The following is a 91,998-nucleotide window of genomic DNA, read 5'->3' as shown; positions in this document are numbered from 1 at the left end:
CGCCTTGTCGTCTTCGCCAATGCCGTAATCAGGTCCGGACAGCCTTGGAAAGGCGCTAACGCCTCTTGACAGCTAACACGGTAGATCCCGGCCCCCGTGCGCAATTGCGCACTAGGCCGGGACGACACCGTTAACGGAAATCGGGTGGCGTGATACGGCGCGACTTGCGAAACTGCCCGCCATGAAAGCAACCGCAAAAACCACCGACCTCCGCCCATCCCCCGACATCGCCGCCCGCGTCGATGCCATCGACTGGACGCAGGTGACGGCCGATCTCGACGGGCAGGGCTGCGCCGTGCTGAAGGGTTTGCTGTCGCCGGACGAATGCCAGGCGATCGCGGCGCTGTATCCTGACGACAGCAGGTTCCGCAGCCGCATCGTGATGGGGCGTCACGGCTTTGGCCGCGGCGAATACAAATATTTCTCCTATCCGCTGCCCGACCTGATCGCGGAACTGCGCCCGGCGCTGTATGCGCGGCTGTGCGGCATTGCCAATCGCTGGAACCAGACGATGGGCACCGATATCCGCTATCCCCTGGCGCATCAGGCGTTCCTGAAACGGTGCCACGATGCCGGGCAGGTGCGGCCGACGCCGCTGCTGCTGCAATATGGGCCCGGCGATTACAATTGCCTGCATCAGGATCTCTATGGCGAGCATGTGTTCCCGCTGCAGGTCGCGATCCTGCTCTCGGAACCGGGGCGCGATTTCACCGGCGGTGAATTCGTGCTGACCGAGCAGCGGCCGCGGATGCAGTCGCGGCCCGAGGTGGTGCCGCTCGCACAAGGCGACGCGGTGGCATTTGCTGTGCATCACCGCCCGGTGCAGGGGACGCGCGGGTTCTATCGCGTTAATCTGCGCCATGGCGTCAGCCAGATCCGGTCCGGCCATCGTCATACTGTCGGCGTGATCTTTCACGACGCCAAGTAATTCACCACGCCATGTGAGTGCGAAGCGAATTGACTGCAGATTTGTTCGACGCCATCGCCGATGTGCAGCCGTCGCGGGAAGCGATGGCCGACGGCGCCGTGCTGCTGCGCGGTTTCGCGCTGCGCTTTGAAGCCGATCTGATCCCGGCGCTGCGCGAGATCGTGGCGCAAGCGGCGTTCCGCCATATGTCGACGCCGGGCGGTCATCAGATGTCGGTGGCGATGACCAATTGCGGCAATGCCGGCTGGGTCACCGATCGCACCGGTTATCGCTATGACGGCATCGATCCCGAGTCCGGCCAGCCGTGGCCGGCGATGCCCGCGGTGTTTCGCGAACTGGCCGCCGAAGCGGCGACCGAGGGCGGCTTCGAACACTTTTCACCCGATGCCTGCCTGATCAACCGCTACGAGCCGGGCGCCCGGATGTCGCTGCATCAGGACAAGGACGAGCAGGATTTTGCCGCGCCGATCGTCTCGGTGTCGCTCGGGATACCGGCGATCTTCCTGTTCGGCGGATTGAAACGCAGCGACAAGCCGGCGCGGTTTCGGCTGGTGCATGGCGACGTCGTGGTCTGGGGCGGGCCGTCGCGCTTGTTTTTTCACGGCGTGGCACCGCTGGCCGACGGTGAACACGCCGTATTGGGCCGCCAGCGCATCAATCTGACCTTCCGCAAGGCGCGCTGACGCGGGCTTACCGGCTTCCCATCGAAGTTTCGTCTGGTCTATGCTCTCCGCCGGGCGGGGAGCGAAATATGACCACGACTGAAGTAAAGGCCGGCAGCGGCGCGGGCGCCAGCCGCACCGGCATCTACCTGGCCGTGCTGCAACTGATCTTCACGCTGGGCTGGACCACTTACGTCATCTATCTGCCGAAGCTCGCAGCCCAGGTCGGGATCGCACCTGGCATGGTGATCTTCATCCTGATGCTCGATCAGGCGATCTTCACCATCACCGACACCGCGATGGGAATTGCGGCCGACAGGATCGCACCCTTTATCGGCCGGCTCGGAGTCTTTGTCGGCATCCTGACCGCGATCTCCTGCGCGGCGTTCGTGGCGTTGCCGTTCGTGGCCGGCACGGGTCCGGGCGCACAAGCCTGGTTCATCGTGCTGATCGTGATCTGGGTCGTGACGTCGTCGGCGTTGCGTGCACCGCCGCTGACGCTGCTCGGCAAGCATCGCGCGCGGTCACAGGTGCCGCTGCTGGCGGCGCTGGCGATGTTGGGTTACGGCCTGGCCGGCGCGATCTCGCCCTATCTCGGCACGGTGCTGCGCAACCAGGATCCGCGGCTTCCGTTCCTGATTTCGGGCGTCGTCCTGCTGCTCACCACGCTTGCGCTGTCGAAGGTCGAGCGGGACGCTGCGGCGCAAGCGCCCGCCCCGAGCGAGACGGCGGTCCCAGCCAAAGCGCTCAGCACGATCCCGATGTTCTTCGTCGCGTCGATGGTGATCCTGTCGCTCGGCTATCAACTGCATTTCAGCCTCAACAGCTCGTCGTTCTTCCTGCGTTTCACGACGCAAGATCAGTTGCAGTGGCTGCTGCCAGTGTTCTGGATCGGCTTTAACATCGCGATGTTTCCAGCGAGCGTCGTGGTCAAGCACCGCGGTGGGTTGTTCGTGATGGGTGCGGCCGGCCTGTTCGGCGCGTTGGCGGTGCTCGCCGCCGAGCTGTCAGGCAGCCTCAACATCCTTATTGTTGCGCAGTTCGTGGCCGGCGCGGCCTGGGGTTGCATGCTGATGAGCGCGGTATCGGCGGCGCTGGCGATCGGGGACACCGGCGCCGAGGGCAAGGTGATCGGGCTGATGTTTTCAGCGCTGGCACTGGCGACCTTTGCGCGGATGGCGGCGGTCGCCGGCGGCCTGCAAAAGCTGCCGGAATACGCGCCACTGTTGCACTGGGCGCCGGTCGCCTGCTGGGCGGTTGCGGGTGCGGGCCTGTTGGTAATCGCGGCTTCGCGAATGCAGCGCAGTATGCAGGAGCGGAGAGTTTAACAGTCATTCCGGGGCGCGCGTTAGCGCGAACCCGGAATCTCGAGATTCCGGGTTCGTCGCTTCGCGCCGCCCCGGAATGACGACACTTACGGCATCGCCGGATGGATGAACTTCCACGGACTGACTTCAGAGTCGGTCGGCACTTCCACCGAAATCACATACGGCCCGCCATCGGCCAGCGCCTTTTCCAGCGCCGCACGAAAATGATCGGGCGAGGTAACGCGCGCGGCACCGACGCCGAAGGATTCGGCGAGCTTGACGAAATCCGGATTGACCAGATCGGACGCCACCACACGGCCGTCGAAGCGTTCGCGCTGGTCGCGGCGCACATTGCCGTAGGCGTTGTTGTTGAAGACCAGCGTCACCACCCCGATCTTGAACTGCACGGCGGTCGACAGTTCCTGCACGCCGAACATGAAGCCGCCGTCGCCGGTTATCGCGACCACCGGCCGGTCCGGATGCGCGACCTTGGCGCCGAGCGCGGTCGGGAATCCCGAACCGAGCGTGCCCTGATAGCCCGAAGTAATGAAGGTGCGCGGCTCATAGATCGGAAAGCCGTACCAGGAGGCGAAGCCGACCTGCGACAGCTCGTCGGTGACGATAGCATTCGGCGGCAGCACCTCGCGCAGGATGTTCAGATAGGCCATCTGCGGCTGGACCTTCTGGATCTCCTGGTGCGCCGCGGCGGTGGCTTCGCGGATTGCGGAACGCCTTCCGCTGGTCCTGCTGTAACCAGCCTTCTTCACGGCCGCGACCAGATCGGCCGTGCCGGCCTTGGCGTCCGCGACCACGGCGGCGTCCGGCGTCAGCCGCCGCATTTCCGACGGATCGATATCGATACGGATCGACTTCAGGCCGGCCGGCTGGAACGGCCATCGGAATCCCGAAGCTGGCAATTCCATGCGCGTCCCGATTCCGATCATCAAATCGGTCTGCGGCCACAATTTGTAGGCCGCCGCCATCGTCAGCCCGAGTTCATGCGCATTGGAGACGATGCCGCGGCCGCTGCGGAACGCCACCACGGGCGCATCGATCATTTCGGCCAGTTCGAGGATTTCCTCGCGTGCATGGATCGCGCCGCTGCCGACAAAGATCATCGGCCGCTTGCTGCCGGATACCAGCGCGGCCGCCGCTTTGATGCGGTCAGGGTCAGGCTGTGGCGCCGGGAAGAGATCGAACGGAGTCGAGCTTGCCACCTGCGCACGCTGCGTGAACACGTCCCACGGCATTTCCAGCGACACCGGACCGCGGCGCCCCGACAGCATTTCCTGGAATGCGCGCGAGACCTTTGCCGGGGCGTCGTCGGGATATTCGATTCTATCAGCCCATTTGACGAAGGTGCGCAGCGTTGCGAGTTGGTCCGGCATCTCGTGCAGATGGCCACGGCCCTTGCCGAGAAACGCCGTCGGCACCTGGCCGGTCAGGCATAGCACCGGCTCGTTACAACCGAACGCCGTCAGCAGCGCCGCACCGGCGTTGAGCACGCCGGGGCCGGGCACCACGCTAAAGACGCCGGGCTTGCCGCTGGCGCGCGCATAGCCAAAGGCCATATAGCCGCAGGCCTGCTCGTGCCGCGCGCCGATCACTTTCAACTGCGCCTGATGGAAGGCGTCGAACAGCCCGTAGACCTGCGCGCCGGGCAGGCCGAACACGGTATCGACGCCGTGCGCGACGAGGCCGTTGACGATCGCTTCGCCGCCGGATGTTGAAGTCATGTCACCGTTCCATCATTGCAGAGATTGTTCAGGCCTCGTCGGCCACACCGTTGCGCAGCATGCCGACGCCTTCGGCTTCGACCTCGATAACGTCGCCGGGCTTGAGGTAGCGCGGCGGATCGAACCGTGCGCCGGCCCCCGTCGGCGTTCCCGTCACGATGACGTCGCCGGGCACCAGCGTGGTGAAGGTCGAGATGTAGTTGAGGAGATAACGGAAGCCGAAGATCAGCCGCGAGGTGCGGTCGTCCTGTCGCGTCTCACCGTTGACCTTTGTGGTCAGGCGGACATCTGCGATCTGCGATTCACTGGTGTAGGGAACCAGCCACGGGCCAAGGCTGCCGGTGGAATCAAAGTTCTTGCCTTGAGTGACATTGAACTTGGCATGCCGCACCCAGTCGCGGATGGTGCCCTCATTACACAGCGTCACCGCGGCGACGTGATCCAGCGCGTCACTCTCCTTGATATGGCGGCCGGTCTTGCCGATCACAAGCACCAGTTCGCCCTCGTAATCTAGCTGCGGCGACGCGCGCGGACGCACCAGCGGCGCGTTGTGGCCGACAAAGGAGCGCGGCGTGCGCATGAACATGCTGGGGAACTTCGGCGCGTCCTGGCCGTCCTTGTATTCGGCGTTGCGGTCCGGATAGTTCACGCCGATGCAGATGATCTTTTCCGGCGCCGGGATCGGCGGCTGCCATGTGATGGCGTCGAGCGCATGGTCCGGCGAGCACTTTGCGGCGTCCTCGACCAATTTCATCAGCGCACCGGCGGCGATGGCTTCACGCAGCGTCGGATATTCTTGTCCGAAGCGCGCGGAGAGATCGACGATGCCGGTGTCGGTGACGGCGCCGTATCTGGTGGCGCCGCCGATCGAATAGGTCGCGAGGCGAGGTGAGGTCATCTGGGCGTCCTAATCCGCGATCGTGACATCGGCGACGAATGCCGGTTCGCGCACCGCCTGCCCCGTGAACGGCGAGCCCTGCTCGAACCAGGAGCGCGGCGCCGGTGCGCCCCACAGCGTTTGCCGGCGCGGATCCCTGAGCGACCAGCGCAGCGGCTCATGGTCGTGATCGCCGGTAAAGTAGTCGCTGGTGTAGAGTTCGAGCCGATGGCCGTCGGGGTCGCGGATGTAAAGGAAAAACGCATTCGAAATACCGTGGCGGCCGGGGCCGCGCTCGATATTCTTGAGGAAGCCGCTGGAAGCCATCACGTCGCAGAGATGCAGCACGTTCATCGCCGTCGGCACCCAGTAAGCGAAATGGTGCAGGCGAGGGCCCTTGCCGTTGGTGATGGCAAAATCGTGCACGTTGCCCTTGCGGTGCATCCAGGCTGCCGCGATGCGTCCGTTCGGGCCGTCCTCCTCGCCATATTCGGTCAGCCGGAAACCCAGCCGGGCGTAGAAATCGACGGTGCCTTGAACTTCGGCGGCGAAGACGTTGAAGTGATCGAGCCGCTGCGGATGGCAGCCCTTGTAGAGGTCGTAGCGCCGCAGCAGGTGCGGGCGCTTCTCCATTGTCGCATAGAGTTCGATCTGGAAGCCGAAAGGATCGGTGAAGTGCAGCGTGCGGCCCTGGAACGGCTGCTCGGCGAAGGCGTAGGGGATGCCGTTCTCGGAAAAGAAGCTCGCGGCCTTGTCGAGGTCGCCGTCATTGCCGACCTTGAAGCCGAGCCGGTTGCAGGCCGCCGCCTGTGCCTTGCGCAGCACCAGCGAGTGATGCTGATGCTCCTCGGCGCCGCGCAGATAGACCGCCTTTTCGTCGCGGTCCTCGACATGGAGGCCGACGGTCTTCTCGTAAAAATCGCTGCTGGCGTTCAAATCCGTCACGTCGAGTACGGCGTGGCTGGAGCGGATGATGTTGAACGGCGGATCGAAGATGTGTGTAGGTACCGGCATGGCGTTTCCCTGGTTAGCTGTCATTCCGGGATGCGCCGTAAGGCGCAGGCCCGGAATCCATACTCCCGATCGTGGTTATGGATTCCGGGCTCGCCGCTGCGCGTCGCCCCGGAATGACGAGTCGTTAAATCCCCAGTCTCTGAATCTTGTGCGTCCCGCGCGCCAGCGAGACGTGTTTGGTTTCCATGTAGAAGTCGAACGAATAATCGCCGCCGTCGCGGCCGATGCCTGATGATTTCATGCCGCCGAACGGGGTGGGCAGATGGCGGACGTTTTCGGAGTTGAGCCAGATCATGCCGGCTTCCAGCGAATCCGCGACGCGCAGCGCGCGGCCCATGTCGCCGGTCCAGACGTAGCCGGTGAGGCCGTACTGTACGCCATTGGCGATTTCGATCGCGTCCCTCTCGTCCTTGAACGGAATCACGGTCAGGAACGGCCCGAATACTTCCTCCTGCGCGACGCGCATCTTCGAATGCGCACCTGTGACCAGCGTCGGCTGGACATAATGCCCGCCGCCGGGCCCGTCATGCGGTCTACCGCCAACCGCGATGGTCGCGCCGTCCTTCTGTGCGACCTCGAAATAGCTGCAGACTTTTGCAAGATGCCGCTCGTGGATCAGGGGACCGATCTCGGTGACGGGATCGAGGGGATGGCCGACCTTCAGCGCTTTCACCCGCGCTGTCAGCTTCTCAATGAATTTTTCGGCGATGCCCTGCTGGACCAGCAGTCGGCTCGACGAGGTGCAGCGCTCGCCATTGAGCGAGTAGATCATGAAGACCACCGCATCGAGCGCACGGTCCAGATCAGCGTCGTCGAACACGATCACGGGGTTCTTGCCGCCGAGCTCGAAATGCACGCGCTTCAACGTCGGCGCGCCCTGCGCCATGATCGCCGAACCCGTCGAACTCTCGCCGACGAACCCAATCGCCTTGATCGCGGGATGCTCGGTCAGCGCCTTGCCGGCCTCTTCGCCGATGCCATGGACAGTGTTGAGCACGCCATCGGGCACGCCGGCCTGTTTTACCAGTTTTGCAAGGAGGTCAGCCGTCACCGGTGACCATTCCGCGGGCTTGTGCACGACGGTGCAGCCGGCGGCGAGCGCCGGCGCGATCTTCCAGGTCGACAGCATGAACGGTGTGTTCCACGGCGTGATCACGCCGACCGGACCGATCGGCACCCGTGTCGAGATGTTCCAGTGTTCCTCGCTCGGCGTGTTGCGCCCGTCGCGAGCCTCCGCGCATTTATCGGCGAAGAAGCGGAAATTCTCTGCAGCGCGGATCGCCGCCTTGGCCATGAAGCGGTGGGCCTGCCCGGTATCGATGCATTCGAGCACGGCGATATCGTCGGCGCGGTCTTCGATGGCGTCGGCGACGCGATGCAGCAGCTTCTTGCGCGTCGTCGCCGGCATGTCGCGCCAGGATTTGAACGCCTGCGACGCCGCCGTGGCGGCGCGGTCGATATCATCAGGATTGCCGCGCGCAACGGAGGCCAGCACCGCGCCATCGACCGGCGATTTGGTCTCGAAAGTTTGCCCTGATGTCGACGGCACCACCTTGCCATCGATCATGTGCCCGATGCCCTCGGCCTTCAGTTTCGCGAGCAGGGGAGCTGCGCGGTCGCGATTGGCCTGAAACACGTCTTTCGGGGTGACCTTATCCATTGACCGTCTCCACCTTCAAAGCTTCGTGGATGTTGTTGCGCTTCCAACTGGTTTCCTTGTCGTTGATCTGCATGTCGAACGACAACGCGAACTTTGTTTCCTTGAACACCGGATCGAGGTGGGCGGACAGCGTCTTGAAAATGTGCTCGCCGGCCTTCTTTCGCGTGGCAAGATTGCGGCCTTCACCGAGTCGCAGCACCATGTCGAGGAAGCCGTAATTTTGCCTGTTGTCGGCGATCGCGTAGTGCTCGCATCTGATCGCGCGGACACGGATGCCTCCGAGCGGAAAGATGCCGGTTTCAACCGCGGCCTTGCGCACCAGTTCCACTACCGCACCCATATCGACGCGCGCATCGAGATTGGCGGAGTATTCGATCGTGAAATGCGGCATGTCGGTACTCCAGCGTTTATCGCAAACATATCAAGCGAAGTAACAGCTCACCGAGCCGTAGGGACCATAGTCGGCCTGGATCGTGTCGCCTTTGCGGGTCTCGATCGGGCGAATGAAGGATCCCGCCAGCACCACTTGCCCCGCTTCCAGCGCCAATCCATTGGGCGCGATCTTGTTGGCGAGCCAGGCCACGGAGGTTGCGGGATGGTTGAGCACGCCCGCGGCAAGCCCGGTCTCTTCCAGCTGGCCGTTGCGAAAGCACAGCGCGCCGATCCAGCGCAGATCGGCGTCCATCGGGCGGATCGGCCGGCCGCCGAGCACGATGCCGGCATTGGCGGCGTTGTCGGCGATGGTGTCGAAGATCTTTCGTGTCGCTTTGGTTTGCGGATCGACGCGTTCAACGCGGGTATCGAGAATTTCCAGCGCCGGCACCACAAAATCGGTGGCGTTGAGCACGTCGAACATCGTGCAGTCGGGGCCCGAAAGCCGCGTCTTCATCACGAACGCAAGTTCGGCCTCGACGCGGGTCGCGATGAACCGGTCCGATGGCACGAGACCCCCATCGGCAAAGAACATGTCGTCGAGCAGGATGCCGGAATCCGGCTCGTTGATATTGAGCGCGCTCTGCATCGCCTTCGAGGTCAGGCCGATCTTGTGGCCTTTGACAATGCGGCCCTGCGCGATCTTCATCTCGACCCACGCCTTCTGGATGGCGTAGGCGTCGGCGATGGTGATGGCGGGGTGCTCGAGCGAAATCTGCCGGATCTGCGTGCGGGTCTTTTCCGCATGGTCCAGCCGCTCGGCGGCGGCGCGAATCTGGTCGGTGGAAAGGGCCATTTGCTCTCAGCAAAAAGATGGTGCCGGCAGATGATTAACATGTTAAGTGAAATCGATCAAACCGAATTAGCGCTTGCTGCACCGCAAAACTTTATTCCCTTTGATCAGCATTACTGATGGCGGACGATTGGCGGATGGCACGGAAGAAATCGCAGACGGAATCCAGCACGGAAACGGCCGAGACGGTGCGGCGCGCGCCGATGCGCGACTTTTCGCGTTCGCTGCCGATGTCGCTGCTGCGCGCTCGCGAAGCCGTGATGCGGCAGTTCCGGCCCTCCTTGCGCAATCACGGCCTGACCGAACAGCAATGGCGGATCCTGCGCGCGCTCACGACCGTGGATGCCATTGAAGTAACCGAGCTGGCGCGTGTCGCGTTTCTGCTGGGACCAAGCCTGTCGCGCATCCTGCGCGACCTCGAAGCGCGCCAGTTGATCGAGCGCCGTACGGCCAAGGCCGATCTGCGCCGCGCCGTGGTGTCGATATCAGCCAAGGGATTGAAACTGATCGAGGCGGTGGCACCGACCTCGGAAGCGATCTACGCCGAAATCACCAGCCGATATGGTGCCCGCAAACTTGCCGAATTGCAGGACATGCTGGGCGTGCTGGAACGCAGCCTCGTGGCCATGGAAGTGGCAGGCGAGGAAAGCGGCGAGATCGAGGAGTGAGCACAAATTTGCATGATGCTACCGGCGCCACGCATAGCGGCCAGGCAAATGATTGCAATCATTGCCCGAGCGCGACTGAGGCCATAGACACGCGCGCCATTTTTCGCTCAAAGTGCAGCCAAGCTGGTCGTGAAAACCGGTGCGGGAGCTAGCGGTTTCGTCGCGGGATGATGCGGCTGGACCGAAAGACGAAGAACAGGCTGAACTCCAGACATGGTCACGATCCAAGTCAGCAATTTGATCGATTTCGTTGCCGAGGTCTTTTCCCGTTCGGAATCCTCCGCCGAAGAAGCAAGGCGCATCGCGACCTACCTGACAACAGCCAATCTCACCGGCCATGATAGCCACGGCGTGATCCGGGTGCCGCTCTATGTCAGCTGGAAGAAAACGGGAAGGGTGGTTCCCGATCAGACCGTCGAAATCGTGGTCGATACGCCTTCGCTTGCGGTCGTCGATGGCAAGTTCGGGTACGGACAGACCGTGACGCCGCAAGCGGTGCGGATCGGCATCGAGAAATGCAAGAAGGCGGGGCTGGCCGCGATCGCGCTGCGCAACGCCGGCCATATCGGCCGCGTCGGCGACTGGGCGGAAATGGCCGCGGCCGAAGGCCTGGTGTCGGTACATTTCGTCAACGCCGCCGGCTCGTTGCTGGTTGCGCCCTATGGCGGCGTCGAGAAGCGGCTGTCGACCGCGCCCTATTGCGTCGGCATTCCGCGAATGGGCCAGGATCCGATCGTGCTCGATTTTGCGACCTCGGTCGTCGCCGAAGGCAAGGTGCTGGTCGCGAGCCGCGGCGGCAAGAAATTGCCTGAGGGTGCGTTGGTTGATGCCGACGGCACACTGAATGAAGACCCGGCGGTGCTCTATGGGCCGCACAGCGCGGAAGGCCCGCGCGATCACACCAAGGGCACCGGCGCGATCCGCGCGTTCGGCGAGCACAAGGGCTCAGGGCTCGCCTTCATCTGCGAACTGCTCGGCGGCGCATTGACCGGCACTGGTGCTACTTCGGCGGACCGGCAATTCGCCAACGGCATGCTCGCGATCTATGTCGATCCCAAGGTGATCGACACCAGTAATTTCTTCGACGGCGAAATCTCGCGCTATGTCGACTTCATCCGGGCCACCAAGCCGGTCTCAGGCGTTGACGCCGTGCTGATCCCCGGCGACTCCGAGAAGAAAATGCGTGCCGACCGCACCAACAACGGTGTGCCGCTGCCTGATGACACCTGGGCAGCGATCGTCAATACCGCCCGCGAGGTCGGTGTCAGCGAGGTCAGTATCCAGCGGGCGGTGAGCTCGGCTGTTCAGTGAAATCCACCGATTGCAACGATCACAAAAGGAAACGCGATCAATGACTACAAACAACGTCAAGAAAGTCTGGGCTTCGGGCAAGGCCGTGGTCAACGCCTGGCTGGCCATCCCGTCAGGGTTTTCGGCCGAAGTGATCGCGCAATGCGGCTTCGACAGCGTCACCGTGGATATGCAGCACGGTGTGCAGGACTATCAGTCGATGGTGCAGTGTTTCCAGGCGATGAACGGTCACCCGGTGACGCCGATGGTCCGCGTTCCCTGGAACGAGCCCGGCATCATCGGCAAGGTGCTCGACGGCGGCGCCTATGGCGTGATCTGCCCGATGATCAACACGCCGGAGGAAGCGAAGAACCTGGTTCAGTACGCGAAATATCCGCCGAAGGGCACGCGTTCGAACGGCCCGATCCGCTCCGGCATGTACGGTTCCGCCGGCACCTATCAGCAGACCGCCAATGACGAGATCGTGCTGCTGCCGATGATGGAGACCAAGACCGCGGTCGAGAACATGGAAGCGATCCTCGATGTCGAGGGCATCAACGGCGTCTATATCGGACCTTCCGACCTCGGCTTCTCCTATGGCCTGGTGCCGAAGCTCGACCGCGAGGAGCCGGAAATCCTCAAGATCTATGAGAAGATCATCAAGGAATGCGGCAAGCGCGGTCTGCACGCTGGCATCCATTGCTCGGGCGCAGAAGGCGCCGTCCGCGCGATCAACATGGGCTTCAAGCTGGTGACGCTGTCCAACGAGAGCGGCCTGATGGCGACCTACGCCAAGATGCAGGTGAACCAGACCCGCAAGGATTCAGCCGGCAAGGCGTAGCTCTGGTGTTCCGGACGCGATGCAGCGCTGCTTTGGCCGTGCATCGCAGAGCCGGGACCGATTTGTTGTGGTAAGACATGGGCCCCGGATCACCAGCATCCGGGGCACGATCGTTTTGAGATAGCCAGGAGACCTGTCATGGCCCCAGCCCCCGTGATCCGCCTGCACCCCGATGATGGTGTGCTGATTGCACGTTCCAGCCTGCCGGCGGGCATGGTCGTGGCCGAGGGCGTCACCACGGTCGAGCGGATTCCCGCCGGCCACAAGGTGGCGATCAAGCCGATCGCGGCCGGCGAGCCGGTGCGGCGTTACGGCCAGATCATCGGCTTTGCGACGGTTCCCATCGCGCCGGGCCAGCACGTCCACACCCAGAATTGCGGCATGGGCGATTTCGCCAAGGACTACGCGTTCGGCGTCGACGTTATCCCGACGCCGAATTTCGATCTGCCCGCGACCTTCGACGGCATTCGCCGTTCCGACGGGCGGATCGCGACCCGCAACTACATCGGCATCCTCACCTCGGTGAATTGCAGCGCGCATGTCGCGGGCATGGTCGCCGACATCTTCAAGAAGAACCCGTTCACCGGCGACAATCCGCTCGCGGATTTCCCCAATGTCGACGGCGTGGTGGCGCTGACCCACAAGACCGGCTGCGGCATGACGCAGGACGAGCCGCTGGCGCTGCTGCGGCGGACGCTCGGCGGTTACGCGCGGCATGCGAATTTTTCGGCGGTCGTGGTGCTCGGCCTCGGCTGCGAGGTCAACCAGATCGGCGGCTTGATGCAGGAGCAGAAGCTTGCGGGCCGTCTGCGCGCGATGGACATCCAGGAAGTCGGCGGCACCCGCAAGACCGTGGAAGCCGGCGTCGCCTTTGTGCGCGAGGCGTTGATCGACGCGAATAAAGTGAAGCGCGAGCCGGTACCGGCGAGTGAACTGACCGTGGCGCTGCAATGCGGCGGCTCCGACGGCTATTCCGGTGTATCCGCCAATCCGGCGCTGGGCGCTGCGAGCGATCTGCTGGTGCGCCATGGCGGCACCGTGATCCTGTCGGAGACGCCGGAAACCTACGGCGCCGAACATCTGTTGACGCGCCGCGCGGTCAGCCGTGAGGTCGGCGAAAAACTCGTCGGCCTGATGCGCTGGTGGGATGAATACACGGCGCGGGAAGGCGCCGAGATGAACGCCAATCCGAGCCCCGGCAACAAGGCCGGCGGCCTCACGACGATTCTGGAAAAGTCACTGGGCGCGATGGCCAAGGCCGGCACCACCAATCTGGTCGACGTGCTGAACTACGCCGAGCCCGTCACCAAGAAGGGTTTTGTGTTCATGGATACGCCCGGCTACGACCCGGTCGCGGCGACCGGGCAGGTGGCGGGCGGCGCCAATCTGGTCTGCTTCACCACCGGCCGCGGCAGCGTGTTCGGCTGCAAGCCCGCGCCCTCGATCAAGCTTGCGACCAACACGCCGATGTACACCCGCATGGAAGAGGACATGGACGTCAATTGCGGCACCATCCTCGACGGCCAGGAGACGGTGCAGGAATGCGGCCAGCGCATCTTCGAGCTGATGCTGAAGACCGCATCGGGCCAGCCGACCAAGAGCGAGAGTTTTGATTTCGGCGGCGCGGAGTTTGCGCCGTGGGTGATTGGCGCGACGATGTAGGTTCGTCGTCGCGCTCTCTCTTCCGTCGTCCCGGCGAAGGCCGGGACCCATAGCCACCGGCCTTGGTTTGGCGGAAGACGTCAGCCATCTTGCCTCACTGAAAAATCACGCGGTATGGGTCCCCCGATGCGCAATTGCGCATCTGAGCCTTCGCCGGGACGACGCGCGGATAGTTCCTAGGCACCCCGTGCCCGTTGTTAGTGCTTGATGTCAACCGGAACCAGTGTTCTGCTTAAAAAAGCTGCTGGAGTAGCCCGTCCGTGTCGATCTTCGTCGCACTACATCACGTTACGCACTACAAATACGACCGACCGATCGACATCGGGCCTCAAACCGTACGCCTGCGGCCGGCGCCGCACACGCGCACGCCGATCCTGAGCTATTCGCTCAAGGTCACGCCTTCAAATCATTTCGTGAACTGGCAGCAGGATCCGCAGGGCAACTGGCTGGCGCGATTCGTTTTCCCGGAGAAGGCGACCGAGCTGAAGATCGAGGTCGATTTCTCGACGCAGATGACCGTGGTCAATCCGTTTGACTTCTTCGTCGAGCCCTATGCCACCAGTTTGCCGTTTCAATATACCGACGATCTCAAGACCGAGCTGGCGCCATATCTGGCGACATCGGACGAGGGGCCGCTATTTGACGCTTATCTGAAGGACATCCCGCGCCAGGCCGACAGCACCGTCAATTTCCTGGTCGACCTCAACGCGCAGCTGCAAAAGAAAATCGGTTACGTCATCCGCATGGAGCCGGGCATCCAGACGCCGGAGGAGACGCTCGCCGCCGGCTCCGGCTCGTGCCGCGACTCCGCCTGGCTCCTGATCCAGATTTTCAGGCATCTCGGGCTCGCGGCGCGTTTTGTCTCCGGCTATCTCATTCAACTCCGCCCCGACATCGATCCGGTCGAAGGCCCGCGCGAGGTCGAGAGCGATTTCACCGACCTGCACGCCTGGGCCGAGGTTTATCTGCCGGGGGCAGGGTGGATCGGCTTCGACGTCACCTCGGGCATGCTGACCGGCGAGGGGCACATTCCCGTCGCCGCCACGCCGCATTATCGCTCGGCGGCGCCGATCTCAGGCAGCGCCGGCTTTGCCAATGTCGAGTTCGGCTTCGAGATGAGCGTCAAGCGCATCCGCGAGGCGCCGCGGATCACGCGGCCGTTCTCGGACGAATCCTGGTCGCGTCTCGACAGGCTCGGCGAAGCGGTCGATGCCGATTTGAAGAAAGACGACGTGCGGCTGACGATGGGCGGCGAGCCGACGTTCGTTTCGGTCGATGATCTGGAATCGCCGGAATGGAATATCGCCGCCGTCGGCCCGACCAAGCGCGCGCTTGCCGACGATCTCATTCGTAAGTTACGCGCGCGTTTTGCGTCCGGCGGTCTGCTGCATTACGGGCAGGGCAAATGGTATCCGGGCGAGAGCCTGCCGCGCTGGGCGTTCGGGCTCTATTGGCGCAAGGATGGCGTGCCGATCTGGAAGAACGCCGAACTGATCGCGAACATCGAAAATCCGCGCAAGGCCGAAATCGCCGACGCCGAACATTTTGCCGAAGGCGTCGCACAAAAGCTCGGACTTACGACCGACTACGTGCTGCCCGCCTTCGAAGACACCGCGCATTGGCTGCAGAAGGAAGCGGCGCTGCCGGCGAATGTCGATCCGACCGACTCCAAATTGGCCGATCCGGAAGAGCGCTCACGGATGGCGCGGGTGTTCGATTCCGGGCTCAACAAGCCCAAGGGATTTGTGCTGCCGATCCAGCGCTGGAACGAGGCCTTCAAGCACCCGCCCGGGCACTGGCGCAGCGAACGCTGGAAGATCCGGCGCGGCTATCTGTTCCTGTTTCCAGGCGATTCCCCGCTGGGCCTGCGGCTGCCGATCGCTTCGCTGGAACACATTCCGCCGGAAGAATATCCCTACATCGTCGAGCAGGATCCGATGGAGCCACGCGACGAACTGGCAGCTTCCGACACGGGGACCAAAGCCAAGGACGCGAAGGCCAAGGAGAAGCCAAAACTCGAACCCGTGCGCACGGCGATGTCGATTGAAATCCGCGACGGCGTTTTGTGCGCCTTCATGCCGCCGGTCGAGAAACTGGAAGATTATCTGGAGCTGATCACGGCGGTAGAAGCGACCGCCGAAGAGCTGCAGCTGCAGGTCCATGTCGAGGGCTACTCGCCGCCTTACGATCCGCGCGTCGAAGTCATCAAGGTGACGCCCGATCCCGGCGTGATCGAAATCAACATCCAGCCGGCGCAGAACTGGCGCGAGGCGGTCGACATCACCTTCGGCCTTTACGAGGACGCGGCAAAAACGCGCCTCGGCGCCAACCGTTTCCTCGTCGACGGTCGTCACACCGGCACCGGCGGCGGCAATCACGTCGTGGTCGGTGGCAGCACGCCGCAGGATTCACCGTTCCTGCGCCGGCCGGATCTCTTGAAGAGTCTCGTGCTGTACTGGCAGCGTCATCCGTCGCTGTCCTATCTGTTCTCGGGCATGTTCATCGGCCCGACCAGCCAGGCGCCGCGCATCGACGAGGCGCGGCATGACGGCCTCTATGAACTTGAAATCGCGCTGGCCCACGTGCCGCCGCCGGGCATCGAGGCGCCGCTATGGCTGGTCGACCGCCTGTTCCGGCACATCCTGGTCGACATAACAGGCAATACCCATCGCGCCGAAATCTGCATCGACAAGCTCTATTCGCCCGACGGGCCGACCGGCCGTCTCGGACTGGTCGAGTTCCGCGCGCTGGAAATGCCGCCCGATCCGCGCATGTCGCTGGCGCAGCAACTCTTGATCCGGGCGCTGATCGCAAAAATGTGGCGCGAGCCGCAACAGGGCAATTTCGTGCGCTGGGGCACCACGCTGCATGACAGCTTCATGCTGCCGCATTTTCTCTGGGAAGACTTTTTGGGCGTGCTCGAAGAACTCAAGCACTCCGGCTACGAATTCTCGCCGGAATGGTATTCGGCGCAGCTCGAGTTTCGTTTCCCGGTGTTCGGCCGGGTCCATCACGGCGGCGTTTCGCTGGAACTGCGGCAGGCACTGGAGCCGTGGCACGTACTCGGCGAGGAGGGTTCGGCCGGCGGTACCGTGCGCTATGTCGATTCGTCGGTGGAACGGTTGCAGATCAAGGCGTCGGGCTTCGTCGAAGGCCGCCACGTCGTCACCTGCAATGGCCGGCGGATGCCGATGACGGCCACCGGCCGCTCCGGCGAAGCGGTCGCCGGGGTCCGCTTCAAGGCCTGGCAGCCGGCGTCCGGGCTGCATCCGACCATTCCGGTGCACGCGCCGCTGACATTTGATTTAATTGATACCTGGAATGGCCGCTCCCTCGGCGGCTGCGTCTACCATGTCGCCCATCCCGGTGGCCGCAGTTATGACACCAAGCCGGTCAATTCCTACGAGGCCGAGGCGCGGCGGCTGGCCCGGTTTCAGGACCACGGCCACACCCCGGGCAAGGTCGATCTGCCGCCCGAGGAACGCACAATAGAATTTCCTTTGACGCTCGACTTGAGGACGCCGCTCCGGCACTAAAGGCGCTGAGATCGGAGAGTCGGATGGCGGGGCAAGCCGGCAGTCAGGATAACAAGGCCCGTCCGGGCCAGCGCCGGATGGCGCAATGGACCCGTGACTACGCCCGGCTGCCCGGAATTCCCGATGAATATATCGGCCAGGACGGCGCGCCCCGGCCGGCCTGGGCGCGGTTTTTCGACGCCTTTGCCGCGCTTTCGCCCGCCGACATCGAGCGCCGATTCGCCTCCGCCGACCGCCATTTGCGTGAAGCCGGCGTCACCTATCGCGCGCCCGGCGAGACCGCCGACCGGCTGTGGCCGCTGAGCCATCTGCCGCTGATCATCGACGAGACCGACTGGCGGCAATTGACCACGGGCATCGCCCAGCGCGCGCAATTGCTCGAAATGATACTGCGCGACCTCTATGGCGAGGGCCGGCTGGTCGCGGACGGCGCCGTGCCGGCAGCGGCGATCGCCGGCAGCAACGAATATCTTCGCGCGGTCTGCGGCGTCAAACCGCCGGGCGGACGCTATCTGCATCTCTACGCCGCCGATGTCGGCCGCGGCCCCGATGGCCGCTGGTGGGTGCTCAGCGACCGTACGCAGGCGCCGTCGGGCGCCGGCTACGCGCTGGAAAACCGCCTGGTGCTGTCGCGCGCCTTCTCCAATCTCTACAAGTCGATGAATGTCGAACGCGTCGCGCCGTTCTTCGAGGCGTTCCGCGATTCATTGCGCGCGAGCGCCGACCGCGACGAGCCGCGTATCGGATTGCTGACGCCGGGCGCCTTCAACGAAACCTATTTCGAACATGCGACGATCGCGCGCTATCTCGGCTTCCTGCTGGTCGAGGGCGATGATCTCGCCGTCAGCGGCGACCGCATCCATATCCGCACCGTCGCCGGCCTGAAGCGGCTCGATGTGCTGCTGCGCCGGGTCGATTCCAATTTCCTCGATCCGCTGGAGCTCGATGCTTCCTCGCATCTTGGCGTGCCCGGCCTGATCGACGTACTGCGCAAGAGCGGCGTCGTGGTCGCCAACATGCCCGGCTCCGGCGTGCTGGAGGCGCGGGCGCTGCTCGGCTTCCTGCCCAATCTGTGCCGCCGCCTGCTCAGCGAGGATTTGCTGATGCCGCACATCGCGACCTGGTGGTGCGGCCAGAAATCAGCGCGCGAGGAAGTCCTGTCGCGGCTCGACGATTTTGCGATCGAGGGCGCCTATGGCCGTGCCGTGCCGGGCTTTCCGGGCAGCGGACCCGTGCTTGCGGGCGAGTTGTCGCCGACCGAGCGCGAGCGACTCAGGACGGCGATCAGCGACCGCGGCATCGACTTTGTCGGCCAGGAGCTGGTGCGGCTGTCGACGACGCCGACCTGGGAGAACGGCCGGATCACGCCGCGTCCGTTCGTGCTCCGGGTGTTTGCCGCCGCCACTCCGAACGGCTGGACCATCCTGCCGGGCGGCTTCTGCCGGATCGCCGATCAGCCCGACGCCCGTGCGGTGTCGATGGGCGACGGGGCGCGCGCGGCCGACGTCTGGGTGGTGTCCGACAAACCAATAGCGGCTTCGACGCTGCTGCCGGCGGCCGACACGGTGCGGATCAGGCGCATCGCCGGCGTGGTGCCGAGCCGTGCCGCGGACAACCTGTTCTGGCTCGGCCGCTACCTCGAACGCGCCGAGGCGACGCTGCGGCTGATCCGTGCGCTCGGCACGCCGACACGCGAGTCCGGCAAGGGCGCACCAACCGGGGCATCGACCGCGCTGCATTCGGTCGAGCGCATCCAGCGGCTTCTGGTGACCTGGGGCGCGACCTCGCAGGCGAGCCGGGCCAATTCCGCCAAGGTCGCCGCCGAGGCGCTGCAAAGTGCGGAAAAATTCGGCTCGGCGCTGTCGCTGCTGCGATCGGCGCAGCGCACCGCGACTTCGCTGCGGGAGCGGCTTTCGCCCGACGCCTGGCAGGTCATCACCGAGATGGTGGAACGGCTTTCCGTGGAGGCCGACGACGATGACGGCATCGTCAGCGCCGCCGAATTGTCCTTGCAGGAGCTCGCGAGCTTTGCCGGGCTCGCGCAGGAGAACATGAACCGCGCCGCCGGTTGGCGCTTCCTCGAGATGGGCCGCCGCGCCGAGCGCGCCATCAACACCGCACGGTTTGCGCGTCAGTTCGCCTATGACGAAGCCGGCGACGAGGACCTCGATGTCCTGCTGACGCTGGTGGATTGCCAGATCACCTACCGTTCGCGCTATCTGGTCGGCCCGGCGCTGGCGCCGGTGCGCGATCTGGCGGTGCTCGACCCCTACAATCCGCGCTCGGTCGCGTTCCAGGTGGCGGCGCTCAACGAGCACATTGCGAGCCTTCCGAGCCTCAAGGAGCATGGCTTGATCGAGCGTCCGCAGCGTCTGGCCGTGGCGCTGCAGGCGATGCTGACGACCGCGGAGGCCGCGGCGCTGGACGTCAAAGCCCTGTTCGCGCTGGAGCAGGATCTGCTCAATCTCGCCGACGCCATCGGCCTGCATTACTTCCCGCACGGACCCAATGCGAGCCGGCCGGAGAAGCTGACGGGCCTCGCGTGATCTACGACATCCGTCACGTCACGACCTATAGCTATGAGAGCCCGGTGAGTTTTGCGCGCTGCTCGCTACGGCTCGAGCCGCGCAGCGGCGACGGGCAGCAACTGGTCTCGCATTCGGTCGAGATCCGCCCGCGGCCGGCGGAGCGCACGATACGTCGGGATTTTTTCGGAACGCATACCGAGAGCGTGCTTATCGAGACAGCGCATCGAACCTTGCGGATCGATTCCAGGTCGCGGGTGTCAGTATCGCGGCAGGCGCTTGGCCGCACCGCGCCCAGCCCGTCATGGGAAAGCGTCCGCGACGTCGCCTTCGAGGCCTCAAGCCTCGGTCCGGCCTCGCCGGTCGGCTACGTCTTTGCAAGTTCGCTCGTGCCGGTGCTTGGCCCGGTCACGGCTTACGCCGCGGCGAGCTTTCCGCAAGGGCAGGGCATTCTCGTTAGTGCGGTCGACCTGATGCACCGCATCCGCCACGGGTTCAAATACGATCCGAAGGCCACCGTGATCTCGACGCCGCTCAGGGAAGTGTTCGAGAAACGCCACGGCGTCTGCCAGGACTTTGCCCATGTGATGATCGCAGGCCTGCGCGGCCTCGGTCTGCCGGCGGCCTATGTCAGCGGCTATCTGCGCACCTACCCGCCGGCGGGGAAGCCGCGCCTGCAGGGCGCGGACGCCACCCACGCGTGGGTATCGGTGTGGTGCGGCGCCGAGATCGGCTGGATCGGGTTCGATCCGACCAACGACCTCCTGGTCGAGAACGACCACATCATCCTGGCGATCGGTCGCGACTTCTCCGACGTCTCGCCGGTCGATGGCATTATCGTGGGATCGCGTAAGCAAAAGCTCGCGGTGGCCGTGGACGTGGTGCCGGTGGAGTAATCCAGTCGAGGCGCCAGCGCGTTCACGCGCTTCTTCGACCCACTATGGGTGGTATCCCGACAGCTGGACTCAAAAATATCGAAAACAACCCGATGCATAGAATGGGGCCGGCTCGCAGCGCGCGTGTACTGATAAATCCGGGACTGTCCGAGGCCATGAGCGGACCAGCTTTTTGACCCGAAGCAGACTTCGCCGCGGGCCAACCCGCCTACCGTGCGACGGAGCGAGCTGGTAGCCTTGCAAGGGGCGGGAGCGCTATTTGCCGACAGCCCACCTGACGGAGGCAAGCCGGTGCGGCCGAGTGCGCGGCGTTGATGACAGGGAGTGATCAGATGATACTCAATCCGGATCATATCACGATCGCAGTGGCAGACGCCGACCGGGCGATCGCGTTCTTCGCGCTCCTTGGCTTCAAAAAGGGTCACGTCGCGACGATCGACGGTGGCGATCCCGCCCGGTACATGGGCATGCCGAGCATGAAAGCGCAGCACATCACCCTCGCACTCGAAGGCGCAAATCCTCATTTCGAGATTCAGCTGCTTGAGTTCGACCCGCCCCCGGCGACCGATCCGGGTGCGCACCCGACGAATCTGCGACAACTGGGCTTCAATCACCTCGCGTTCCGCGTCGACGACATTGAGGCGGCCACCGCGCACCTCGTGGCCAACGGCGTAACCGTGCTGAGCGACGAGATGGACTACATCAGCCGAAAGCTGCGGCTGTTCGAGGGTCCCGAGGGCATCACCGTAGAGTTGGTACAGTGGGACGGCTCAGACGCTTCTGGCTAAGGTCTCCAACTCGCGCCTGCCGTCCCCGAGCTGGTTGCGATGTCGCCTTATGCATAGCAATCAAGTTTACGCAGATTGCGTAGACTTATCTGCGGTAGAAAATGCTCAAAACAAGAAACCAGAGCGTCGGTTCTGATTCGATCAGAACCGATCATGCACTAGGCAGCTGAGGACACCTTGTCCGGCTGGCAAGCGCGCTTGTCTGCGAAGGCGGTGTTGATGGCGTCGTGGAAGCGACGCAGCCAGTGCTCGGCTGTATTCGCGCGCGCTTCGGCTTCGGCCAGTCGTTTGGTGAGTTGTTCTACGTTGGCCTCACTTGCAATCAATCTTTCCTGGAGGCTGGCAATCTGTTGTGAAGCCTCAATTCGTTTCGAACGTGAATGCTGCAACAGTTCGAACGCCTTGGCCTGGATTCTGTGCGAGTGGCTTTCCACCATCTGCATGGCCTGGGCGGCGCCACTGATCAGCTCAAGGGCTTGAAGATGGTCTGGAGAATCGGCGTCTTTCGGTCGGGCCGCGGCTGACGGGACTGACGGGACTGACAGGGCCTCTTCGAGTTCGAAGCTGAATTCCGAATCACCCTGGTCCTCCGTCCGCGGTACAACGAGGCTGTAGACGTGAGGGCGACGGATTGCGTTTGGCTGCCTGCTGGTGGCTCTGCTCTCCCGGGCCATGTGTTCTCCTCCAATTCGGTGGGGCCGTGCCGGGACAATCGCAAGCGTATGGTTAACAAAAGGTTAATGCGCACACGCGAAAAGGCTGGTTGAGGGGGATACCCTTTGGCGTTGCCGGCCTGGCGGATCAGATATCCGCCGATTTGGGAAGCCGATATGGCTTCAGGATAACTTCATTCCGCTCTAGGTGCCGGTGCGCCTGAAATCGTCGACCGGGTCTGCGCGCAGATTGCGGAAGAATGTTTCGACTTCGCGGGACAGCGTTTCCGCGGTCGCTGTCAGGTCGCTGGAGGCTGTAAGGACCGAGGCCGCGGCGGTGCTGGTCTTGCCCATGGCGTCGCTGAGCGAGCCGATATTGACCACCAGCGTGCCGTTGCCTTGCGCGGCCAGTTGCGCGTTCTGCGAGATTTCGCGGGTCGCCAGATCCTGCTGCTCAATGGCGCCGGCGATCGCCGACGTCACGTCGTTGATCTCGCGCACCGCGTTGCCGATTTCGCGGACGGCATCGACCGAGTTCCTGGTCGAGGTCTGGATCAGGCCGACGTTCTGGCCGATCTCGGCGGTCGCCTTGGCGGTCTGCTCGGCCAGCGCCTTGACCTCATGGGCGACGACGGCGAAGCCGCGGCCGGCGTCACCGGCGCGCGCGGCCTCGATCGTCGCGTTCAGCGCCAGCAGATTGGTCTGCTCGGCGATCGCCTGGATCAGGTTGAGCACGCCGTCGATGCGCTGCGTTGCGGCGGCAAGCCCTTCGATCTCGGTGACGGATTTTTCCGTGCGCAGGCCGGCCTGTTCGACCGCGCTGGCGGACTGGCGAACCTGGCGGCCGATCTCCTCGACGGAAGCGGACAGTTCTTCGGCGGCGCTGGCGACCGCGGAAACGTTGCTGGAAGCCTGCTCGGTGGCGCCTGACGCCGCAACCGCGCGTCCGCTGGCATCCGATGCCACGCTGGCGATGGTTTCGGCGGTGCCGCGCATCGACGTCGCGTTGTCGGTGACGGCGCGCAATACGCCGCCGATCGCTTCGCGGAAGGCGTCTACCGAGGCTTCGATCTGCCTGGCGCGTTGTTCGCGGGCCTTGGAATCCTCCACCACCTGCGAGTTCAGGTTGCGGTTGCGATCCATCGCCTCCTGGAAAATCTTGATGGCGCGCGCCAGCGCACCGATCTCGTCGCCGCGATTGGTGTGGGGCACCTCGACGCCTTCGGCGCCCTCGGCGACGCGCTTGATGGTGTCGGTGATGACGGACAGCGGACGCGCGACCGAACGGGAAATGATCAGCACGCCGATCACGACCACGATGATCGCCAGCACGCCCAGACCCGTGAGCACAAAGGCCAGCGTATGGTTGGCGTCGGCCTGCTGCGCCAGCTTCTTGCTGCGCTCGGCATAGACCTTGGAAAGCGCTTCGAGATCCTTGTTCAGGGCCGAGCGCACCTGGCGGTTGGCGTCATTGTCGCCCCATTCGCGGCCAGCGGCGGCGCCGATTTCGACGCCGCGCCGAACCAGTTCCTTGCGGAAGTCGATGAATTGTTCGATGCGCTTCTTGAAGGTGGCGAATTGCTCGGCGTCGTCGGCCTGTACCAGCGCCTGCCAGTTCCTCACGACTTCGAGAATGCTTTCGTTGAATTTGAGCAGCCCGTCGCCGTACCTCTTCACGACGGCGGGCTCCGTCGACATGTAGACGCCGCGCGATTCCATCACCACCGCATAGACCAGTGAGTTGACCCGCTCGACATTCAGCGCAGCCCGGCTTGCCGTCGCGACGGCCTCGGTGAGGGCATTGTTCTGTCGGGTGTTGTAGTCGGAGAGGGCCGTGATGGCGGCGACGAGGACCGCGAACAACGCGAAGATTGAGTACAGCTTGGCTGCAAGCGAAAGGCGGGACAGCATGGATCTACCAGGAAAAGAGCTAGGGGATTTTATGGATTGGGTCATCGCGGCACTCCAAATGGGGCCGGTTGAGCACCGTCGGCCGTCGATAAATTGTGCAGAATTTTGATGGACAATGTCTTAACGCGCGAGCTTCGCCGAGCTGCAACTTTTGGAATTATTACATAAGAAGTTCAAATGGTTATCGCGGTGGTCGGCCAGCTGCGACACTGCGACCGGAGCGCGCATTTCTTACCAAGGCGTTACTCACGGACGAGGTGCAATTTCGATGTGTTCGCGTGCTGCCGCCAGCCCACTCGCGGCTCTCGCTCAATCCGCAGCGGCAGGCTGGCTAACCGAAGTGAGGGCGCGCCACCTGCCTCAAGCGAGCAGATGAGTTCTCACGCAAGGTGAGCCGCATGCACCAGGAGCGCGAATCAAGCTAGACAACGAGCGCAGCGACGGAACGGAGACAGCTCGTCTTGCCCGGGCGGGCGAACGCGCAAACCCTGAAGCCATCGTCTGGGACCATCCTGTGCGCGGGACGCTGCTGCACCGTGTGGTTCGAGTGTGATTGAGGACGAGGGCTTATGGCTCAAACTGCCGACCTGACGGGCAATGTCGATCTCTATCTTCACGTTCGCGTGCTGGTCGCCATCATTCTCGGGCTCAGCGTCACCCGCTTGATCAGCGGCGTCGCGACATTGATCCAGCATCCCGGCCGCACCCCGATCTGGTCTGTTCATCTGGGCTGGGTCGCCTGGGCGCTCCTGAACGTGGTCACGTTCTGGTGGTGGGAGTTTCGGCTGAGCTTCGTGCAGCATTGGACGTTTGGCCTGTACGCCTTCATCTGCGTGTACGCGTCGATGTACTATTTCCTGAGCGCGCTGCTTTTTCCTCAGGATCTCGATGATTATCAGGGCTATCAGGACTATTTTCTCGACCGCCGCCGCTGGTTCTTTGGCTTGATTGCCCTGACGGAAGCGCTCGATGTGGTCGATACCTTGATAAAGGGCGAGCAACATCTACGTTCCCTGGGACCTGAATATCTGCCGCGGATCGGCGCATTCGTGCTGCTGTGCGTGGTGGGCGCGATAACGCGCAATCCGAGATTCCATAAGCTGTTTGTGTTCGCCGCGATCGCTTATGAGATTAGCTTTTTCGGCCGCTATTACGGTACACTGAACTAGCACCGGGCGGCGGCCACGGCGTGGGGCGAGAGCAGGGGCCTGGAAATCAGCATGGTCTATCGCCAAGCCATCGATGCCACCTCTTACGTCTTCGACGATTTGCGCGACCTGCTTGCCAAGGCGACGCCGCCGCGTTCCGGCGATCGCCTGGCCGGCGTCGCAGCCGACAGCGCCCAGCAGATGATTGCGGCGCGGATGGCGCTCGCGAATGTCCCGCTCAAGCAGTTCCTGAGCGAGACGGTGGTGCCTTACGAGGACGACGAGGTCACCCGGCTGATCGTCGATAGCCACGATGCGGCAGGCTTTGCCGCCATCTCGTCGCTGACGGTGGGCGGGTTTCGCGACTGGCTGCTCTCGGACGCGGCGACCTCCGCGGTGCTGAAGCAGATATCGCGCGGGATCACGCCGGAAATGGCCGCCGCCGTGTCCAAATTGATGCGCAACCAGGATCTCATCCTGGTCGCAAAGAAATGCGCCGTGACAACGGCGTTTCGCAACACCATCGGCCTGAAGGGACGCATGAGCGTCCGCCTGCAGCCCAACCATCCCTTTGACGACGCCAGGGGCATTACCGCCTCGATCCTCGACGGCATCCTGCTCGGATCGGGAGATGCCTGTATCGGCATCAACCCGGCGAGCGACGATCCGGCCGTGATCGGCGAATTGGTGCGCCTGCTCGACGGCGTCATCGCGCGGCTGCAGATCCCGACCCAGGGCTGCGTGCTCACCCATGTCACCACCACGCTCGGGCTGATCGGGCAGGGCGCGCCCGTCGATCTCGTATTCCAGTCGATTGCAGGGACCGAGGCCGCCAACCGCAGCTTTGGCGTCGATCTGGCGCTGTTGCGGGAGGCGTGGCAGGCCGGGTTATCGCTACGCCGCGGTACCGTCGGCGACAATGTGATGTATTTCGAGACCGGGCAGGGCTCGGCGCTGTCGGCTGGCGCCCATCACAATGTCGATCAGCAGACGCTGGAAGCGCGGGCCTATGCGGTGGCGCGCGCCTTCGATCCCTTGCTGGTCAACAGCGTGGTCGGCTTTATCGGCCCGGAATACCTGTATGACGGCAAGGAGATCATCCGCGCCGGGCTGGAGGACCATTTCTGCGGCAAGCTGCTCGGCCTGCCGCTTGGCGTCGACGTCTGCTACACCAACCATGCCGAGGCCGATCAGGACGACATGGACAATCTGCTGACGCTGCTGGCGGCCGCCGGCGTTACTTTCATCATGGGGGTCCCGGGCGCGGATGACGTGATGCTGAACTATCAGTCCACCTCATTCCACGATGCGCTCTATGTCCGGGACCTGTTCGGCTTGAAACGGGCACCCGAATTCGACGACTGGCTGCTGCGCAGCGGGCTTGCCGGCGCCGATTTCCGCCTTGCGGGTGACGCGGGCCTGCTACCCGAATTTGCGTCACGGCTGATCGCTTGAACCGTCCGGACGCGCGCCGTGACTAACCTGTCACGCAACCATCGGGCCGCCAGCGGGTTATAAGGGGCCGCCACAATCTTGAAGAATTTCTGGCCCACCCTTCAATGACGTGCTTAACTTTGTGACAGGGCTTTGGCTGAGGAAGTTTGATGAGAGCTGAAGGCATTGAGACGGCACGGCGCATCCTGTGTGTCTTCCCGCGATACACGTCTTCTTTTGGCACGTTCGAGTATGCCTACCCTTTGACCGACGGCGTCCAGGCTTTCATGCCGCCGCAGGGGTTGCTGCTGATCGCGGCCTATTTGCCGGCCAACTGGTCGGTCCGCTTCGTCGACGAAAACCTCCGCCCCGCCACCAGGGAAGATTTCGAGTGGGCGGAAGCGGTATTCGTCAGCGGCATGCACATCCAGCGCCAGCAGATGAACGACATCTGCCGCCGCGCCCACGCCTTCGACCTCGCTGTTGCGATCGGCGGGCCGTCGGTCAGCGCGTGCCCGGATTACTATCCCTCGTTCGATTATCTCCATGTTGGCGAACTCGGCGACGCGACCAATGATTTGATCGCGCGGCTGGCGCGCGACCCGTCACGGCCTGAGCAGCAGGTGGTGCTGAAGACCGCCGATCGCCTCGCGATGACGGAATTTCCGATCCCGGCCTATGAACTCGCCGAGACCAGAAAATATCTCCTCGGCAGTATCCAGTATTCGAGCGGCTGTCCGTATCAGTGCGAGTTCTGCGACATCCCCGGCCTTTATGGGCGCAATCCGCGCCTGAAATCACCGCAGCAGATCATCGCCGAACTCGACAAGCTGCGCGAATGTGGAATGACCGACACGGTTTATTTCGTCGATGACAATTTCATCGGCAACCGCAAGGCGGCGCTCGACCTGCTGCCGCATCTTGTCGAATGGCAGAAGCGAACCGGCTACATCACGCGGCTCGCGTGCGAGGCGACGCTGAACATCGCCAAGCGGCCGGAGATTCTCCAGCTGATGCAGGAGGCTTTCTTCGTCACCGTGTTCTGCGGCATCGAGACTCCCGATCCCGACGCGCTGAAGGCGATGCACAAGGACCACAACATGATGGTCCCGATCCTGGAAGGCATCCACACCATCAATTCCTATGGCATGGAGGTCGTCTCCGGCATCATCATGGGTCTCGATACCGACAAGCCCGAGACCGCCGACGCGTTGCTGGCCTTTGTCGATGAATCCCGGATTCCGCTGCTGACGATCAACCTGCTGCAGGCGCTGCCGAAGACGCCGCTGTGGGATCGCCTGCAAAAGGAAGGTCGGCTGCTTGAGGAAGACGAAAGCCGCGACTCCAATGTCGCTTTCCTGCTGCCCTATGACCAGGTGGTCAGTTCATGGCGCAAATGCATGGAATTCGCCTATGAACCCGCGCGGCTGTTCGCGCGCTATCAGTACCAGTGCGAATACACCTACGCCAACCGTATCAAAAGGCCTGTCAGCCCGGAGATGCGCAGCTGGGCCAATATCCGGCGCGGCCTGATCATGCTGCGCAATATCTTCTGGAAAGTCGGGGTGCTCGGCGACTACCGGAAGGCGTTCTGGAAATTCGCGCTGCGGCGGCTGCGGCAGGGCGACATCGAGGGCCTGATCGGTTCGGCGATGATCGCGCATCATCTGATCTTGTTCGCGCGTGCAGCCTCCGGCGGCCAGCAGAGCGCATCGAACTATTCGATCCGGCTGCGCGAGGCCTCGGTCCCCGCCGAGTAACCAGAGCGTTTTCGAGCGATGTGGGTACCGGTTCGCATAGCAATCAAGTTTACGCAGCTTGCGTAGACTTATCTGCGGTAGAAGACGCGTCAAACAAAACAGGTGCCGATATGAAAACGCCGGCGCCGCCGTCCCGTTCGCTGAGCGATCTGCGGGAGCTGACGCCGGCGCGCGTCGGGCTTGGCCGGGCCGGCGCCAGCATGCCGACCGAGGCGCTGCTCGCCTTTACCCTCGACCACGCACGGGCCCGCGATGCGGTTCATGGCGCCTTCGACACGTCGCGTCTCGTCGAGGGATTGGCCAGTCTTAACGGTCTTCTTGGACTGGCGCCGGTTCTCCTCTCCAGTCAGGCGCGCAACCGGCGCGATTATCTGCGCCGCCCCGATCTCGGACGCATGCTCGATCCGGCCTCGCAACGCGCGCTGGCCGATCGAAGCGGTGGCCCGTGCCAGCTGGCCATCGTGGTCGGCGACGGCCTCTCGCCGGCGGCGGTCAATGTCCATGCGGTCGAACTGGTTCGCCATCTGGTTCCGCGATTGAAGGAAGCCGGGATCCAGCCCGGCGGTACCGCGGTTGTCTCCGGCGCGCGCGTGGCGCTGGGTGACGAGATCGGCGCCATGTTCGGCGCGCGGATGGTCCTGATGCTGATCGGCGAGCGGCCGGGCCTGTCGGCGCCGGACAGCCTCGGGGCCTATCTGACCTTTGCGCCGCGCATCGGCCTCACCGACGCGATGCGCAACTGCGTCTCCAACATCCACGGCGCGGGGCTGAGCTACGATGAAGCCGCCTTCAAGATCGCCTGGCTGGTGCGCGAGGGGCTGGCCCGGCAGGTCACGGGCGTCGCACTAAAAGATGAAAGCGGCGGCGCGGCGCCGGCGCGGATCGGGGCTGGTTAGTTCAAGTGTGACAAATCAGAGACTTAGCGCTGATTTTCGTGATCTGCACGGCGATTTGACCCCCGCCGCGCGCTTGCCGTATGCGGTCCGGGCCTGTAAAACGGCGGCGGTTAATTTACCGCGTGATTTCAAGGGCTAGCGCCAATCAGCGCCAATCAGATATGGGGCTGACTGAGCCGCATCCGCGCCCGCAACCCAAGCTACAATTCAAGCCGACGTGAGAACTGGACAGGGCATGCTCGAAAAGAACATTGAAAGTCGGGTCCACGTCGAGGAAATCGAGGAGCCGCCGCCGCCCGGGCAGAGCATCGCCTTCGGGCTCGAGCGCATGGGGCTGATCGCGGTCAAGGCGCCCATCCTGTCCTGCCTCATCCTGGCGGCCCTGATGATCGCGGCGATCTTCGGAATCCAGCGCATCAAGATCGACGATTCGCTGAGCCAGCTGTTCCGCTCGGATTCCAAGGACTACAAGCAGTACGAGGCCGTCACAAAGCGCTTCCCGGCGACCGAATTCGACGTGCTGGTCGTGGTCGAAGGCAAGAGGTTGCTGGCGCGGCCCAATCTCGAAAAGATCCGCGACATGGTCACCGACCTGCAACTGGTCGATGGCGTGCGCGGTCTGGTCTCGCTGTTTTCGGCGCGTCAGGCACCCGAACGCGGCAAGCTGCCGGCGGCGCTGTTCCCCTCCGAGTTGCCGGAAGGCGCGGCCTACGACAAATTCGTCGAGACCGTGAAGACCAACGAGATCATTCGCGGCAAATTGTTGTCCGAGGACGGCACGCTGGCGCTGATGGTGCTGTCGCTTGAACCATCGATCGTCGCCAGCAAAGACCTCTCCAGGGTGATCGCCGATATCCGCAAGATCATGGCCGACGATCTCGCCGGCAGCGGGCTCAATGCGCAGCTGTCCGGCGTTCCGGTCATGCAGCTCGAGATCCGCAACGCGGTCAAGCGCGACGGGTTGACCTACAACATCCTCGGCATCCTGGCCGGCTGCATCATCGCGATCATCTTCTTCCGCAAGATATCGTTCATGATCATCGCGGCCTTCCCGCCGATCATCGCGATCCTGCTCGCGCTCGGCGGTCTCGGCTGGGCCGGATTCAATCTCAACATGTTCCTGAACGTGATGACGCCGCTCATCATGGTGATCAGCTTCTCCGATTCGATGCAGCTGACCTTCGCGGCGCGCGACCGGCTGATCGCGGGGCAGGACAAATACACGGCCTTCAAGAACGCCGTGCTGGTGGTGGGGCCGGCCTGCGTGCTCACCCACGGCACCGCGGGCATCTCGTTCATCGCGCTGCAATTCTCCGACTCCGAATTGATCCGCAAGTTCGGCGAGGCGGGCCTTGCCGCCACCATCATCGCGCTGATCGCGGTGCTGTCGCTGGTGCCCGCCTTCGGCGTGCTTCTGGTGCGCAACGAAAAGATCATGGCGGTGAAATTCCAGGGCGCCGACGCCGGCGTTCAGGCGCTGCGCAATTTCTGTTACTGGATCGCCGTGCGCATGGTGAGCCGCCCCGGGCTGTTCAGCCTGCTGGCGGTGATCCTGGTTGCCGGTCTCGGCTATATCTACGCCACGCTGGAGCCGCGCTACCGGCTCGCCGACCAGGTGCCTGACAAGCGCCAGGCGGTGGCGGCGTCGAGCCGGCTCGATGCCAAGCTCACCGGCGCCAATCCGATCGACGTGCTGATCGAATTCCCCAAGGGCGCCTCGCTCTACTCGCCGGACACCCTGAAGACGATCGCCGACGTCCATTCGATGGTGGAAACCGCGGCCGGCGTCGGCAATGTCTGGTCGCTGGAAACGCTGCGCCGCTGGCTTTCCGAGAAGGCCGGCAGCAGCGATGTCGGGACGCTGAAGGAATATGTCAGCGTCATCCCCGAACATCTGGTGCGGCGCTTCATCTCGGCCGATCAGGACGCCGTGGTGGTGTCGGGCCGCGTGCCCGATCTCGATTCAAGCGAGATCCTGCCGGTGGTCGACAAGCTCGACGCGGCGCTCAACAAGGTGCGCGCCGAGCATCCCGGCTATGAGATCGCGGTGACGGGCCTGTCGGCGATCGCCGCGCGCAACAGCGCCAACATGATCCAGAAGCTCAACCACGGCCTCACGATCGAATTCCTGCTGGTCGCGATCTTCATCGGCCTCGCGTTCCGCTCGGTCGTGGTGATGTTCTCCTGCATCCTGCCGGGCATCTTCCCCGTGGTGGCGTCGGGCATGGTGCTGTGGCTGATGGACGAGGGGTTGCAATTCGCCAGCGTGGTGGCGCTGACGGTGTCGTTCGGCCTCGGCCTCAGCGCGACGATCCACTTCCTGAACCGCTTGCGGCTGGAGTCGAAGCCCGGCATCAGTCCGGAACTGGCGGTGGAACGCGCCACCGTGCTGGTCGGCCCGGCGTTGATCCTGACCACGGTGGTGCTGGCCTGCGGCCTCGTCGTGACGGTGTTTTCGGACCTGCCGTCGCTGCGCCTGTTTGGCTGGCTCAGCGCGTTCTCGATGGTCGCAGCATTGGTCGCGGATCTCTTCATCCTGCGGCCGACGTCGATGTTCCTGATCAACCTGTCGGACAAGATCCGTGGCACCGGCGCTCACGCCAAGCCGGCAAAATAGCAGATCGGCAGAGCAGCGGGTCAAGCCGTCAATTCAAGAAGCCGTCGATACGAAAAGAGCCAGGTTCTGAATCAACAGAACCTGGCTCTGATACTAAAGAGGACCGCTTGATCAGGTCTTCGTCAGCGTGATGTTGACGCCGCGGATTTCGCCCTTGGAGCTGATCTGGACGATCTGCTTGGTGCCGTTGGTCCGCAAGTTCAAATTGGCCGCAAATCCGGACGCCTCGACGAACACGTCGATCTGTCCGCCGCCCGCGGTGCCCTGCAGGTTGCCGAAGATGTTGCGGCTCTTCTCGCTCCAGTTGCCGGAGATACGGTCACCCTGGCTGGTGACGTCGCTGGAGAGAACGAATTTGTAGCTGTCGCTGGCGCAGTTCAGGTTCTGCTTCAGGCCGAGCCCGTTCGCGTTGACCTTGTAGTCGGCCTTGCAGCGGATGTTTTCCGTGGTGCCGTTGGACAGCGCGACCGTGCCTGCGCCCGCCCAATTTCCGTCAAAACCGGCAAACGGGCCTCCCGCCTGCGTGTAGCCTGCGGAGACCGACAACATCAGCGCGGCGCCAACGCCGACGGCCGTGAGAGCCTGACCAAACAGGCTGGAACCAAACATTTTCATTGTGATTTTCCCATCAAAATAGACGTTCTTTCAAAGACACGTCTCGCCCACATCGAAGATTTAGTGTTCCCGCGATATGTTAGGTTCAAATGACAAAATGCCAGCTGCGGCGATAGCGCCCCGACAGGCGGCATTTTCACGCACTGGAATCAAGAAATATCCGTCGAGCTTCGTCGGCAGCATCTAGCTTTGCGGGGGCCTGTCCGCAACAGCCAAGTGCGAAGAAAAATATGTTGAAAATAGGCGTTATATATCAATTGGTTGATGGATTAGCGGCGCCGTCGCAAATTTGGCCGCATTTACCAGTGCTTGTCGTTTGCTCATTGCTGCGCTACGCGGCGTCTTCAAACAAATCCGTCCCGGCGATGCTGAAACACGATTCGGGAACAGGATTTCTTGCTGCCGAAATGAAGGAATACGATGCGTAAACTTTTCTTGGCTCTCTCTTTATTGTCGATCGCGGTGTCATCGGATGCCTTCGCCCAGCAGCGCAGTGGAACGCCGGAAGAGCAAAAGGCGTGCTCCCGTGACGTGCAGCGCTTTTGCCGCGCGGTGATTGATCAGGGCGATTTCACCATCCTGGCCTGCCTGCAACAAAATCGCCCGAAGATCACGGCTGCCTGCGACCAGGTGCTGAAAAGCCACGGGCAATAACCCGCGCCCACATCGGTTAACCGTCGCAAGGCCCGTTCCGGTATGTTTGCCGGGCGGCGGCATGGGCTTGATGCCCCAGATAGCATTGGTTTTGGCGGCGTATTCCCCTATATGGGGCTCGCGATCCGTCGCATGCGCCTGATATCGGCGCGTGCCGCCATTTGGACCAATGTAGCCAGCTTTTGATGACCAGCGCGAGCGAACTGCGATCCGGAAAAACCCACCGTGACGAGAACTTTCCGGTCGCGTCGTGGATCATTCATCCGCGTCACCGGGCGCTGATTCTCAGCTTCTACAATTTCGTCAGGACGGCCGACGACATCGCCGATCACGCGACGTTGCCGCCAGACGAAAAGCTGAGGCTTCTCGACCTCTTTGAAGCGGAGTTGCTCGGCAAGGGCGACACCCAGAAGGAGGCGGTCAGCCTGCGCCACGCGCTCGCCGCGCGCGAGATGCCGCCGCGCCACGCGCTCGACGTGCTGATTGCGTTCCGGATGGACGTCACCAAGCTGCGTTACGAGAACTGGGACGACGTGATCCATTATTGCCGCTACTCGGCGATGCCGGTCGGCCGCTTCATGCTCGACGTCCACGGCGAGAGCACCTCGACCTGGGCCGCCTCCGATGCGCTGTGCGCCGGCCTGCAGATCAATAACCACCTGCAGGATTGCGCCAAGGATTTTCGCGACCTCAACCGTGTCTATCTGCCGCGCGAAGCGCTCGCAGCCGCCGGTGCTACGGTCGAGATGCTGGGCGAGGCGAAGTCACCGCCCGCTTTGCTGAAGTGCCTGCAGGCGCTCGCGGTGCGGACCGAGACCGTGCTCAACGAAAGCAAATCGCTGGCGGCCGAAGTGAAGGATTTCCGCCTCGGCCTCGAAATTTCGGTGATCCAGGCCTTTGCCGACAAGATCGTAGGCTTGCTGAAGGTGCGCGATCCGCTCGCTGAGCGCGTGCATCTCAGTCCGCTCGAATTGCTGGCGCAAAGCCTCGGCGGTGTCGCCAGCGAGATCGCGCGCCGCGCGGTGGGCCGGCGGCCCGTGTCGAACCCGGCGGCTGGCGCATGACATCAGAGACGGCGGCGGCCGACGCAAATTACGGCACCACCGCGTCGGGCAGTTCGTTCTATGCCGCGATGCGCATCCTGCCGCGCGACCAGCGCGAGGCGATGTTCCTGATCTACAGTTTTTGCCGGCAGGTCGACGACATCGCCGATTCCCACGAACCGCGGCCCGAGCGGCTCGCCGGCCTCCAGCAATGGCGTGACGATATCGACGCGCTCTATCAGGGCCGTCCGCCGGCACGCCTGCAGGATTACGTCGCCCCGGTGCGGACCTTCGGCCTCAAGCGCGAGGATTTTCTGGCCGTCGTCGACGGCATGGAAATGGACGTGCCGCAGGACATCCGTGCGCCGGATTTCGCAACGCTCGACCTTTATTGCGACCGCGTCGCGAGCGCCGTCGGGCGTTTGTCGGTACGGGTGTTCGGCCTTCCGGAGAATGACGGCGTTGAACTCGCGCATCATCTTGGCCGCGCACTGCAACTGACCAACATACTGCGCGACATCGATGAAGACGCCACCCTCGGCCGTCTGTATCTGCCGCGTGAAGCCCTGCTGCATGCCGGGATCACGAGCGACGACCCGCAGAAGGTGATCGTCGAACGCGCTTTGCCGAAAGTTTGCCAGCCGCTGGCGGAACGGGCCAAGGCGTATTTCGAGAAAGCCGACGAGATCATGAAGCGCAATTCGCGACGCAAGGTGCGCGCGCCCCGCATCATGTCGAAATATTACCGCGCGATCCTCGACCTGTTGCTGGAACGGGGCTTTGCCGCGCCGCGCGCGCCGGTCCGCGTCACCAAGATGGCCAAGATCGGCATCCTTCTCCGTTACGCGATCATCTGATGCAAAAAACCGCTCACATCATCGGCGCCGGCATTTCCGGCCTCTCCGCCGCCGTCCGGCTCGCGAACGCCAATTACAGGGTGTGCGTCCACGAGGCCACGCAAACGACCGGCGGCCGTTGCCGCTCCTATTTCGACGCCGCCACCAATTTGATGATCGACAATGGCAATCACCTGCTGCTGTCGGGCAACAGCCATGCGCTGGCCTATGCGCGCTCGATCGGCACCGAGGCGGGACTGGTCGGACCGAAGCGCGCGCAGTTTCCCTTCTGCGACGTCTCGACCGGCCAGCGCTGGCAGCTCGATCTCGGCGATGGCCGGCTGCCGCTGTGGGTGTTCGACGAGGCGCGCCGGGTGCCCGACACGTCCTTGCGCGATTATCTCGCACTGATGCCGCTGATCTGGGCAGGGACGGACAAACTGGTTGGCAAGGCGATCCCCTGCGAGGGCACGCTGTACCAGCGGCTGGTGCAGCCGTTGCTGCTGGCCGCGCTCAACGTCGATCCGCCGGAGGGCTCGGCGGGGCTGGCCGGCGCGATCGTCCGTGAAACTCTGTTGGCCGGCGGCCAGGCCTGCCGGCCGCTGATCGCCCGCGACGGGTTGAGTTCGGTGCTGATCGAACCTGCGATCAAGCTGCTGCAGGACAAGGGCGCCAGCGTTCAGCTCGGGCATGAGCTGCGTGAATTCGGGATGAACGCTAGCCATGTCGGGGAACTGAAGTTCGGCGACGATGCGATTTCGCTGGCGCCCGACGATGTCGTGGTGCTCGCTGTTCCGCCGCGTCCCGCCGCGTCGTTGCTGCCGGGTCTCAAAACGCCGACGAAATTTCGCGCCATCGTCAATGCGCATTTCCGCTTCGATCCGCCAAGGGATGCGGCGCCGATCCTTGGCGTCGTCGGTGGATTGGTGGAATGGCTGTTTGCGTTCCCGCAGCGCCTGTCGGTCACCATCAGCAATGGCGACCGTTTGGTCGATATGCCGCGTGAAGAACTCGCGCAGGCGATCTGGCGCGACGTCTGCAAGGCAGGAGGCGTGCAGGGCGAATTACCGCCCTGGCAGATCGTGCGCGAACGCCGTGCTACGTTCGAGGCGACGCCGGAGCAGAACGCGCTGCGGCCGGGCCCGGTCACCGCTTACAAAAACCTGTTTCTCGCCGGGGACTGGACTGATACGGGGTTGCCGGCAACCATCGAGGGATCGGTGCGGTCGGGTGACCGCGCGGCCGATCTGGTTCTGGCCAGAGCATGATGGCCTGACTGGAAGAGAGCGTGACCGGCTTTACGGTGCGCGATCGCGAACAGAGGGATGTCTGACGAAATGTCTTCCGTCGATCACAGCGTTGTCGCCGATCCCATCGCGGCAGTCGATCCCGTCGCCCTGGAGAAATCGATCTCCTCGGCGACGCAGGCGCTGCTCGGCTATCGGCAATCCGACGGGCACTGGGTATTCGAGCTGGAAGCCGACAGCACGATCCCGTCGGAATATGTGCTGCTGCGCCACTATCTCGCCGAGCCCGTCGATAGCGAACTCGAAGCCAAGATCGCCAACTATATCAGGCGCACGCAAGGCAATCATGGCGGCTGGCCGCTGGTGCAGGACGGTGCGTTCGACATGAGCGCCAGCGTGAAGTCCTATTTCGCGCTGAAGATGATCGGCGATTCCGTCGATGCGCCGCACATGGTGCGGGCGCGCGAGGCGATCCGTTCGCGCGGCGGGGCCGCCAAAGTCAACGTGTTCACCCGCTTCCTGCTGGCTTTCTACGGCGTGCTGACCTGGCGCGCGGTACCGGTGCTGCCGATCGAGATCATGCTGCTGCCGATGTGGTCGCCGTTCCATATCAACAAGATCTCCTACTGGGCGCGCACCACGATCGTGCCGCTGATGGTGCTGGCGGCGCTGAAGCCGCTGGCAAAGAATCCCAAAGGCGTCGGCATCGACGAATTGTTCCTGCAGGATCCGAAGTCGGTGGGCATGACGGCGAAGGCGCCGCATCAGAGCTGGGGCTGGTTCATGCTGTTCCGCTCGCTCGATGTCGTCCTGCGCACGATCGAACCGCTGTTTCCCAAAAAGCTTCGTGCCCGCGCGATCGACGAGGCCGTGGCCTTCATCGAAGAGCGGCTGAACGGCGAGGATGGTCTTGGCGCGATCTATCCGCCGATGGCCAACACCGTGATGATGTATGAGGCGTTCGGCAAGCCGGTGGATTACCCGCCGCGCGCCGTCACGCGCCGGGGTATCGATAGATTGCTCGTGATCGGCGAACACGAAGCCTATTGCCAGCCATGTGTGTCACCGGTGTGGGACACCGGGCTGACCTGCCACGCAATGATCGAAGCGGGCGGCACGGAAATGCTGCCGCAGACCAAGCAGGCGCTGGACTGGCTGGTCCCGAAGCAGGTTCTCGACATCAAGGGCGACTGGGCGGTGAAGCGTCCCGACGTGCGGCCGGGCGGCTGGGCGTTCCAGTACAACAACGCCTACTATCCGGATCTTGATGACACCGCAGTCGTTGTCATGGCGATGGACCGTGCGCGCAAGCAGTCCGGAAGCAACGAGTACGATACCGCGATCGCGCGCGGCCGCGAGTGGATCGAGGGCATGCAGAGCCGCGATGGCGGCTGGGCCGCCTTCGACGTCAACAACCTCGAATATTATCTCAACAACATCCCGTTCTCCGACCACGGCGCGCTGCTCGATCCGCCGACCGAGGACGTCACCGCGCGCTGCGTCTCGATGCTGGCGCAACTCGGTGAAACCGCCGCAACCAGCAAGGCTGTTGCCGACGGCATCGACTATCTGCGCCGCACCCAGCTTGCCGAAGGCTCGTGGTACGGCCGCTGGGGGCTGAATTACGTCTACGGCACCTGGTCGGTGCTCTGTGCGCTAAATGTCGCAGGTGTCGATCATCAGGACCCAATGATTCGCAAGGCGGTCGATTGGCTGCTATCGATTCAGAATCAGGACGGCGGCTGGGGCGAGGATGCGGCCAGCTACCGGCTGGACTACAGGGGATTCGAGGCCGCACCATCGACCTCCTCCCAAACGGCATGGGCCTTGCTTGGACTGATGGCAGCGGGCGAGGTCGGGAATCCGGCAGTTGCGCGTGGTGTGGAGTACCTAAAAACCACACAGACCGAAAAAGGGCTGTGGGATGAGCCGCGCTACACGGCTACGGGGTTTCCGCGGGTGTTTTATTTGCGTTATCATGGCTACTCGAAGTTCTTTCCGCTCTGGGCGATGGCGCGGTATCGGAATTTGAGAAGCACCAACAGCAGGGTGGTAGGGGTCGGGATGTGACTTTGGGGGCGGGGGCCGCCGCGATCGTGGACAATTCGAGTGATCTCAATTCGGGTGATCTCAATCAAATTGATCCGCGACCGGTTTTGATCGTTACAGGCTTGGTACAAGAGGCCCGCATTGCGGCCGGTCCAGGCATGATCGTGATCTGCAGCAGTAGCGATCCGCAGCAATTGCGCGCGCTGCTCGCGACACTGGATTCATCGACATTCAGGGGTGTCATCTCCTTCGGCGTCGCTGGCGGGCTCGATCCGTCGCTGAAGTCGGGCGATGTCGTGGTCGCGACCGAGGTTCTGGCCGGCGATACCCGCTTTCTGGCCGGTCTGGCGCTCAACGAGGAAGTGATTGCCAGCGCCGCGCTGCGGCGGCGGCGCGTGATTCGCGGCGGTCTGGCCGGAGTGGAGCGGGTGATTGCGGCGACCGCCTGCAAGGCCGCGCTGCATTCGGAGACGGGGGCTGCGGCGGTCGACATGGAAAGCCATATCGCGGCGGCCTATGCGGCCAAGGCAGGCATTCCGTTCGCGGCGCTCCGCGTCATCTCCGATCCCGCCGGCCGTGCGCTGCCGGCTTTGGCCAAGAGCGCGATCAAGCCGAACGGCGATATCGACCTGCGCAAGGTGCTGCGCGGCGTCGCGCGCAATCCGAGAACGTTGCGCGCGCTGGTGTCCACGGGCATCGATTTCAATCGTGCGCTGCGTTCGCTGCGCGGCTGCCGCGGCTTCATCTCCGGCGGCGAGGGGCTGGCCGCGGCCAACGCCTGACGACCGCTGAAATAGAGCGTTTTCGAGCGAAGTGGATACCGGTTCGCGTGAAGAGCGTCAAAACAAGAGTCCAGAGCTTCGGTTCTGATTAAATCAGAACCGATAATGCTCTGGTCCGCTGCAACGAAAAATGCCGTCGCATGTGCGACGGCATTTTCGTTTGTGCTTCTTTGTTTTGAGTCTCGCCTTCAAGCAACGCGGGCAAGCCGCGTTGCGGTCTCGGCAAGGCTTCAGGCGGCCGTGGAGGCCTTTTGCTGCTGCTTGGCGGCTGCGGCAGACGCCTCGTCCTTGCGGATCTCCGACAGGCGCTTCTGCACTTCCGAGGAGAAGATGTACTGCGCCGGACGCTGCTTATCGAGGTTGATCTCGGGCGCCATCGGACCTGATGTCCGGACGCCGCGCAGCGCCACCCACATCGCCTTCAGCGGATTGACCAGCGCGGCATTGGCGGCGGTCGGCTCATAGCCGCAATGCGCCATGCAGTCGGCGCACTTCTCGTACTTGCCGGTGCCGTAGGTCTCCCAGTCGGTGGTCTCCATCAATTCCTTGAAGGTCTTGGTGTAGCCCTCGCCGAGCAGGTAGCAGGGCTTCTGCCAGCCGAAAATGTTGCGCGCCGGCATGCCCCACGGGGTGCATTCGTAGCTCTGGTTGCCCGCCAGGAAGTCGAGGAACAGGCCGGAATGCATGAAGTTCCACTTCTTGCCCTTGCCGAGGGCGAAGACGTCGCGGAACAGCTTCTTGGTCTTGGTGCGGTTGAGGAAGTGCTCCTGGTCCGGCGCACGCTCATAGGCGTAGCCCGGCGACATCGAAACACCGACACCGAGTTCGGTGGTGAAGTCGAGGAACTTGGCGATCTCTTCCGCCGCGTGCCCGTCGAAGATCGTGGCGTTGACGTTGACGGTAAAGCCGCGCGCCTTCGCAGCCTTGATCGCCGAAACCGCGCGGTCGAACACGCCCTTCTGCGACACCGCCTTGTCGTGGTGATCCTTCAGGCCGTCCAGATGCACCGAGAAGAACAAATAGGGCGAGGGCTCGAACAGATCGAGCTTCTTTTCCAGCAGCAACGCGTTGGTGCAGAGCGAGACGAACTTCTTGCGCGCCACGAGGCCGCGCACGATTTCGCCGATCTCCTTGTGGATCAGGGGCTCGCCGCCCGGGATCGCCACCATCGGTGCGCCGCATTCATCGGCCGCGTCCCAGCACTCCTGCGCCGACATGCGGCGATTGAGGATCGCATCGGGATAGTCGATCTTGCCGCAGCCGACGCAGGCGAGGTTGCAGCGAAACAACGGTTCGAGCATCAGCACCAGCGGATAGCGCTTCCGGCCAAGCAGCTTCTGCTTGATCAGATAGCCGCCGATACGCAACTCCTTGAAGAACGGTATTGCCATTACAGGATTTCTTTCTGGACCTTAGTCGTCGTAACTCGTGAATGGATCAGCCCGCAGTCAGTTCGGCTGGAAGCCGGAATTCGATATTTTCTTCCCTCCCAGGAAGCACCGACACCTTGACGGGTCCGATACGTCTCAAAGCCTCGATCACGTCGTCGACCAAAACTTCGGGCGCCGAGGCGCCCGCCGTGATGCCGACGGCCTTCGCATCCTTAAGCCAATCAGGGTTCAACTCGCTGCCATCGGCAATGAGATAACTCGCGACCCCGACCTCGGTGCCGATTTCGCGAAGCCTGTTTGAGTTGGAACTATTGGCGGCCCCCACCACCAAAATGACGTCAACCAGTTTGCTCAGGTCCCTTACCGCAGATTGGCGGTTCTGTGTCGCATAGCAGATATCCCGGATGTCGGGGCCTTGAATATCTGTAAAACGGGCCTGAAGGGCCGCAATTATGTCCTTTGTGTCGTCAACGCTGAGGGTCGTCTGGGTAATATAGGCCACCGGGGTGTCGATTGGGAGGGTCAGGGAGGCCACGTCATCGACGTTCTGGACCAAAAGGACCGTTCCGGGAACCTGACCCATGGTTCCCTCGACCTCGGGGTGGCCGGCATGGCCGATCAGAATCAGGGCCCGGCCCTTCGACATATACCGTTTGCCCTGATTGTGGACCTTGGTGACGAGGGGGCAGGTGGCATTGAGGACGGGCAGGCCGCGGGCGGCCGCCTCTTCCTCGACGCTGCGGGCCACGCCATGGGCGCTGAACACGGTAACGGCGAGCGGGGGAACTTCCGACAGGTCTTCAACGAAGATCGCGCCCTTGTTCTTCAGGCTTTCGACCACGTACTTGTTATGCACGATCTCGTGACGGACATAGACCGGCGGGCCGTATTTCTGCAGCGCACGCTCGACGATCTCGATGGCACGCACGACGCCCGCGCAAAATCCGCGGGGCTGCGCAAGATATACTTCCATGGGACGCTCATTACGCAAGTTGCACCAAATTCATTCAAATGCCTTCGTGCAGTCAGTCCTGCCGGGCTCGGCCGAACAAACTGCAATAACCGCACCACCGTTCCGGGGGTAATCCACCCAAGCACATGGAAGCACAGGGCTTTGTGTCAAAAAATTAGCGTCTAGAAAAGCCGGAACGCAAAAGGCCGTGTTCGGCTTGAGGTCGATTGAGGTATCTTAATACCCGAATTCTGTCCGATTCCTCACCGTTTCGTCACTTTCTCGCCCGCACTGGGCGTCTATATGGGGTTTCTCAATGCCATTTCGGCCGTTTTGCCTTCTCTACGCGGGGCCTCTCTGACAGTAACCACAACAATAGATCGCCCGATGTAGATCGCCCCCCGGAACTCCGCTAGACAGCGGACGTTTTCGGCAAGCTCCCTATTAAGACTTAGAAAGAAATGATGTGCTGACCAGCCTGGTTGTCTCAATTGTTAGAACGTGCACGCGGTTTGCCACCCTCATCGTCGTCTTTTCGCTGCTCCTCGCGATTGGCGCGGGCTTCTATGCGGCTCGCAATTTCTCCATCAATACCGACATCAACACGCTGATTTCGCCCGACCTGGACTGGCGCAAGCGCGACAACCAGTTTGAGAAGGCGTTCGATCGCGAAAAGCTGATTTTGGCCGTCGTCGAGGGCCCGACCCCCGAGCTCACCAGTGCCGCCGGCAAGGCGCTGGCCGATAAGCTTGCGGGCGACACCAAGAATTTCGAATCGGTGCAGCCGCTCGGTTCAGGCGAGTTCTTCGAGAAGAACGGGCTGTTGTTCCTGCCCGTGGAGGAGGTCGGCAAGGTCGCCGGGCAGCTCGAAGCCGCCGCCCCGCTGATCGAAATCATGGCCGGCGATCCGTCGATCCGCGGTTTGACCGGCGCGCTGGAAACCGGTCTTGCCGGCGTCAAGCGCGGCCAGGTCAAGCTCGACAATGCGGAACGGCCCTTCAACCTGATCTCGCAGACCGTCGAGAACATCCTGGGCAAGGGAACGGCGACGTTCTCGTGGCGCGAACTTGTCAGCGACAAGCCGCTCGCCGATTCCGACAAGCGCGCCTTCATCGAATTCAAGCCGAAGGTCGACTACAACGCGCTCGAGCCCGGCAAGGAAGCCACCGACGCGATCCGGCAGGCGGCCAAGGAGTTGAATTTCGCGGGCGAGTATGGCGCGCGCGTGCGGCTGACCGGACCGGTTCCGATCGCCAATGAGGAATACGCCACCGTCCAGGATGGCGCGATCGTCAACGGCATCGGCACCGTCGTGATCGTGCTCGTGATTCTCTGGATGGCGCTGCATTCAGGCAAGATCATCTTCGCCGTGTTCGTGAACCTGTTCGTCGGCCTTGCGATCACCACCGCGGTCGGCCTGATGATGGTGGGTTCGCTCAATCTGCTGTCGGTCGCGTTCGCAGTGCTGTTTGTCGGCCTCGGCGTGGATTTCGGCATCCAGTTCAGTGTCCGCTACCGTTCGGAGCGCTTCAAGAACGATGACCTGGTGCTCGCGCTGGAGAGCGCGGCCCGCCGCTCGGCGGTCCCGCTGTCGCTCGCGGCGATGGCGACCGCCGCCGGTTTCCTGTGCTTCCTGCCGACCGATTACAAGGGCATTTCCGAACTCGGCAAGATCGCCGGTGCCGGCATGCTGGTGGCGTTCATCACCAGCATCACGACGTTGCCGGCGATGCTGACGCTGCTCAACCCGCCCGGCGAAAGCGAGCCGGTTGGCTATGCCTTCCTGGCGCCGGTCGATGACTTTCTCGAGCGGCATCGCGTCATCATCATCACCGGCACGATATTGGTCGCGCTGGCCGGTCTGCCGCTGCTCTATTTCATGAAGTTCGACTTCAATCCGATCAATCTGCGCAACTCGCAGGTGGAGTCGATCGCGACCTTCCTCGATCTGCGCAAGGATCCGAACACCGGCGCCAACGCCATCAACGTGATGACGAATTCGGACGCCGACGCCAAGAAGATCGAGGCGAAGCTGGAGAAGGTGCCGGAAGTGCTTCGCGTGATGTCGCTCGACAGTTTCGTGCCGGAGGATCAGCCGGCCAAGCTGAAGCTGATCGCGCAGGCCGCCAAGGTGGTAGGCCCCGCGCTCAATCCGGATTCCGTCGATGCGGCGCCGACCGATGCCGAGAACGTCGAGGCGCTCAAGAGCTCGGTCGACAACCTGCGCAAGACCGCCGGCGACGGCAAAGGCCCGGGCGCGACCGCGGCACGGCGGCTGGCGGATGCGCTGGCGAAGCTGGCCGAATCAACCCAAGCGGTTCGCGACAAGGCGCAGAGTGTTTTCGTCATCCCCCTCAAGATAACCTTCGACCAGCTCAAGAACACGATGCAGGCCCAGCCGGTCACGTTGAAGACCTTGCCGCCCGAACTCGTGAGCAGCTGGAAGACCAAGGAAGGCCTGATGCGCGTCGAGGCGCTGCCGAAGGGCGATCCGAACGACAATGAAGTTCTGCGCAAGTTTGCCGATGCGGTTCTCGCCGCCGAGCCGACTGCGATCGGCGGACCGGTCTCGATTCTCAAATCCGGCGATACCGTCGTCAAGGCATTCATCCATGCCGGTATCTGGGCGCTGATCGTGATCAGCCTGCTGCTCTGGCTGGCGTTGCGGCGGGTCACCGACGTGTTGCTGACGCTGGTGCCGCTGCTGGTGGCCGGCGCCGTGACGATGGAGATATGCGTGCTGATCGGGCTGCCGCTCAACTTCGCCAACATCGTCGCGTGGCCGCTGATGCTCGGCATCGGCGTCGCCTTCAAGATCTATTATGTGACGGCATGGCGCTCGGGCAGAACGAACCTGCTGCAGACCAGTCTGACGCGCGCCATCTTTTTCAGCGCGCTCACGACCGCCACGGCTTTCGGAAGCCTGTGGCTATCAAGTCATCCCGGCACCGCCAGCATGGGTAAATTGCTGGCGCTGTCGCTCATCACCACGCTGGCGGCGGTGCTGCTGTTTCAGCCTGCGCTAATGGGCAAACCGCGCGATATCGGGGAGTAGGCAGATATCGCCGACGGGATCGGCGGCCGCCTGTTTCTGGCCGGCGACGGGCTTTTGGCCCGGCGCCGGGCTCACCGCACCGGTGGTCTTCGGCGCGGCGGTTGCCGCCGGCGAGCCGGGCGCGGGCGTCAGACCCGGTGCCGTCGCCGAGGCGCCAGCCTTCGGTGCTGCAGCTGCCGGATTTTTCGGCGCGGCGCCCTTGGCCATGCTGTTGCTCGGGCTTGAGGGAATCGGCGGCCCGACGCGGGTCCAGGTCTCGCCGCCGCACAGGAAGCCGAGCACGCAGCCTTGAATCTCCAACTGGTCGGTTCCGACCGGCTTGATGGTCGAGCTGTAAGACTGTCCGTCCTTGGCGTTGTAGACTTGGCCTTCCCAGGCATCGACGCCGGGTTTCTTCTTCATGTTGATCAGGATCGGCATGCCCAGTGTAGGTCTGCTCTGCTTTGAGGCATCCGGATTATTCGTATCGCGGCCACCCGGCGTCTTCTCCCAGGCGACGGCACCCCACATGTTGCCGTTACATTGTGCTACGCGAATGTTGGCGACGCCGTCGGCCACTTTCCAATCGCCTGTGGGGTCGGCGGCCAGTGTGGAAGTAACACCTGTGGCAAAAAAGAATCCGGAAAAAACTATTCTGCGCGCGACAGTTCTTGGGCAGTGCAACATGGTTCAAACCTGCTTATGTAGATTATCCGAGAGGGGTCAAAACGCCGCATTGGGCGTTTTCAGTTGACGAAATGGCCATCAAGCGACGTATGTAGCGAATGCTAAGTTCAAATCTAGACGTTTCCGAGATGTTTGTGGAGCGCCAGGCGCAGCGCAGTTCCATGCATTCGCGCCATTTGAACGAGCAGCTCGTCCGCGTGCTCAAGACGATTGGCTATGATGTCGGCTTTCAGAAGGGTCAAGGTCAATACCTGTTCGATCGTGACGGGGCCCGTTATCTCGACCTACTGAGCGGATTTGGCGTTTTTGCGATTGGCCGCAACCATCCGGCGTTGCGCCATGCGTTGAAAAGCGTGCTCGACGCCGATTTTCCGAATCTGGTGCAGCTCGACGTCTCGACGCTGGCCGGAGTGCTGGCGGAACGTTTGTTCGAACATGTGCCATATCTGGACAAGGTGTTTTTCGCCAATTCCGGCGCCGAAACCGTCGAAGCCGCGATCAAATTCGCTCGTGGCGCCACCGGGCGGCCCGGCATCGTCTCCTGTTCGCACTCCTTTCATGGATTGTCCTACGGCGCCTTGTCGCTGATGGATGATTCGAACTTCCGCAGTGGCTTCGAGCCGCTGTTGCCGGGATGCACCCAGATCCCGTTCAACGATCTCGCCGCCCTCGAACAGGCGCTGTCGTCGCGTCAGGTCGCCGCTTTCATCGTCGAGCCGATCCAGGGCAAGGGCGTCAACCTGCCCACCGACGAGTTTCTGCCGGGCGCTCTTGCGCTATGCCGCAAATACGGCACGCTGTTCATTGCCGATGAAATCCAGACCGGGATCGGCCGCACAGGCAAGTTCTTGGCGGTCGAGCACTGGAACGTCGAACCCGACATGGTGCTGCTGGCAAAAGCGCTGTCCGGCGGACATGTGCCGGTCGGCGCGCTGCTGACGCGCAAGAGCATCTTCGACAAGATCTTCAATCAAATGGACCGCGCGGTCGTGCACGGCTCGACCTTTGCAAAGAACGATCTGGCGATGGCGGCCGGGATCGCCACGCTCGAGGTGATGAAGGCGGAAAAGCTGGTCGAGCAGGCCGCCAAGCGCGGTGCCGAGCTTCGGCTGGCGCTGACGCGCATGGTGCCCGGCTACGAATTGCTGAAGGAAGTGCGCGGCAAGGGATTGATGATCGGCGTCGAATTCGGTCCGCCGAAATCGCTGCGGCTGAAAGCATCTTGGAACGTGCTCGAGACCGCCAACAAGGGCCTGTTCTGCCAGCTCATCACGGTGCCGCTGTTCAAGGATCACAAGATCCTGACCCAGGTTTCCGGCCATGGCAGCCACACCATCAAGCTGCTGCCGCCGCTGGTCATTACGGAAGAAGACTGCAGCTGGATCGAAAAGGCGTTCGACACTGTCATCGCCTCCAGCCACAAGGTGCCCGGCGCGATCTGGTCGCTCGGCAAGACCCTGGTCGACAACGCTGTGCGGAAGTCGGCGTAACGCCGACACGCAACACCAAAGCGCAACACACAGTCGCCATCTGGGCAAGCGGAAGTTCGCTTTTGAATTCCGCGCGGCGTACATGCGTTTATGCCGCAGTTTTCGGCTGATCCGCGCCATAGTATTCTCATCCCGACAAATCATGTGGAGGAGACTGATGCGCATTACCGGCGGCTGTCATTGCGGCGCGATCCGTTACCAGGTGGACGGCGACCTGATCGTTCATGCGTTGTGTCATTGCGCGGATTGCCGGCGGCACGCCGGCGCACCGATGGTAGGCTGGGCGATGTACGCCGAAGACGCAGTCAAGGTGACGCAGGGCGAGCCGAAGGTCTACGCGTCTTCCGAACACGGCCGGCGGCAGTTTTGCGCCAATTGCGGAACCGGCCTGTTCTACACCAATGCGAACATGCTGCCCGGGATCATCGACGTGCAAAGCGGCACCTATGACGATCCCGATGCCGTTCCGGTCATGGTGCACGTCCAGGTCGCCGAGCGGGTCAGCTGGATGGAGCGCGCGCACGAATTGCCGTTATTCGACCGCTACCCGCCGCAGACATAGAAGCGGGCAAGCGACAGGTTGCGATTGTCCGTTACCCGGCTTGTGCTTCGAACGCTGACAACGCCTGGAGCACGAGTTGGGGCGCTTCCTGCGCTACGCTGTGACCGGCGCCTTCGAACGTCCATTGGCTCGCGGCGGGAAGCAGGGCCACGGCGCGTGACGCCATCTCCCTGTAGATGGACCAGGATTGCTCGGTGACGGCCACCCGCACCGGACATTCGATCTCGGACAGCCACCCGAACGGATTGCCGCGCGCGTCGCCCGCGTAAACCTGCTCCATCGCCTCCAGGATCGGAAGCAGCACGGCTGACTCAATCTCGGGTGTGCAAAGCAGCCGCACCCGGCCATCGTCTTGCTGCGCGAAGCCGTGCCGGATGTAAGCCCGCAGCGAATTCTCCGTCCATTTTGCAAAGGCCGGCGCGGCGCGATAGCGCGCGAACGCGGCGTCCGCGCTCTCGAACTCGGCCTGTCGGCGCAGCGCGCCCTGCACCGCGCTTTTGCCGAAATCGCTCAAGCCATCAGGTCGAGCCGCCCGCGGATCCATCACCGTCGGCTCCATCACAAACAATCGTGCGAAGCGCGCAGGCATCAGTTTCGCCGCCAATAACAGATCGGTCGCGCCCGCACTGTGTCCGATGCCGTAGATATCGGTCAGATCGAGCGCCTCGATCACCCGGCACACATCCTCAGCAAAATCCTGGAAGTGATAGCGGTTGGCCTCAGGCTTGTGGCTGTCGCCATGACCGCGACGGTCGAGCGCATAGACCGTATAATCCTGTGCGAGTTCGCGGGCGACGTCGTCCCAGACCTCGGCGACAAAGCCGGTGCCGTGCAATAGAAGCGCGGGCGGCCTGCCTCGATCCTCCGCACCCCATCGCGCCAGCGCGATGCGCGACTCAATATCGCCGATCGAAATCCGAGCCGGGCCCGTCAAGCGCGCGCATCCTCCAAAATCATTGTCGCGCCCTTTTCCGCAATCATCGCCGTCGGCGTGTTCGTGTTGCCTGACGTGATCGTCGGCATCACCGAGGCGTCGGCGACGCGCAAGGCGGCAATGCCGTGAAAGCGCAGGCGCTCGTCGACGACGGAAGTGGCATCGGAAGCCGATCCCATCTTCGCGGTGCCGACGGGGTGAAAGATCGTGGTGCCGATATCGCCCGCGGCCTTTGCCAGCGCCGCATCGTCGTCGCCGACGCTGGGACCGGGCAAATATTCTTCGGGGCGAAATCGCGCCAGCGCCTGCTGCTTCATCAGTCGGCGCGTGGTGCGGATGGCGTCGGCGGCGACCTGCCGGTCTTCATCGGTCGACAGATAATTCGGCGCGATTGAGGGCGCCTGACTTGCCTCGGCGGAGCGCACGCGTACGGTGCCGCGCGAGGTCGGCCGCAGATTGCAAGCGCTGACCGTGATGGCGGGGAAACGGTGCAGGGGATCGCCGAATTTATCGAGCGACAGCGGCTGCACGTGAAACTGGATGTTGGCGCGCTCGCGATGCGGATCGGAGCGCGTGAAGATGCCGAGCTGCGACGGCGCCATGGTCAGCGGACCGCGGCGGCGGAACGCGTAGTCGAGCCCCATCAGGCCGCGCCGGAACAGATTGTAATAGGTCTCGTTCAGGGTGCGCACGCCCTCGACCTTGTAGATCGCGCGCTGCTGCAGATGGTCCTGCAGATTGCGGCCCACACCTTGCCGGTCGAGCGTGACGTCGATGCCAAGCGGCGAGAGCCAGTCGGCCGGGCCAATGCCGGAACGGTGCAGCACCTGCGTCGATCCGATGGAGCCTGCGCAGAGAATGACTTCGCCCTTGGTGCGGGCTTCGACGATCTCGTTCCCCTGATAGAAACGCACGCCGTCGGCGCGGCCGTTCTCGACAATCAGCCGGTCCACCAGCACGTGCTTTTCCAGCCGCAAATTCTGGCGGTTCAACACGGGTTTCAGAAAGCCCCGCGCCGAAGACCAGCGGCGGCCGCGCTTCTGGTTGACGTGGAAATAGCTGATGCCTTCATTGTCGCCGGTGTTGAAATCGGCGATGCGGCGGATGCCCATCTGCGCGGCGGCGTCGCCGACCGCATCTAACACTGCCCAGGACAGCCGGGGCGCTTCGATGCGCCAGCCGCCGCCCGCGCCATGATGTTCGCTCTTGCCGAGGAAATGATCCTCGAGCGCCAAGAAGTGCGGCAGCACGTCGTCATAGCCCCAGCCGGTGAGGCCGAGCTGGCGCCAGTGGTCGTAATCGGCGGCCTGGCCCCGCATCGAGATCATGGCGTTGATCGCCGACGAGCCGCCGATCACCTTGCCGCGGGGATAGGCCAGCGCGCGGCCGTTGAGGCCTGGCTCCGGCTCGGTCTTGAACATCCAGTCGGAGCGGGGATTGCCGATCGCGAAGAGGTAGCCGACCGGGATGTGGAACCAGATCCAGTTGTCGTTGCCGCCGGCTTCCAGGATCAGCACGCGGTTTTTGGGATCGGCCGACAGCCGGTTGGCCATGATGCAGCCGGCCGTGCCTGCGCCGACGACGATATAGTCGAAATCACCTTCAAGCCGCTTCATCATTGTTACCGCGCGACCCCTGAGGCATACGATGCCGGGGTCGAATTCGATCTGCAGGATTGGCCGCGCGTCACGTCCAGTGAACGGCGGTACCGTCGCGGACGATCAATAAACGAATCCCGGCAAAAGCGAACCCTTTCGTTTCCGCAGCGGGCGATTTCCGCCGCCCTATTGATGCCATTTCACCAAAGCGGGGTAATGGTGCGGCAGGCGCATCATCACAAGATCCTTTCTGCGAACGATGTTCGTCGGGTAGGGCGTATCGAGGTTCGTCGTATCGACGCTTGCCGCTGCAAATCCCTCATCGTCGAGGATGGCAGACTCCTGGCGTGGAAATGCAAACGCATCCGGGCCGAATACCGCGCTTTTTCCCAGGTAACCGCGATCAGGATCGTAGACGTTCGCAAATGCAAAATAGACGTTGCTTTCGCCGCCGCGCACGCGAAAGGCGTGCCAATGGTGGGGATCGGCGCCAGTCGGGATCGGGTAGTTGTGGCGTATGCTGGTCCCCTCGTGAGCTCCGGTAAATTGGCCGGCAATGGCGGCCGGGCAAGCGACGAGGTCGCAGCCGAGCAGCGACAGCGAACGCACCGCCTCGGGGAAGAGGGCATCGTGCCCGATCAGCAGGCCGACCCTTCCGATTGGAAGGTCGAACACTTTCCAGTCCGAGCCGGCGCTGGCCCAGATCTTGTCGCGCGCGTTCAGATGAATCTTGCGGTAGCTGCCGACCAGCCCTTCGGGGCCGGCCAGAACGGCGGTGTTGAATAGCCCTTCAGCGGCCCGCTCCGCGAAACCGGCGATAATGTGTACCCGCAACCGTGCCGCCAGGCGGACAAGACGCGTGACCGCCTGATCCTTGATGTCAAGCGCGCGGTCACCGGGAGCGCCGATCCCGGTCATCGACAGTTCGGGGAATACAATGAGGTCAGGCTTTTCCTCGCTGACGGCCTCCTTGGCCAAGACCTCAATGCGCGCGAGATTCTGCTCGACGTCGTCGGTTGGCGTAAATTGCACGACCGCGGCCCGCGATAGTTGCCCGGGAGGCAGCGGCTGGTAGCCATAGAGCTTGAAGAAGTCGCGCGGATTCCAGGTGAAGCTGTTCGTCATCAGGTTGGCATAAAGCTCGGGACGACGGTCCTCGAAGATCGGCTCCGACAACACCTCCCGCCGGCGCGCCCTGGCGAGATCGATCTCGCCATTCACGATACCGTCACCGCTATCCAGCACCGCCTGAACATTGCCGTCCGGTTCGATGATGCAGCTTCCACCGCTGAACTGCACCGTGCGCTCGAGGCCCCAGCGGTTGCTCTCGATGACGTAGCAGCCATTTTCGAACGCGCGGTTGATCCAGTACGGCGCCGGCGCCCGTTCCTGCAACCAGTTGCTGATGTGGCAAATCACATCTGCCCCAGCCAGTGCTTCCAGCCGCGCGGTCTCGAAGAAATGCAGGTCCATGCAGACCAGTAGCGCAATGCGTCCGATCTCGGTCTCGAACACGATATGGGCGATGTCTCCCGACGCGGCCCATTTCGGTTCGGAAATATAGGGATGCGACTTGCGGTGCTTGCCGACAACGCCGGACGGCCCGATCAGGACTGCCGTGTTGTAGTAGAGGTCCGTGGAGGCGTCGACCTCGGGCATGCCAACGACGATGTAGCAGCCGAATTGCTTTGCAAGCGAATGAAATACGTCGGTGGTCGGACCGGGTACGGTTTCCACGAAAGGCTTCACTTCCGCCCTGTCATACCAGCAATAGCCGGTGGTGCCCATTTCGGGGGTGACGATCAGGCGCGCGCCTGCCGTCGCAGCTTCGCTCGTCATCTCCAGCAAGCGCTGGATGTTGCGCTCCTTTTCAAACATCGTCGGCTCGAACTGGATGGATGCCGCCTTGAAACGCTCTGATGCCATTGCCTTACCTCTGCCACGCCGCCACGGCGGATACCGAAAGTTCCAGGATTCAAATCGCCATTCTCAGGTGCACAAGCTCTTCCGTGAGCTGCGATACCGGGCCCTCAGCCACCACGCGTCCCTTTTCCATCATCGCGAACTGGTGCGACGCGCGGCGGACAAATTCGATGTTCTGTTCCACCAGCACGATGGTGAGGCCGATCTCGCGATTGAGGCGAATAATCGTCTGCTCGATTTCCTCGACGATCGACGGCTGGATTCCCTCATTGGGCTCGTCAAGCAGCAGCACATCCGGTTCCGAGGCGAGGGCCCGGGCGATGGCCAGTTGCTGCTGCTGTCCGCCGGACAGCACGCCGCCCAGCCGGTCCATGTTCTGCAGCAGATACGGAAACAGCTCGCCGACCAGCGGGGGAATGATGCGTCTGCCGTCGGTTCTGGCGAAGGTTCCGAGCAGGATGTTTTCGCGGATGGTGAAGTCCGGAATGATTTCGCGGCCCTGCGGCACATAGGCGAGGCCGGCGCGGGCGCGGCGGAAGGTCGGCTCACAGGTGATGTTCGTTCCGTCCAGTTCGATCTTTCCCGCGGTCTTGTCGGTCATGCCCATCAGGGTTTTCAGCAGCGTCGTTTTGCCAACGCCGTTGCGGCCGAGCACCGTGGTGATCCGCCCCTTGTCGAAGCTGAGCGTGACGTCATGCAGAACGTGGCTGCGTCCGTAGAAGCTGTGAATGTTCGACAGGCTCAGCATCAGGAGATACTCCGCGAACCCAAATACGCCCGCCTGACGGCCTCATTGGTTTCAATCGATGCAATGTCGCCTTCTGCCAGCACCTCGCCGAGATGCAGCACGGTGATGCGTTCGGCGATCTCGCGCACGAACGCCATGTCGTGTTCGACGACGAGCAGGGTGTGCCGCCCCCGCATGCTGTTGATGATGGTTGCGGTCTTTTTGGTTTCGGCCGCCGTCATGCCCGCAGTCGGTTCATCGAGCAGGATGATTTTCGGGTCCTGCAGCATCAGCAGGCCGAGCTCGAGCCATTGGGTTTGGCCGTGGCTCAGATAAGCGGCGGTCACGTCGGCCTTGTCCCGGAGATCGACAATGTCGAGCACCTCTTCGATCCTTGCGAGCGCATGCCTGGAAAAGCCGAATCCGAGGTTCGCGAACACCGAGGGATTGCGGCAGCTGGCGACCTCGAAATTCTGGCGGACGGTCAGTTCGCGGAACACGCTGGGAATCTGGAATTTCCTGCCGATTCCGGCCCGGGCAATCCGGTGCTCCTGCCAGTTCGTGATTTCGGTGTCGTAAAGGTGGATGTGTCCGCTGGTGCTGTGCGTGCGGCCGGAAATCAGATCCATCAGCGTTGTCTTGCCGGCGCCGTTGGCGCCGAGCAGTACGCGCAATTCTCCCTCAGCAATCGTCATGGTGACGTTGTTGACGGCTTTGACACTGCCGAAGCTGACTTCAAGCCCGTCGATCGTGAGCGCGGTGGCTGCCATGGCGCTCACCCGCGCTCTGCAAGGGCGTCGCGGCTTTCCGCCACCAGCCCTTCATCGGAGGCCGCCTCCGCGGCAGGCGCCCGCCAGCGGTCGATAAGATCGTGCGCAAACCCGCCAAGGCCCCGCGGCAGGTACAGCACCACGAGGACGAAGATCAGCCCGACCACGGCTTTCCACACTTCCACCAAAGCCTTGGTCTCGCTGACCTTGGCCTCGATCATGTTGATGAGGATGGCGCCAACGCAGGCGCCGAGAATCGAGGATCGTCCGCCGACCGCAGCCCACACCACCATCGTGATCGAAAACGACAGGTCCATGAATGTGGGAGAGGCGAACTCCGACACCATCACGTAGAGCATTCCCGCGAAGCCGCAGATCGCCGCCGACACCACGAAAAAGAAAATCTGGTAGCTCGGAACGTCCAGCCCGAGATAGCGCGCGCGGGTCTCGTCATCCCGCGTCGCCTGAAGGATGAGGCCGGCCCGCGTGCTCACCAGCAGACGCGCACCGACGAGAACCAGCGACAGTGCGATGGCAACCAGATAGTACGTCGCACGGCTGTAGGGGTCGAACTGAAACGCCCCGATCGTCAGCCAGGCGAGGTCGGTCAGCCCGTTGAAGCCGTTGGTCAGCGGCTGCGCATCGATGACCAGCAGGCGCACCAGCAACACCAGTGCCAGTGTGATGATCGAAACGAAGACGCCGGAAATCCTGTTACGGAACACGATCAGTCCGGTAATGGTGGCAATCGCCACCGGCAACACGATGCCCATGGCAACGCCAAACCATTGGCTTTGAAACGGAAGCCATATGAAAGAGCCCTTGTTGATGCAGCATAGTTGCGTCAGCGCGCCGGGCTCGGCGTTCCACAGCATGAAGTCGGGGACCGGCGTGTCGGATCCCTGTTGCAGACTGGTCGGACTGGCAAGCTTCAGCGACATCGCCAGCATGTAGGCGCCGGCGCCAAAAAACAGTCCCTGACCCAGATTGAGGATGCCGGCGTATCCCCAGGACAGCGCGACGGCGACGCCGAGCATGCCGAACACCAGGTACTTTGCGATCCTGTTCAGCCAGAACTCGTCCAGCATCAGCGGCGCCAGCAGAATGGCGGCGACGAAGAGCCCGTAGAGCAGAAAATCGTATCTTTGCCTCGATGCCATGACTCAACGACCCCTGAACGAGAAAAGGCCCTTGGGCTTCACGACAATGATGAGAATGACGACGCCGAATATGACGGCACGGGCGATCGTGTCGTTCTTGAGCGCGGCCACCACGCTGTTGATCTCGCCGAGCAGTCCGGCTGACAGCACCGATCCCAGCAGGCTTCCGACACCGCCGACCACGACGACCAGGAAGCCATCGACCACCATGGGCGTGCCCATGTCGGGGAATACCGTCTTGAAACCCGACATCATGACGCCGGCTATTCCGGCGAGGCCCGAGCCGAAGGCGAAGGTGAGGGCATTGACGCGCGCGACGTCGACGCCGCAGGCCGCCGCCATTTTCGGGTTCCGGATGATGGAGCGGACCTGCATTCCGATCGAGGTCCGCTGCAACAAAAACCAGGTCACGGCCGCAAGGGCGGCGGTGACGACAATGATGAAGGCGCGATAGGTGTTGATTTCCACACCAGCCAAATGAAACGTGCCCTGCAGGACTGCCGGCACCGGCACGTTCTGAAGACCGGGCCCCAGGCCCTCGACGTGAATGCCGAAGAACGACAGGCCGAATTCAAGCCTGATCGCCTGCTGTATCAGGATGGCGACGCCCCATGTGGCCAGCAACGTATCCAGCAGCCTGCCATAGAGCCGGCGGACGATGACGCGCTCGATGACCAGGCCGACGATCGCGGTAACGACGAAGGCGATCGGAATTGCCATCACGATGTTGGCGTCCAGCCAGATGCGCGACAGCACGGCGGTGTAGGCGCCGAGCATCACCATCTCGCCATGGGCCATGTTGATGACCCCCATTGCGCCATAGGTGATCGCAAGTCCGAGCGCCACCAGCAGCAGGATCGAGCTCAGGCTCAGGCCGATAAACATCGTGTCGATCATGTCGTGTCTACTTTCGAAGGAGCCGGACCGTGCACCGAACATCTTCCAGCCAGGGCGCGTTGGGGTGGGAGGTGCGCCCCGGCTGGAATGTCTTTTCGATGTGGCCGGGCCTCCAGCTTCTTATTTCAGCTTGGCGGTTTCCAGCCCCTTCGCCGTGCAGAACAGATCGCTTTCAGTTTCACCATAGGCCGAATAGGCGAGCGGCTTGATCGGCTCCGGCCAGGCGTCGACCACCTTGCTTTGGCCGTCCGGCTGCCACTGGCCGACCCGCGGCGTCAGCCAGCAATGCAGATTGTCGGCGTCGATTTTGACCTTGCCGCCCGGCGCGTCGTAGGTCTGGCCGCGGATGCCATCGCGAATGCCGTCCGCGGTAACCTGTCCCGACTTCTCGATCGCCTGCTTCCAGAGGAAGACCTGGAAATAGGCCGCCTCCAGCGAGTGGTAGGTCACCGCTTTCGGATCCTTGGTGAACTTCCTGAAGTCTTCGATGAACTTCTTGTTGGCCGGCGTGTCGATCGACATGAAATAGGGGAACGACGTGTAGCTGCCGGCGGCGTATTCGGGGCCCATCGCCGCGATCTCGATTTCGGAAGTGACGGTCGCGCAGATCGGGATCGTCGCCTGCGAGAGACCTTGATTCTTGAACTCCCGGTAGAAGGCGATGATGGAATCGCCGACCACGTTGGAAAGCACGACGTCGGCGCCCGAATCCTTGATCTTCTTGACCATGCTCGCCCATTCGGAATGGCCGAGTTCGAGATATTCGTCGCCGGTCCATTGCGCGCCGGCGGCCTCGATCAGCTTCTTGCTGACTTTGGCCATCTCGCGCGGATAGACGTAGTCCGATCCGACGATGAAGAACTTCTTCTTGCCGAGCGTCTTGGCGATCCACGGAATATACTTGCCGAGCTGCTGGTTCGGTACCGCGCCGGAATAGACGACGTTGCGCGAACACTCGAACCCCTCGTAATGGGTCTGATAGAACAGCATGGCGTTTCGCCGTTCGAAGATCGGCAGCACCGCCTTGCGGCTGGCCGAGGTGTGGCAGCCGAACACGGTTGCCACGCGATCCTGAATGACGAGCTTGGAAGCTTTTTCGTTGAAGGTTTTTGGATCGGAGGCGCCGTCCTCGACGATGACTTCGACCTTCCGGCCGAGGACGCCGCCTGCCGCGTTGATCTCGGATACGGCCATCTGCACCGCGCTCGCCAGCAGCTTCTCGACGATCGACAGGCCGCCGGTCTGCGAGTAGAGCGCGCCCACCTTGATCGGGTCGGCTGCAAAGGCCTGCCTGATCACAGAAGGCGATGCGATCGCGGCCGAGGTGATCGCCGCCGTCTTTAAAAAGTCACGTCTGTTGAAGGACATCTTGTTCCCCTGGTTGGTGCGAAGCTTCGGGCACTGCTGAAATCAATCAGCGTGATGACTGGTTTGGAAAGACGCTGACGTCTCTGTCAGCCGGCAACAAAAAACCCGCAGGACCGGGTCAACGGTCTGCGGGCAACTCTGCCACCTGCGGTTCGGAGAACATTCCGCCGCTACGTCAAGACGTGGCCTCGTTGTGAGGGGACGTCCTGACGGCGCCCATGAGGGGCACTATCAACGTCAATATGCTAATCTGCTCTCGCAATCATTTGCAAGCCTAATCTGCTTGCGCTCTGCTGCGTAACATATCTTCGGACCTGATGATCAGATTGGCAACCTCGTCCACCGGAACGCGGCTCGCCATCGCTCGATTTCGTATCTCGTGATAGGCCTCAGCCTCGCTGAGCCTGCTGCTCGACATCAGGATCGCTTTTGCCTTTGCCATTCTTTGATCGCCAAGCAGTCGGCGCTTGTACTTGCGCGCTTGCTTGCTGAGCGCCTGTTGCTGCAGCCAGAGATTTCGCGCGATCGCCAGGTTTGTCAGCAGCCCGAACGGTTTCAGCGGCCGCTCGATGACGGCCAGCGCCCCGCTTTCGAGAACGATCTGCAGCGTCGATGGATTCTCGTAAGAGACGATCGCCAGGATGGTCGGCGCCGGCTGCGCGATGGATTTGAGCAGCCGTTCGGTTTCGGGGCGCGTCTCGTCGTCGATCGAAAGAAACAGCACATCGGTATGCGCAGGCAGTTCGGTAGGGACGGGCCAGCGGCAATTCACGGTACATCCGATCCGCCGCAGATGATCGACCAGAAACTCTCCCTCAGTGTCCAAAGGGTGGATGACGAGAACGTTGAGGTCCCGCAGATCTTTCAATAGCGCGACGGACACGGGCTCTCCGCTACATTCGCACGGGCTGCGGCACGGGTTCGGATGAACCCAGCCGATGCTCCAGCATGAAAGGATCAGGCTGAACCCGGGCGGTGGGTTCGTGCACGATTTCGTATTCGCCACGCGCATTGACCTTGGCAACGCGGGGCCACAGATGCGTATGGTTGTTCAGCCGTTCGATCTTCACTTTTCCCTGCGGGGCCTCGAATTCCACCTCATAGAGCGCCGGCAGCAGTTCGCTGTAGCGATCGCTGCCCGCCCGTTCCAGCGCTGCGGCATAGAGGAACACCTGAAAATACGCGGCTTCCGCCGGCGCAGTCACCGGCGTATCCGGTCCGCTAGCCTCGCGGCAGGCCCGGACGAAGGCCTGCGCATGCGCACTGCCGAGCGTCGAGAAGAAGGGGGCGGCGGTGATATGCCCGCGGATCACCTCCGGCGCCATCTGGACGAGATCGGCCTCACTCGTTGACAGGCTTGCGACCGGCGTTTTGGACATGTCGAGGCCGGACTGAACCAGTGCGTTGAAACACGGGATGATGCCGGCGCCGACGATGGTCGAATAGATGACATCCGGCTTGCTTGCCTTGACGCGCTGGATGATCTTTTCGATATGAAGCGGCGTCAATTCCAGCGGCACGTAAAGCTCGTCGAGGACCTCGCCGCCGGCCTGAAGAAACAGATCGGCAATGATGCGATTTGATTCGTAAGGGTAAACGTAGTTCGAGCCCACCAGAAAGACCCGGCGACCGTAATTGTTGGTGAGATAGTCGACGAGCTGGACCGAGTTCTGGTTGGGAGAGGCGCCGGTGTAAATGCAATTGCGCGAATATTCGAAGCCTTCATACAGCGTGGGATAGAACAGCAGGGCGCCGCGCGCTTCAATGATGGGGAGCGCCGCCTTGCGCGTACTGGACATGTGGCAGCCGAAGATCATGCGGACGTGATCTTCATCGCACAGCCTGACAGCCAGCTCGCGGTATTGCTGCGGGACCGAGCCGGGGTCGTAGCAAATCGGCTCGATCGGCTTGCCGCGCACGCCGCCGGCGGCATTGATCTGCTGGATCGCCAGCAGGGTCGCCGCGCGCTGCGTTCTCTCGATCGCAGCGGTAACGCCGGTTTCGGAAAACAAAACGCCTACTCGCCAGCTGCCTGCGTCCATTGCCACCATTCCAAAAAACAAAAAGCTCCCGCCCGTTGCCGGTCGAGAGCTACCCTGCTCATGAGGTACGGCCAAACCTGCCGCTACGACGGCCAATCATGCCGTCGCGAGGAGCTTAGCGAGTTCAGGTCGGGCTGGCAACGCCAGTTTGCCGAGGGGATGTTTGGGTGGTTCGCGTCTTGCATGCTACAGAGGCACAAACGTTCAACCAGAAAACGATCAGTTCCATGCCCATTGTCAACCGCGTCGCCGATCTGCAACCCGATATCCAGGCATGGCGCCGCGATATCCATCAACACCCCGAGTTGTTGTACGAGGTGCACCGCACGGCGGCGCTGGTGGCGGACCGGTTGCGGGAATTCGGCTGCGACGAGGTGGTCACCGGTATTGGCCGCACCGGCGTGGTCGGCGTCATCAAGGGCAATAGGCCCGCCGGCAAGGGTGAGGTGAAGGTGATCGGGCTGCGCGCCGACATGGATGCGCTGCCGATCGAGGAAGCGACCAACCTGCCTTATGCTTCGAAGAACCCGGGCTTGATGCACGCCTGCGGCCATGACGGCCACACCGCCATGCTGCTCGGGGCGGCGCGCTATCTTGCCGAGACGCGCAATTTTGCCGGCGATGCGGTCGTGATCTTCCAGCCGGCGGAAGAAGGCGGCGCGGGGGCCGTTGCGATGATCGAGGACGGGCTGATGGACCGTTTCGGCATCGAGCAGGTCTACGGCATGCATAACGGTCCGGGCATTCCGGTCGGCAGCTTCGCCATTCGCCCCGGTCCGATCATGGCCGGAGGTGACGCTGTCGCCATCCGGATCGAGGGGCGGGGCGGGCATGCCGCGCGTCCGCACAAATGCATCGACTCCGTGCTGGTCGGCGCGCAGCTGATCAATGCGCTGCAGTCGATCGTGTCGCGCAGCGTCGATCCGCTGGAATCGGCGGTCATTTCGATCTGCGAATTTCACGCCGGCAATGCCCGCAACGTGATCCCGCAAACCGCTGAACTGGCCGGCACCGTCCGGACCCTGGACGCCGAAGTGCGGAAACTGGTGGAAAAGCGCGTGCGCGAGGTCGTCGCCGGGGTGGCGCAGATCACGGGCGCGAAGATCGACCTGACCTACAACCGCGGCTACCCGGTGACGGTCAACCATGTCCCGCAGACCGACGTCGCGGTCCGGGCCGCCCGGGAAATCGCCGGCGACGCCAATGTCAACGAGATGCCGCCGCTGATGGCCGGTGAGGATTTCGCCTTCATGCTGGAGCAGCGGCCGGGCGCGCTGATCTTCTGCGGCAACGGCGACAGCGCGGGGCTGCATCACCCCGAATACAATTTCAACGACGAGGCCCTCGTGTTCGGCACCTCGTACTGGATCAAGCTGGTCGAGAACACGCTGGCGGCGTGAGGCCGTTCACGGGCATTTCAACGAGGTCGGCTTGACGGCCGGTCGCCGCGTGGCCAGCTTTATGTTGTGCCTTCCGCAAGGTACATTGGAGCCTGCCAATGAGCGCCAACGCGACCTTCGCATTGCTGATGATCGGAACGGTCATTTCGATCTACCTTGCCGGCCGACTGGCCGAGCGTCGCGGACGCAGCTTCAAGGTTTGGGCGTGGATTGCTGCGTTCATCGGGCCGCTGGCACTCCCTCTGGTGTTCCTGTTTCCGAACCTGCACCGCAGGAATGGTGGCCCGGTCTAAGGACCGCCGGCGCGCAAAGCGTTAAGATGGCAAGCCCGCCCGGGCTCCCCCTTTGGCAAGCGCCCCGGATGGATAGGGCCTCTGCGGTAGGGTGCTGGGTGGAGCGCGTCTTGCATGCTAGACAGGCAAGCGTTCAACCCGGAAGCAGAGAATTTGCAATGCCCATCGTCAACCGCGTCGCCGACCTCCAACCCGATATACAGGCCTGGCGCCGCGATATCCATCAACACCCCGAATTGCTCTATGACGTGCACCGCACTGCGGCATTCGTCGCGGATCGCTTGCGCGAATTCGGCTGCGACGAGGTCGCGACCGGCCTCGGCCGCACCGGCGTGGTTGGCGTCATCAAGGGCAAGAAGCCTGCCGGCAAGGGCGACATCAAGGTGATCGGGCTGCGCGCCGACATGGACGCGCTGCCGATCGAGGAGGCGACCAACCTGCCTTATGCCTCCAAGAATCCCGGCAAGATGCATGCCTGCGGCCATGACGGCCACACCGCGATGCTGTTAGGGGCCGCCCGCTATCTCGCCGAGACCCGCAATTTCGCCGGCGATGCGGTCGTGATCTTCCAGCCCGCCGAAGAGGGTGGCGCGGGCGCCGACGCCATGATCAAGGACGGCCTGATGGACCGTTTCGGCATCGAGCAGGTCTATGGCATGCATAATGGTCCGGGCATTCCGGTCGGCAGTTTCGCCATTCGCCCCGGCCCGATCATGGCGGCGACCGATGAGCTCGACATCAAGATCACCGGGCTTGGCGGCCACGCGGCACGGCCGCATATCTGCATCGATTCCGTACTGGTCGGCGCGCAGGTGGTCACCGCGCTGCAGTCGATCGTGTCGCGCAGCATCGATCCGCTGGAGTCGGCGGTGATTTCGGTCTGCGAGTTCCAGGCCGGCAACGCCCGCAACGTGATCCCGCAAACCGCCGAATTACGCGGCACGATCCGGACGTTGACGCCGGAAGTTCGCGCATTGGTCGAGAAGCGGGTGACCGAGGTGGTCGCCGGCGTCGCGCAGATCACCGGCGCCAAGATCGACCTTACCTACAAGCGTGGCTATCCCGTCACGGTGAACCATGCTTCGCAAACCGACTTCGCCACGCGGATCGCCAGAGAAATCGCCGGCGAGGCCAATGTGCACGAGACCCCGCCGCTGATGGGCGCGGAGGACTTTTCCTACATGCTGGAAGCCCGGCCGGGCGCGTTCATCTTCTGCGGCAATGGCGACACCGCGGGCCTGCATCACCCCGAATATAATTTCAACGACGAGGCGATCGTCCACGGCACGTCGTACTGGATCAAGCTGGTGGAGAACGCGCTGCCGGCGTGAGGCAAGCGCAGGCCAAACGTCTCTTACACTTCTACGGCAACTTGAGAGAACGCCTGCATGTTCATGCAGGCGTTCTTTTATTTGGCGTGCGATACGCGCGCTATCGTCGCTGGCTCAAACCGCTTTAGCGGCCTAGACCCAACCCGGAGCGACCAGCGTTATTCGAGGCTCACGCAAAAAAGCCCGTGCGGTGGCGCGGGCCTTTCTGTTGCATTGCAGCGGAAGAGACCGCCGCAGTCTCTCGTCAGAAAATGTAAGAGAACAGCACGTAGAGGCTCGCCGACAGCATGATCGCGCAGGGCAGCGTCAGCACCCAGGCCATCAAGAGGTTGCGGATGGTGGCTAGCTGCAGGCCGGATCCGTTGGCCGCCATGGTTCCGGCGACACCCGACGACAGCACGTGGGTGGTCGAGACCGGCAGGCCGAAAATATCGGCGGCGCCGATGGTACCGGCGGCAACGAGCTCGGCGGAGGCGCCCTGCGCGTAGGTCAGGTGCGTCTTGCCGATCTTCTCGCCGACGGTGATGACGATGCGCTTCCAGCCGATCATGGTGCCGAGGCCGAGTGCGATCGCGACCGCGATCTTGACCCAGGTCGGGATGAACTTGGTGGCGCTGTCGAGCGAGGCCTTGTAGGCGTTGAGGGTGGCGACCTCGTCCTTCTTGAGGTCGTTTTCCTTGTCCTTCATCAAAAAGCGGATCGCTTCCGAGGTCAGGTACATGTCGTTACGGGTGTTGCCGACGGCTTCAGCCGGCACCTTGTTGAGCGTGCCGTATTTCTGCACCTGGTCGCCGACGTCCTTCACCAGCACGGCCAGCGATGGATAGGTGCCTTCGCTGATCTTGCGCGCGGCGACATATTGCGTCACCGCCGGGCGGGGATCGCCGATGATGCTGTGGCCAGCGCCCTTGGCAGCGATCACCTTGGAAGCTGCCTCGGAGGTCTTCTGGAACTGCACCACCTGCGATTCCGGCAGCGCGCGGTTCAGCGCGTAGGCGGTCGGCACGGTGCCGATCAGGATCAGCATGATCAGGCCCATGCCCTTCTGACCGTCGTTCGAACCATGGGCGAAGCTGACGCCGGTGCAGGTGGCGATCAGGATGCTGCGGATCCACAGCGGCGGCGGCTTGTTGGCTTCGGGCGCGGCGTACAGCGCCGGGTTGCGCACGACGAACTTCAGGACCAGCAGCAGGATAGCGGCCATGCAGAAGCCGAACAGCGGCGACAGCAGCAGCGCGTAGCCGATTTCGGTCGCCTTGGTCCAATCGACGCCCGAGGTGCCGTCGCGGCCGCGCATCAGCGCGTTGGCGATGCCGACGCCGATGATCGAGCCGATCAGGGTGTGCGAAGAGGAAGCCGGCAGGCCCAGATACCAGGTGCCGAGATTCCACACGATCGCGGCGATCAGCAGCGCGAACACCATCGCAAAGCCGGCGCCGCTCCCGACCTGCAGGATCAGTTCGACCGGCAGCAGCGAGACGATGCCGAACGCGACCGCGCCCGATGACAGCAGCACGCCGAGGAAGTTGAAGAAGCCCGACCACATCACGGCAAATTCGGCCGGCAGCGAGTGGGTGTAGATCACGGTCGCGACCGCATTGGCGGTGTCGTGGAAGCCGTTGACGAACTCGAAGCCGAGCGCGATCACGAGCGCGACCAGCAGCAGGATATAGGGCAGATAGGTCGTCACCTTGGCGCCGGTGGCTTCGACGTCGACATAGATGCTGTACATCACGAACAGGAACCCGGCCGCGAGAATGCCGAAGAACAGGATCATCGTGAGCGGGTTGAACCCCTTGTCGAGATTGGGCCTGGAAGCCGGCTGGATCGGTGCTCCCATCGATGAATTGAGTGTCATATCAGTCATGGCAAACCCCCTGAAATACTAACGGCGGTTAATCTTTTGACCGATGGAGTTGAAGGTTAGATGACAGGGGCGGCGTCCACGCGTGCGTGCCGGTATGTCAGGGGCGCGCCACCCATTCCCCTCGGAGCATGGACATCAGGCGCATCGACCGGAAGGCTCCGTCGGGGTTCCGGTGCAGATCGCGAACCACGCCTTCCTCGACAAACCCGGTTTTGAGGTAAGTCCGGTAGGCCCGTTCATTCTCAACGAATACAAAGAGTTCGACGCGATGCGCCGCCAGATCTTCGAAGCAGATCTGCAGGACCGATCGCAGCAGGCCCGATCCGACGCCGCAGCCGGGGGTTCCAACCGCGATGCGCCTGAGCCGAACGCATTGGTTGGCGCTTCCGATGCCTTGTAAAATGGCAAATCCGGCAATCTCCGTTCCGTCGCAGGCCACCAGATATCGGGAAGACGGGTTTTCGATTTCAGCGGCGTGCTGTTCGGTCTCCCATCGGCCGATCAGACGCACATAGCCTTCCACGCGTTCGATGCGCATGATGGCGGGATGTCAGATTTACGCGCGGTTTGAATCTGCATGGCGGCAGTTTGGCGTTGCCGCGCCTGCCGGGCAATGCCAAGGCAAGAAGCCGCGAGGGGCGATCGCCGCAAGGGATGATGGCCAAGGGATGATGGCCAAGAGATGATGACCAAGACAGGTCGCGCGCTGCACGGCACCGGGGCTAGAGGAAACCGCACAGCGCGCCGACCCCATGGGAACGTCATGGCGTGAACAGGACGCCCCAACCCCTCCCCAAGAGAATGAGATAGTATCATCGATCAATTGAAGGTTGTACATTTATTTGTCAGTTTTCGAGGGGGCGGTAACGGGAATTTGCGGTTCCCCAATTGCCAGTTCCGATTGAATCGGAACTGGCAATTGATTCTTGGTTTGACGCGTTTTCTTGACGCGAACCGGTATCCACTTCGCTTTGGGATGCGCGAAAATTCAGGCAGCGTGCGCCGATTTTCGCAGCAAGGCTGCCGCGATTTTGAGATCGGCCACGAAGCGCTGATACTCTTGCGCCTTGGCGTCGGCGTCCGGCAGCCGCAGCAAATAGGACGGATGCACGGTGACAAGAGCCGTCGCGCCGTCCTCGAGATCAATCAGGCGTCCGCGGCTTTTGTTAACAGGCGTGATTTTGCCGAACACGCTCTGCGCTGCGGTAGCACCCATCGCCACAACCAAGACAGGCTTGATGGCGGCGCGTTCGCGTTCGTACCATTGCCGGCAAGCCTTGATCTCAGCTGTGTTCGGCTTCTGGTGCAGGCGGATTTTCCCGCGCGGCACAAACTTGAAATGCTTCACGGCATTGGTGACGTAGACTTTTGAACGGTCGATGCCGGCCTCATCCAGTGCACGATCCAGCATTTGGCCGGCCGGTCCGACGAACGGCTTGCCCGCGAGGTCTTCCTTGTCGCCGGGCTGTTCGCCGACCAGCATGACCTGGGCATTCTGTGGGCCTTCGCCGAACACGGTCTGGGTGGCGTCCTTCCAGAGCGGGCAGGCGCGGCAATCGGCGGCTTCTTCCCGCAGCATTTCGATGTCGTCGGCTGCCTGTTTGCGTTTCATCGGCGGTTCCTGCCGCTTCTGCGATTTATGCGGTTCGCTCGCCGCATGCGCGATCATGGCGCTGGCGGTGCGTTCGGCACTCTCGATCAGAGGCTTAATCAACGAGGCCTCCGGCAGGTTCCGCCAATATCGCTTCGGCATTTCGGTTTGCATGGCCTTCACCTTCAGCCGGGCGGGATTGAAGATGCTGGCATAGTAACGCCGCCAGGTTTCCTCCAACCGATCTTCGGTCGGCGCCTCGGCCTTAGCTACCCCCGGCGTGATCGAAACGGCATGGCCATCCCAATGCGCGCAGACGTCAGGCGTCAGGATCGACCAGGGCATGTCGGCAAAGCGCCGGGCGAAGAACGGCGCGGCCAGCTCCACGATATGATGCTCCGGCTCGAACCAGGCGACGAAATGCGATTTCTGCTCGCGGCCGATTTCACGGAAGCGCACAAAGGCGTGCATCTTGTGCTCGTCGCGGTGCACGGCCTTTGCCATCGCCGCGACCTCCGCCACGTCAGGATCGGTCGCAACGACAAGCAGGTCGTGGTTGCCGCGTAGCCGCCACAGCAGGCGATAGAGGATGGCAAAGCGTTCGCTATTGCGATGCAGGATCGCGGCTTTCACCAGCTCGACGAATTTGGCCGGGACGTTGAAAGTCGCATTTGGCGGGTCGGGCAGTGGGGTGGTCGATTCAAACAATTCGGGCGCGTCACCTTGCACACGCCATGTCACGTCGGCCGGGCTTACATCATTCAGCACCAGCGTCCGTGCCGCCTTACGCCAGCCGTCAAAATCGGTTTCGCCGTCGAGGGTGATGTGGTGCATGTCTCTCCTCCTCGTCATTGCCTGCGACAAACGCGAAGCGTTTGCGCAAGGGAGCGAAGCGACGAAGCAATCCATTCCTCCGCTTGTGGCGCTATGGATTGCTTCGCTTCGCTCGCAATGACGACTGTGGTCAAAACCCAAACCCCAATTGCGTCGCCTTCGGCCTGAATCGTTCCGCCAGCTTCGCCCCGTCGAGCAGATGCGGCTGCGGGCGGTGATCGCTGAGAACGATGAACGGCAGCGCCTTATTCCTCGGGATGTGCAGCCGGGCGAGATCGGCCGCACGGATCGATGTGACGCGGCGCGTGGCGATGATGCGATCGACGGCCTTGCGGCCGAATCCGGGCACGCGCAGCAGGTCCTCGCGGCTGGCCCGGTTCACATCGAGCGGAAACCGGTCGCGGTGCCGCAATGCCCAGGCGAGTTTTGGATCGATATCGAGCGGCAGCATGCCGGCGGCTTCGTCGACGATCTCGCCGACGTCGAAACCATAAAACCGCATCAACCAGTCGGCCTGATAGAGCCGGTGCTCGCGGACCAGCGGAGGAGCGGCCAGCGGCAACGCGCGGCTGGCATCCGGGATCGGGCTGAAGGCGGAATAATAGACGCGTTTGAGTTTGTAGGAGCCATAGAGATTGGCGCTGGTATGGAGAATGGTTTTGTCGTCGGCCGCATCCGCGCCGATGATCATCTGCGTGCTCTGGCCGGCCGGAGCGAAGAGCGGCGGCTTTGCCTTTGTTACGGTCTTGTTGTTGTTATTGTTGTCCTGCGCTTCATCGAGCTTGAGCCGCAATCGGCCCATGGTGCGGCGGATCGCGCGCACGTCTTTTTCCGGCGCGAGTTTGGCAAGGCTGGCTTCCTCGGGCACTTCGATGTTGATGCTGAGCCGGTCGGCATATCTGCCGGCCTCGGTGATTAGCGCATCATCGGCTTCCGGAATGGTTTTCAGATGAATGTAGCCGCGGAAGTGATGCTCCTCGCGCAGTTTTCTCGCGACAGAAACGACCTGTTCCATGGTGTAGTCGGCGCTGCGGATGATGCCGGAGGAGAGAAACAGGCCTTCGATGTAATTGCGGCGATAGAAGTCGATCGTCAGCTTCACCACCTCGTCGACGGTGAAGCGCGCCCGCGGCACATTGCTGGAGGTGCGGTTGACGCAATAAAGGCAATCGTAGTTGCAGGCATTGGTGAGCAGGACTTTGAGCAGCGAGATGCAGCGGCCGTCCGGCGCGTAGGAATGGCAGATGCCCATGCCGGGCGAGGTCGAGCCGAGGCCCTTGCCGTCGCTGGAATCCCGCTTCTCGGTGCCGCTGGAGGCGCAGGAAGCGTCGTATTTGGCGGCATCGGCCAGGATTTCCAGCTTGCGTTGCACGTCCATCCTTGAATCCCTTTGATTCCGCTTATGAATCGCCTGAGTAGTAATCCCGATTGACTCTGCCGGGCCTGTTAGCTTTATATTAGAACATATCATGAACAAATGAACCAGCAGCGGGTTCATTTCAAAACCAGCAATGGCCCACAATTTCCAAGGAGCGGCGCATGACCGGCGCGCGCATGAGCACGCTTGCAAGTTTGCGCGGCCGCATCGAGCGCATCGAGGCGGGCGCGGATACGCATGCGCTTCACAAAGTGGCGCTCGGCCATGCCGAGGCCGATGCGACGCTGTGCGGCGGCCTTGCCCGCGCCGCGGTGCATGAAGTCTTCGCCGAAGGACATCAGGGTGCGGCGGCGACGGGATTCATCGCGGGCCTTGCGGGACGGGTGACATCGCGCCGGCCGCTGGTCTGGGTGCGGCAGGATTTTTCGGAAATCGAATCCGGCGCGCTGTCGATGAGCGGGCTCGCCGAACTCGGCCTCGATCCGCGGCTGCTGGTAACCGTGCGCGCCGCCGATGCCGACGCGGCGCTACGGACCGCCGCCGACGCGCTGGCCTGCGATGCGCTGGGCGCCGTGGTGCTGGAAGTCTGGGGCGAGCCGCGCCAGCTCGATCTCGTCGCCAGCCGCAAACTGACTTTGGCAGCGCAGGCTTCCGGCGTCACCGCATTGCTGTTGCGGCTGGCGGCGACGCCGCAGCCCTCGACCGCGGAGACAAGGTGGATCGTGCGCGCGGCGCATTCGCCGCCATCAGCACCCTGGCATGCGTGGGGCGCGCCGGTGTTCGACGCCGAGCTCGTTCGTAACCGTCATGGCCCGGTTGGGCGGTGGATCATGGAATGGAAATGTGATGAGTGCCTTTTCAGCGAACCGGCGGCGAATCCTCAGCCTCTGGCTGCCACGCCTGCCCATCGACCGCATCAAGCGGCAGCTTACGCAGGGCAGCGCAGAGCGGGTTGAAATCTCTTACGGCACGGGCAGTGCGCCCTCTCTCCCGCTTGCGGGGAAGGGTCGGGGTGGGGGTGTCTCCGCGAGTCATGCTGTTCGTGTGTCCCCGCAAGCGGGAGAGGTGCCAGCCCCCACCGTCGTCGTCGCCAAGCAAAACAACGCGCTGCAGATCTATGCGCTCGATGATCTCGCGGCGCGCTCCGGCCTCGAGATCGGCCTGCCGCTCGCCAATGCCCGCGCCATCTGTCCGGAATTGACGGTGTTCGATGCCGATCCGGTTGCGGACGCCAAGACGCTTGGCGATATCGCCGACTGGTGCGATCGCTTCACGCCGCTGGTGGCGCTCGATCCCCCGCACGGGCTGTATCTCGACATCACCGGCTGCGCCCATCTGTTCGGCGGCGAGCGCGCGCTGCTGCAGACCCTGTGCGGCGCGCTGACCCGCAGAGGCTTTGTCGTCAGCGCTGATATCGCCGGCACCTCGATCTGCGCCCGTACGATGACGCGCCATGCGTCGGGGAAAATCATTGCCGATGGCGAGGAGGCCGACGCCGTCGGCCCGCTGCCGGTCTCGGCGCTCGGCGCCGATAGTGCGATCACCAGCGGCCTGCGCCGCGCCGGACTGAAAACCATCGGCGACGTCGCCGCGCGCGCCCGCCACGAGATCACGGCGCGATTTGGCGCCGGCTTCACGACTTTGCTCGAACACTCGCTGGGGCAGGGCGATGCGCCGATCAGCCCGCGAAAACCCTTGCCGGATTACATCGTCGAAAAACGCTTTCCCGAACCTGTTGCCACCGACACCGTGATCGCGATCAACCTGTCCTCGCTCGCAGGCATGCTGGTCACCGCGATGGACAAGCAAGGCAAGGGCGCGCGGCGGTTGGAGGCGAGTTTCTTCCGCACCGACGGCGCGGTGCGCAACATTACGGTCGATACCGGTCGTCCGGTGACCAGGCCTGAGGTGATCGACCGGCTGTTTCGCGAGCGGCTCGATGCCTTGAACGATCCGCTCGATCCCGGCTTCGGCTTTGACCTGATACGCCTGTCCGCCAGCCGCACCGAAATCGTGGTGCAGCAGCAGCGCGATCTCGACGCCAATGTCCATGACAATGACGAACTGGCCGCCCTGATCGACCGCATCGCGGCGCGGATCGGGGGAAAGCGCGTCGTCGTGCATCTGCCGCAGGACACCCATATCCCGGAACGCGCGGTGCTGGCGGTATCGGCGCAGCATCATCTGGCGGCCGCGACGCAAGCCGCCTGGCCTGATCGTATCGCGAGCGAGCCGCCATTGCGGCCGCTGCGGCTGTTCGAAAGACCTGAGCCCATCAACGTGCCGTTTGCATCCGTGCCCGACGGGCCGCCGCATCAATTTACCTGGCGGCGCGTCACCCATGCGGTGGTGCGGGTGGAAGGTCCCGAACGTATCGCGATGGAATGGTGGAAGCAGAATGGCGAGGCGCTGACGCGGGATTATTTCCGGATCGAGGACGCGGAAGGGCTGCGGTTCTGGATCTACCGCGACGGGCTTTATGAGGGCGAACTCAAAAGCGACGAGGAGGGTGAACCCGTTCTGCCCAAATGGTTCGTGCACGGGCTGTTCGCATGAATACGCCTGCCTATGCCGAAATCGGCATCACCACGAATTTCTCCTTCCTGCGCGGCGGATCCGATCCGCGCGCCTATGTGCAGGAGGCGAGCCGGCTTGGTATTCCCGTGATCGGGATCGCCGATCACAACACGCTGGCCGGCGTGGTGCGCGCCTGGAAGGAGCTCGACAACCCGGAACTTCTGCACAAGCCAAAGCTTCTGATCGGTTCGCGCCTCGTCTTCATGGACGGCACGCCGGATATTCTTGTCTATCCGCGCGACCGTGCCGCCTATGGCCGGCTATGCCAGCTGCTTACCCGCGGCAAGCGCGGCGGCGATACCGAGCGGATCGCCAAGGGCGAGTGTCATCTGAAACTGGATGACCTCCTGGAATTTTCCGAAGGCCAGCTCTTGGTGCTGACGCTGCCGCATCGCTTCGACTCGGCCGGCGCCTTAAAAATCCTGGACCGCCTGAAGGATAGCCGCGCCGACGGCGTGTGGCTGGCCGCAAGCCTCCTGTACCGCGGCGACGACCGCCGCCGGCTGGCGCGGCTGCATCTGATCTCGCTGACATCAAAGGTGCCGCTGCTGGCGACCAACGAGGTGCTGTACCACGATGCCGCGCGCCGCCCGCTGCAGGACGTGCTGACCTGCATCCGCGAAAAGACGACCATCGAGGCCGTCGGCAAGCGGCTCGAGGCCAATGCGGAACGCTATCTCAAGCCGCCGCACGAAATGGCGCGGCTGTTTCGCGATCTGCCGGACGCGATCGCCGAGACCATGCGCTTTGCCGGCCGTATCAATTTCTCGCTCGATCAACTCAAATATCAATATCCGGACGAGCCGGTGCCGCCGGGCAAGACCGCGCAGCAGCATCTGGAAGATCTGACATGGCAGGGTGTTATCAGCTATTTTGGTGGAGAGATCGATGACACGCTTCGCGCCACCTTGCACAAGGAACTGGCGCTGATCGCCGAGCTCAACTACGCGCATTATTTTCTCACCGTGCACGACATCGTCCATTATGCGCGCAGCCAGAACATCCTTTGCCAGGGCAGGGGATCGGCGGCGAACTCGGCGGTCTGCTATGTGCTTGGCATCACCTCGGTCGATCCGACCAAGGTCGATTTGCTGTTCGAACGTTTCATTTCCAAGGAACGGTTGGAGCCGCCCGACATCGACGTCGACTTCGAGCACTCGCGCCGCGAAGAGGTGATGCAGTATGTCTACCGGCGCTACGGCCGCCACCGCGCCGCGATCATTGCCACCGTGATCCATTACCGGCCGCGCAGCGCGATCCGCGATGTCGGCAAGGCGCTGGGGCTGACGGAGGACGTCACCGCGGCGCTGGCCGATACGGTGTGGGGCAGCTGGGGCAAGGGCCTCAACGAGATGCAGGTCCGGCAGGCCGGGCTCGACCCTGCGAATACGATGATCGAGCTCGCGGTGGCGCTTGCGGCCGAACTGATCGAATTCCCCCGGCATTTGTCGCAGCATGTCGGCGGCTATGTGCTGACGCAGGACCGGCTCGATACTTACGTGCCGATCGGCAACGCCGCGATGGACGACCGCACCTTCATCGAATGGGACAAGGACGACGTCGACGCCCTGCACATGATGAAGGTCGACGTGCTGGCGCTGGGCATGCTGACCTGCATCCGCAAATGCTTTGATCTCATCGCCGATCACAAGGGTAAGCGATACGAGCTGGCCGATATCAAGTCGAAGGACGACGACGCAGTTTATCAAATGCTGCAGCGGGGTGAATCGCTCGGCGTATTCCAGGTCGAAAGCCGCGCCCAGATGAACATGCTGCCGCGTTTAAAACCGCGGACCTTCTACGACCTCGTCATCGAGGTCGCGATCGTGCGGCCCGGCCCGATCCAGGGCGACATGGTGCATCCCTATCTCAAGCGCCGAAAAATGCGGCCTGAGGATATCGAATATCCCTATCCGAAGGGCGGCAAGAAGGACGAGCTGCGCAACGTGCTGCACAAGACGTTGGGCGTACCCTTGTTCCAGGAGCAGGCGATGCGTATCGCGATCGAGGCGGCGGAATTTACCTCCGAAGAAGCGAACGGATTGCGCCGCGCCATGGCAACGTTCCGCAATCTCGGAACCATCGGCAAGTTCGAAGCCAAGATGGTCGGCAACATGATCCGCCGCGGCTACGATCCCGAGTTCGCCAATAATTGCTTCAACCAGATCAAGGGTTTTGGCTCTTACGGTTTTCCGGAAAGCCATGCCGCGAGTTTTGCGCAGCTCGTCTATGTCTCGTCATGGCTCAAGCATTACCATCCCGACGCGTTCTGCTGCGGGCTCTTGAACTCGCAGCCGATGGGCTTTTATGCGCCTGCGCAGATCGTCGGCGACGCCCGCAAGAACGGCGTCGAGGTGCGCGGGATCGACGTGTCACGCAGCTTTGCGCAGAACACGCTGGAACAGGGCGAAGGGAAATATTGCGCCGTGCGGCTCGGGTTCCGGCAGATCGATGGTTTCAAATGGGCCGATCCGGATGAGGAGGGATTGAAGGCCCTCCAGTCGTCATTCCGGGGCGTCGCGTCAGCGACGAACCCGGAATCCATTGTACCGCATCCGCGTAGCAAGATGGATTCCGGGCTCGCGCTACGCGCGCCCCGGAATGATGGTGGGACCGACGACTGGGCCGACCGCATCATTGCCGCCCGAACGCGCCGTCCCTTCACCTCGCTGGAAGAGTTCGCCCGCGACACCGCACTTCCAAAACGCGCGCTGATCCTGCTGGCGGATGCCGATGCGTTCCGTTCGCTCGGGCTCGATCGCCGCGCCGCGCTGTGGGCGGTGCGCCGGCTGCCCGACGATGTGCCGCTGCCGCTGTTCGAGATAGCGGTGGCGCGCGAGCAGCCGGACGAAAACGCCAAACCGCTGCCTGACATGCCGCTGCCGGAGCAGGTGGTCGCCGACTACCAGACCATCCGGCTGTCGCTGAAGGGCCATCCGATGGAATTTTTGCGCGCGAAGTTTTCAAAGGAGCGCATCGTGCCTTGCGAACATATCGCGCATCGCAACGACCGGCGTCATGTCCGCTGCGCCGGCGTGGTGCTGGTGCGGCAGCGTCCGGGCAGCGCCAAGGGCGTCGTCTTCATGACGCTGGAGGATGAAACCGGGATCGCCAACATCGTGGTGTGGCCGGCGGTGATGGAAAAGTACCGCAAGGAAGTGATGGGCGCGCGCCTGATCCTGGTCGAGGGCTACATCCAGAGCAGTCCGGAACACGTGACGCATCTGGTCGCGCAGCGGCTGTTCGACCGCTCGCACGATCTGATCGGTCTGGCCAACGATGCACTCAGCCGCAAGCATCCGGTGCCGGCGGGCCCTGCGCTGATCGAGCCGCTCAACGACGACCGCCGCGACCACCCCGAGACATCGGCGCAAAAGATCCGCCATCCGCGCAACGTCCGCATCCTGCCGCCGTCGCGGGATTTTCACTGAGGTGCGGAGCCATGACACGCCTAAAAACGACACGCCTTAAAACGGCACGCCTTAAAACGGCATGCCGCAAGAATGAAATGGCCGCTGGAGGTGAATCCAGCGGCCGCCCGGGAAGAACAAAATTGATTGTTTAAGAATCCTCTAGCCCCCGGTGACCTTAATTTTAGCCGACGCGATGCGATGCTTCGAGTCAAAATTGGCCGACCTGCTGCAGAAGCGCTGGTAACGTTACCTGCCGGTCTCACCCAAATGGGGGTGGCGTTGGAGGGTTCCTTGTCGGAACCTGCAGCAGCGCAGAATCGGGTCGGTGGAACTCTCTTGCACGCCGGTTTCGAAGCGCGTGGCGGAAGTGGCATAGGCTGACCAATGGGGACGAAGGTGGACGTTGGCCGGTTGCAGTCGATCAGCAGCCGGCTGGGCGATGCAGTGATCGATCCTGCGATGTGGCCTGCCTTGATGCAGGACATTTGCAGCGCCAGCAACTCAGCGGCGGCATGCCTGCTTCAAAGCGACGTCCGGACGCCCGACGTGCCGATGACGGAGTCCGGGCGGGAATTTTTCAAATCCTATTTCGACAATCGCTTCCACGAAAACGACATCCGCGCGGCGCGCGGCGTGCCGTTGTTGCTCGCGGGCCGTCAGATCGTCAGCGACCAGGACATCTTCACCTCCGAAACGGAAATGCTTCGCGATCCCCTGTATGCGCATGCGAACAATTTCGGGCTACGCTGGTTTGCGGTTATCGGATTTTTTGCAGGGTCCGCGTTGTGGGGTTTTTCCATCCAACGTACGATCGGTGAGGGAGCTTTTGACGAATCCGAAAAGGCGGCGCTCGCCGGCCTGTCCCAGCGATTGACGGAGACCGCCACGCTTTCCACTGCTGTCGGAAGGGGCGTGCTGTCCGGCATCACCAATGCACTGGCCTTCATCAAGCGCGCCGCGATCGCGCTCGACCGGTTCGGATCGGTCATCGACATCAATCCGTCTGCGGAAGCCGCCCTTGGCGGCGATATAAGGATCATCGGGCAGCGCCTCGTCATATCAGACAGGCGGGCCCAATCGACCTTCAATAATTTCCTCGACCGGCTGAGAACCGCCTCCGACGTCGATGCGCTCGGCGTCGCGCCCATCGTGGTCCGCCGCGCCGGCAAGCCGCCGATCGTCGTCCGTGTGCTGCCGGTCGACGGCGCGGCGCGCAGTCCGTTTCTCGGGGCCCGCGCCATTCTCATCCTCTCCGGCTTCGATGAAGGCGAGGCCGAACAGTTGGCGATGCTGCGCCAGGCCTTCCGCCTGACGCCATCGGAAGCGCGCATTACCCTGTGTCTGGCCGGCGGCAAGTCGCTGGAAGAAGTCGCGCAGGAAATGGCAATAGCGCATGAAACCGCACGGTCGCATCTGAAGGCAATCTTCCGCAAGACCGAGACCCACCGGCAAGGCGAGCTGATTGCGCTGGTCAGCCGCCTGCGATAAGGCGTTGACCACACGCCGCCTGCGAAAAGGCCGAATGGGGGTTTCATGATGGCTCGATTGGCCGCGCCGGCCATGCTGGTTCTGATCGCCACCACCTTGGCCGCGTATGCCCAGCCCGCTGACAAGCGAACATGGCGGCTCCGGACCGTGGATGGCCAATCCATGCTGTCCTACGGCACCGACAACGCCGAAGACACCCCGATCACGTTCCGTTGCAAACCGGGCCAGGGCGTCGTGAAGGTCTTCATCAACGAGACCGGCGCCGGCGTGAAGCCGCGCCAGGCGATGTCGGCGTCGCTGATCGCCGGGAGCGTCACCGCGAAACTGCAAGGGCGGACGCTTGTGAACGAGGAAGCCGGCACGCCGAGCTTCGATGGCTCGCTTCCGGGCAGCGATCCGCTGTTCCCGGCGCTGCGGCAGGCGAAGTCGCTGGTGATGGTGGTGGGACCTTCGCGCCAGCAGGTCCCGCTTCGCGAACTCGGCGAGAAGGCGGACAAGTTCGAAGGCCTGTGCCGGAAGCGCGCGTGAAAAAGGCCGCCAGGCGAGGCGGCCTCATTCGTGACCGGTGGAACTTGGCGGCCCGTCGCCGCCGAGACCAAAATCGTGCGCAAATCGAGAAGTGTTAGTGGTAGGTGCCGAGCGTCGGCCGGGTCCAGATGTCCTGCATGATCCATCCGCCAACGGCACGCTCCGCAAACATCTTCGCAAGCCTGGAGTCCATCGCGCCGCCCACCACGATCTCGAGCTGCGCATCGTCGATCAGGGCCGACTGGTTGTTGCGATCTGAGTTCCTGGACTTGGTCATTGTCGTCTCCCGTTTTCCCTGCAGCGGGACCATTCCCGCCATCCCTGATGACAGGGATACGACGCGTGCCGGGGCGCCACCGTGACGCGTGTCACACAGCAAACGGGCTGTCTCGCGGCGCAAACTGACCGCTGCAAACAGCCCTTCCGGTTCCTCCAGTTCGACCAACTTCTTCTTTTCGATCAACCAGAAACGATTGCCCACCGTCCGCACGAAGTTGCGGTCATGTGACACCAGCAGGCAGCTTGCCTGATGCACCATCAGTTCAGCCTCCAGGGCTTCCTGCCCCTCGATATCCAGATGATTGGTGGGTTCATCGAGCAGATAAAAGTTTGGCTGGGCAAGCCGCAGCAACAGCATGCCCAGACGCGCCTTCTGTCCGCCGGAAAGCAGGCCGATCGGACGTCCCTGCATCTCGATCGAGAGGCCGGCACCCGCGAGCAACGTGCGCGCACGCTGATCGCCGACATCGAAGCGGCGGATGATCGTGTGTGTCGGAGTGTCGGCATCAGCAAGACCGGCAAGAGCCTGATCGCAATAGCCGAGAACGAGCGACTGCGTGGCCTTGATGCCGGCGTGCACCCCGTCTCGATTTTCGATTGCCGCGCGCAGCATGGCGACGAACCGGGTCTTGCCTGCCCCGTTCAATCCCAGCAACACGATCCGGTCTCCCTTGCAGATGAACTGCTTGCCGGTCCGAAACAGCAGCCTGCCATCCGGCGTCTCGACCGTGGCGTCGTCCAGCGTCACCATCACCTTGGCGTGGGTTCCGCGATTGGCAAGCCTGATTGTGCCTGCGGATCGTTCGAGATGCGCGGGCTTTGCTGCATCTTCCAGTTTTTCGGCCCGCTGCTTCAACTGCCTGGTTTTTGACAACAGCAGGTCGCTGCCGGAATTGATGCCGATGTTGTTGAGCTTCGCAGCCTGCTGGCGCAGCTGTTGGGCAGTCTTGAGGTCATGCTGGTAGCGCCGCTCGTCGGAAGCGTCCACTTCGCGGAGTGCGGCGCGTGCCCGTGTATACGGCAATGAAAACAGCTGCGACTGCTCCGGCCGCAGGAACAGCGTCCGGTTCGTGGTCGCATCGAGAAAGGCGCGGTCGTGGCTGGATATGACGACGGGCATCTCGCGCGGCAGCGCGTTCAGCCAGTTTTCAAGCTGGCTGATCCTGGTGAGGTCGAGATGGTTGGTCGGCTCGTCGAGCAGCAGCACGTCGGCCTCCGTCATCAGCACGCGCGCAAGCATGGCAAGCCGCTGCCAGCCGCCGCTCAACTGTTTCAGCGGCCTCTGCCGCAACGCCTCGGGCACCCAAAGCGATTCCAGGGCAACATCGACCCGCCAGCGTTCGCTGTGGCGTTGTTCGGCGGAGAGCGCCTCGAGCACGGCTGCATAGAGGGGGGTCTCCATCAGAGCTTCCGGCACGTTCTGCTCGACACAGCCCACCGTCAGCCCGCGCGATCGGGTGATCTCGCCCTCGCTCGCTTCCATGGTGCCGGCCATGCAGCGCAGCAGGGTGGATTTGCCGCGACCGTTGGCAGCGACCAGCCCGATCCGGTCGCCGGGATTGACGACGAGGTTCAGCCGGGAAAACAGCGGCGCGCTCAGCGTCACGCCGAGATTGCGGATCGTAATAAGCGTCATGATCGTTCTCTGGTCTTGCCGGCGATCACGATATCCGGGGCACGCAGCCATCGTCGGATGTCGGTGTCAAAGCGCGGCGATGAATGAGAATGCAGGCGCGAGCGTTAGGAACGCGCAACGCCGCATGGCCACGAAGGGCAGACCAGGAAGAAGTTCAGAAGTCTCTGGTCAGCCCTGCAAACGCATTTGCAGGGCGTTGACCGGGCCACGCTGGCGATAGTGCCGGAAGAACGTCATCATCGCGCGGCCCTCCTTTCTCGGTTGAGTGACGTCAAAATAACGCGCTCCGCACAGGAGAGCAAGTCTCGTCGAGTCAATCGTCAAGTCAATCCCGGCAACTGGCGACGGGTAACGTATCAGAAATTCACCCGGTTCGAGATCGCGCCGTCGACGATCAGGTTCGACCCCGTCGTGAAGGAAGACGCCGGGCTTGCGAGGAACACGGCGGCATTGGCGATTTCCTGCGGCGTCGCCATGCGGCCGGTCGGGTTACGCGTTAGCGCGTCCTGATAGCGCTTCGGCATGTTCTGCTCGATCAAGTTCCAGACGCCGCCCTTGAAATAGACCGTGCCCGGCGACACCACGTTGACGCGGATTTTCTTCGAGGCGTATTGCCGCGCCAGGCCCTTGGCCATGTGGACCAGCGCCGCCTTGATCGGACCGTAAGAGCTGGCGTTGTCGGCCTGTGCCGCCGAAACCGACGAAATGATCACAAAGGCGGCGTCGCCGCTCTTCTCGCCGCTCGCTTCGAGGAACGGCCGCGCGGATTCGAATGCATTGACGGCGCCCAGCACGTCGAGCCGGAAATTCTGCTCCCAGGATGCGGGATCGCCGCCTTGCGCCATGGCGCCGGCATTGGAGAACAGCATGTCGATGCCGCCGAGTTCTGCAGCTGCGCCGCCGATCCATGATTTCAGCGCCGCCGCGTCGGTGATATCGACGGAAGCGCCGGTGGCCTTGACGCCCCGCGCTTTCAGTTCCATAACGGCGCTTGCGACCTGATCGGCGTTGCGCGCGCAAACCGCGACATTGCCGCCTTCGCCGGCCAGCGTGTCGGCAATCGCCCGCCCAATGCCGCGCGTGCCGCCAAGTATGACGGCGTTTCTTCCCTTCAAGCCCAGATCCATTTTGTTTTTCCTTTGTTGTCTCGCGGGCACTGTAGCAGAACCGCAGGGCAGGCAAAGCGATCCTCACGCAAGGCGCAATGTCTCACAGCGTCCATGCCTTTTCGGGGGCCTCGGACCGCGACAAAAACGGCCCGACGGGCAAATCAGTTCTGATTTACGGAATTCGTGTCAAGCCCCAAGATAAAAAATATTTCTGTTTACCAGAAGGAAAATCAGAGATATGTGTTTGGCCATCCCGTCCTACTCAGAGGGCGTCGGCCGTCGTCACGGACGTTGGACGGGTTGCGATGGACGCTGGTTTGCGCTGAGACGACGGCGCGGACGGGCGTACGGCAAAACCGTGTGGTCCTGGCGCCCGTTGCTGGCGTCAAGCTGTCGGAGACAGCGCAAGCGGGAACGGCAGCGACGGAGTCAACCAAGAACTCGTCTCCGGGGAGATCACGGCATAAGCCGTAAAGCCATTGCGCAGGGAAGGCCGGGTGTTCACCGCTGCCCTGTATGCTCGTGTGCAGCCTACTTAGTGCAAATCGCACACGGGACCGCGGGTGCAGCGCGCACCCGGTCTTCCCTGCGCCCTCTTATTGAGAGGGCGAGGAAACTTCTGGCAAAGCTCGGGCGCAACGCGTCGCGAGATCGCGAAACTGCGCTTAGACCACGGTGCAACAACAAACACCGCCGTCGTCCCGGCCTTGAGCTCAGATGTGCAATTGCACATCGGGGGACCCATACGCCGCGGCCCATCGGTGAGAACTCTGGCGTTAGCGACCTTCTGCAACAACGAGCGTCACGGCGTATGGGTCCCGGCGTTCGCCGGGACGACAGCGAGGCTACTCCGGCGCCGCGCCGACCGGCGGCCCACCTGGCGGCCGGTGCAGGAAGGTGATCGTCGCATAGGCGCCGACCCACGAGCCGACCGCGGCAAACGCCACATAGACCCAGTTCTCGGTGTAGCTGATGACGGCGTAGGACGAGAGCAGATACCAGATGCTGCTCCAGGTCGCCGCCGGCACGCGCTTGCGCGCCACCACCGCCGAGGTGAACATGACATAGACCGCATCGGTGGCGGCGGTTGCGAGCAGGACCGCACCGGCGGTCAGGGGTTCGACGGCGGCCATTGCAACTCCTCTAAAAATTAGACACAGCTTTTGAAAGGCCAGGAAAGCGACGCTCATGAAAAGCATAAGAGAAATTCTCGGCGATATCTGGACCTCGGCCGGCGGCGAAGCTTCCGCGCTCGACACCATCAAGCTGACCGGCGAAGAGCCGCAGCTGCCGTCGTCATTTCGCGTCGCCGCCGCCGCGCAGGCCAGCGTCGCCGCAACGGGGCTTGCTGCCGCCGGGATATGGAAATTGCGCAGCGGGCAATCGCAGGACGTTACCGTCGACATGCGTCACGCCGTGGTCGAATGCCGTTCCGAGCGTTACCTGCGCGTTGACGACAAGCCGCCGCCGCCGGCCTGGGACGCGATCGCCGGCGTCTACCAGACGCGCGACGCGCGCTTCGTGCGGCTGCATACCAATTTCCCGCATCACCGCGACGCCGTCTGCAAGGTGCTGAACTGCAAGCCGGAGCGCGACGAGGTCCAGGCCGCGCTGATGCAATGGGATGGCGAGGCGTTCGAGACCGCGGCCTATGCCGCTGGCGGCGTGGTGTCGATGATGCGTTCGTACGACGAATGGTCGGTAACGCCGCACGCCAGGGCGCTTGCCGGATTGCCGCTGATCACAATCGAGAAGATCGGCGACGCCGCGCCAAAACCGTGGCCGAAGGGCGATCGGCCGCTCGCCGGCCTTCGCGTGCTCGATCTGTCGCGCGTGATCGCGGGTCCCGTCGCGGGTCGCACGCTCGCTGCCCACGGCGCCGACGTGCTGTTGATCTCAGGTCCAAATCTGCCGGCGATTCCCTGGCTTACGATCGATACCGGGCGCGGCAAGCTGACGAGCTTTGTCGAACTCAAGAGCGAACAAGGCCGCGCGGTGTTTCGCGATCTGGTGGCGCAGGCCGATATTATCTCACAAGGCTACCGGCCGCTTGCGATCGCCGGCCTCGGCTTCGCACCGGAAGAGGCGGCCCGTATTAGTCCGGGGATCGTCTATGTGACGCTGTCGGCCTATGGTCATGCCGGCCCTTGGGCGGAGCGCCGCGGTTTCGACTCGCTGGTGCAGACGTCCACGGGCTTCAACCATGCCGAAGGGCAGGCGGCGGGCGTCGACGGGCCGAAAGAGCTGCCGGCGCAGATGCTGGACCACGCCACCGGTTACCTCATGGCGTTCGGCGCCATGATGGCCAAGGCGCGGCAGTCGCGCGAAGGCGGCAGCTGGCACGTTCGGGTGTCGCTGGCGCAGACCGGTCGGTGGCTGTGGAATCTCGGTCGCGTCGCCGATGGCTTCAAGACCGGGGATTTGAAGGGGGAAACCGTGATGCCTTTTATCGAGGAGGTGGCTTCCGGCTTTGGTGCACTGCGGTCGGTCCGGCACTCGGCGCTCCTGTCGAAAACCCCGGCGTTCTGGGCCCGCCCGGCGATGCCGCTTGGCAGCCACCCGCCGCAATGGCCGGCACGCGAGTAGGTATTTTCAGCCGCCGTTCAGGCAGACCTCTCCAAAAATTAACGGCCGTGCTCGTTTTTTAGCTTGTTTGGAACTCCGATTAGGCACTATTAGCGGGTGAGGCAAATTGTCGCCATTGCTGAGTTGAACAGACCGCATGCGTAGCAAATTGATTAAGCAATTACAGATGCTTAGCCGCCGGCGACCGGCGCTGGTGATAGCCTTGCTCGCGCTTGCAGGCGCGGGCGTCTATGGATTCCTGCAGTTCAGCGCGACCCAGCCCAAGCATTCCGAAGTGTCCAGTCAGTCCCGCAAGGGAGGACAGCAGCGCTACAAGTTGTCGCCGGCCGAATGGGCCAGCCTGACCATCCAGCCCGTTGCCACGCGGGGCTTCCGGGCCGAGCACGTCACCGAAGGCAAGATCGCGATCGACGAGGATCGCTCGACGCCGGTGTTCTCACCCTATGCCGGCCGGGTCACCCGGCTTCTGGTCCGGCCCGGCGATAATGTCGTCAAGGGTCAGCCGCTGTTCGTGATCGAGGCTGCCGACAACGTGCAGGCGCAGAACGATTTCATCGGCGCAATGAGCGCCATGAACAAGGCAAAGTCCGCGCTCGATCTGGCGCAGCTGCAGGGCCAGCGCGCCAAGGATCTGTTCGAAGGCAAGGCCGTTCCGCTCAAGGACTATCAGCAGAGCCAGGCGACGCTGATCCAGGCGCAGAACGACATGCGCTCCTCGCAGACGGCGATGGAAGCGGCGCGCAACAAGCTGCGCATTCTCGGCCTCACCGACGAGGACATCGCGACCTTCCAGGAAAAGGGCCGCATCAATCCGGAAACCACCATCTTTGCCCCGATCGCCGGCACCGTGGTCCAGCGCAAGATCGGCCCCGGCCAGTATGTGAACTCCGGCGCCAGCGATCCGGTCTATGTCATCGGCGATCTCTCCACCGTCTGGATGGTCGCCTTCGTGCGCGAGACCGACGCCGCCAATGTTGCGGTCGGGCAGGACGTCGCGTTCAACGTGCTGGCGTTGCCGAACCAGGCGCTGTCGGCGCGCGTCAATTACGTTTCCACCGCGATCGATCCGGCGACGCGCCGGCTGCTGGTCCGGGCCACCGTCGACAACGCCAATGGCGTGCTCAAGCCGGAAATGTTCGCCAATGTGACGATCTATTCGGCCAGCGATCATCCGGCGGTCGGGGTGCCGAAGACGGCGTTGATCTACGAGGGAGATCAGGTCCGGATCTGGGTCGTGCATGACGACCATACGATTGAACTCCGCCAGATCAAGGCGGGCCTTGCCAATGGCGATCTGGTCGAGGTGGTCGGCAATCTGAAGCCCGGCGAGCTGATCGTGACAAAGGGCGCGCTGTTCATCGACCGGGCCGCGTCCGGCAGCTGATCTCCCGCTCTACTCACTGAAAGCTTCGATCTGAATGGATCGCCTCGTCGCCCTTGCCGTCAGCCGCCGCTATTTGATGGTCGGCATGTTCGTCGCGGTAATGGTCGGCGGCCTGATCGCGTTCAAGCAGCTCAACATCGAGGCCTATCCCGATCCGACCCCGCCGATGGTCGACATCGTGACGCAAAGTCCGGGCCTGTCGTCGGAGGAGATCGAGCGCTACATCACGATCCCGATCGAGACCCAGGTCGCCGGCATCAAGAACCTGCGTACCATCCGCACCATCTCGCTGTACGGCCTGTCCGACGTCAAACTGCAGTTCTCCTTCGACTACACCTATGAAGAGGCGCTCCAGCAGGTATTGAACCGGCTGTCACAGCTCGCGCCGTTGCCGGGCAACGTGCAGCCCGGCATTTCGCCGCTCAGCCCGATCGGCGAAATCTATCGATACCGGCTGAAAGGGCCGCCGAACTACAGCGTGCTCGACCTCAAGACGCTGCAGGATTGGGTGTTGCAGCGCCGCTTCCGCGCCGTGCCCGGTGTGATCGACGTCACCGGCTGGGGCGGCAAGACCAAGACCTATGAGCTGCAGGTCGACTTCAACAGACTGGTTGCCAACGGCCTGACGCTGCCGCAGGTGCTGCAGGCCGTCAGCAATGCCAACATCAATGTCGGCGGCAACACCGTCAATATCGGCGCGCAATCCGCCGTGGTGCGCGGCGTCGGACTGATCCGGTCGATCGACGACCTCAACAACACCATGGTGTCGCAATCGGGCGGCAATCCGGTGCTGGTCAGCGACATCGCGCATGTCACCATCGGCGAGAAGCCGCGGCTCGGCATCGCCGGCCTCGACCAGGACGACGACATCGTGCAGGGCATCGTGCTGATGCGGCGCGGCGAGCAGAGTGCGCCGACCATCACCCGCGTCGAACAGCTGGTCGCCTCCATCAACAATTCCAGCATCCTGCCGCCGGGCGTCAAGATCGAGCGGATCTACGACCGCAAGGACCTGATCGACATCACCACCCACACCGTGCTGCACAACATGGTGGTCGGGATCATCCTGATCGTGCTGCTGCAGTGGCTGTTCCTCGGCGACCTCCGAAGCGCGCTGATCGTCGGCGCGACAATTCCGTTCGCGCTGTTCTTCGCCGTCATCATCCTGGTGCTGCGCGGCGAATCCGCCAATCTGCTCTCGGTTGGTGCGATCGATTTCGGACTGATCGTCGACGCCACCGTGATCATGGTGGAAGCGATCTTCCGCCGGCTGTCGCAAACCACGGCGTTGTCGGAGGCCGAGCGCAGCCAGATCTCCTTCGACACCACGATGGGGATGAAGAGTCACGCCATCCTCTCCGCGTCCGCCGACGTGTCGCGTTCGATCTTCTTCGCCGCCGCCATCATCATCGCCGCCTTCCTGCCGCTGTTCACGCTGAGCGGCGTCGAAGGCAACATCTTCGGGCCGATGGCGCGGACCTATGCCTACGCGCTGGCCGGCGGCTTGCTGGCGACCTTCACCGTCACGCCGGCGCTGAGTGCCATCATCCTGCCCTCGCATATGGAGCACACCGAAACCTGGATCATGCGGCAGCTCGACCGGCTCTATCTGCCGGTGCTGAATTGGGCGGTCGCGAACCGCAGAATCGTGATGGCCGGTGCTGCGGTCCTCGTGATCACGACCATCGTGTTCGCGCGGCTGCTCGGGCTGGAATTCCTGCCCAAGCTGGAAGAGGGCAATCTGTGGATCAGAGCCACGCTGCCGCCGACCATCTCGCTGCAGGAAGGCAATACCTACGTCAACGAGATGCGGAGGATGATCCGCAGCCGCCCCGAAGTGGAATCGGTGGTGTCGCAGCACGGCCGCCCCGACGACGGTACCGACGCCGCCGGCCTGTTCAATGCCGAATTCTTCGCGCCACTGAAGCCGGCCAGCGAATGGCCGGGCACCCATGACAAGGACGAACTGACGGCGCAGTTGCTGGCGCAGTTGCAGGAAAAATTCCCCGGCGTCGAATTCAACTTCTCGCAATATCTGCAGGACAACGTCTCGGAGGCGGTCTCGGGCGTCAAGGGCGAAAACTCGATCAAGCTGTATGGCAACGATCTGCAGGCGCTGACCGACACCGCCAACAAGATCAAGTCCGTTCTCGCCACCGTGCAGGGCGTCACGGATCTCGCGGTATTCACCTCGCTCGGCCAGCCCACCGTCCAGATCGATGTCGATCGGGCGCGGGCGGCGCGCTACGGCCTGTCGCCCGGCGATATCAACGCCACCATCAAGGTCGCGGTCGGTGGCGACACCGCCGGCGACATCTATGAACCCGGCAGCGACCGGCATTTCCCGATCATCGTGCGGCTGGCGCCGGAGTATCGCAAGAGTGCCGAGGCGATCCACAATTTGCGGATCGGCGTCGCCGGACCGGGCGGTGCGATCACGCAGATCCCGCTCAGCGAGGTCGCGTCAATCAATTTGATCTCGGGCGCCGCCTATATCTACCGCGAAGGGCAGGAACGCTATCTGCCGATCAAGTTCTCGGTCCGCGAGCGCGATCTCGGCAGCGCGATCCAGGAAGCGCAGGACAAGGTCGCAAGCCGGGTCCAGCTGCCGCCGGGATCGCGGGTCGAGTGGGTCGGCGAATTCGGCAATCTGCAGGACGCCATCAAGCGGCTCTCGATCGTGGTGCCGATCAGCCTGGCGCTGATCGCGGTGCTGCTGTTCTTCAATTTCGGTTCGATGGTCGATACATTATTGGCGATGAGCGTGATTCCGATGGCGATCTTCGGCGGCGTGCTCGGGCTGCTGATCTCGGGGATTCCGTTCAGCGTATCGGCGGCGATCGGCTTCATCGCGCTGTTCGGCATCGCCGTGATGGACGGCATCATCATCCTGTCGCAGTACAATCAATTGATCGATGAAGGCTATGAGCGGATGCGAGCCGTGATCCGCACTGGCGAGCTGCAATTGCGGCCGGTGCTGATGACCTGCGTCGTGGCCGGCGTCGGCCTGCTGCCGGCGGCGCTGTCGGCCGGGATCGGCTCGCAGGTGCAAAAGCCGCTGGCGGTGGTGGTCGTCACCGGCATGATGCTGGCGCCAATCGTCATCCTGATCACGCTGCCGGTGCTGATCTCGGTGTTCTCAAGGAGGGCGCGCTAAAACCCGTAAAGCCGCGCCGGATTGTCGACCAGGATCTTCTGGCGCACGGCAGCATCCGGCGTCCACACGGCAAGCTGGTTGAGCAGCCGTCCGTCGTCGATCTGGAACAGCGGCGTCACGTCGGTAACTTGTTTGCCGGCCGGCGTCACCGAGTCCGGATGCGGCCAGTCCGTGCCCCAGATGATGCGGTCGGCATTGGCCGCGATCAGCGCCTGGGCGAGCGGGGTGGCATCGGCATAGTCAGGCCCCAGCTTCGAGGCGCGGTAGGCGCCGGAGATCTTCACATGGGCCTTGCCTGATTTCACCAGTTCCACCAGATCGGCAAAGCCGGGCTGGCCGACGCCAAGGGCGGCCTGCGCGCCGCCGAAATGGTCGAACACGACCGGCACCGGCGACGTCGCGACCAGATCCTTGATTGCCGTAATCATCGCAAGGCTGGTGAACAGCTGCACATGCCAGCCGCGCGCCTTGATGCGTTCGACAGCAGCGGAAAACCGCGGCCGGCCGACGGTGGGATCATTGACGCCGCCGGTGGCGAGGTTGAGCCGGATGCCGCGGATGCCCGCCTTGCCCATGGCGTCGAGATCGGCTTCCGATGTCTTGTCGTCGATCACAGCGACACCGCGCGCGGTCGCGCCGCGGGCGGCCATGCCGAACAGGGTCGCGGAGTTATCGGGCCCGTAAATGCTCGGTGTCACGATCACCACGCGTTCCATCCTGATCGCCTTGTGCAAGGCGGTCATCTCTTCCGGCGAGGCCAGTTCCGGCGTGTAGACGCGGCCGGCGAAGAACGGGAATTTCGAAGGGTCCGGATGGATATGGGTGTGGCAATCGCAGGCGCCCGCGGGAATGTCGAAATTCACCGGCGTTGCCGGCTGGGCTGCCTTGGCAAGGACGGTTCGGCTGTTCATGGTCACTCCGGCGGCGATCGAGGCAAGCATCATACTGCGTCGCGTCAGCATTGGCGTTCTCCCTGTGCGTTTCGTGTTGTTGATTGTCTGCATCTCGACGGGGCGCGTGGCCGGTCGATCTCGATAGCGTTTCCTACTTAGTGCGCCGGGCGTTGTTCGCCGCGGCCGTGTGCGAGACTATAGAGCTGCGCGCGTTGCGGGAAGGGCGATTGCTACGTGGGATTGATATGGCCGCCAATCGCGTGGCGCACTTCTCCGACAAGCTCCGGCAACGGCCGCGATCCGTCGAGGCGCAGAACCGGGCAGGGCAATGCGGCAAGCCAGGCCTGGTGCCCGCCAAATTGCGGCTCACGTTGCCTTCCTCGTAGCCGGAAGCCCATTCGATGAATTCTTCGGTCGCCTTATGCCGCCATCCGCCGGGAGCCACGGCATTAGTGCCGAAATGCGTGGCTTCACGGGCACGCAGCCGCTGCAGGCGTACCTCGCGCGGCGTGACGAGGAAGACCACCAGATTGAAATCGGAAATCAGCCCGTCGCCCCAGCCATTGAGCGATCCGCTCAGCACCCAATCCGCCCGCGGCAGAAATATCTCGCGCATCAGCTCCAGGCGCTCGCCGGCCTCGCGCATTTCCCGATAGGGCGGAATGGTCGGTCGCCAGAAATAATCGTCGGTGTCGTGATGCGGCATCGCCAGCGAATCGGCCAAAGCTCGGCCGAGGCTGGTGACGCCCGAACCCGATGCACCCATGATGTGTATGCGGCAGCTTTTCATCGCAATATCAAGGCTTAGCGTTTCAGTAAGCTCGGCAATCCATCGAACCATAAGCCGCGCCAATTTGACTAATTATCGGCCCGCCCGGACTATCAGTCATCATCTGGAATCAATGCATGCGAAAATTTTCACAGAAGTTCAAAACCGGGGCGTCCGTCGCCGCGGTGCTCGTGGTGCTGTTTGGCGTTTACGGCTACCGCAAACTGCAGGCGCTTGCCGCCGATCCCAGCGGCGAAAAGGATTGCGGGCCGGCGGTGGGGGGTGGCGAGCAGGCCAAGATCGATCTGGAGCGGATCAAGGCGATTGCACCGCTGAAAGGCGTAAAATGGTCGCAGCTCGGCGGCAGCATCAATGATGCCAGCTGTCTCAACAAGACCGAAATCTACGGCGTGGTCGAGGTGCGCAGCGTTGACGACATCACCAAAACGCTGACGTTTGCGCGCGACAACAAGCTCTCGGTCACGACCGCCGGCGTACGCCACAGCATGGGCGGGCAGGCGTTCCGCAAGGGCGGCATCGTGCTCGACATGCGTGGTTTCAACAAGATCGTGCTCAACGAGAGCCGGCGATCCATCACCGTGCAGCCAGGCGCGACCTGGCATGACATCCAGAACCTGCTGCACCCGCGCTTTGCGGTGCGTGCGATGCAGTCGACCGATATTTTCAGCGTCGGCGGTTCGATCTCGGTCAATGCCCACGGCATGGACCATCAGGCCGGCGCGCTCCGCAAATCGATCAAGTCGATGCGCGTAATGCTGGCGGACGGTACGCTGCGCACGGTGTCGGAAACCGAGAACAAGGAGTTGTTCAACCTCGTGGTCGGCGGCTACGGCCTGTTCGGCGTGATCGTCGAGGCCGAACTCGATATCGCCGACAACCTGGTCTACCAGACCGGACGCCGCATCATGGACTACAAGGAGTTTCCGGGGCTGTTCGCCAAGGAGATCGAGAAGGATGCCAATATCGGCCTGATGTACGGCCACCTCTCAACCGCGCCGAGCAGCTTCCTGCAGGAATTGCTGCTCTATACCTACACCAAGGTCGACGGATCGGATTTCAAGCGCGAACCGCTTGGCGAGGTCTCGGGCACCAAGCTGCGGCGGCTGACGATCAACCTGTCCAAGCAAGGCCCGCTGTTCCAGGAGATGAAGTGGCTGTCCGAGAAGCACATCGAGCACCGGATGGAAACCTGCACCGTGACGCGGGCGCAGGCGATCGGATCGGCGGAGGCCTGTCTCGTCAACCGCAACGACCCGATGCACGATTCCGTGCCGTATTTGCGCAACGCGCTGCCCAACGACACCGACATCCTGCATGAATATTTCATCCCGCGCAGCCAGTTCGTCTCCTTTGTCGACGGCATGCGCAAGGTGCTGACCGACAACAAGACCAATTTGCTGAATGCCTCGGTGCGCATCGTGCATCAGGAAGACAACTTCCTGACCTATTCGCCGGAGCCGGCATTCTCGCTGGTGCTCTACATCAACCAGACCACGGATGATGAAGGCAACAAGCGGATGAAGAAGGCGACCGAAGAGCTGATCGATCTCACGATCGCGCACAAGGGCCGGTTTTTCCTGCCCTACCAGCTCTATTATTCGAAGGATCAGTTGCAGCGGTCCTATCCAGAGATCAACGACTTCTTCGCGGCGAAGCGGAAGTATGATCCGGCGGAATTGTTCACCAACACGTTCTATCAGAAGTATGCGTCATGACACGTGCGGTTCACAGCTCCGCGATGCGCTTGGGCGGCAGGCCGCTGCAGCCTCCGGCTTGCTCCGCGTCCAGCACCAACAGCGCACCTGCCGCATAGAGGCGGGCGACGAAGCCGGCATCGTCGGAGCGGGCGAAGGTGACATAGTCGCTCGCTGCAAGCACGCGTCCGTTGGCTTTGGCGATAATGGCCAGCGCCTGCGCCGGCGGGCCGATGATAGCCATCGACTTGCCCGGCGCCGATCCGAACGTCAAAGCGATCACAACCGCAAGCCAGCCGCACACCACGAGCGCGAAAGCGCCCGCGATCCGGCGTAGTGGCCGCAGCCTGCGATGATGTGGCGCTTCAGTAATCATAGAAATGCTCGATGCTCACGCCCCTGGCCTTGAGGTCGCGGTTGATATCCACGAGACGGTCGATCCTAGCCTTCAGGCCGGCCCTGCGGAAGCCGGGTCTGGCATCAAGCTCCAGTGAAAACAGCTCCGTCGTCCCCTTGATGTCGAGGTTGGCAGCATCCGGCGCGATCACGGTGATCAGGATTTCGCGGTTGCCGGCGATCTCGGCGATGCGAAAACCCTGGTCCAGCAGGCTCTGCAGGATTTCGGTGAAATCCTTGTAGCGCGGCGTCTGCACCAGCTGCCATTGCGGTGTCAGCGTGCGGATCGGTTTGATACGCGGCTCCTTCGCCAGCACCGCCGGCGGCAACGTCGCGACCGCAAACATGATGTCGCGCGGCTCGTCGTCGCCACCGGCATCGAGCGCTTTCTGGATCAGCGCGGCATAACCGACCTTGAGATAGTACTCGGTGCCGAGCGCAAAATACCGCTCCCATGTTCGCAGCGGGCTATCGGTCCGCGCCGAGATCGCCATCAAGCCATCGAGCTTCTCGCGGAACGGAAATTTGAACCAGGGAACGGTATAAAGAAACGCCGCATAGTCCTGCAGTACCTTGCGCGCGTACAGGTCTTGCGGGGTCCGTTCCTCGCCCCGGATCCATTCGAACACACGGCCGATGGTGTTTTCATAAAATCCCTTGATCGCGTATTCGATCGAGTAGCTGACGCCGATAATATAGATCATGGTTTTGACTTCGGTGAGCGATTCACCGGTCGACGGCACCGCCTGATTGATGGTGCAGAAGCTGCGCCAGAATCCGAAAATGTGTCCGAGATAGTTGAAATGGCTTTCGCTGGACCGATCGAGGAAGCGGCCGAAATCCTCGAACGAATAAACGATGTACCATTCGGGAAAGGTGAAGAAGGTATTGTTCTGCTTGCGCTGGTAACGCGGCTCATTGATCGCAGGCAGCGTCACCGACGGCGCAGGTGACGCCGAAGCCGACGAAGAGGGGCGGCACGTGCCCTCGATATAGGCGAGCGGCCCAAGCACCGACACCGCGATCAGGATCGCGATGACGACAAGAATGCGCCGTAGCCATTTAAGCATGAACGGCGGTCCGCGTGCGCGGCGCCAGCAGATAGCCGATCAGGATCGCGACACCGCCGAGGGCGAGATGCGGCGCATTGGTGAACACCCGCGTCATCAGCGGCAAGTCGCGGATGCCGTTGATCAGGATGCCGAAGTCGAGATAGCCCGAGCCGGTGAAGAGGCCGAGCAAGCCGTCGGCAAAGTAGAACGCGCCGAACAATTGGAAGAACAGTTCCGAGGCGCGGCGAGAGGTCAACGCTGCCGCGAGTGCCCACAGCGCGGAAACCAGATGCAGCCCGTCGGCATACCAGGTGCGGCGGAACAGGCCGAAGATCATGTCGTTCGGGTCGATGAAGGCCGGGATGTATCCGGTCAGGATCACGAAGCCGAGCAGGGCGGCGTAGCCCCAGGCGCACAATCTGATGATATCCATGATCCCTCCGGCCTTCTCGAATCTGTCCGTAAGTCTAGAGCTTTCCGAGCGCCTTGAGCAGGGCGTCGTTGAACAAAGCGGGATCTTCGATTTGCGGAATGTGACCGAGTCCGGGCAGCAAGGTGAGGGTGGTTTCCGGCGGCAACAGCGTTCGCAGATCAAGCGCCTGCTCAACCGGGGTAGTGTTGTCCTTGTCACCCCACAGGATCGCGACCGGGAGTTTCACCCGTGCATAGGCGCGGCGGTCGGCGCTGATAGCGTCGCGGTCGGCGCCGAGGAAGTAATATAGCCAGTCGGCGATGTCGGGGGTGGTGTCGCGCTGCGTCGTCGGCCGCTGCAGGATCGCGACGAATTCGGGCAGCGCGCGTTCCTTTTTCTCGATCAGGGATTCGAGCAGCGTCTTCGTCGCCACCGGATTGGTGATGGTCAGTGATACCAGTATTTCGCGAATCCATTTTGGCTGAATGATCCATGGCGCCTCGGAAGGAGCTACCGTCAGTCCCAGCGCCGCATCTACCAGCACGAGGCCCCGCGCCCGGTCCGGATAGCGCATCACCAGTTCGGTCGCTGCACCGGCGCCAAAGGAATGGCCGACGATAATTGCCGGCTTGGCTTTCAGATTGACGAGAACATCGTTGATGCGTGCAGCCTGATCCTTCCTTGCATAGCTGCCCGGACGATCCGAAAACCCAAACGGCGGCAGGTCGAGGGCGATGACGCGAAAGCCGGCGGCGGCGAGCACGCCGGTCGTGTGCCGCCAGAGTTCGCTCCACGCCGCCGTGCCGTGAAACAGCACGACAGGAATTCCATCCGCCGGGCCTTTTTCCTGCACGAACACACCACCGGAGCTGGTCGGCACCAAACGGCCCGATGGCGGCGCCAGTTCGGCGCGGGTGTGGGTTTCGCGGATCGATGCCGCCATCCGGAACGCTGTTATCGCGATCACGATCAATATCAGGAGCGCCAGCAGCGTCTTGCCCGACCAGCGCAGTATGTTTGAGATCACGAGGCCTCGCAGAAATGGATCGATCAAAATCGGGTGCAGTCAAATCAGATCGAATTTTAGGCTAGTGCAGATTCCCGGCGATGAAAAA

At 62.8% G+C, this 91,998-nt stretch carries 72 protein-coding genes and 1 pseudogene; 38 read left to right on the top strand and 35 right to left on the bottom strand.

All coding sequences use genetic code 11. The features are described 5' to 3' along the window. The first annotated feature begins 181 nt into the window (after positions 1-181). The 3 genes from JQ597_RS17575 to JQ597_RS17565 all read left to right on the top strand — a co-directional run bounded on the left by JQ597_RS17575 (position 182) and on the right by JQ597_RS17565 (position 2,918). On the top strand, positions 182-928 hold the full coding sequence (locus tag JQ597_RS17575; RefSeq protein ID WP_212265504.1) for a 2OG-Fe(II) oxygenase: 747 nt from the start codon (positions 182-184) through the stop codon (positions 926-928). A 29-nt stretch (positions 929-957) separates the two neighbouring features. Further along, positions 958-1,611, top strand: coding sequence for a DNA oxidative demethylase AlkB (alkB, locus tag JQ597_RS17570; RefSeq protein ID WP_212265503.1), 654 nt, complete (start codon positions 958-960; stop codon positions 1,609-1,611). 68 nt (positions 1,612-1,679) lie between these two features. Beyond that, positions 1,680-2,918 carry an MFS transporter gene (locus JQ597_RS17565; protein WP_212265502.1) on the top strand — a complete coding sequence of 413 codons (1,239 nt, stop codon included), beginning with the start codon at positions 1,680-1,682 and terminating at the stop codon, positions 2,916-2,918. An 86-nt stretch (positions 2,919-3,004) separates the two neighbouring features. Here the strand turns inward: JQ597_RS17565 and JQ597_RS17560 are convergent, their stop codons facing one another. The 6 genes from JQ597_RS17560 to hpaH all read right to left on the bottom strand — a co-directional run bounded on the left by JQ597_RS17560 (position 3,005) and on the right by hpaH (position 9,412). Then, positions 3,005-4,633, bottom strand: coding sequence for a thiamine pyrophosphate-dependent enzyme (locus JQ597_RS17560; protein WP_212265501.1), 1,629 nt, complete (start codon positions 4,631-4,633; stop codon positions 3,005-3,007). Between the two features lie 28 nt (positions 4,634-4,661). Then, positions 4,662-5,531, bottom strand: a complete 870-nt coding sequence (locus JQ597_RS17555; RefSeq protein ID WP_212265500.1) for a fumarylacetoacetate hydrolase family protein — start codon at positions 5,529-5,531, stop codon at positions 4,662-4,664. Between the two features lie 9 nt (positions 5,532-5,540). Next, complete coding sequence (hpaD, locus tag JQ597_RS17550; protein WP_212265499.1) at positions 5,541-6,524, bottom strand: 3,4-dihydroxyphenylacetate 2,3-dioxygenase; 984 nt, start codon at positions 6,522-6,524, stop codon at positions 5,541-5,543. Between the two features lie 124 nt (positions 6,525-6,648). After that, on the bottom strand, positions 6,649-8,184 hold the full coding sequence (hpaE, locus tag JQ597_RS17545) for a 5-carboxymethyl-2-hydroxymuconate semialdehyde dehydrogenase (RefSeq protein WP_212265498.1): 1,536 nt from the start codon (positions 8,182-8,184) through the stop codon (positions 6,649-6,651). Continuing rightward, positions 8,177-8,575, bottom strand: a complete 399-nt coding sequence (locus tag JQ597_RS17540; protein ID WP_212265497.1) for a 5-carboxymethyl-2-hydroxymuconate Delta-isomerase — start codon at positions 8,573-8,575, stop codon at positions 8,177-8,179. Before JQ597_RS17540 ends, hpaE begins: the two co-directional genes overlap by 8 nt. 30 nt (positions 8,576-8,605) lie before the next feature. Further along, a complete protein-coding gene (hpaH, locus tag JQ597_RS17535; protein WP_212265496.1) occupies positions 8,606-9,412 on the bottom strand; it encodes a 2-oxo-hept-4-ene-1,7-dioate hydratase in 807 nt (268 codons plus the stop codon). A 134-nt stretch (positions 9,413-9,546) separates the two neighbouring features. On the opposite strand from hpaH, the gene hpaR reads away from it, so the two are divergent. The 8 genes from hpaR to JQ597_RS17495 all read left to right on the top strand — a co-directional run bounded on the left by hpaR (position 9,547) and on the right by JQ597_RS17495 (position 21,615). Further along, complete coding sequence (gene hpaR, locus JQ597_RS17530) at positions 9,547-10,077, top strand: homoprotocatechuate degradation operon regulator HpaR (RefSeq protein WP_212265495.1); 531 nt, start codon at positions 9,547-9,549, stop codon at positions 10,075-10,077. Between the two features lie 213 nt (positions 10,078-10,290). Further along, positions 10,291-11,388 carry a malate/lactate/ureidoglycolate dehydrogenase gene (locus tag JQ597_RS17525; RefSeq protein WP_212265494.1) on the top strand — a complete coding sequence of 366 codons (1,098 nt, stop codon included), beginning with the start codon at positions 10,291-10,293 and terminating at the stop codon, positions 11,386-11,388. 40 nt (positions 11,389-11,428) lie between these two features. After that, positions 11,429-12,208 carry an HpcH/HpaI aldolase family protein gene (locus JQ597_RS17520; RefSeq protein WP_212000601.1) on the top strand — a complete coding sequence of 260 codons (780 nt, stop codon included), beginning with the start codon at positions 11,429-11,431 and terminating at the stop codon, positions 12,206-12,208. A gap of 138 nt (positions 12,209-12,346) precedes the next feature. Beyond that, positions 12,347-13,870 (top strand): UxaA family hydrolase, encoded by a 1,524-nt coding sequence (locus JQ597_RS17515; RefSeq protein WP_212265493.1) that lies wholly within the window; start codon positions 12,347-12,349, stop codon positions 13,868-13,870. A 260-nt stretch (positions 13,871-14,130) separates the two neighbouring features. Further along, a complete protein-coding gene (locus JQ597_RS17510; protein ID WP_212265492.1) occupies positions 14,131-17,406 on the top strand; it encodes a transglutaminase family protein in 3,276 nt (1,091 codons plus the stop codon). Between the two features lie 23 nt (positions 17,407-17,429). Further along, on the top strand, positions 17,430-19,952 hold the full coding sequence (locus JQ597_RS17505) for a circularly permuted type 2 ATP-grasp protein (RefSeq protein WP_212265491.1): 2,523 nt from the start codon (positions 17,430-17,432) through the stop codon (positions 19,950-19,952). Continuing rightward, entirely contained in the window at positions 19,949-20,827 is an 879-nt protein-coding gene (locus tag JQ597_RS17500; RefSeq protein WP_212265490.1) for a transglutaminase family protein, read from the top strand. The genes JQ597_RS17505 and JQ597_RS17500 overlap by 4 nt, the downstream gene beginning before the upstream one ends. A 332-nt stretch (positions 20,828-21,159) precedes the next feature. Continuing rightward, positions 21,160-21,615, top strand: coding sequence for a VOC family protein (locus JQ597_RS17495; protein WP_212265489.1), 456 nt, complete (start codon positions 21,160-21,162; stop codon positions 21,613-21,615). Positions 21,616-21,773: 158 nt separating this feature from the next. Here JQ597_RS17495 and JQ597_RS17490 read toward each other — a convergent pair whose 3' ends face one another. Beyond that, complete coding sequence (locus tag JQ597_RS17490) at positions 21,774-22,289, bottom strand: ATP synthase subunit B family protein (protein ID WP_212265488.1); 516 nt, start codon at positions 22,287-22,289, stop codon at positions 21,774-21,776. 183 nt (positions 22,290-22,472) lie between these two features. Next, positions 22,473-24,179 carry a methyl-accepting chemotaxis protein gene (locus tag JQ597_RS17485; RefSeq protein ID WP_212265487.1) on the bottom strand — a complete coding sequence of 569 codons (1,707 nt, stop codon included), beginning with the start codon at positions 24,177-24,179 and terminating at the stop codon, positions 22,473-22,475. A 569-nt stretch (positions 24,180-24,748) separates the two neighbouring features. Here JQ597_RS17485 and JQ597_RS17480 point away from each other — a divergent pair. The 5 genes from JQ597_RS17480 to JQ597_RS17460 all read left to right on the top strand — a co-directional run bounded on the left by JQ597_RS17480 (position 24,749) and on the right by JQ597_RS17460 (position 32,034). Next, entirely contained in the window at positions 24,749-25,348 is a 600-nt protein-coding gene (locus tag JQ597_RS17480) for a hypothetical protein (protein WP_212265486.1), read from the top strand. A gap of 51 nt (positions 25,349-25,399) precedes the next feature. After that, complete coding sequence (locus JQ597_RS17475; RefSeq protein ID WP_212265485.1) at positions 25,400-26,782, top strand: ethanolamine ammonia-lyase subunit EutB; 1,383 nt, start codon at positions 25,400-25,402, stop codon at positions 26,780-26,782. Between the two features lie 149 nt (positions 26,783-26,931). Beyond that, entirely contained in the window at positions 26,932-28,521 is a 1,590-nt protein-coding gene (locus JQ597_RS17470) for a B12-binding domain-containing radical SAM protein (RefSeq protein ID WP_212265484.1), read from the top strand. Positions 28,522-28,631: 110 nt separating this feature from the next. Then, entirely contained in the window at positions 28,632-29,417 is a 786-nt protein-coding gene (gene eutC, locus JQ597_RS17465) for an ethanolamine ammonia-lyase subunit EutC (protein ID WP_212265483.1), read from the top strand. A 235-nt stretch (positions 29,418-29,652) separates the two neighbouring features. Then, the gene (locus JQ597_RS17460) at positions 29,653-32,034 is read left to right on the top strand and encodes an efflux RND transporter permease subunit (RefSeq protein ID WP_212265482.1); all 2,382 of its coding nucleotides are present in this window, start codon (positions 29,653-29,655) and stop codon (positions 32,032-32,034) included. 111 nt (positions 32,035-32,145) lie between these two features. Here the strand turns inward: JQ597_RS17460 and JQ597_RS17455 are convergent, their stop codons facing one another. Then, positions 32,146-32,649, bottom strand: a complete 504-nt coding sequence (locus tag JQ597_RS17455) for a hypothetical protein (protein ID WP_192737358.1) — start codon at positions 32,647-32,649, stop codon at positions 32,146-32,148. A 230-nt stretch (positions 32,650-32,879) separates the two neighbouring features. Between JQ597_RS17455 and JQ597_RS17450 the strand changes: the two genes are divergently transcribed. The 7 genes from JQ597_RS17450 (at position 32,880) to JQ597_RS17420 (ending at position 39,260) form a co-directional block, all read left to right on the top strand. Further along, on the top strand, positions 32,880-33,077 hold the full coding sequence (locus tag JQ597_RS17450) for a hypothetical protein (RefSeq protein WP_212265481.1): 198 nt from the start codon (positions 32,880-32,882) through the stop codon (positions 33,075-33,077). Continuing rightward, a complete protein-coding gene (locus tag JQ597_RS17445; protein ID WP_212265480.1) occupies positions 33,070-33,303 on the top strand; it encodes a hypothetical protein in 234 nt (77 codons plus the stop codon). The genes JQ597_RS17450 and JQ597_RS17445 overlap by 8 nt, the downstream gene beginning before the upstream one ends. 185 nt (positions 33,304-33,488) lie before the next feature. Next, the gene (gene hpnC, locus JQ597_RS17440) at positions 33,489-34,367 is read left to right on the top strand and encodes a squalene synthase HpnC (RefSeq protein WP_212265479.1); all 879 of its coding nucleotides are present in this window, start codon (positions 33,489-33,491) and stop codon (positions 34,365-34,367) included. Next, positions 34,364-35,203, top strand: coding sequence for a presqualene diphosphate synthase HpnD (hpnD, locus tag JQ597_RS17435; RefSeq protein ID WP_212265478.1), 840 nt, complete (start codon positions 34,364-34,366; stop codon positions 35,201-35,203). Before hpnC ends, hpnD begins: the two co-directional genes overlap by 4 nt. Next, positions 35,203-36,450: a hydroxysqualene dehydroxylase HpnE gene (gene hpnE / locus JQ597_RS17430; RefSeq protein ID WP_212265477.1), complete on the top strand. Its 1,248-nt coding sequence runs from the start codon at positions 35,203-35,205 to the stop codon at positions 36,448-36,450. The genes hpnD and hpnE overlap by 1 nt, the downstream gene beginning before the upstream one ends. 69 nt (positions 36,451-36,519) lie before the next feature. Further along, the gene (gene shc / locus JQ597_RS17425) at positions 36,520-38,499 is read left to right on the top strand and encodes a squalene--hopene cyclase (protein WP_212265476.1); all 1,980 of its coding nucleotides are present in this window, start codon (positions 36,520-36,522) and stop codon (positions 38,497-38,499) included. 68 nt (positions 38,500-38,567) lie between these two features. After that, positions 38,568-39,260 carry a phosphorylase gene (locus JQ597_RS17420; protein ID WP_312010856.1) on the top strand — a complete coding sequence of 231 codons (693 nt, stop codon included), beginning with the start codon at positions 38,568-38,570 and terminating at the stop codon, positions 39,258-39,260. A 230-nt stretch (positions 39,261-39,490) separates the two neighbouring features. Here the strand turns inward: JQ597_RS17420 and hpnH are convergent, their stop codons facing one another. Together hpnH and ispH are read right to left on the bottom strand one after the other, a co-directional pair. Further along, positions 39,491-40,651, bottom strand: a complete 1,161-nt coding sequence (gene hpnH / locus JQ597_RS17415; protein WP_212265475.1) for an adenosyl-hopene transferase HpnH — start codon at positions 40,649-40,651, stop codon at positions 39,491-39,493. 46 nt (positions 40,652-40,697) lie between these two features. Beyond that, positions 40,698-41,624 carry a 4-hydroxy-3-methylbut-2-enyl diphosphate reductase gene (gene ispH, locus JQ597_RS17410; RefSeq protein ID WP_212265474.1) on the bottom strand — a complete coding sequence of 309 codons (927 nt, stop codon included), beginning with the start codon at positions 41,622-41,624 and terminating at the stop codon, positions 40,698-40,700. Between the two features lie 445 nt (positions 41,625-42,069). Between ispH and hpnN the strand changes: the two genes are divergently transcribed. Further along, a complete protein-coding gene (gene hpnN, locus JQ597_RS17405; protein ID WP_212265473.1) occupies positions 42,070-44,658 on the top strand; it encodes a hopanoid transporter HpnN in 2,589 nt (862 codons plus the stop codon). On the opposite strand, the gene JQ597_RS17400 is transcribed toward hpnN, so the two are convergent. Continuing rightward, positions 44,626-45,324, bottom strand: a complete 699-nt coding sequence (locus JQ597_RS17400; protein ID WP_212265472.1) for a DUF2147 domain-containing protein — start codon at positions 45,322-45,324, stop codon at positions 44,626-44,628. The two genes, hpnN and JQ597_RS17400, sit on opposite strands and share 33 nt — an antisense overlap. Positions 45,325-45,422: 98 nt before the next feature. Here JQ597_RS17400 and hpnO point away from each other — a divergent pair, with 98 nt between their 5' ends. Together hpnO and JQ597_RS17390 are read left to right on the top strand one after the other, a co-directional pair. After that, complete coding sequence (gene hpnO / locus JQ597_RS17395) at positions 45,423-46,814, top strand: aspartate aminotransferase family protein (protein WP_212265471.1); 1,392 nt, start codon at positions 45,423-45,425, stop codon at positions 46,812-46,814. Positions 46,815-46,971: 157 nt separating this feature from the next. After that, positions 46,972-47,376: a GFA family protein gene (locus tag JQ597_RS17390; protein ID WP_212265470.1), complete on the top strand. Its 405-nt coding sequence runs from the start codon at positions 46,972-46,974 to the stop codon at positions 47,374-47,376. 31 nt (positions 47,377-47,407) lie between these two features. Here the strand turns inward: JQ597_RS17390 and JQ597_RS17385 are convergent, their stop codons facing one another. From JQ597_RS17385 to JQ597_RS17340, 10 genes are all read right to left on the bottom strand, one after another. Continuing rightward, positions 47,408-48,310, bottom strand: coding sequence for an alpha/beta fold hydrolase (locus JQ597_RS17385; RefSeq protein ID WP_212265469.1), 903 nt, complete (start codon positions 48,308-48,310; stop codon positions 47,408-47,410). Next, entirely contained in the window at positions 48,307-49,929 is a 1,623-nt protein-coding gene (locus JQ597_RS17380; RefSeq protein WP_212265468.1) for a GMC family oxidoreductase, read from the bottom strand. The genes JQ597_RS17385 and JQ597_RS17380 overlap by 4 nt, the downstream gene beginning before the upstream one ends. 165 nt (positions 49,930-50,094) lie before the next feature. Beyond that, positions 50,095-51,834, bottom strand: a complete 1,740-nt coding sequence (locus tag JQ597_RS17375) for a nitrilase-related carbon-nitrogen hydrolase (RefSeq protein WP_212265467.1) — start codon at positions 51,832-51,834, stop codon at positions 50,095-50,097. A 49-nt stretch (positions 51,835-51,883) separates the two neighbouring features. Continuing rightward, entirely contained in the window at positions 51,884-52,579 is a 696-nt protein-coding gene (urtE, locus tag JQ597_RS17370) for an urea ABC transporter ATP-binding subunit UrtE (RefSeq protein WP_212265466.1), read from the bottom strand. Continuing rightward, a complete protein-coding gene (gene urtD / locus JQ597_RS17365) occupies positions 52,579-53,328 on the bottom strand; it encodes an urea ABC transporter ATP-binding protein UrtD (protein ID WP_212265465.1) in 750 nt (249 codons plus the stop codon). Before urtD ends, urtE begins: the two co-directional genes overlap by 1 nt. Positions 53,329-53,333: 5 nt before the next feature. Further along, on the bottom strand, positions 53,334-54,488 hold the full coding sequence (urtC, locus tag JQ597_RS17360; RefSeq protein WP_212265464.1) for an urea ABC transporter permease subunit UrtC: 1,155 nt from the start codon (positions 54,486-54,488) through the stop codon (positions 53,334-53,336). A gap of 3 nt (positions 54,489-54,491) precedes the next feature. Next, a complete protein-coding gene (urtB, locus tag JQ597_RS17355) occupies positions 54,492-55,385 on the bottom strand; it encodes an urea ABC transporter permease subunit UrtB (protein ID WP_212265463.1) in 894 nt (297 codons plus the stop codon). 120 nt (positions 55,386-55,505) lie between these two features. Further along, positions 55,506-56,753, bottom strand: coding sequence for a transporter substrate-binding domain-containing protein (locus tag JQ597_RS17350; RefSeq protein ID WP_212033330.1), 1,248 nt, complete (start codon positions 56,751-56,753; stop codon positions 55,506-55,508). Positions 56,754-57,027: 274 nt separating this feature from the next. Then, positions 57,028-57,636 (bottom strand): ANTAR domain-containing response regulator, encoded by a 609-nt coding sequence (locus JQ597_RS17345; protein ID WP_212265462.1) that lies wholly within the window; start codon positions 57,634-57,636, stop codon positions 57,028-57,030. 10 nt (positions 57,637-57,646) lie between these two features. After that, positions 57,647-58,795, bottom strand: a complete 1,149-nt coding sequence (locus tag JQ597_RS17340; protein ID WP_212265461.1) for a transporter substrate-binding domain-containing protein — start codon at positions 58,793-58,795, stop codon at positions 57,647-57,649. A gap of 227 nt (positions 58,796-59,022) precedes the next feature. On the opposite strand from JQ597_RS17340, the gene JQ597_RS17335 reads away from it, so the two are divergent. The 3 genes from JQ597_RS17335 to JQ597_RS17325 all read left to right on the top strand — a co-directional run bounded on the left by JQ597_RS17335 (position 59,023) and on the right by JQ597_RS17325 (position 61,819). Then, entirely contained in the window at positions 59,023-60,195 is a 1,173-nt protein-coding gene (locus JQ597_RS17335; protein WP_212265460.1) for a M20 aminoacylase family protein, read from the top strand. Positions 60,196-60,293: 98 nt separating this feature from the next. Then, on the top strand, positions 60,294-60,488 hold the full coding sequence (locus JQ597_RS17330) for a hypothetical protein (protein ID WP_212265459.1): 195 nt from the start codon (positions 60,294-60,296) through the stop codon (positions 60,486-60,488). Positions 60,489-60,646: 158 nt separating this feature from the next. Next, positions 60,647-61,819 carry a M20 aminoacylase family protein gene (locus tag JQ597_RS17325; protein ID WP_212265458.1) on the top strand — a complete coding sequence of 391 codons (1,173 nt, stop codon included), beginning with the start codon at positions 60,647-60,649 and terminating at the stop codon, positions 61,817-61,819. 244 nt (positions 61,820-62,063) lie between these two features. Here the strand turns inward: JQ597_RS17325 and JQ597_RS17320 are convergent, their stop codons facing one another. The 4 genes from JQ597_RS17320 to JQ597_RS17305 all read right to left on the bottom strand — a co-directional run bounded on the left by JQ597_RS17320 (position 62,064) and on the right by JQ597_RS17305 (position 67,489). Beyond that, positions 62,064-63,686, bottom strand: a complete 1,623-nt coding sequence (locus tag JQ597_RS17320) for an inorganic phosphate transporter (protein ID WP_212265457.1) — start codon at positions 63,684-63,686, stop codon at positions 62,064-62,066. A gap of 97 nt (positions 63,687-63,783) precedes the next feature. Further along, positions 63,784-64,224, bottom strand: coding sequence for a GNAT family N-acetyltransferase (locus JQ597_RS17315; protein WP_212265456.1), 441 nt, complete (start codon positions 64,222-64,224; stop codon positions 63,784-63,786). 450 nt (positions 64,225-64,674) lie between these two features. Continuing rightward, positions 64,675-66,111 (bottom strand): UdgX family uracil-DNA binding protein, encoded by a 1,437-nt coding sequence (locus JQ597_RS17310; protein WP_212265455.1) that lies wholly within the window; start codon positions 66,109-66,111, stop codon positions 64,675-64,677. Between the two features lie 130 nt (positions 66,112-66,241). Next, on the bottom strand, positions 66,242-67,489 hold the full coding sequence (locus JQ597_RS17305; RefSeq protein WP_212265454.1) for a putative DNA modification/repair radical SAM protein: 1,248 nt from the start codon (positions 67,487-67,489) through the stop codon (positions 66,242-66,244). Positions 67,490-67,650: 161 nt separating this feature from the next. Between JQ597_RS17305 and JQ597_RS17300 the strand changes: the two genes are divergently transcribed. From JQ597_RS17300 to JQ597_RS17280, 5 genes are all read left to right on the top strand, one after another. Further along, the gene (locus JQ597_RS17300) at positions 67,651-68,445 is read left to right on the top strand and encodes an ImuA family protein (protein WP_212265453.1); all 795 of its coding nucleotides are present in this window, start codon (positions 67,651-67,653) and stop codon (positions 68,443-68,445) included. Then, positions 68,336-70,045: a Y-family DNA polymerase gene (locus JQ597_RS17295; protein WP_409363248.1), complete on the top strand. Its 1,710-nt coding sequence runs from the start codon at positions 68,336-68,338 to the stop codon at positions 70,043-70,045. Before JQ597_RS17300 ends, JQ597_RS17295 begins: the two co-directional genes overlap by 110 nt. After that, positions 70,042-73,497, top strand: a complete 3,456-nt coding sequence (locus JQ597_RS17290) for an error-prone DNA polymerase (protein ID WP_212265451.1) — start codon at positions 70,042-70,044, stop codon at positions 73,495-73,497. Before JQ597_RS17295 ends, JQ597_RS17290 begins: the two co-directional genes overlap by 4 nt. Before the next feature lie 366 nt (positions 73,498-73,863). Further along, positions 73,864-74,967 (top strand): helix-turn-helix transcriptional regulator, encoded by a 1,104-nt coding sequence (locus tag JQ597_RS17285; protein ID WP_212265450.1) that lies wholly within the window; start codon positions 73,864-73,866, stop codon positions 74,965-74,967. A 45-nt stretch (positions 74,968-75,012) separates the two neighbouring features. Continuing rightward, positions 75,013-75,495: a hypothetical protein gene (locus tag JQ597_RS17280; protein WP_212265449.1), complete on the top strand. Its 483-nt coding sequence runs from the start codon at positions 75,013-75,015 to the stop codon at positions 75,493-75,495. 403 nt (positions 75,496-75,898) lie between these two features. Here the strand turns inward: JQ597_RS17280 and JQ597_RS17275 are convergent. The 3 genes and pseudogenes from JQ597_RS17275 to JQ597_RS17265 all read right to left on the bottom strand — a co-directional run. Further along, a pseudogene (locus JQ597_RS17275) lies at positions 75,899-77,410 on the bottom strand (ABC-F family ATP-binding cassette domain-containing protein); the annotation flags it as partial. Between the two features lie 356 nt (positions 77,411-77,766). Next, a complete protein-coding gene (locus tag JQ597_RS17270; protein ID WP_212265447.1) occupies positions 77,767-78,537 on the bottom strand; it encodes an SDR family NAD(P)-dependent oxidoreductase in 771 nt (256 codons plus the stop codon). A gap of 827 nt (positions 78,538-79,364) precedes the next feature. Next, the gene (locus JQ597_RS17265; RefSeq protein WP_192737386.1) at positions 79,365-79,652 is read right to left on the bottom strand and encodes a hypothetical protein; all 288 of its coding nucleotides are present in this window, start codon (positions 79,650-79,652) and stop codon (positions 79,365-79,367) included. A gap of 55 nt (positions 79,653-79,707) precedes the next feature. On the opposite strand from JQ597_RS17265, the gene JQ597_RS17260 reads away from it, so the two are divergent. The 3 genes from JQ597_RS17260 to JQ597_RS17250 all read left to right on the top strand — a co-directional run bounded on the left by JQ597_RS17260 (position 79,708) and on the right by JQ597_RS17250 (position 85,646). Continuing rightward, a complete protein-coding gene (locus tag JQ597_RS17260) occupies positions 79,708-81,105 on the top strand; it encodes a CoA transferase (RefSeq protein WP_212265446.1) in 1,398 nt (465 codons plus the stop codon). A 136-nt stretch (positions 81,106-81,241) separates the two neighbouring features. Next, positions 81,242-82,489, top strand: a complete 1,248-nt coding sequence (locus JQ597_RS17255) for an efflux RND transporter periplasmic adaptor subunit (protein WP_212265445.1) — start codon at positions 81,242-81,244, stop codon at positions 82,487-82,489. Positions 82,490-82,523: 34 nt separating this feature from the next. Next, on the top strand, positions 82,524-85,646 hold the full coding sequence (locus JQ597_RS17250) for an efflux RND transporter permease subunit (RefSeq protein WP_212265444.1): 3,123 nt from the start codon (positions 82,524-82,526) through the stop codon (positions 85,644-85,646). Here the strand turns inward: JQ597_RS17250 and JQ597_RS17245 are convergent. Together JQ597_RS17245 and JQ597_RS17240 are read right to left on the bottom strand one after the other, a co-directional pair. Continuing rightward, positions 85,643-86,608 carry an amidohydrolase family protein gene (locus tag JQ597_RS17245; protein ID WP_212265443.1) on the bottom strand — a complete coding sequence of 322 codons (966 nt, stop codon included), beginning with the start codon at positions 86,606-86,608 and terminating at the stop codon, positions 85,643-85,645. The two genes, JQ597_RS17250 and JQ597_RS17245, sit on opposite strands and share 4 nt — an antisense overlap. Positions 86,609-86,690: 82 nt before the next feature. After that, positions 86,691-87,329: a P-loop NTPase family protein gene (locus tag JQ597_RS17240; protein WP_249147934.1), complete on the bottom strand. Its 639-nt coding sequence runs from the start codon at positions 87,327-87,329 to the stop codon at positions 86,691-86,693. Positions 87,330-87,445: 116 nt separating this feature from the next. Between JQ597_RS17240 and JQ597_RS17235 the strand changes: the two genes are divergently transcribed. Next, entirely contained in the window at positions 87,446-89,044 is a 1,599-nt protein-coding gene (locus JQ597_RS17235; protein WP_212265442.1) for an FAD-binding oxidoreductase, read from the top strand. A gap of 10 nt (positions 89,045-89,054) precedes the next feature. Here the strand turns inward: JQ597_RS17235 and JQ597_RS17230 are convergent, their stop codons facing one another. From JQ597_RS17230 to JQ597_RS17215, 4 genes are read right to left on the bottom strand one after another with little or no spacing between them, the layout of a single operon-like run. After that, positions 89,055-89,399, bottom strand: a complete 345-nt coding sequence (locus tag JQ597_RS17230) for a hypothetical protein (RefSeq protein ID WP_212265441.1) — start codon at positions 89,397-89,399, stop codon at positions 89,055-89,057. Continuing rightward, on the bottom strand, positions 89,389-90,489 hold the full coding sequence (locus tag JQ597_RS17225; protein WP_212265440.1) for a hypothetical protein: 1,101 nt from the start codon (positions 90,487-90,489) through the stop codon (positions 89,389-89,391). Before JQ597_RS17225 ends, JQ597_RS17230 begins: the two co-directional genes overlap by 11 nt. Continuing rightward, positions 90,482-90,904 carry a hypothetical protein gene (locus JQ597_RS17220; protein WP_212265439.1) on the bottom strand — a complete coding sequence of 141 codons (423 nt, stop codon included), beginning with the start codon at positions 90,902-90,904 and terminating at the stop codon, positions 90,482-90,484. Before JQ597_RS17220 ends, JQ597_RS17225 begins: the two co-directional genes overlap by 8 nt. 34 nt (positions 90,905-90,938) lie before the next feature. Further along, complete coding sequence (locus tag JQ597_RS17215; protein WP_212265438.1) at positions 90,939-91,910, bottom strand: alpha/beta fold hydrolase; 972 nt, start codon at positions 91,908-91,910, stop codon at positions 90,939-90,941. Positions 91,911-91,998: the final 88 nt, after the last annotated feature.

The organism is Bradyrhizobium sp. AUGA SZCCT0177 (genome assembly GCF_018130125.1).
GTDB lineage: Bacteria > Pseudomonadota > Alphaproteobacteria > Rhizobiales > Xanthobacteraceae > Bradyrhizobium.
This window is presented reverse-complemented; position numbering and strand designations above follow the sequence as displayed.

What these genes read in the sequence shown, in the direction of transcription:
- JQ597_RS17380 (WP_212265468.1), bottom strand. Translation starts at nt 49,929, where the DNA reads ATGATGAAGCGGCTTGAAGGTGATTTCGACTATATCGTCGTCGGCGCA.
- urtC (WP_212265464.1), bottom strand. Translation starts at nt 54,488, where the DNA reads ATGGCATCGAGGCAAAGATACGATTTTCTGCTCTACGGGCTCTTCGTC.
- JQ597_RS17445 (WP_212265480.1), top strand. Translation starts at nt 33,070, where the DNA reads ATGCGTAAACTTTTCTTGGCTCTCTCTTTATTGTCGATCGCGGTGTCA.
- JQ597_RS17250 (WP_212265444.1), top strand. Translation starts at nt 82,524, where the DNA reads ATGGATCGCCTCGTCGCCCTTGCCGTCAGCCGCCGCTATTTGATGGTC.
- JQ597_RS17560 (WP_212265501.1), bottom strand. Translation starts at nt 4,633, where the DNA reads ATGACTTCAACATCCGGCGGCGAAGCGATCGTCAACGGCCTCGTCGCG.
- JQ597_RS17255 (WP_212265445.1), top strand. Translation starts at nt 81,242, where the DNA reads ATGCGTAGCAAATTGATTAAGCAATTACAGATGCTTAGCCGCCGGCGA.
- hpnE (WP_212265477.1), top strand. Translation starts at nt 35,203, where the DNA reads ATGCAAAAAACCGCTCACATCATCGGCGCCGGCATTTCCGGCCTCTCC.
- JQ597_RS17225 (WP_212265440.1), bottom strand. Translation starts at nt 90,489, where the DNA reads ATGCTTAAATGGCTACGGCGCATTCTTGTCGTCATCGCGATCCTGATC.
- JQ597_RS17455 (WP_192737358.1), bottom strand. Translation starts at nt 32,649, where the DNA reads ATGAAAATGTTTGGTTCCAGCCTGTTTGGTCAGGCTCTCACGGCCGTC.
- JQ597_RS17285 (WP_212265450.1), top strand. Translation starts at nt 73,864, where the DNA reads ATGGGGACGAAGGTGGACGTTGGCCGGTTGCAGTCGATCAGCAGCCGG.
- JQ597_RS17230 (WP_212265441.1), bottom strand. Translation starts at nt 89,399, where the DNA reads ATGATTACTGAAGCGCCACATCATCGCAGGCTGCGGCCACTACGCCGG.
- JQ597_RS17540 (WP_212265497.1), bottom strand. Translation starts at nt 8,575, where the DNA reads ATGCCGCATTTCACGATCGAATACTCCGCCAATCTCGATGCGCGCGTC.
- JQ597_RS17350 (WP_212033330.1), bottom strand. Translation starts at nt 56,753, where the DNA reads ATGTCCTTCAACAGACGTGACTTTTTAAAGACGGCGGCGATCACCTCG.
- JQ597_RS17270 (WP_212265447.1), bottom strand. Translation starts at nt 78,537, where the DNA reads ATGGATCTGGGCTTGAAGGGAAGAAACGCCGTCATACTTGGCGGCACG.
- JQ597_RS17240 (WP_249147934.1), bottom strand. Translation starts at nt 87,329, where the DNA reads ATGAAAAGCTGCCGCATACACATCATGGGTGCATCGGGTTCGGGCGTC.
- JQ597_RS17525 (WP_212265494.1), top strand. Translation starts at nt 10,291, where the DNA reads ATGGTCACGATCCAAGTCAGCAATTTGATCGATTTCGTTGCCGAGGTC.
- JQ597_RS17310 (WP_212265455.1), bottom strand. Translation starts at nt 66,111, where the DNA reads ATGCACCACATCACCCTCGACGGCGAAACCGATTTTGACGGCTGGCGT.
- hpnH (WP_212265475.1), bottom strand. Translation starts at nt 40,651, where the DNA reads ATGGCAATACCGTTCTTCAAGGAGTTGCGTATCGGCGGCTATCTGATC.
- JQ597_RS17575 (WP_212265504.1), top strand. Translation starts at nt 182, where the DNA reads ATGAAAGCAACCGCAAAAACCACCGACCTCCGCCCATCCCCCGACATC.
- JQ597_RS17320 (WP_212265457.1), bottom strand. Translation starts at nt 63,686, where the DNA reads ATGACTGATATGACACTCAATTCATCGATGGGAGCACCGATCCAGCCG.
- JQ597_RS17400 (WP_212265472.1), bottom strand. Translation starts at nt 45,324, where the DNA reads ATGTTGCACTGCCCAAGAACTGTCGCGCGCAGAATAGTTTTTTCCGGA.
- JQ597_RS17260 (WP_212265446.1), top strand. Translation starts at nt 79,708, where the DNA reads ATGAAAAGCATAAGAGAAATTCTCGGCGATATCTGGACCTCGGCCGGC.
- hpnD (WP_212265478.1), top strand. Translation starts at nt 34,364, where the DNA reads ATGACATCAGAGACGGCGGCGGCCGACGCAAATTACGGCACCACCGCG.
- hpaH (WP_212265496.1), bottom strand. Translation starts at nt 9,412, where the DNA reads ATGGCCCTTTCCACCGACCAGATTCGCGCCGCCGCCGAGCGGCTGGAC.
- JQ597_RS17490 (WP_212265488.1), bottom strand. Translation starts at nt 22,289, where the DNA reads ATGGCCCGGGAGAGCAGAGCCACCAGCAGGCAGCCAAACGCAATCCGT.
- JQ597_RS17495 (WP_212265489.1), top strand. Translation starts at nt 21,160, where the DNA reads ATGATACTCAATCCGGATCATATCACGATCGCAGTGGCAGACGCCGAC.
- JQ597_RS17520 (WP_212000601.1), top strand. Translation starts at nt 11,429, where the DNA reads ATGACTACAAACAACGTCAAGAAAGTCTGGGCTTCGGGCAAGGCCGTG.
- JQ597_RS17375 (WP_212265467.1), bottom strand. Translation starts at nt 51,834, where the DNA reads ATGGCATCAGAGCGTTTCAAGGCGGCATCCATCCAGTTCGAGCCGACG.
- JQ597_RS17480 (WP_212265486.1), top strand. Translation starts at nt 24,749, where the DNA reads ATGGCTCAAACTGCCGACCTGACGGGCAATGTCGATCTCTATCTTCAC.
- JQ597_RS17335 (WP_212265460.1), top strand. Translation starts at nt 59,023, where the DNA reads ATGCCCATTGTCAACCGCGTCGCCGATCTGCAACCCGATATCCAGGCA.
- JQ597_RS17330 (WP_212265459.1), top strand. Translation starts at nt 60,294, where the DNA reads ATGAGCGCCAACGCGACCTTCGCATTGCTGATGATCGGAACGGTCATT.
- JQ597_RS17265 (WP_192737386.1), bottom strand. Translation starts at nt 79,652, where the DNA reads ATGGCCGCCGTCGAACCCCTGACCGCCGGTGCGGTCCTGCTCGCAACC.
- JQ597_RS17300 (WP_212265453.1), top strand. Translation starts at nt 67,651, where the DNA reads ATGACCGGCGCGCGCATGAGCACGCTTGCAAGTTTGCGCGGCCGCATC.
- urtE (WP_212265466.1), bottom strand. Translation starts at nt 52,579, where the DNA reads ATGCTGAGCCTGTCGAACATTCACAGCTTCTACGGACGCAGCCACGTT.
- shc (WP_212265476.1), top strand. Translation starts at nt 36,520, where the DNA reads ATGTCTTCCGTCGATCACAGCGTTGTCGCCGATCCCATCGCGGCAGTC.
- JQ597_RS17475 (WP_212265485.1), top strand. Translation starts at nt 25,400, where the DNA reads ATGGTCTATCGCCAAGCCATCGATGCCACCTCTTACGTCTTCGACGAT.
- JQ597_RS17505 (WP_212265491.1), top strand. Translation starts at nt 17,430, where the DNA reads ATGGCGGGGCAAGCCGGCAGTCAGGATAACAAGGCCCGTCCGGGCCAG.
- JQ597_RS17460 (WP_212265482.1), top strand. Translation starts at nt 29,653, where the DNA reads ATGCTCGAAAAGAACATTGAAAGTCGGGTCCACGTCGAGGAAATCGAG.
- JQ597_RS17280 (WP_212265449.1), top strand. Translation starts at nt 75,013, where the DNA reads ATGATGGCTCGATTGGCCGCGCCGGCCATGCTGGTTCTGATCGCCACC.
- JQ597_RS17485 (WP_212265487.1), bottom strand. Translation starts at nt 24,179, where the DNA reads ATGCTGTCCCGCCTTTCGCTTGCAGCCAAGCTGTACTCAATCTTCGCG.
- ispH (WP_212265474.1), bottom strand. Translation starts at nt 41,624, where the DNA reads ATGGAAGTATATCTTGCGCAGCCCCGCGGATTTTGCGCGGGCGTCGTG.
- JQ597_RS17295 (WP_409363248.1), top strand. Translation starts at nt 68,336, where the DNA reads ATGAGTGCCTTTTCAGCGAACCGGCGGCGAATCCTCAGCCTCTGGCTG.
- eutC (WP_212265483.1), top strand. Translation starts at nt 28,632, where the DNA reads ATGAAAACGCCGGCGCCGCCGTCCCGTTCGCTGAGCGATCTGCGGGAG.
- JQ597_RS17555 (WP_212265500.1), bottom strand. Translation starts at nt 5,531, where the DNA reads ATGACCTCACCTCGCCTCGCGACCTATTCGATCGGCGGCGCCACCAGA.
- JQ597_RS17235 (WP_212265442.1), top strand. Translation starts at nt 87,446, where the DNA reads ATGCGAAAATTTTCACAGAAGTTCAAAACCGGGGCGTCCGTCGCCGCG.
- urtB (WP_212265463.1), bottom strand. Translation starts at nt 55,385, where the DNA reads ATGATCGACACGATGTTTATCGGCCTGAGCCTGAGCTCGATCCTGCTG.
- JQ597_RS17340 (WP_212265461.1), bottom strand. Translation starts at nt 58,795, where the DNA reads ATGGACGCAGGCAGCTGGCGAGTAGGCGTTTTGTTTTCCGAAACCGGC.
- JQ597_RS17390 (WP_212265470.1), top strand. Translation starts at nt 46,972, where the DNA reads ATGCGCATTACCGGCGGCTGTCATTGCGGCGCGATCCGTTACCAGGTG.
- JQ597_RS17305 (WP_212265454.1), bottom strand. Translation starts at nt 67,489, where the DNA reads ATGGACGTGCAACGCAAGCTGGAAATCCTGGCCGATGCCGCCAAATAC.
- JQ597_RS17470 (WP_212265484.1), top strand. Translation starts at nt 26,932, where the DNA reads ATGAGAGCTGAAGGCATTGAGACGGCACGGCGCATCCTGTGTGTCTTC.
- JQ597_RS17290 (WP_212265451.1), top strand. Translation starts at nt 70,042, where the DNA reads ATGAATACGCCTGCCTATGCCGAAATCGGCATCACCACGAATTTCTCC.
- JQ597_RS17515 (WP_212265493.1), top strand. Translation starts at nt 12,347, where the DNA reads ATGGCCCCAGCCCCCGTGATCCGCCTGCACCCCGATGATGGTGTGCTG.
- hpaE (WP_212265498.1), bottom strand. Translation starts at nt 8,184, where the DNA reads ATGGATAAGGTCACCCCGAAAGACGTGTTTCAGGCCAATCGCGACCGC.
- JQ597_RS17325 (WP_212265458.1), top strand. Translation starts at nt 60,647, where the DNA reads ATGCCCATCGTCAACCGCGTCGCCGACCTCCAACCCGATATACAGGCC.
- urtD (WP_212265465.1), bottom strand. Translation starts at nt 53,328, where the DNA reads ATGGCAGCCACCGCGCTCACGATCGACGGGCTTGAAGTCAGCTTCGGC.
- JQ597_RS17245 (WP_212265443.1), bottom strand. Translation starts at nt 86,608, where the DNA reads ATGCTGACGCGACGCAGTATGATGCTTGCCTCGATCGCCGCCGGAGTG.
- hpaD (WP_212265499.1), bottom strand. Translation starts at nt 6,524, where the DNA reads ATGCCGGTACCTACACACATCTTCGATCCGCCGTTCAACATCATCCGC.
- JQ597_RS17315 (WP_212265456.1), bottom strand. Translation starts at nt 64,224, where the DNA reads ATGCGCATCGAACGCGTGGAAGGCTATGTGCGTCTGATCGGCCGATGG.
- JQ597_RS17565 (WP_212265502.1), top strand. Translation starts at nt 1,680, where the DNA reads ATGACCACGACTGAAGTAAAGGCCGGCAGCGGCGCGGGCGCCAGCCGC.
- JQ597_RS17450 (WP_212265481.1), top strand. Translation starts at nt 32,880, where the DNA reads ATGTTGAAAATAGGCGTTATATATCAATTGGTTGATGGATTAGCGGCG.
- hpnC (WP_212265479.1), top strand. Translation starts at nt 33,489, where the DNA reads ATGACCAGCGCGAGCGAACTGCGATCCGGAAAAACCCACCGTGACGAG.
- hpaR (WP_212265495.1), top strand. Translation starts at nt 9,547, where the DNA reads ATGGCACGGAAGAAATCGCAGACGGAATCCAGCACGGAAACGGCCGAG.
- JQ597_RS17220 (WP_212265439.1), bottom strand. Translation starts at nt 90,904, where the DNA reads ATGGATATCATCAGATTGTGCGCCTGGGGCTACGCCGCCCTGCTCGGC.
- hpnO (WP_212265471.1), top strand. Translation starts at nt 45,423, where the DNA reads ATGCTAAGTTCAAATCTAGACGTTTCCGAGATGTTTGTGGAGCGCCAG.